Genomic DNA, 115,343 nt, shown 5'->3' with positions numbered 1-115,343 from the left:
AGGTGAACCGCCCCGCGAGGGGGTGCGGACGAGCCCCGGTTGAGGACCGTGACCCGGTCGCCCGCGGCCAGCAGTCGTGCGATCAGCCGCTTGCCGAAGTAACGGCTGCCACCGATGACCAGTACCTCGCGTGGGGTTTTCATGACCATAATTCTCCCGGCGCCTGTCCATGTATTGAAGGGGGAGCCATGGGAGTTCGGGCCGAAGTACCGAAAGAACCACGGCATCTGCGCACCGCCGCCGATGAAACCTCGGTGGCCTTCGACGCGCTGGACCGGCAGATCCTGGAGCTCCTCCAGACCGACGGCCGGATCAAGCTCAGTGAGCTGGGCCGCCGGGTGCGGCTGAGCCCGGCGGCGGTCACCGAGCGGGTGCGGCGGCTCGAGGCGGCGGGCGTGATCAGCGGCTACGGCGCCCATGTGGTCCCGGCCCGGCTCGGCTACGGCATCCAGGCGTTCATCCGGGTCAGCCCGCACGGCGGCTACAACCTGCGGCATCCCAGGACCCTGGAGCTGATGGAGCGCCCCGAGATCACCGAGGTGCACCACGTGGTCGGCGAGGACTGCTGGATCCTCAAGGTGGCCGTCCGGGACACCGTCCACCTGGAGGACGTCCTGGAAGAGGTCTCCACCCTGGGCCGCACGACGACGTCGATCGTGCTGACCTCGCCGGTGCAGCGCAAACCGCTCTTGCCTTGACGTCGGCGTCAAGGACTACGTTCGTAGGCATGCGAATCGGCGAGCTGGCCGCACGGGCCGGGACCACGACGCGGACGCTGCGCTACTACGAGGCGCGGGGCCTGCTGCCCGCGCGGCGCGGCCACAACGGATACCGGACCTACGACGAGGACGACCTGAAGCTGCTCCGGCAGATCCGGACGCTCCAGGACTTCGGGTTCGACCTGGAGGAGACGCGGCCGTTCGTGGAGTGTCTGCGGGCCGGTCATCCCGAGGGCGATGCGTGCCCCGCCTCGCTCGCGGTCTACCGGCGCAAGCTCGGTGAGCTGGACGCGCTGATCGGCGAGTTGCAGTCCGTGCGCGCCCAGGTGGGGCAGCAGCTGGAGCGGGCCGAGCGGGCGCGGGACGGGCTGGCCGCCGACGCGGAGGTTCCGGGGGGTCCGGAGCCGCAGTGCGAACTGGGAGGGATCCACAGGTGATCAGGGCAGCGGGTGTGGCAGAGGTGACGGACACGGACTTCGAGACGGAGGTGCTCGGTTCTGAACTGCCGGTGCTGGTGGAGTTCACCGCCGACTGGTGTCCGCCGTGCCGGCAGATGAAGCCGGTGCTCACGGCTCTCGCCGCGGAGGAGGGCGAGCGGCTCAAGGTGGTCCAACTGGACGTCGACACGAATCCGCTGACCACGAACGCCTACAAGGTGTTGTCGATGCCCACCTTCATGGTGTTCCGGGGCGGGGAGCCCGTGCGGTCGATGGTGGGGGCGAGGCCCAAGCGGCGGCTGCTGGAGGAGCTGACGGACGTTCTGTGACCTGTCTCGTGACCTGACGCAATACAGAGAAATCCCCCGAGCGATTGCGCTCGGGGGATTTCTCTGCGTATATTCAATGATTCGCGACTTCATATGCATTAGGTCGCAAAGAGGCTCAGTGAGCACAGTATATCCGGGCGGGAGTGGAATTGTCAAACACCGGTTTTCCGGACGATGAATTGCGGCAGGAACAGGAATTCATCGACGGGCTGTACGCACATGTGGACGCCCTGCGCGGCGACACCGAGGTCTCCGTCACGGACGCGCTCGCCCAGGGCAACACCCCCATGCAGGCGCGCCTCGAGCGGGACATCCTGGTCGCCGAGCGCTCGGGGTTGCTGGCGGCGCTGAACGCGGTCGACGGCTCGCTCTGCTTCGGCCGGATCGACCTCATCTCGGGCACCACCCATCACATCGGCCGGATCGGACTGCGCACCGAGGACGCCGAACGCACCCCGATCCTCATCGACTGGCGGGCCGGCGTCGCCCGCCCCTTCTACCTGGCCACCGGCCACACCCCGATGGGCCTGCGCCGCCGTCGGCACATCGGCACCGAGGGCCGCCGGGTGACCGACCTGCACGACGAGATCCTCGACCTGGGCGACCAGGAACGGACCGGCCACGAGGACCCGACCGGCGACGCCGTGCTGCTCGCCGCGCTCAACACCGCGCGCACCGGCCGCATGAGCGACATCGTGCAGACCATCCAGGCCGAGCAGGACGAGATCATCCGCGCACCCCACCGCGGGGTGCTGGTGGTCGAGGGCGGACCCGGCACCGGCAAGACGGCAGTCGCCCTGCACCGGGCCGCGTATCTCCTGTACGAACACCGGGAGTTGCTGGCCAAGCGTGCCGTGCTGATCGTCGGCCCCAACCCCGCCTTCCTCGGCTACATCGGCGAGGTGCTGCCCTCGCTGGGCGAGACCGGTGTGCTGCTCGCGACGGTCGGGGAGCTCTTCCCCGGTGTGAAGGCGACGGCGACCGACAGCCGCGCGGCGGCCGCGGTGAAGGGGCGCGCCGCCATGGCGGACGTCCTCGCCGACGTCGTACGCGACTGGCAGGCCCTGCCCGATCCGGTGATCGCGATCGAGCACGACCGCGAGATCCTCATGCTGGACGACGGTCTGGTGAAAGTCGCCCGTGAGCGCACCCGGGCCGCCCGGCTGCCGCACAACGCGGCCCGTGAGCACTTCGAGGGCCACATCCTCAACACGCTCACCGACATGGTCGCCGAACGCATCGGCACGGATCCGTTCGACGGCACGAATCTGCTCGACCCGAGCGACATCACGCAGATCCGCGACGAGCTCGCCGAGAACCCCGAAGTCTGGGCCGCCATCGACCAGTTGTGGCCACGTCTGACCCCGCAGCGGCTGGTCGCGGACTTCCTCGCCGATCCGGTCGGCTACCTCCCCGACGAGGACGCGGCGGCCATCCGCCGCCCGGTGACCCGGGGGTGGACGGTGGCGGACGTACCCCTGCTCGACGAGGCGGCCGAACTCCTCGGCGTCGACGAACGGCTGGCCCGGGCCCGGGCCGAGCGCGAGCGGGAGACACAGGTCGCGTACGCGCAGGGCGTGCTGGACGTGTCGTACGCCTCGCGGACCTACGAGTTCGACGACAAGGACGAGGAGGACTCCGAGGTCCTGTCCGCGCACGACATCATCGACGCCGAGCGGTTCGCCGAGCGGCAGGAGGAGGACGACCACCGCAGTGCCGCCGAGCGCGCGGCGGCCGACCGCACCTGGGCGTTCGGGCACATCATCGTCGACGAGGCGCAGGAGCTGTCGCCGATGGCCTGGCGGCTGCTCATGCGGCGCAGCCCGACCCGTTCGATGACCCTGGTCGGCGACCCGGCGCAGACCGCGGAGGCGGCGGGCGTGGGTTCGTGGCAGCAGATCCTGGAGCCGTACGTCGAGGACCGCTGGGAGCACGCCCGGCTGGGCGTCAACTACCGCACCCCGGCCGAGATCATGGAGCTCGCGGCGGCCGTGGTGCGCGCCTCGGACCCCGGGTTCGAGCCGCCGAGTTCGGTGCGGTCGACAGGGGTACGGCCGTGGGTGCGCGCCACCGACGACCTGCCCGGCGCGGTCGCGGAGGCGGTGAAGGAGCTGACCCCCGCCGAGGGGCGGCTCGCGGTCATCGCCCCGCGCCATCTGCACCGCAGGCTGGCGGCCCGGCTCGACGGGGTGACCGCGGGCGCGGAGCCGGACCTGACGCGGACCGTCGTACTCCTCGACCCCCGCCAGTCGAAGGGCCTCGAGTTCGACTCCGTGCTCGTGGTCGAGCCGGGGCTGTACGGCACGAGCGACCTCTATGTGGCGCTGACCCGGGCGACCCAGCGGCTGGGGGTGCTGCACACGGGCCGGTTGCCGAAGGCACTGGCCGACACATCCGTCTCAGGGATCACCGAGCCGTAACAGGTCCCGCCATGGTCACCGAGGCCCGGGCCCGGCCGGCGCTACGCCGGCCGCAGCCACACCGTCCCCAGTGGCGGCAGCGTCAGCTGGATGCTGGCCGGGCGGCCGTGCCAGGCCTGGGGGTCCGGCTTCACGATGTCGGGGTTGGTGACGTCGCCGCCGCCGTACTTGGCCAGGTCGGTGTTCAGGGACTCCAGCCAGGCCGGGACGTCGTCCGGGGCGCCCAGGCGGTAGTTGGGGCGGACCACCGGGGAGAGGTTGGAGACCGCGAGGAGCGGGGACCCCTCCGCGTCGTAGCGGAGGAAGGCGAAGACGTTGTCCTCGGACGCGTCGCCCACGATCCACTGGAAGCCCGAGGGGTCCGTGTCGCGCTGCCAGAGGGCCGGGGTGTGGCGGTAGACGACGTTCAGGTCGCGGACCAGGTCGCGGACGCCCCGGTGGTCGGCCTCCGCGCCGTACGCCGGGTCCAGGAGCCACCAGTCGGGACCGTGCGCCTCCGACCACTCCGCGCCCTGGGCGAACTCCTGGCCCATGAAGAGGAGCTGCTTACCGGGGTGGGCCCACATGAAGGCCAGGTAGCCGCGGAGATTGGCCCGCTGCTGCCACCAGTCGCCCGGCATCTTCGAGACCAGTGAGCGTTTGCCGTGGACGACCTCGTCGTGGGAGATGGGCAGGACGTAGTTCTCGCTGTACGCGTACACCATCGAGAACGTCATCTCGTGGTGGTGGTACTTGCGGTGCACGGGTTCATGGGACATGTAGTCCAGTGAGTCGTGCATCCAGCCCATGTTCCACTTCAGGCCGAAGCCGAGGCCGCCGAAGCCGCCCGGGCCCATGTGGTGCGTCGCGCGGGTGACCCCGTCCCAGGCCGTGGACTCCTCCGCGATCGTCACCACGCCCGGGACCCGCCGGTAGACCGTCGCGTTCATCTCCTGGAGGAAGTCCACCGCGTCCAGGTTCTCCCGGCCGCCGTGCACGTTCGGGACCCACTGGCCCGGCTCGCGCGAGTAGTCGAGGTAGAGCATCGAGGCGACCGCGTCGACCCGCAGGCCGTCGATGTGGAACTCCTCGCACCAGTAAACGGCGTTCGCCACCAGGAAGTTGCGGACCTCACGGCGGCCGTAGTCGAACTCCAGCGTCCCCCAGTCGGGGTGGGCCGCGCGCAGCGGGTCCTCGTGTTCGTACAGGGTGCGGCCGTCGAACTCGGCGAGCGCCCAGTCGTCGCGCGGGAAGTGCGCCGGCACCCAGTCCATCAGTACGCCGATGCCGGCCTGGTGGAGGGCGTCGACGAGGTACTTGAAGTCGTCGGGGGTGCCCAGACGGGCCGTGGGCGCGTAGAAGCCGGTGACCTGGTAGCCCCAGGAGCCGCCGAAGGGGTGCTCGGCGACCGGCATCAGCTCGACGTGGGTGAAGCCGAGGTCCTTGACGTACGCGGGGAGCTGCTCGGCGAGCTGACGGTAGGTCAGGCCGGGGCGCCAGGACGGCAGATGGATCTCGTACACCGAGAAGGGAGCCTCGTGCGCGGGGGCGCCCTCAGCACGGCGGGCCAGCCATTCCCCGTCCCCCCACTCGTGATGCGAGGCGTGGATGATCGAGGAGGTGTTGGGCGGGACCTCCGTGCGGCGGGCCAGCGGGTCCGCGCGCAGGGTCTTCGAACCGTCGGGGCGGGTGATCTCGAACTTGTACAGCTCGCCCTCGCCGACACCGGGCACGAACAGCTCCCAGATGCCGGTGGAGCCGAGCGAGCGCATCGCGAACGCCGACCCGTCCCAGAAGTTGAAGGTGCCCGCCACCCGCACACCGCGCGCGTTCGGCGCCCACACCGTGAAGCGTGTTCCCGTCACGCCCTGGTGGGTCATGGGCTGGGCGCCCAGCGCCGTCCACAGCTGCTCGTGCCGGCCCTCGCCGATCAGATGCAGGTCGAGGTCGCCCAGCGCGGGCAGGAAGCCGTACGCGTCCTCCGCGTCCTGGACCGTCTCCTCGTACGCCACGAGCAGCCGGTAGGGCGGGACCTCCCGCAGCGCCAGCAGGCCGGAGAAGAAGCCGTCGCCGTCGTCGTGCAGTTCGGCCCGCACGTCCCCGGCCACGACCGTGACGGCCCGGGCGTACGGGCGGAACACCCGGAAGGCCACCCCGCCGGGGACCGGATGCGCGCCGAGCACCCCGTGCGGGTCGTGGTGGGTGCCCGACAGCAGCCGGTCGCGGTCGACGGCGGGTACCTCCGGCGAGACCGGGACCACTGCGGCCACCTCCGGTGGCGACGCCGGGACCGGTGCGGCGACCTTCTTCGCCTTCGCGGGCCCCTTCTTCGCGGTCTTCGCGGCGGTCTTCTTGGTGACGGCCTTGCTGACGGCGTTCTTCTCGGCGGCCTTCTTCGCCACGGCCTTCTTCGCGGGCGCCTTCTCGGCCACCGGATCCGGCTTCTTCGTGGCGGCCTTCTTGGTCACCGCCTTCTCCGCGGCCTTCTTCACGCTCTTCGCCGCTTTCGCGGCCGAGTTCTTCGGGTCCGAACCGCTGGGGGTGGGGCGGGGGGTCACTGGGGAGCCTCCTCGGCGAAGGTCAGGTCGGGTCAGATCAGGTCGGACGACGCGTACCGCGCCACCGCGGCCATCGGCACCTGCAGCCAGTCCGGGCGGTGCCGGGCCTCGTAGACGACCTCGTAGATCGCCTTGTCGGTCTCGTACGCGCGCAGCAGTACCGGGTCGGTCCGCGGGTCCACGCCGCTGACCTCGGCGTATCCGGAACAGTACGCGGCCCGGCACGTCTCCGCCCAGCCCTGTACCGGCAGGTCGGTCGAGTGTGCCGCGTAGTCGAAGGAGCGCAGCATCCCGGCGATGTCCCGGGCCGTGGGCTGCGGCAGCCGGCGTTCGGAGAGCGACTTGGACGGCTCGCCCTCGAAGTCGATCAGCGACCAGTGCCCGGTCGCCGAGCGCAGACACTGGCCGAGGTGGAGGTCGCCGTGGATGCGCTGGGCGGTCCAGGTGCTGCCCTCGGCGGCGAGATCACCCAGCGCGGTGAACGCGGAGTGCAGGCCCGGCGCGTGCGGCCGGAGCGCGGGGACCGCCTGTACGGCCGCCTCCAGCCGCTCGATCATGCCGTCGACGAGCTGTTGCAGCTGCTGGTGCCCCAGCGTCACGGTCGGCAGCGCCCGGGCGAGCGCGGTGTGCACCTCGGCGGTGGCCCGCCCGAGGGCGTGCGCCTCGGCGCCGAAGTCCTCACCCTTCGCCAGCTCCCGCAGGGCCAGCTCCCAGCCGTCCGAAGCGCCCTGCACGAAGGGCTGGAGCACCGCGAGGGTGTACGGCTCTGCGGCCAGCTCCGCCTGCAGCCACCCCGTCGGCGCGGGCACCCGGGGGCAGCCCTCCCGGGCCAGGGCCAGCGGCAGCTCCAGGTCGGGGTTGACGCCGGGCACGATCCGGCGCAGGAGTTTCAGGATGAACGTATCTCCGTAGACGATCGACGAATTCGACTGCTCGGCGGTCATCACCCGGGCCACCAGCCCCTCCCGGATCTCCTGCTGCGGGTCCCGCCCGAAAGACAGCCCGCCGATCCGCGTCCCGGAGCGGATCGCTTCCAGGAGCAGTTCGGCGGGCAGTGGGTCGTAGAGGGCGTCGTACGCGGTACGGCCGGTGAGCGGGCCCTCCTCGACATGACCGATCAGCGCGGGCGCCAGCCGGGGCGGCAGCGCCTCGCGCAGGCCTATGAGCAGCTGGTAGCAGTCCCCGGGGTGCGTCGGGGCGCCCACGGTGAGCGGCTGGTGGGCGCGGACCAGCAGGTGGTACAGACCGAGCTTGGCCGTGGGAGGCAGCAGCTCGGTGGCCGCCACCAGCGAGAACCCGGTGACCGGGCGCCCCTTGCCCGCGAACCAGCGCTGCCGCGGCAACCACTCGCGCAGAAGTGGATCAAGGGAGGCGAGGAGGCCTGGACTTGTCGTGGCGGTACGGGTGACGGCTTCCGACATGGCGTGGCGTCCTTTCCCCGGGCTGGCTGATCGGGGTGTTACTGATGCGTGCCCCGGGCGGGGCGGTGGAAACCGCCTCGCCCGGGTCCTCGTCGGCTAGGCGGCGTCCTTGCGGAGCCGGAACCAGTAGAAGCCGTGCCCGGCGAGGGTCAGCAAGTACGGCAGCTCACCGATGGCCGGGAACCGCACCCCGCCGAACAGCTCGACGGGGTGCCGTCCGTTGAAGGCACTCAGGTCCAGCTCCGTCGGCTGCGCGAACCGGGAGAAGTTGTGCACGCACAGGACCAGGTCGTCCTCGTACTCCCTCAGGAACGCGATCACCGCCGGGTTCGACGACGGGAGCTCGGTGTAGGAGCCGAGGCCGAAGGCGGCGTTCTGCTTGCGGATCTCGATCATCCGACGGGTCCAGTGCAGCAACGACGAGGGCGACGCCATCGACGCCTCGACGTTGGTGACCTGGTATCCGTAGACCGGGTCCATGATGGTCGGCAGATAGAGCCGCCCGGGGTCGCAGGAGGAAAACCCTGCGTTACGGTCCGGTGTCCACTGCATGGGGGTGCGTACGGCGTCGCGGTCGCCGAGCCAGATGTTGTCGCCCATGCCGATCTCGTCGCCGTAGTAGAGGATCGGCGAGCCGGGCAGGGACAGCAGCAGGGCGGTGAAGAGCTCGATCTGATTGCGGTCGTTGTCGAGCAGGGGGGCGAGCCGCCGCCGGATGCCGATGTTGGCGCGCATACGCGGGTCCTTCGCGTATTCGGCCCACATGTAGTCGCGTTCCTCGTCGGTGACCATTTCGAGGGTGAGCTCGTCGTGGTTGCGCAGGAAGATGCCCCACTGGCAGTTCGACGGGATCGCCGGCGTCTTGGCGAGGATCTCCGAGACGGGGTAGCGCGACTCCCGCCGGACCGCCATGAAGATGCGGGGCATGACCGGGAAGTGGAACGCCATGTGGCATTCGTCGCCGCCGCTCTCGAAGTCGCCGAAGTAGTCGACGACGTCCTCCGGCCACTGGTTCGCCTCCGCCAGCACCACCGTGTCCGGGTAGGAGGCGTCGATCTCCTTGCGGACCCGCTTGAGGAACTCGTGGGTCGCCGGAAGGTTCTCGCAGTTGGTGCCCTCCTCCTGGTACAGGTAGGGCACGGCGTCGAGCCGGAAGCCGTCGATGCCGAGGTCCAGCCAGAACTTCAGCGCGGAGATCATCTCCTCCTGCACGGCCGGGTTCTCGTAGTTCAGATCCGGCTGGTGGGAGAAGAAGCGGTGCCAGAAGTACTGCTTGCGGACCGGGTCGAAGGTCCAGTTGGAGGCCTCGGTGTCGACGAAGATGATCCGGGCGTCCTGATACTGCTTGTCGTCGTCGGCCCACACGTAGTAGTCGCCGTAGGGGCCGTCGGGGTTGGCGCGGGACTCCTGGAACCACGGGTGCTGGTCGCTGGTGTGGTTCATGACGAAGTCGATGATCACGCGCATGCCGCGGTGGTGGGCGGCGTCGACGAACTCCACGAAGTCGGCGAGGTCACCGAACTCCGGCAGGACGGCGGTGTAGTCGGAGACGTCGTAGCCGCCGTCCCTGAGCGGTGACTTGAAGAACGGCGGCAGCCACAGGCAGTCGACGCCCAGCCACTGCAGGTAGTCGAGTTTGGCGGTCAGCCCCTTGAGGTCGCCGACGCCGTCGCCGTTGCTGTCCTGGAAGGAGCGGACGAGGACCTCGTAGAAGACGGCCCGCTTGAACCAGTCCGGGTCCCGGTCCTTGGCGGGGGTGTCCTCGAAGGTGTCGTGGACAGGCTCGTTGACGATCATGTTGTGGGTGACCCTCCGATCTGCGGGGTGGACGGTCGCAGGACGGTGAGGATGTGCGCGGGGCGAGTGCCCGGTTCCAGACGCACGTAGTTCGCCCTGCCCCAGTGATAGGTCTCGCCGGTGAGCTCGTCGCGCACCGGCACCGACTCGTGCCATTCCAGGCCGAGTTGCGGCATGTCCAACGAGACCGTGGCCTCCTGGGTGTGGTGCGGATCGAGGTTCACGACCACCAGAACCGTGTTCGAGCCGCTCCGCTTCGAGTACGCGATCACCGAATCCTTGTCCGAGTGATGGAAGTGGAGGTCGCGCAACTGCCGCAGGGCCGGGTTGTCCCGCCTGATCGTGTTGAGCTGGGTGATCAGGGGGGCGAGGCTGTCGGGGCTGTCCCAGTCGCGGGCCTTGAGCTGGTACTTCTCCGAGTTCAGGTACTCCTCGCTGCCCTCCCGCACCGGGGTGTTCTCGGCGAGTTCGTAGCCGGAGTAGATGCCCCAGGTCGGCGAGAGGGTCGCCGCCAGCACCGCGCGCAGGGCGAACGCGGGACGGCCGCCGTGCTGGAGGAACTCGTGCAGGATGTCGGGGGTGTTGGCGAAGAAGTTCGGCCGCATGTAGGAGGCCGCCTCACCGGAGAGCTCGCTCAGGTACTCGGTGAGTTCTTCCTTGGTGGTGCGCCAGGTGAAGTAGGTGTAGGACTGCTGGAAGCCGATCTGGGCCAGGGTGTGCATCATCGCCGGGCGGGTGAACGCCTCGGCCAGGAAGATCACGTCCGGGTCGCCGGCGTTGATGTCCGCGATCACCCGCTCCCAGAACACCACCGGCTTGGTGTGCGGGTTGTCCACCCGGAAGATCCGCACCCCGTGGTCCATCCAGTGCCGCAGCACCCGCAGCGTCTCCGCGATCAGGCCTTCCAGGTCGGCGTCGAAGGCGATCGGGTAGATGTCCTGGTACTTCTTGGGCGGGTTCTCCGCGTAGGCGATGGTGCCGTCCGGGCGGTGGTGGAACCACTCCGGGTGCTTGTGCACCCAGGGATGATCCGGCGAGCACTGCAGGGCGAAGTCCAGCGCGATCTCCAGACCCAGTTTCCCGGCCTCCTGCACGAACCAGTCGAAGTCCTCGAGCGTGCCCAGGTCCGGGTGCACCGCGTCATGGCCGCCCTCCGGCGAGCCGATCGCCCACGGCACGCCCACATCGTCGGGACCGGCGGACAGGGTGTTGTTGCGGCCCTTGCGGAAGGTGCTGCCGATCGGGTGGATCGGCGGCAGATAGACCACGTCGAAACCCATCGCCGCGATCGCCGGCAGCCGCCGCGCCGCGGTACGGAACGTGCCGTGCGGCCGCTGCGGCGTGCCCTCCGAGCGGGGGAAGAACTCGTACCACGACCCGAACAGCGCCCGCTCCCGCTCCACCAGCAGCGGCAGCGTCTCCGACGCCGTGATCAACTCCCGCAGGGGGTATCGCGCCAGTACCTCGTCCACCTCGGGCGTCAACGCGGCCGCGAGACGGGCGGCGGCGGGCCGGGTGTCGTCGCGGAGGGCGCGGATGGCCGCGAGGATCACGCCGTTGCGGCCGTCGTCGGGCACGCCGGCGGCGGCCCGCTCGTAGAGCCGGGCGCCCTCCTCCAGGACCAGCTCGGTGTCCATGCCCGCCGGGATCTTGATCTGGGCGTGGTGCCGCCAGGTGGTGACGGGGTCGCCCCAGGCCTCGACGGTGAAGGTCCACAGACCCGGGCTGCCGGCGGTGACGGTGGCACCCCAGCGATCGGTGCCGGGGGTCAGTTCGTGCAGGGGGGTCCACGGTCCGGCGCGGCCTTCCGGATCCTTCAGTACGACATTCGCGGCGACCGCGTCATGGCCCTCACGGAACACGGTGGCCGAGATCTCGAACGTCTCGCCGGTGACCGCCTTGGCGGGCCGGCGCCCGCGCTGGACCACCGGGCGGACGTCGAGGACGGGTATGCGCCCGATGGCCGGAGCCGGTCCCGCTGGTGTGGAGGGTCGCTCCTGGCGCGGTGGGCCGGGGTCGAGGGGACGCGTGGTGGATGCGTCGGTGCTGGACGTCGGGGGTGCTGACGAGTGGTGCGTGGCGGGCATGACCGCTCCTGTCCGCGTCAACTTTGGGTGGGCGGATGGATGTGGGGAGGGGGTCCTGCGTGGCGTACCGGTGAACCTACCTGAGGCGTGTACCGCAGGAGCCTTCCCACCCTATTCGGGTAGGCAATCCGGCACTTTGTTAACTACTCGCGCGTATGTCTTTACACAAAACCGGCCCCGTTCTTGCCGAACGGGGCCGGTGTTCGGACACATCCCCTAGGAACCAGGGATCTGCAGGACTTTGTTCGGTGAACCGAGCCCCCTACCGGACACCTTCCCGGTGGCCGCCAGCTTCACCAGCGCTTTGCCAACCTGTGCCGGAGTGGCCTTCGGGTGGCCGGCGAGGTACAGCGCGGCCGTGCCCGCCACGTGCGGGGTCGCCATCGACGTACCCGAGTAGGTCGCCCTGGCGGTGTCGCTCGTGATGCCCGCGGAAGTGATCGAGACCCCTGGTGCGAACAGGTCGAGGGCGGATCCGTAATTGGAGAAGCCCGCCCGGGTGTCCTTCGTGTCGGTCGCGCCGACCGTGATCGCCTGCGGCACGCCGGCGGGCGAGTAGAGCCCGGCCGGCAGACCGTCGTTGCCCGCGGCGACCGCGTAGGTCACCCCGGACGCGATGGAGGTGCGGACGGCGGCGTCCAGCTGGGCGTTGTGATAGCCGCCCAGGCTGAGGTTGGCGACCGCCGGCTTCCGCGCGTTCTTCGTCACCCAGTCGATACCGGCGATGACCTGGGCGGTCGTGCCCGAGCCGTTGTTGTCGAGGACACGTACGGCCACCACCTTCGCCTTCTTGGCGACGCCGTACCTGGTGCCGGCGACGGTGGCCGCCACGTGGGTGCCGTGGCCGTTGCCGTCACCCGCCGATCTGTCGCCCCCGACGAAGTCCCAGCCGTAGGCCGCCCGCCCCCCGAAGTCCTTGTGGGAGATCCGGATGCCCGTGTCGATCACGTAGACCGTCGTCCTGGCGCCCGCCGACTCCGGCCAGGTGTAGGACCTGTCCAGCGGCAGCTTCGGCTGGTCGAGGCGGTCCAGGCCCCAGGACGGCGGGTTCTTCTGGGTGTTCTCCAGGGTCACCCGGGTGTCCTGGACGACCGAGGCGACCCGTGAGTCCGCCGCGAGCCGCCTGGCCTGTCTCTCGTCGGCCCGGATCGCGTAACCGTTGAGTACCGTGCCGTAGGTATGGCTGATTCTCGCCCCGTACTTCTCGGCGAGGCCTTTTCCGGTCGCCGACGGAGCCTTCGTTCCCCCCTTGAGTGTCACCAGGTAACTCCCGCTGACGGAACCGGGCTCTCCGGCGCCGAGTATCCGCCCCTCCGGTGCGGCGTGCGCGGGCAGGGTGATGGCCGAAAGTGCGGCGGTACAGCTCACCGCGGTCAGGCCCCCCACCCAGCGCAGACGCCGTTCTCGCGTCCGTGCCATGACTTGAGTTCCCCTCCTCAGCTCGGCGTACGGCAGCCGTGGGCCGCCGGGTGCACCCGGCGCCGGCCTGCACGCCATGGGGAAGCCTCTCGTGCGGTGTGAAGTACGACAAGAACGCCTGTGGGGGTGGAATCGGCCATATCGGCTATGGGGGATGTGGGGAGGTTGCGGCGATTTTCGGACCGGTCCTGGGGTGCAGCCCCCACCACGGGCGACATCAACGCCGATACCGTTGTCGGAGACGACGACGCACACCGCCGTGCGTCCTCCAGCGAACGCGCTGAGGTGGCAAGTGAAGGCTATCCGTCGATTCACCGTCCGACCCGTACTGCCCGAGCCCCTCCGGCCGCTGAGCGACTTGGCGCGCAATCTGCGCTGGTCCTGGCACGCGGAGACGCGTGATCTCTTCCAGTCCGTCGATCCGGAGCACTGGGCCGCGTCGGGCGGTGATCCCGTACGGCTGCTCGGCAGCGTGCGGCCCGCCCGGCTCGCCGAGCTCGCCGAGGACCGCCGCTTCCTGCGCCGGCTCACCGCGGTCGCCGACGATCTCCACGACTACGTCACCGGGGAGCGCTGGTACCAGACCCACACCGGTGAACTCCCCGCCGCCGTCGCCTACTTCTCGCCCGAGTTCGGCGTCACGGCCGCCCTGCCGCAGTACTCAGGCGGCCTGGGAATCCTGGCGGGCGACCATCTGAAAGCGGCCAGTGACCTGGGCGTACCGCTGATCGGCGTCGGTCTGCTGTACCGCCACGGCTACTTCCGCCAGTCCCTGTCCCGGGACGGCTGGCAGCAGGAGCACTACCCGGTCCTGGACCCCAACGAGCTGCCGGTGGCGCTGCTGAGGGAGGCCGACGGCACCCCGGCACAGGTGTCGCTGGCCCTTCCCGGCGGCAAGCAGCTGCACGCCCGGATCTGGCTCGCCCAGGTCGGCCGGGTTCCCCTGCTGATGCTGGACTCCGACGTCGAGGAGAACGACCTCGGCGAACGCGGGGTGACCGACCGGCTCTACGGCGGCGGCAGCGAACACCGCCTGCTCCAGGAGATGCTGCTGGGGATAGGGGGTGTCCGCGCCGTACGGACGTACTGCCGGCTGACCGGCCACGCCGGCCCCGAGGTCTTCCACACCAACGAGGGGCACGCCGGCTTCCTCGGCCTGGAGCGGATCGCCGAACTCTGCGACCAGGGGCTGGACTTCGACGCCGGCCTGGAGGCGGTCCGGGCGGGGACCGTCTTCACCACGCACACCCCCGTCCCGGCCGGCATCGACCGCTTCGACCGGGAGCTGGTCGCCCGGCACTTCGGTCCCGACGCCGAGCTCCCGCGCATAGACGTGGGCCGGATCCTCGCCCTGGGCATGGAGACCTACCCCGGCGGCGAACCCAACCTCTTCAACATGGCCGTGATGGGCCTGCGCCTCGCCCAACGCGCCAACGGGGTCTCGCTGCTGCACGGGCAGGTCAGCCGGGAGATGTTCTCCGGACTCTGGCCGGGATTCGACCCCGAGGAGGTGCCGATCACCTCCGTGACCAACGGGGTGCACGCCCCGACCTGGGTCGCGCCCGAGGTGTTCCGGCTCGGTGCCCGGCAGATCGGCGCCCAGCGCACCGAGGACGCGCTGACCGTCGGCGGCTCGGACCGCTGGGACGCCGTGGGCGACATCCCCGACCAGGACGTCTGGGAACTGCGCCGCTCTCTGCGGGAGCAGCTGGTGGTGGAGGTACGGGACCGGCTGCGGGCCTCCTGGCGGCAACGCGGCGCCGGGACGGCGGAGCTGGGCTGGATCGACGGCGTGCTGGACCCCGACGTCCTCACGATCGGATTCGCGCGCCGCGTCCCGTCGTACAAGCGGCTGACCCTGATGCTGCGGGACCGCGACCGGCTGATGGACCTGTTGCTGCACCCCGAACGCCCGATCCAGATCGTGGTGGCGGGCAAGGCGCACCCGGCGGACGACGGCGGCAAGCGCCTGGTCCAGGAGCTGGTGCGGTTCGCGGACGACCCACGGGTCCGCCACCGGATCGTCTTCCTGCCCGACTACGGCATGGCGATGGCGCAGAAGCTGTACCCGGGCTGCGACATCTGGCTCAACAACCCGCTGCGGCCGCTGGAGGCGTGCGGCACGAGCGGGATGAAGGCGGCGCTGAACGGCTGCCTCAACCTCTCCGTCCTGGACGGCTGGTGGGACGAGTGGTTCCAGCCCGACTTCGGCTGGGCGATCCCGACGGCGGACGGCGTGGGGACCGACCCCGACCGCCGTGACGACATAGAGGCCGACGCCCTCTACGACCTCCTCGAACAGCGGGTGACCCCCCGCTTCTACGAGCACGGACAGGGAGGCCTCCCCGACCGCTGGATCGAGATGGTCCGCCAGACGCTCACCCTGCTGGGCCCGAAGGTCCTGGCCGGCCGCATGGTCCGCGAGTACGTCGAACGCCTGTATGCCCCGGCGGCCCAGGCCCACCGCACGATGGCCCCGGACGTGGCGCGAGAACTCGCGGAGTGGAAGTCCCGGGTGCGGGGGGAGTGGCACGGCGTGACGGTCGACCACGTGGAGACCACGGCCGCGACCACCACGGCCGAACTCGGCACCACGCTCGGCCTCAGGGTCCACGTGGGCCTCGGCGCCCTCGGCCCGGACGACGTGGAGATCCAGGCGGTCTCCGGCCGGGTGGACGAGGAGGACCGCATCGCGGACGCGGCGACGGTCCCGCTGAAGTCGGTCGGCGGCCCGGACGCGGAGGGCCGGTGGGTCTACGAGGGCCCGCTGTCCCTGGACCGCACCGGACCCTTCGGCTACACGGTCCGCATCCTGCCCTCGCACCGACTGCTGGTGTCGGGCGCGGAGCTGGGGCTGGTGGCGGTGCCTTCGGAGGAGGTGGTGGAGGGGGCGGGGGTGCTCCTGCGGTGAACCGCGGGGACGCGGGCCGGGCCTCTCCGCTCAGCCCGCGTCCTCCCCGCCGCACAGTTTCCGCAGCGCCGTCCCGCACTTCCGCGCGTACGCGTGCTGCAGCCCCCGGGTCGCCGGGCCCCCCGCCCGGGCGTACCACTTGGCGGCGCGGCTGAACGCCGACACCGTCAGCCACACCGTCCCGTCACCCGTGCGGTCGACGACGAAGGACTCCTCGCCGGATTCGGGGTGGCCGGTGAGGGTGCCGTAGGCCCAGCCCGCGCGGCGGTGTTCCTCGACCGTCCAGACGACTCGGCAGGGGGCCCTGATGACGCCCGCGAGGGTGACCGTGACGTCCACGTCGGGGGCCGCGCGGTCCGCGGTGGCGTCGATGCCCACGCCCAGGGCGCGGTGCATCTCCCAGGTCAGGACCGCCTCGGAGGCCTTCTGGAAGACGTCGTGACCCTCGCCTATGCGGGTGCGTACGTGCAGGGGGTGGAAGCCGGGCGGGCAGAAACCGCTCCGCCGGGTCGCGCCGACGTCGTCGTACGTGAAGGACATGGGACCCAAGAGTAGGGCGGTACCCGGAAATGCCTTCGTTCCGGGTACCGCCCGTCAAGCCGGCCTCTCGCGGACTAGCTCACGTTGACCGCGGACCAGGCCGCGGCCACCGCCTTGTACTCGGTGCTGGTGGAGCCGTACAGGGCGGACGCCGCGGAGAGCGTGCCCGTGCGTGCCGCCTTGTAGTTGGTCGTCGACGTGAAGTACGTCGTCAGCGCCTTGTACCAGATCTGCAGGGCCTTGGCGCGGCCGATGCCGGTGACCGTGGAGCCGTTGGACGTCGGCGAGTTGTACGACACGCCGTTGATCGTCTTGGCGCCGCTGCCCTCCGAGAGGAGGTAGAAGAAGTGGTTCGCCACGCCCGACGAGTAGTGGACGTCCAGGTTGCCGACCGACGAGGACCAGGAGTCCGCCGAGCCGCCGTCCTTGCTGGGCTTGTCCATGTAGCGCAGCGGGCTGCCGTCGCCGTTGATGTCGATCTCCTCGCCGATGAGGTAGTCACCGACGTCGTTGGAGTTGGCCGCGTAGAACTCCACACCCGTGCCGAAGATGTCGGAGGTCGCCTCGTTGAGACCGCCGGACTCGCCGGAGTAGTTCAGGCCCGCCGTGTTCGAGGTGACGCCGTGGCTCATCTCGTGGCCTGCCACGTCCAGCGAGGTCAGCGGGTGCGTGTTGGACTCGCCGTCGCCGTACGTCATGCAGAAGCAGCTGTCGTCCCAGAACGCGTTGACGTACGCGTTGCCGTAGTGCACCCGGGAGTAGGCCGCGACACCGTTGTTCTTGATGCCGCTGCGGCCGAAGGTGGACTTGTAGAAGTCCCAGGTGGTCGCCGCGCCGTAGGCGGCGTCGACGGCCGCCGTCTGGTCGGTGGTGGAGCTGGAGGCGGCTCCGGTGCCCCACGTGTTGTCGGCGTCCGTGAAGAGCGTGCCCGCGGAGGAGCTGGTGCCGTGGGACTTGTTGTACGTCTTGTGGCTGCCGCGCGTGCCGTCGGTCAGCTGGTACGTCGACCCCGACAGGGTGGTCTCCAGGCTGACCGTGCCCGAGTACAGGCTCTTGCCGGTGCCGGTGGCGTTCTCGATGCCCTGGTACTCGAAGAGCTTCTTGCCGGTGGCGGCGTCGGTGATGACGTGCAGCTGGTTCGGGGTGCCGTCGTCCTGGAAGCCGCCGACGATCGTCTCGTAGGCGAGGACGGGGGTGCCCGAGCCGGCCCAGATCACCTTGCGCGCGCCGTCCGCCGCGGTCTTGTCCGAACCCGCGGCCTTGGCGATGGTCAGCGCCTGCTTCTCGGCCTTGGCGACGGTGACCTTCGGGGTCAGGGAGGCGACTCTGATGGTGGCCTTCGTCGCCTTGGAGACACCCTCGGTCGCACCGGACTTCGACTCGTGGACGACCAGGTCGCCGCCGAGGACGGGCAGACCGTCGTAGGTGCGCTCGTAGCGGGTGTGGACCGTGCCGTCGACGTCCTTCACGACGTCCTTGACGACCAGCTTCTCCTTGGCGCCGAGGCCTATCTCCTGGGCCGTGGAGCCGGCCTCGGCCTGCTGCTCCTTGATGAGCGAGGTGCGCGCGGCCGCGGACAGCTGGATCGGGGTGCCCGCAGCGGCGGCCTTGCCTGCGCTCTCCGCCGGGGTCACGGCGGCGGCGCTGCCGGTGGTCAGACCGGTGGTGAGCAGGGCTCCGGCCGCGACAGCGGTGGCGATGGCCAGAGTGGTGCGCTTGTGACGCGCGTAGAGGGGGGTCACACAAGCTCCTTCGTGGGGGAGCCCGGAGGGCGTGGGGTTGCCTTCCGGGGTGGTTGTGAAGTTGTGCGGCGGTTGTGAGGAAGCGTGGCATCAAGGCGCGTACATGTCATGACCCTCAAGTGATGTTGGCCGAAAGTCGATCAGTGGGTGAACATTGCAGTGATGTAAAGCCGGTTGACCTGGCAAAGCCCCAACAAGACATCAGTCATGGGATGGCAAAAAGAGGGCGCCGCCCCGGGGAGTCGAACCACCGGGGCGGCGCCCTGTCCGTGTGCCTGTCGGTCGCGCCGGCCTACGGGAAGGTGAGCTTCCAGCTGTTGATGTAGCCGGTGTCCTGGGCCGCGTTGTCCTGGACCCGCAACTGCCAGGTGCCGTTGGCGACCTCGGAGGAGGCGTTGACCGTGTACGTGGTGTTGAGGTTGTCGGTGCTGCCGCCGGTGCCGTACGCCTTCAGCGTGTACGCCGTACCGTCCGGGGCGATCAGCTGCACCCGGAGGTCACCGATGTAGGTGTGCACGATGTCGACCGCGACCGCGAGGTTCGACGGCGCGTTGCCCGTGCGCCCGGACACGGTGATCGGCGAGTTGACCGCCGCCCCGTTGTCCGGAATCGATACGTCGGTGGTCGACTCGAACGAGGTGCCGCCACCGCCGCCACCGCCGGGGCCGCGAGCCGACCGCCACGCCCGCCCAGGCGTTCGCCACGGCCGTGTACTCGGCGCTCGTCGTGCCGTACAGCTCACCCGCCGCCGCGAGGGTGCCGGTGCGGGCGGCCGCGTAGTTGGTCGTGGTCGTGAACTTCGTGGTCAGTGCGCGGAACCAGATCTTCTCCGCCTTGTCCCGGCCGATGCCGGTGACCGGAAGGCCGTCCGACGTCGCGGAGTTGTAGGTGACACCGTTGATGGTCTTGGTGCCACTGCCCTCCGACAGGAGGTAGAAGAAGTGGTTCGCGGGGCCGGACGAGTAGTGGACGTCCACCGACCCGATCCCCGAGTACCAGCTGTCCTTGGACGCGCCGTCCTTGCTCGGCTTGTCCATGTAACGCAGCGGCGTCCCGTCGCCGTTGATGTCGATCTCCTCACCGATGAGGTAGTCACCGACGTCGGAGGAGTTGTTGGCGTAGAACTCGACGGCCGTGCCGAAGATGTCGGAGGTCGCCTCGTTCAACCCGCCGGACTCGCCCGAGTAGTTGAGTCCCGCGGTGTTCGACGTGACGCCGTGGGTCATCTCGTGACCGGCCACGTCGATCGACGTCAGCGGGTGGGTGTTGCCCGAGCCGTCGCCGTACGTCATGCAGAAGCAGCTGTCCGACCAGAACGCGTTGACGTAGTTGTTGCCGTAGTGGACCCGGGAGTACGCCCCGACACCGTCACCGCGGATACCCGAACGCCCCTGCACGTTCTTGTAGTAGTCCCAGGTGAGCGCGGCGCCGTAGTGCGCGTCGGCGCCCGCGGTCTCCGCATTGGACGCGCTGCCGTTGCCCCAGATGTCGTCGGGGCCCGAGAAGAGGGTGCCGGTGCCGGAGGTGCCGCGGTTGAGGTTGTACGTCTTGTGGCCGCCGCGCGCCCCGTCGGTCAGGTTGTACGTCGACCCGGACTGGGTGGTGCCGAGGGTGACCGAGCCGCTGTACATGGTGTTGCCGGTGCCGTTCTCGATGCCCTGGTACTCGAAGAGCTTCGCGCCGGTCGCCGCGTCCGTGACGACGTGCAGCTCGTTCGGTGTGCCGTCCTCCTGCAGACCGCCGACGACTGTCTCGTACGCCAGGGTTGGCGTGCCGTTGCCGGCCCAGATGACCTTGCGCGGGGCGCGGTTGACGTCGGGGGTCTTCGCGTCCGCCGCCTTCGCGGCCTTCAGGGCCTGCGTCTCGGCCTTGGCGGCGGGCAGCGCGGCCGTGGTCGTGGCGGGCCTGATGGCCTTCTGGGTGGCCTTGACGACCGCCTCGGTCGCCCCGGACTTCGCGGTCTCCACGACCAGGTCGCCGCCGAGGACGGGCAGGCCGTCGTAGGTGCGCTCGTAGCGGGTGTGGAGCGTGCCGTCGCCGTCCTTGACGACGTCACGGACGACCAGCTTCTCCTTGGCGCCCAGGCCGAGGTCCTTGGCGGTGTCCGCCTTGGTGGCGTTCGCCTCGCGGATCAGCTCGGCGCGCTGGGCGGGGGTGAGCTTGAGGGACTCGGCGCCCGGGATCACCTTGCTCGCGGCCGACGGTGCCTTCTCCGGGGCTGCGGTGGCGGCGCCCGACTGGACGGCCGCGGCGATCAGGGCCGAGACACCGACGAGGGCCACGGCAGCGGCCCTGCGGTGCAGGGCGCGGGGGGTGCGGGGGGTGCGTCTGTGGGAGGAACTGTCTCTCAACACTGACTCCTTCTGCGCGGCCGCGGATCGCGCGGCCAGGGGAGACCGGACGGTGGGTCGACCGTCCGGGCGGTACGCGGAACGAGGTGCAGACGGCCGCGGATCAGAACACAGCGAGAGATCTGTGAGGTTGCTGTGAAGCGGCCGTGGGAAGCCTGGCACCGGAAAGCCCGTACTGTCAGGAGCGCGTCAGGAACTTGGCCGGAAATCGTTCGTTGTCCGGGAGTTCATGTTCGCTATACGGACTTTCCACCCTGGTCGGACACCGAGGGCCGGTCCCCGTGCCACGACCCCCACAGCGCCGCGTAGGCCCCGTCCGCCGCCACCAGCTCCTCATGCGTACCGAGCTCGGTCAGCAGGCCGTTCTCCATCACCGCCACCCGGTCCGCGTCGTGCGCCGTGTGCAGCCGGTGCGCGATCGCGATGACCGTGCGTCCTTCGAGTACGGCGGCCAGGGCGCGCTCGGTGTGCCGCGCGGTCGTGGGATCGAGGAGCGCGGTCGCCTCGTCGAGGATCAGGGTGTGCGGGTCCGCCAACACCACCCGGGTCAGGGCGAGTTGCTGCGCCTGAGAGCCGTCCGTACGGCAACCGTCCTCGCCGAGCGCGGTGTCGAGCCCCTCGGGCAGCTCCCGCACCCACCCGTCGGCTCCCACGGCGGTCAGGGCGGCCCACAACTCCTCGTCCCCGGCGCCGGGTTCGGCGATGAGGAGGTTGTCGCGGACCGTGCCCAGGAAGACGTGGTGCTCCTGGGTGACCAGGACGACCTGGCGGCGCAGCTGCTCGGGGTCGAGGCCGACGACGGGGACCCCGCCGACGGTCACCGAGCCGGAAGTCGGCGCGTCGACCCCCGCGAGCAGCCTGCTCAGGGTGGTCTTCCCGGCGCCGGACGGGCCCACGACGGCAAGGCGTTCACCGGGGCGCACGGTCAAGTCGACGCCGTGCAGGACCTCCCCGCCGCGGCCGTAGGAGTAGCGCACGGCGGTGACGTCGATGCGGTCGTCGGCGGGGGTGGGGGAGTTCTCGACGGAGGCCCGCGGGGCCGCGGCGAGGCCCTCCACGCGGGCGAACGAGGCGCCGCTGGACTGGAGTTGCTCGACCCGCACCAGGATCTGGTCGAGCGGGTTGACCAGTTGCTGGAGATACAGGGCGGCCGCCACGACCGAGCCGAGGCTCATCACGCCCTGCGCGTGCAGCATGCCGCCGACCAGGAGCACACCGGCCACGGGCAGGATGTACGCCACCTCCACCACAGGGAAGAACACACTGCGCAGGTAGAGGGTGTAGAGGCGGGTGCGGCGGGCCGTGTCGAGGGCGTCCCGGCTCGCCCGGACGCGCCGCTCCTCGAGCCGGAGCGCCTCGACCGTGCGGGCGCCGGACGCCGTGGCCGCGAGGATCTCGGCGACGTCGGAGGTGGCCGCGCCCTCGGCCAGATAGCCGTCCCGCGCTCGCCGCAGATACCAGCGCAGGACGAACCAGATGGGCAGCAGACCGAACACACCGACGGCACCGAGCAGCGGGTCGAGGAAGAACACCGCGGCCAGCAGGAACAGGAACTGCACGGAGTTGATGAGGAGTTCGGGTCCCGCGTCGCGCAGGGTGGTGCCGACGGTCGCGACGTCCGCGGTGCCCCGGGCGGTGAGGTCCCCGGTGCCGGCGCGCTCCACGACGGAGGCGGGCAGGGCCAGGGTGCGCTCCACGAACTCCTCGCGGACGCGGGCGAGGGTGCGTTCGCCGAAGCGGTGACCGACATAGCGGGCCCAGCGGGCGAGGAGCAGCTGCGTGCTCGCGCACACCACGAGGACGAGCGAGAGCCGGTCCACCGCGGCCACGCCCTCACCGGCGCGCACCTCGTCGATGATCCGGCCGAGCAGCCACGGTCCGGCCAGACCGCTGAGGGCGGCGAGTGCGTTCAGGGCGAGTACGGCGGTGAAGGCGCGGGCGTCCTTGCGTATCAGCCGGACGGACGCGCGCCGTACGGCGGCCTGGTCGGCGACCGGGAGGTGGCCCCTGCTCATTTCATGACCTCCGCGTCCCGGGCGACCAGGGCGCGGTATCCCGGTTCCTCGGTGAGGAGTTGCTGGTGGGTGCCGGTCGCCGCGAGTTTGCCGTCGACCAGGTAGAGGACCGTGTCGGCGTGGTCGAGGACGAGGGGGGAGGTGGTGGTGACGGCTGTGGTGCGGCCTTCCCTGGTCTGGCGCAGCCGCTTGGCCACGAGGGCTTCTGTGTGGGCGTCCAGGGCGGAGGTGGGTTCTATGGCCAGGAGGATTTCCGGGTCGGCGAGGAGGGCCCTCACCAGTCGGATGCGTTGACGCTGGCCGCCGGAGAGGTTGCGGGCCTGGGCGTCCATCGGTGAGTCGAGGCCGTCGGGGAGAGCTTGGACGATGTCGTCCGCCACGGCTGCGTGCAGGGCGGCTGCGGGGTCGGAGTCCGCTCCCATGATCACCTCGCGCAGTGTGCCCGCGAACAGGTCGGCCTCGTGGTCCGCCAGCAGGATGTGCTCTCTGATCCGGGGCAGCCGGATCTCGTCCAGCGGCACTCCGCCCCAGGTCGACTGCGACGGGGTGTAGCGCGCCAGGCGGTCCAGGACCGTCGCCGTGTCCGTGGGCCTCGCGCAGGCCAGTGCCGTCAGGCGGCCCGGGAGGATGCTCACCCCCGACTCCGGGTCGTGCAGGACCGACGGTTCCGCCGGGGCGTCCCGTGCACCCCGGTCCTCCAGGGGCTCCAGGCGCAGGAACCGTACGACCCTCCTCGCCGCCACCACGCCCCGGCTGAGCTGGTAGCCGCACTCCACCCAGAACGCCACCGGACCCACCAGGACGGCGACATAGCCGTACACCGCCACCAACTCGCCCACGGTGATCTCCCCTTGGGCGGCCAGGCGGGCCGCGAGCCAGGTGACCACGGCGAGGAACAGGGTGGGCAGGCCCACGCCGAGGGCCTGGACCCAGCTGGTGACCGCGCCGACCCGGTAGCCCTGGGCCCGTAGGTGCTGGCTGTCGCGGTGGAAGGCGTCGGCGACCAGGCCCTTGCCGCCGAGGCCGTTGAGGACGCGCAGGCCGCCCGCGAGGTCGGCGATGCGGGAGGTGAGGACACCCTGGCGGTCGCGGTACTCCGTCTCGGCGCCCTGGAGGCGGGACAGGAAGGGGCCCACGAGGAGAACGATCGCCGGAATGCCGAGCAGGACCACGGCCGCGAGGAGCGGAGAGACCGACACCAGCAGGGCGGCCACCGTCAGATAGGCGACGCACGCGCCGACGCCCGGGCCGACGACGGTCAGGGCCTGGGCGATCGTCTGCACGTCGCCCACCCCGATCGTGACGACCTCCCCGGCCCCGGTCCGGCGCGAGAGGGCGGCGCCGAGGCGGACCGCCTGTCCGACGACCACCTTGACCGTGCGGAAGTTGGCATCCATCCGCACCCGGGTCATCGTGCGGTGCCGCATGATGCTCAGCCAGGCGTTGAAGGAACCGACCGCGAACAGGGCGAAGCACCAGCCGGCGAGCGCCGCCCAGTCGCCCGGCTCCAGGCCCTCGTCGATCGCCTTCGCCATCAGATACGGCGTCGCCGCCAGCAGCACCATCCAGGAGCTGCCCAGCAGCGCCCCGGCGGCGGACCGCCCGGGCTGGCAGCGGACCAGCCACCACAGATACCGCCAGCCGCCCCGGACGTCGGGCGTGCCGGGGTCCTCGTACGCGTCGATCACCTGTCCCCCTGTCGATTCACGCCAGGCTGTCCCGCCAGGCCCGGTGCAGGTCCGCGAACCGGCCCGTGCCCGCGACGAGTTCGGCCGGTGTGCCGTCCTCGACGATCCTGCCGTGCTCCATGACCAGCACCCGGTCGGCGATCTCCACGGTCGACAGCCGGTGCGCGATCACCACGGCCGTACGGCCCTTCAGGACCGTCGCCATCGCGCGCTGCACGGCCCGCTCGCCCGGGATGTCGAGCGAGCTGGTCGCCTCGTCCAGGATCAGCACCGCCGGATCGGCGAGCAGCGCCCGCGCGAACGCCACGAGTTGGCGCTGACCCGCCGAGATGCGGCCGCCGCGCTTGCGTACGTCCGTGTCGTAGCCGTCGGGCAGCAGGCTGATGAAGTCGTGTGCGCCGATCGCCTTCGCCGCCTGCTCGATCTCCTCGCGGGTGGCGTCCGGCCGGCCGATCGCGATGTTCTCGGCGACCGTGCCGGAGAACAGGAACGCCTCCTGCGTCACCATGACCACCCCGCGCCGCAGTTCGGGCACGGCGAGCTCGCGAAGGTCCACGCCGTCCAGGAGGACGCGGCCGTCCGAGGGGTCGTAGAAACGGGCGAGGAGCTTGGCGAGCGTCGACTTCCCGGCGCCGGTCGAGCCGACCACCGCGACCGTCTGCCCGGCGGGCAGGGTCAGATCGAAGCGGGGGAGCACCTCGCCGCCGGTGCGGTAGGCGAAGCGGACGCCGTCGAAGACGACCTCGCGGCCCGGGTGCTGCGACTCGAGGGCCGGGAGCTGCCTGGGTGTCACGGGCTCGGGCACGGTCGGGGTCTGGGCGAGCAGGCCCGCGATCTTCTCCAGGGAGGCCGCCGCCGACTGGTAGGAGTTCAGGAACATCCCGAGCCGGTCGATCGGGTCGTACAGCCGCCGCAGATACAGCACCGCCGCCGCCAGTACACCCAGCTCCAGCGAGTCCTGGGCGACCCGGTAGGCGCCCCACAGCACGATCCCCGCGACGGCCGTGTTGGCGACCAGCCGGGAACTGACGACATAGCGGGCCATCTCCAGCAGCGCGTCGCCGTTGACCCGCTCGTGCCGCTTGTTCAGTACGGCGAAGTCGGCGTCGTTGGCGGCCTCGCGGCGGAACGCGCGCACCGGCCGGATGCCGTTCATCGTCTCGACGAACTTGACGATCACGGCGGCGATCGCGGTCGACCGCTTGCGGTACACCCGGCCCGCGCGCCGCCGGTAGCCCCGCACGAGCAGGTACAGCGGCACGAAGGACGCCACCGCGACCGCGCCGAGGGCGAGATCCAGCCAGAGCAGCAGGGCGGAGATGTAGAGGAAGGACAGGATGACGGTGACGAGTTCCTGCAGGCCTTCATTGAGCAGTTCGCGCAGCGACTCCACGTCCGTCGTCGAACGGGAGATGAGCCGGCCCGAGGTGTAACGCTCGTGGAAGTCGATGCTCAGCGCCTGCGCGTGCCGGAAGATCCGGCCGCGCAGGTCGAGCAGCACGTCCTGGTTGACGCGGGCGGAGACCAGGATGAACGCGTACTGGAGCCCGCCGGAGGCCAGCGCGGACAGCAGATAGCCGGCGCCGACCGCGATCAACGGGCCGCTGTCGTGGTCCCGGAACGCGGGAACCGCGCGGTCGATGGCGTACGCGACCAGCAGCGGGCCCGCCTGCACGGCCGCCTGCTGGAGCAGCAGCAGGAACGTGGTGAGGGTGACCCGCGCTTTCATCGGGGCGAGCAGGGAGCGCAGCAGGAGGGAGGTGGCGCGTGGGGGAGTGGGCAGCCGGTCGCGGTCGAAGGCGTCCATCGCGTCCTGGTGACGGGGGAGTTCCGGTTCGTCGTCCGCCGCGGGGGCGTTGGTGGTGGGGGCCGTCATCGGTTGTCCTCCGCTTCCCCGGTGCCGGACATGAGGTGGGCGTACTCGGCGTTCGTGCGCAGGAGTTCGTGATGCGTGCCCACGGCCGTGATACGGCCGTCGGACAGCAGCGCGACGCGGTCGGCGAGCAGCACGGTCGAGGGGCGGTGCGCCACGATGAGCGCGGTGGTCTCCGCGAGGACGTCGCGCAGCGCGGCCTCCACGGCGGCCTCGGTGTGCACGTCCAGCGCGGACAGGGGGTCGTCGAGGACGAGGAACCTGGGCTTGCCGACCACGGCCCGGGCGAGGGCGAGGCGTTGGCGCTGGCCGCCGGAGAGGCTGAGGCCCTGTTCGCCGACCTGGGTGTCGGTGCCGTGGGGGAGGGCGTGTGCGAAGTCCGCCTGCGCGACGGACAGGGCGCGGTCCAGTTCCTGTTCCTCCATGCCCAGCAGGACGTTGTCCTTGACGCTGGCCGAGAAGAGGGTGGGTTCCTCGAAGGCGACCGCGACGAGGGCGCGCAGCGTTTCCCTCGGCATCGCGGTGATGTCCTCGCCGTCCAGGGTGATGTGGCCGGATGTCACCTCGTGGAGGCGGGGGACGAGCGCGGTGAGGGTCGTCTTGCCGCTGCCCGTCGTGCCGACCAGGGCCATGGATTCGCCTGGGCGGATGTGGAGGTCGATGCGGTCGAGGACGGGTGTGGAGTCCTCGGGGGCGTCGGGGTAGCGGAATCGGACGTTGTGGAACTGGAGGCCATCGTCGTCGGGTGCGGGTTTGTGGGGGCTGGTCGCGCCGTTCCCCGCGCCCCTACGGGGCGCGTCTTCCTGCTCCGGTGATTCACTCATCACCTCGAAATAGCGCTCCGTCGCCGTTGCCGCCTCCTGGGTCATCGCCAGCAGGAAGCCGATGGATTCCACCGGCCACCTGAGCGCAAGTGCCGTCGACAGGAAGGCGACCAACGTGCCCGCCGACAAGTCCCCGTCGGCCACCTGCACGCAGCCCAGAACCAGCGCGGCCCCGATGGCCACCTCGGGGAGGGTGGTGATGACGCCCCAGATCGTGGCCAGCAGGCCCGCCTTGCGCAGCTCGGTTCCCCGCAGCTTCCCGGACAGTTCACGGAACGCCCGCGCCTGGGAACGGTGGCGGCCGAAGCCCTTGATGATCCGGATGCCGAGCACGCTCTCCTCGACGACCGTCGTGAGGTCGCCGACCTGGTCCTGGGCGAGCCGCGCCACATGGTGGTACCGCTTCTCGAAGACCATGCACGTGATCACCACGGGGATGGCCGGACCAAGGATCACCAGCCCGAGCGTCCAGTCCTGGAGCAGCATGATGATCACACCGAGGGTGATCGTCACACTGTTGACCAGCAGGAACGTCAGCGGAAAGGCGAGGAACATCCGCAGGAGCATGAGGTCCGTGGTGGCCCGGGACAGCAGCTGGCCGGACGCCCAGCGGTCGTGGAAGGCCACCGGGAGGCGCTGGAGGTGCCGGTACAGGCCCGCCCGCATCTCCGCTTCGACGTGCGAGAGCGGTCTCGCCACCAGCCATCGCCGCAGTCCGAACAGCAGGGCCTCCGCGAACCCGAGCAGCAGCAGGTACAGCGCGCCGAGCCATACGCCCGCGGTGTCCCCGTCGGCGACCGGGCCGTCCACCATCCACTTCAGGACGAGGGGGATCACCAGCCCCGTACAGGAGGCGAGGATCGCCACGAGCGCGGCGGTGACCAGCCGCGCGCGGGCCGGCCGGACATACGGCCACAGGCGCAGCAGGGTCCTTGCGGCCGATCGGTCCTTGGTGGTTGCACGTGTCGTGGACATCAGCTGCGAGCCTACGGACCGGCACTGACAACGCCCACCGAGTTTTGGCCGGACCGGAATCGGCCGTTGGACCTACGACCTGCATGTTCGAGGGGTCGTACGGCCGCATCCACCGATCGGTTGATGCCGGGTCGAGCGCGACGGGCGATGTGGCGGCGGGGCCCGGCCCGGGACGCTGATGCCATGTCCGTCATCGAAGTCAGCGAACTGCGCAAGTCCTACGGCGGCCGGGCCGTCGTCGACGGTGTCTCCTTCGCCGTCGAGGAGGGCGAGATTTTTGGAATTCTTGGCCCGAACGGCGCCGGGAAGACCACCACGGTCGAGTGCGTCGAGGGTCTGCGGATTCCCGACGGGGGCCGCGTGCGGGTCACCGGTCTCGACCCCGTCGCCGACCACGCGCGCGTGGCCCGCGTCCTCGGCGCCCAGCTCCAGGAGAGCGAACTCCAGGCCAAGCTCACCGTCCGCGAGGCCCTGGAGCTGTACACCGCGTTCCACGACAAGCCCCTCGACTGGCGCCCGCTCGCCGAGCGCCTGGGGCTCACCCAGAAACTCACCACCCGGTTCGGCAAGCTCTCCGGCGGCCAGAAGCAGCGCCTGTTCATCGCGCTCGCGCTCGTCGGCAATCCCCGGGTCGTCGTCCTGGACGAGCTGACCACCGGCCTCGATCCGCGTGCCCGCCGCGACACCTGGGAGCTCATCGAGGACATCCGCGCGAACGGCGTCACCGTCCTGCTCGTCACGCATTTCATGGAGGAGGCGCAGCGGCTCTGCGACCGGATCGCCGTCATCGACAAGGGCCGGATCGCCGCCCTGGACACCCCGGCGGGCCTCATCCACCGTTCGGCGGGCGCCACCGTCATCAGCTTCACCCCGTCCGCCCCGCTCGACACACACGACCTGAACACGCTGCCCGCCCTCGCCTCGATCGAGGACCGGGACGGCCGCCTCACCCTGTCCGGCACCGACGAGACCGTGAACGCCGTGATCACCCTGCTCGCCCGCCGGCACGTCACCGCCCACCAGCTCCGGGTCGTCGACGCCACCCTCGACGACGCCTTCCTCGACCTGACCCAGGAGGCCACGGCATGAACACCGCCGTACTGCGGACCGAGGTCCGGCTCTTCCGCCGCGAACCCGGCGCCCTCTTCTGGATCCTGCTGTTCCCGCCCCTGCTCCTGGTGATCCTCGGCTCGATCCCGTCCTTCCGGAACCACGAAGCCGACCTCGGCGGCCTCAGGACCATCGACGTCTACGTCCCGGTGGCCGTGCTCCTCGGTCTGATCGTCGGCGGCCTGCAGTCCATGCCGCAGACCCTCACCGGCTACCGCGAGCGCGGCATCCTGCGCCGCATGTCCACCACCCCGGTCCGCCCGACCGCCCTGCTCACCGCGCAGATGACCGTCTACGGCGGCGCCGCCCTGGCATCCGCGCTGCTCGCCCTCCTCGTCGGGCGGTTCGCCTTCGCCGTACGACTGCCCCAGCAGCCGGCCGGATACCTGCTGGCCCTGGTGCTGGCCGTGTCGGCCGCCCTCGCGCTGGGCGCGGTGGTCTCCGCGCTGTCCCGGACGACGAAGATCGCCGGTGCCATCGGGTCCGCCGTGTTCTTCCCGGCGATGTTCTGCGCGGGTGTGTGGGCGCCGGTGCAGACCATGCCGGACGTCCTCGCCCGGATCGTCGGGTACACCCCGTTCGGCGCGGCCGCCGAGGCACTGAACCGGGCCGCGGCCGGCGACTGGCCGGGCTGGACCCACCTGGGCGTGCTCGTCGCCTGGACGGTGCTGCTCACGGTCGCCGCGTCGCGCTGGTTCCGCTGGGAGTGAGGGACGGGCCGTGCAGACTGTGGAGATGAACGCGTCGGACGCCAGGATCGACCGGTACTGGGAGCGGCTGCACGTCTGGGGGCCGTACGGGCTGCTCGGCACCAGTGTCGTCCTCGCGGTCGTCTCCGCGGGCATCGTGGACGGCCCCGACGACTGGTATCTCATGGGGGTCCTGGTCGTCGCCGCGATCGTCCTCCAGGCGTGGTGGCACGGCACCCGGCACCGCCGCGTCAGGCGCGGCCGCAGTCCCTCCCGGGCCGGCACCGCGTACTACGCCGTGCGCTGGGCCATCGCCTTCGTGCTGACCTGGATCAACCCGTTCTTCGCGTTCTACGCCGCCGCCGGCTACATGGACGCCGACGAGCTGATCCCGGGCCTGTGGCGGCGGCTCGGACTGTTCGCGAGCGCGGTCACCGTGGCGGGCGCGCAGGCCGGCGGGCTGATGCCGGACAGTACGGCCCAGTGGCTCGGCTTCGCCGCGCTCCTGGCCGCCAACTTCGGTCTCCAGTCGGTGGTCGCCCACATCACCGAGCAGGAGGAGCAGCGCTCCCGCGAGCGGACCTCGACCATCGAGGCCCTGCAGCAGGCGCTCGACGAGAACGCCGCCCTTCACGCCCAACTCCTCGTCCAGGCAAGGGAAGCGGGGGTCGCGGACGAGCGCCGGCGGCTCGCCGCCGAGATCCACGACACCCTCGCCCAGGGCCTGACCGGCATCATCGCCCAGCTCCAGGTGGTCGCGAACACGCCCGACGAGGGCCAGGCCCGCGAGCACGTCCACCGCGCCATGGACCTCGCCCGGCACAGCCTCGGCGAGGCCCGCCGCTCGGTGCACAACCTCGCCCCCGTCGCGCTGGAGCACGACGGCCTGCCCCAGGCCCTGAAGAACACGGTCGCCGACTGGGGCGAACGGACCGGAATCCGCGCCGAGTTCACCGTCGCCGGAACCACCGAGCAGCTTCACGACGAGGTCTCGGCCACCCTCCTGCGCATCGCCCAGGAAGCCCTCCTCAACGCCTCCCGGCACGCCCGGGCAGGCCGCCTCGGCGTCACCCTGACCTTCCTGGGCGACGAGGTCATCCTCGACATCCGCGACGACGGGGTCGGCTTCGACCCCCTCGCCGTTCCGCCCCGCTCCCGCACCGGCGGCTTCGGACTCGACGGCATGCGGGCCCGCGCCGAACGCATCGCGGGCTCCCTCACCGTGGAGTCCGAACCGGGCCACGGCACCGCGTTGTCGGCTCGCGTACCGTTGGTCCGCCATGACCAGTGACATCTCGGTGCTGATCGTCGACGACCATCCCGTCGTACGGGACGGTCTGCGCGGCATGTTCGAGTCAGCGCCCGGCTTCACCGTCCTCGGTGAGGCGGCCGACGGCGTCGAGGCCGTCGAGCGGGCGACCGCTCTCGATCCCGACGTGATCCTGATGGACCTGCGGATGCCGGGCGGCGGCGGGGTGGACGCCATCCGCGAGCTGACCCGCGCCCGGGCCCGCGCGAAGGTCCTCGTCCTGACGACGTACGACACGGACTCCGACACCCTGCCCGCCATCGAGGCGGGTGCGACCGGCTACCTCCTCAAGGACGCCCCGCGCGACGAGCTGTTCACGGCGGTGCGGGCCGCGGCGGCGGGCCGTACGGTTCTCTCCCCGGCCGTCGCCTCCCGTCTGGTCTCCGCGGTGCGCGCCCCCGGCAACGAGCCCCTCTCCGCCCGTGAGCGCGAGGTGCTGGCCCTGGTCGCCAAAGGCACGTCCAACCGTGAGATCGCCCGCGAGCTGTTCATCAGCGAGGCGACCGTGAAGACCCATCTCACCCACCTGTACGCCAAGTTGGGCGTCAAGGACCGCGCGGCGGCGGTCGCGACGGCGTACGAGCGGGGCATCCTCGGCTAGCCACGCAGGCCGGCGCGGACCTGTCGTCTCACCCGGCCACCCGCAGCAGCAGCACCGCCCGCGCCGGAACCGTGATCGACGCCCCCGCCCGGTGCACCACACCCGGCGCCTCCTCCTGCTCCTCCCTCGAGGTGTCGACGACCACCTCGTACCGCTCCGCCCACGGCGGCCCCGGCAGCAGGAAGCTCGCCGGCCGGTCCCCGGCGTGCAGGACGGCGAGGAAGCTGTCGTCCACGATCGGCGCGCCGCGTTCGTCCCGGCCGGGGATGTCCCGCCCCGACAGATACATGCCGAGCGTCCCGGCGGGGGCGTACCAGTCCCGCTCCGTCATCTCCGCGCCGCGAGCCGTGAACCAGGCCAGGTCGCGCAGCCCGTCCGCGGAGTTGGTCCGCCCCGAGAAGAACGCCCGGCGCCTGAGCACCGGGTGCCGGTGGCGCAGTTCGATCAACCGGGCGGTGAGGTCGAACAGGGCCTTCCAGCCGGGGTCCTCCAGCAGACCCCAGTCCACCCAGCTGATCTCGTTGTCCTGGCAGTACGCGTTGTTGTTGCCGCGCTGTGTGCGGCCCAGCTCGTCGCCCGCGACCAGCATCGGCACACCCGTGGACAGCAGCAGCGTGGTGAGCAGGTTCCGCAACTGCCGCCGCCTGAGCGCCCGTACGCGCTCGTCGTCCGTCTCCCCCTCCGTCCCGCAGTTCCAGGCCCGGTTGTCGTCCGTGCCGTCCCGGTTGCCCTCGCCGTTCGCCTCGTTGTGTTTGCGCTCGTAGGACACCAGGTCCCGCAGGGTGAACCCGTCGTGCGCGGTGATGAAGTTGACCGAGGCGTACGGCCGGCGCCCGCCCCAGGCGTACAGGTCGCTGGAACCGGAGAGGCGGTACCCGAGATCCCGTACGTCCGGCAGGGCGCCCCGCCAGAAGTCGCGTACGGCGTTGCGGTAGCGGTCGTTCCACTCCGTCCACAGGGGCGGGAAGGCGCCCACCTGATAGCCCCCGGAGCCCACGTCCCAGGGCTCGGCGATGAGCTTCACGCGCCGCAGCACCGGGTCCTGGGCGATGACCGCGAGGAACGGGGACAGCATGTCGACGTCGTGCATGGAACGGGCCAGCGCGGCGGCCAGATCGAAGCGGAAGCCGTCCACGCCCATCTCCGTCACCCAGTACCGCAGGGAGTCGGTGATCAGCCTCAGGACATGCGGCTGGACCACGTGCAGGGTGTTGCCGCAGCCCGTGTAGTCCGCGTAGCGCCGGGCGTCGGACTGCAACCGGTAGTACCCCCGGTTGTCGATGCCCTTCAGGGACAGCGTGGGCCCCAACTCACCCGCCTCCGCCGTGTGGTTGTAGACCACGTCGAGGATGACCTCGATCCCGGCGGCGTGCAGCGCGCGCACCATGCGCTTGAACTCGCCGACCTGCTGGCCCGTCGTACCGGAGGCCGCGTAGGACGCGTGGGGCGCGAAGTAGCCGATGGAGTTGTAGCCCCAGTAGTTCTTGAGGCCGCGCCGCAGCAGGTGGTCCTCGTGCGCGAACTGGTGGACGGGGAGCAGCTCGACGGCCGTGACGCCGAGTTTCACGAGGTGCTCGATCGCGGCCGGATGCGCCAGCCCGGCGTACGTCCCGCGCAGTTCCTCGGGGATGCCGGGGTGCAGCGCGGTGAACCCCCGCACATGCACCTCGTAGATCACCGAGTCGGCCCACGGGGTCTTCGGGCGGCGGTCCTCGGCCCAGTCGTCGTCATCGTGGACGACCACGCCCTTCGGGACGTACGGCGCCGAGTCCCGGTCGTCCCGTACGGTGTCCGCGACCTGCTGCTGGGGCCAGTCGCGGACATGGCCGTACACCTCGGGCGGCAGGCTGAAGTCGCCGTCCACCGCACGGGCGTACGGGTCGAGGAGCAGCTTCGAGGGGTTCCAGCGGCCGCCGGTCCACGGGTCCCAGCGGCCGTGCACCCTGAAGCCGTAGCGCTGGCCGGGCATGACACCGGGCACGAAGCCGTGCCAGATCTCGTGGGTGAGCTCGGTGAGCCGGGCCCGGGTCTCCTTGCCGTGCGCGTCGAACAGACACAGTTCGACCGCCTCGGCCCCGCCCGCCCACAGCGCGAAGTTGGTCCCCGCCACTCCGTCCGGGCCGACCCGGAACCGGGCGCCCAGCGGCGTCGGCGCCCCGGGCCACACCGGCACGGCGGGCGCCTTGCGCTGCGCACCGTTCACCAGCGCGGCGGGGCGCTCCTCGGCGGCTTCGGTCACCGCCTCCTGCTCGGCTGCGCTGGACACCGGTCGGCCTCCCACGGCTCATGGAGCAACGCGGAAAAGGGCGCACGGCGTCCCGGCCGCGACACCCCCTCGCGTCGTTCTCCCCACTGTTCTGCCCAGCGCTTGCCTCGCACTCACGTTTCCCCGGCAGGGCCGGTGGGCGGACTCTGAGTGGGGAGGGTGAAGAGCGGGGCTCGTGGCCCCCTGCCCGGGGGTGGCGAGGCGGGTGCACGAACGGGCTCGTACTTACGTTTCCCCCGGTGGGCCCGGTCGTTGGGCTGGGTGTGAGGCAGAGACAAGGGCGCGCTCGGCGCGCGGGGGCCGTTCTGGCCGCCGTCATGACATGGGCAGGACTGCTGGCCGGGGCCGCCGGCTGTACGGCGGACGGGGGTGGCGGGATCGGCGGTGTCGGTGGATTCGGGAAGCCTCCCGCGCCCGAGGACGTGATCAGGGTCGCGCCCGACGACGGCACCAAGGGCGTGCCGCCCGAGGAGAGGCTGCGGGTCCGGGTCCCCAGCGGACGCCTCGAGTCGGTCACCGTCGTCAAGTCCCAGGACGCGCAGGACTTCCCGGTGCCCGGCCGTATCTCCGAGGACGGCCTGCGCTGGGAACCCGACGAGGCACAGCTGGCGCTGGCCGCCAAGTACACCGTCGACGCGGTCGCCCTGGACGCCCACGGCCGCCGCTCGGCCCGGCACACGACGTTCACCACTTACGTCCCGGAGGAGCGTTTCATCGGATACGTCAGCCCCGAGAACCGCTCCACCGTCGGCACCGGGATGATCGTCTCCCTGGAGTTCAACCGGGAGATCGAGAACCGCGCCGCCGTCGAACGCGCCGTTCACGTCACCTCGAAGCCGCCCGTCGAGATCCGCCCGCACTGGTTCGGCAACGGCCGCCTCGACTTCCGCCCGGAGCGCTACTGGACGCCCGGCACCCGTGTGACGGTCGCGCTCAGACTCCGTGATGTGGAAGGGTCGTCCGGCGTCTACGGCCTCCAGCACCGGACCTTCTCCTTCACCGTCGGCCGCAGTCAGGTCTCCCTCGTCGACGCGGCCCGGCACACCATGGAGGTCAGGCGGGACGGTGAACTGCTCGCCACCGTGCCGATCACCGCGGGCGCCCCGAAGACGACCACGTACAACGGCAAGATGGTCGTCACCGAGATGCTCGAAGTGACCCGTATGAACAGCCGCACGGTCGGCTTCGGCGGCGAGTACGACATCCCGGACGTCCCGCACGCCCTGCGTCTGACCGACTCCGGCACCTTCCTGCACGGCAACTACTGGGCGCCCACCGCCCCCGGCAGGGTCAATGTCAGCCACGGCTGCGTGGGCCTCAGGGACGTGAAGGGCGGCAGCTCGGACACGCCCGCGGGCTGGTTCTTCGACCGCAGCCTGGTCGGGGACGTCGTCGAGGTCGTGCACAGCAATGACAAAAAGGTCGCTCCCGACAATGGCCTCGGAGGCTGGAATATGGGCTGGAAGGAGTGGAAGGCGGGCAGTGCGGTGAAGTAATCCGACAGGGGGGAGGGTCGGCCCAACTTTCCGTTGAAGTTGGGACGGAATGGTGACCTTGGGCTCACACGATGCTCAAAACTCTGCGGTTAATATTCGCCGACGCGTTCGTGGAACGCGCCGGGGAGCGGGCCTGACCAGGCCCTTCGAGGGGAGAAAGACTTGAACGTGCGACCGATATCGGGGGCGTCGGTTGACGCGCGGGGGCGCGGGGCCAAGGGGCTGCGGGCGCTGATACTCGGCGTTCTGCTGCTGGCCGTCACCGCCTGCGGCGGGGGAGATTCCGGATCCGGTGACGCCAAGGCCGAGAAGGGCGACTCGGCCGCCACCGAGACCAAGCAGTCCGAGGCGGTCGTCTCCATCACCCCGAAGGACGGGGCGAAGTCCGTCGACACCAGCGGCGCCCTCAAGGTCGGTGCCAGCAAGGGCAAGCTGACCGAGGTCCAGGTCAAGGACGCCAAGGGCACCGCGATAGCAGGGAAGATAACCGGCGACGGCGCCTCCTGGACGCCGTCCACCCACCTCGCCTCCGGCACCGCCTACACCGTGCACGCGGTCGCGAAGGACGCCAAGGGCCGTACGGCGGCCGAGGACTCCAGCTTCACCACCCTGACTCCGAAGAACACCTTCACCGGCACGTTCACGCCCGAGGACGGTTCGACGGTCGGCGTCGGAATGCCGTTCTCCATCCGCTTCACCCGGGGCATCACCAGCCCCGCGGACGTCGAGAAGGCCATCACGATCAAGACCTCGCCCGCGGTCGACGTCGAGGGCCACTGGTTCGGCAACGACCGCCTGGACTTCCGTCCCGAGCAGTACTGGAAGGAAGGCACCAAGGTCACCGTCGACCTCAACCTGAACGGCGTCGAGGGCCGCGACGGCGTCTACGGCAAGCAGGACAAGACCGTCTCCTTCACCATCGGCCGCAACCAGGTCTCCGTCGTGGACGCCAAGAAGCACACGATGAAGATCACCCAGGACGGCAGGACCGTCAAGACCATCAAGGTGACCACCGGCAAGCCCGGTTACGACACCTGGAACGGCCAGATGGTCATCAGCGAGAAGCTCGCGGTGACCCGGATGAACGGCGACACCGTCGGCTACGGCGGCGAGTACGACATCAAGGACGTCCCGCACGCCGCCCGGCTGACCGACTCCGGCACCTTCATCCACGGCAACTACTGGGGCGGCGACGCCTTCGGCAACTACAACGCAAGCCACGGCTGCGTGGGCCTGCGTGACGTCAAGGGCGGTTACGACAGCGGTGTCCCGGCCGCATGGTTCTTCAACCACTCGCTGATCGGCGACGTGGTCGTGGTCAAGAACTCCGACGACGCGACGGTCGCGCCGGAGAACGGCCTCAACGGCTGGAACATGTCGTGGGAGAAGTGGAAGGCGTAGTCCGTACGACGATCAGCGGCCCCGGTGTGAGGTACGGCACCGGGGCCGTTGCCGTTAGCCCCCCTTAACCTGCCTGCATGACCGTGAATCTCGAAGTCGCCGAAGGTGTCGGCACCATCCGTCTCGACCGCCCGCCCATGAACGCGCTGGACGTGGCCACCCAGGACCGGTTGAAGGAGCTCGCCGAGGAGGCGACCCGGCGCGAGGACGTGCGCGCCGTGATCCTGTACGGCGGGGAGAAGGTGTTCGCGGCCGGCGCGGACATCAAGGAGATGCAGAACATGGACCACACCGCGATGGTCCTGCGCTCCCGCGCCCTGCAGGACTCGTTCACGGCCGTGGCCCGCATCCCCAAGCCGGTCGTCGCGGCCGTCACCGGCTACGCCCTGGGCGGCGGCTGCGAACTCGCCCTGTGCGCGGACTTCCGGATCGCCGCGGAGAACGCCAAGCTGGGGCAGCCGGAGATCCTGCTCGGCCTGATCCCCGGCGCGGGCGGCACCCAGCGGCTCGCCCGGCTGGTCGGCCCGTCCAAGGCGAAGGACCTGATCTTCACGGGTCGTATGGTCAAGGCCGACGAGGCGCTGACGCTGGGCCTGGTGGACCGGGTCGTGCCCGCCGGTGAGGTGTACACCGAGGCGCACGCCTGGGCGGCCAAGCTCGCGCAGGGACCGGCGATCGCCCTGCGCGCGGCGAAGGAGTCGATCGACACGGGGCTGGAGACCGACATCGAGACGGGCCTCGCGGTGGAACGGAACTGGTTCGCCGGTCTGTTCGCCACGGAGGACCGCGAACGCGGCATGAAGAGCTTCGTCGAGGAGGGCCCCGGCAAGGCGAAATTCCTCTGAACCGCTTGCAATTGACACGGTGTCTGATCCGGGTCCCTCGATGGAGCGGTTTATGGGAGCCTTAACGCAACCTTAAGTCTGCCTTGTCGAGGGGGTCCGTCGATTGCCTCCCAGTAAGCCTCCGCCGCAGGTCAGCAGGGCTGTCGAAGGCACCGAAGTGCCGTTGGCATATGCCGATCGACCCCGTCGGAACGACGCATTCCGGGGGGCGTATTCGTCAGGAACGGCCCCGGAGGGCGCTTTGTGCGGCCATGATGGGGGCATGGCGGGGCTGGAGGGTTTCGAACAGCCGCGGGGAGACGGCCGTACGACGGCGGCGCGCTGGTCTCCGGCGGTCGAGGACGAGCACGCACTTAAGGCGCTCGAACTGTTCGGAAACCCTACCGAGGCCGAGGTCCCGTTGCCCTCCCGGCCGGAGTCCGCGGCGGCCGCGCGGCGCCTGACCCAGGTGATCGTTCTTCGGCACTGGGGGCTCACTCCGAAGATGACCGAGGACGCGGTCTTACTCGTGTCCGAGCTGGTGGGGAACGCGGTGCGCCATACGGGGGCGCGGGTGTTCGGGCTTCGGATGCGGCGCCGTCGGGGGTGGATCCGGATAGAGGTGCGGGATCCGTCCCGGGGGCTGCCCTGTCTGATGCCGGTGCAGGAGATGGATGTCAGCGGACGAGGGCTGTTCCTCGTGGACAAGCTCTCGGACCGGTGGGGCGTGGACTTGCTGCCTCGTGGAAAGACAACCTGGTTCGAGATGCGGGTGGCTGACAGGTAGTCGGTGGGTCGATCAGCGGCATTCTCTGACATAACCACTTAAATGGGACGGGTGACCGCTACCGATCGTCGGGCACTGCTGCTCGCCTCCGCCGGGCTGGCGCTGGCCGCGGGATGTGCGAGCAGCAGTGGTGCCGTCGCCCGTCCAGTCCGTTCCCCCGGCCGAGCCCCCGCTCTCCCCGCCCAGCTCACCCACGGCCCCCGCGACCGCCCCCGTGTCGCCCTCACCTTTCACGGTGACGGTGATCCCGCGACCGCCCGTGCCCTGCTCACCGAAGCCGAGAAGTACGGTGCCCGGATCACTGTCCTCGCCGTGGGCACCTGGCTCGACGCACACCCCGACCTGGCCCGCCGGATTCTCGACGGCGGCCACGACCTCGGCAATCACACCCTCCGCCACCTCGACATCAACGCGATGACCGAGACCGAGGCCAGAGAGGAGATCACCGGGTGCGCGGAGCGGCTGAAGCGGCTCACCGGGTCGATCGGGACCTGGTTCCGGCCCTCCCGCGCACCCGTCGCCGCACCCCTCGTCACGCGGCTGGCCCGGGAGGCCGGCTACCCCCACATCCTCTCCTACGACGTCGACTCCCTCGACTTCACCTCGCCCGGCGCCCCCGTCGTGGCCCGCAAGGTCCTCGCCGAGATCCGCGAAGGGTCCGTGGTGAGCCTGCACTTCGGGTACGCCGACACGGTCGCCGCCCTCCCCGTCGTACTGGAAGAACTCGACCGGCGCGGCCTGGCCGCGGTGACCACCACGGAGCTGTTCAGCTGATGCCTCCCACCTGCATGAAGCGCCACGTCGTGAAGAGCGCCCTGATCGCGGGCGCCGCATTCGTCGTTCTCGCCGCCTGCGGCACCGAGTCCAAGGACGGGCGGGACGAGGCCCTGGGCACCGGGGCCGCCGTCCCCGCCCCGGTGAAACCGGTGCAGAAGCCGGTGCAGAAGCCGGTGCACAAACCGGTGCAGAAGCCCGCTCATGGGCTGCCCGGGATGCCGCCCGTCCTCGATCCGAAGGACGTGTACGCGGCCGACCGCCCCAACAGGCTGTCGCCGGTGGTCAAGGACTTCCCGTCGCGGGTCTATGTGCCCAACACCGAGTCCGACACGGTCTCCGTCATCGACCCGAAGACGTACGAGATCATCGAGACGATCCACGTGGGGCGGCAGCCTCAGCACGTCGTGCCCTCCTGGGATCTGAAGACCCTCTGGGTCAACAACAACCGCGGGCACACCCTCACGCCGATCGACCCGAGGACCGGGAAGGCGGGCAAGCCGGTCGAGGTGCACGACCCGTACAACCTCTACTTCACACCGAACGGCAAGTACGCGGTCGTGATGGCCTCCCTCGACCGCGAGCTCGTCTTCCGCGACCCGCACACCATGGAGCGGGTAAAGACCGTGCCGGTCAGCTGCTACGGCGTCAACCACGCCGACTTCTCCGCGGACGGGAGGTACTTCATCGTGTCCTGCGAGTTCAGCGGTGAGCTGCTGAAGGTCGACACCGAGAACATGAAGGTGATCGGACAGCAGAAGCTCCCCTTCGACGGAGCCATGCCGCAGGACGTCAAGGTCTCGCCGGACGGGAAGCGGTTCTACGTCGCGGACATGATGGCCGACGGGATGTGGGTCCTGGACGGCGACACGTTCGGCAAGCCGACGCTGCTGCCCACCGGCAAAGGCACCCACGGTCTCTACGTCGGCCGCGACTCGCGCGAGATGTATGTCTCCAACCGGGGCGAAGGGACCGTCTCCGTCTTCGACTTCACCCAGAACAAGCTCACCAAGAAGTGGCATCTCCCCCATGGCGGCAGCCCCGACATGGGCGGCGTCTCGGCCGACGGTAAGGTCCTGTGGCTGTCCGGCCGCTACAACTCCGAGGTCTACGCCATCGACACCCGCACCGGCGCGCAGCTGGCCCGCGTCAAGGTCGGCAGCGGCCCGCACGGACTCGCCGTGTATCCGCAGCCCGGGCGGTACTCACTCGGTCACACCGGCATCTTCCGCTGAGCCGCCGAGGACCCGCGGAGCCGTGGCGAGCAGCACCGCCTCCGCGCCCACCGGACGGTAACCGGCCGCCTGGAACGCCCGCATGCTGCGGGCGTTGCCCGGTGAGACCTGAGCCCACAGCGGTTCCGTGACGAGATGCCTGGCCGCCGTCACCAACGCACGCCCCAGCCCCCGGTGCCGTACGTCCTCGTCCACCTCCACCGAGACCTCCAGACGGCCGCCGACCCCGCGCCCCGTCACCAGCACCCCGCCCTCCGCCGTCCAGGCACGGATGTCGTCGCGCCGCCTGCGGGCGTAGGCGACCCGGGGATGGTTCGCGTCCTCGATCTCCTTCAGCGCGAGCGGCGGTCCGCCCGGCAGCGGGTCGGCGACCAGCATCGCGTCGATGGTCTCCGACCTGCGCCCGGTCCGGTCCAGGAAGGCGGTCAGGAACCGCGGGTTCAGCGTCGCGGCCAGCGCGTCGCAGTCCAAGCCGCGCAAAGTGGCGTGGACCCACTCGGGGTCCTCGTCGGTGAAGACGACCGAGTGTGCCGTGAAGGACAGCACGCCCGCGTCCCGGTGGCACTCCTGCGCTACGACCGTGGTGCCGCCGTCCGGCGGGGGGAAGTCGCCGCGGGCCGCCGCGTCGAGAATCTCCCGCAAGGTCTCCATCACACCGCTCCTCGAGTCGCCACCCACTGCAAGGCCCACACTCGCAGACGGGACGGAGGACGGCACCGCGGTTTTCCCCGGGTGGGCGCCGCACCGGAGGTCGGGGCGGGCGGCTAATCTGACCTGCGGCAGCAAGCCGGCAGGACACGACAGAGGCAAGAAAAGGGGCGGACCGGTGGCGCACATCGACATCGAGGAAGCACGCAAGCAGTTCGAGCGGATCGATGCGGACGGTGACGGCACCATCACCGCCGCCGAGTTCAAGTCCGCCCTGGCCCAGGGCGGCGACTGGAACGTGACCGAGTCGGTCGCCGAGGCGATCATCAAGAGCCGCGACCTGAACGGCGACAAGCTCCTGTCGTTCGACGAGTTCTGGGCCTTCCTGAACAAGTAGGCACGACGGGTCAAGGGGGCGCTCCAGCGAGCTTCGGCGAGCTTCGGTGAGCGCCCCCTTCGTCATGCCCCGCCCCGGATCCGTACTGGCCCACGCGTCTGCGCCGGGCCGCGGTCACGGACGTCTACGAGGTCCGCATGGCGGTGGAGGTCCACGCGGCCCGCCTCGCCGCGCGCCGCCGTACCCCCGAGGACGTGACGGCGATGGAACGCGCGCTGGAGGGCAGGCGGGCCGCCTCCGCATCCTGCGACGCGGCCTTCGTCGACGCGGACATCACCTTCCACGCGGCGGTGGTCGCCGCCGCGCACAACTCCGTACTCGCCGACCTGTTCAGGGAGTTCACCCCCGTCCTGCGCGAGGGCCTGATCGAGTTGCCGGCCCTGACCGCCCTGCGCGACGACGATCCCAACACCGCGGACGAGGCTCACGCGGCACTGGTCCGGGCGGTGGCGGGGAGAGGAAGCGCCGCCGTACCGGCCCCCGGGCGATCACACGATGTCGAGCGCTCGGTGCGGCCCGTCCGGCGGCTCGATCCCGACGGTGTCCCCGGGGCGCACCATCCCTCCCACCGTGACGACACCCATGATCCCGGACCTGAAGCGGACGCCCCCGTCCGGACCCCGTCCGACGACCTCCTTCAGCAGGCCCTTGCGGAAGCCGTCGATCTGCGCACACGGATTCCGCAGGCCGGTCACCTCGACGACGGCCTCGTCGCCCAGATGCAGCAGGGTCCCCACCGAGAGCCCCAGCAGGTCGACGCCCCGCGTCGTCACGTTCTCCCCGAGCTGCCCGGCCCCGACCTCGAACCCGGCCACGCGGAGCTCCTCGAACAACTCCTCGTGCATCAGATGCACCTGCCGGAGATTCGGCTGCGAGGGATCCTTCGCCATCCGGAACCGATGCTTCACCGTCGCCCCGCCGTGCACATCCCCCTCCACCCCGAACCCGGCGAGCAGCGTGATGCTCTCGCGGTTCGGCTTGGTGAAGGAGTACGTCCCGTTGCTGCTGACCGCAGCTATCTTCCCGCCCATGGGGACAGCCTACGATCAGGGCGCCGGTCAGGCGTCGGTCGCCCACTCGCGCAGGGCCGCCTTGCTCGCGAAGTCGGCGACGTTCTTGTCCACGGGGTCGTCGGTGTACTGGTGGAAGCGCCACTTGGCCTTGATGCGGGGCTTGCCGGCCGTGACGTAGTCGGCGATCCAGAGGCCGTCGCCGGCGTACGACGTGTTGTCCACGTCCAGCCAGTAGTGCCGGTTGCAGTAGAGGACGACCCGGTTGTTCGGGCGCAGCTGCTTCACCTTGCGGATGAAGCTGTCCTTCTCCGCGTTGCTCGCGTGGGTGCCGTCGCCCGTCGTCTCCCAGTCGACCGCGAGGATGTCGCCCCCCTTCTCGGGGGCGTGTTTGACGAAGTACTCGGCCTGGGCGGTGAGATTGCCGGGCCACAGGAAGTGGTAGAAGCCGACGACCAGTCCCGCCTCGCGGGCGTGCTTGGTCTGGGCGGAGAGTTTCGGGTTGGTGTAGGAACGGCCCTCCGTCGCCTTGATGAAGACGAAGGAGAGGCCCTCCGTGCTGTAGGTGGACGACTGGTAGGCGCTGACATCGATGCCACGGAGCATGTGGGGGCTCCCTGAAGGGTGGGTGGGGGACGGGAGTTGATGATGCCCCACATGGTGGCGGAGGAACCTCGGCTGCGCGCGGGCGCCGGTCCGGACGGCACGGCAACCTGCGCCGACCGCGGGACACGCCGTACTGGTCTGTCATGACCGGAATGGAGTGAATTGTCGACAAGGGGAACGTGTCGCTACTGCTCGCTCGCGCCGGCAAACATCGTCCGCCTCAGCACTCGATGATGTTCACCGCCAGCCCGCCCCGGGCCGTCTCCTTGTACTTCACGCTCATGTCGGCCCCGGTCTCCTTCATCGTCTTGATGACCTTGTCGAGGGACACCTTGTGCGAGCCGTCCCCCCGCAGGGCCATCTTCGCCGCCGTGACCGCCTTCACCGCGGCCATGCCGTTGCGCTCGATGCAGGGGATCTGGACCAGCCCGCCGACCGGGTCGCACGTCAGACCCAGGTTGTGCTCCATGCCGATCTCGGCGGCGTTCTCGACCTGTTCGGGGGAGCCGCCGAGGACCTCGGCGAGGGCGCCCGCGGCCATCGAGCAGGCCGAGCCGACCTCGCCCTGGCAGCCGACCTCCGCGCCGGAGATGGACGCGTTCTCCTTGAAGAGCATGCCGATGGCACCGGCGGCCAGCATGAAGCGGACGACACCCTCCTCGTCGGCGCCGGGCACGAAGTTCATGTAGTAGTGGAGCACCGCGGGGATGATGCCGGCGGCCCCGTTGGTCGGGGCGGTCACCACCCGGCCGCCCGCCGCGTTCTCCTCGTTCACCGCCATCGCGTACAGCGTGATCCACTCCATGGAGTGCGCCAACGGATCGCCCTCGGCGCGGAGCTGGCGCGCGGTCACCGCGGCACGGCGACGCACCCGAAGGCCGCCCGGCAGGATGCCCTCGCGGGTCATGCCACGCCGCACGCAGGCCCGCATGACCTCCCAGATCTCCAGCAGCCCGGTGCGGATCTCGTCCTCGGTGCGCCAGGCGCGTTCGTTCTCCAGCATCAGGGCGGAGATCGACAGTCCGGTCTCCTTCGTCAGCCGCAGCAGCTCGTCGCCGGTGCGGAAGGGGTACTTCAGCACCGTGTCGTCGAGCTTGATCCGGTCCGCGCCCACCGCGTCCTCGTCGACGACGAACCCGCCGCCCACCGAGTAGTACGTCTTCGACATGAGCTCGGCGCCCGAGGCGTCGTACGCCCACACCGTCATGCCGTTCGCGTGGTAGGGGAGGGTCTTGCGGCGGTGCAGGACCAGGTCGTCGTCGAAGGAGAAGGGGATCTCGCGCTCGCCGAGCAGCTTCAGGACGCCCGCGGCCTTGATCTCCGCCACCCGCTCGTCCGCGTTCTCCACGTCCACCGTGCGCGGGGAGGCCCCCTCCAGGCCGAGCAGCACCGCCTTCGGGGTGCCGTGGCCGTGACCGGTCGCGCCCAGGGAGCCGTAGAGCTCGCAGCGCACCGAGGCGACGGAGGGCAGCAGTTCCTCGTTGCGCAGGCGGCGGGCGAACATACGGGCCGCGCGCATCGGGCCGACCGTGTGGGAGCTGGACGGGCCGATGCCGATCGAGAACAGGTCGAAGACCGAGATGGCCACGGGCACTCCTTCGAAAAGGGCGGGGGCACACGTCGTCGGGTGCCCCCACCGTGGAACTACTTGTTCAGGCCGGCGTACAGCGGGTGCTTGTCGGCGAGGGCCTTCACCCGGGCCTTGAGCGACTCCACGTCGTACGACGGCTTCAGCGCCGAAGCGATGACGTCCGCGACCTCGGCGAAGTCCTCGGCCGTGAAGCCGCGGGTGGCCAGGGCGGGCGTGCCGATCCGCAGCCCCGACGTCACCATCGGCGGGCGCGGGTCGTTCGGGACGGCGTTGCGGTTGACCGTGATGCCGACCTCGTGGAGACGGTCCTCGGCCTGCCGGCCGTCCAGTTCGGACTCGCGCAGGTCGACGAGGATGAGGTGGACGTCGGTGCCGCCGGAGAGCACGTCGACCCCGGCCTCCCGGGCGTCGTCGGCCGTCAGACGCTCGGCGAGGATGCGCGCACCGTCCACCGTACGCCGCTGGCGCTCCTTGAACTCCTCCGAGGCGGCGACCTTGAAGGACACCGCCTTCGCCGCGATCACGTGCTCCAGGGGACCGCCCTGGAAGCCCGGGAAGACGGAGGAGTTCAGCTTCTTGGCGAACTCCTTCTTCGCGAGGATGATCCCGCCGCGCGGTCCGCCCAGCGTCTTGTGGGTGGTGGAGGTGACCACGTCCGCGTACTCGACGGGGTTCGGGTGCAGCCCCGCGGCCACCAGGCCCGCGAAGTGGGCCATGTCGACCCACAGATACGCCTCGACCTCGTCGGCGATCCGGCGGAACTCCGCGAAGTCCAGCTGCCGCGGGTACGCCGACCATCCGGCGATGATCACCTTGGGCCGGTGCTCCTTGGCGAGCTTCTCCAGCTCGGCCATGTCGACGAGACCCGCCTCGTCCACGTGGTACGCGACCACGTCGAACTGCTTGCCGGAGAAGTTCAGCCGCATCCCGTGGGTCAGGTGACCGCCGTGCGCCAGGTCCAGACCCAGGATCGTGTCGCCGGGCTGCGCCAGCGCGAACAGGGCGGCCTGGTTCGCGGAGGCACCTGAGTGGGGCTGCACGTTGGCGTACTCGGCGCCGAACAGCTCCTTCACACGGTCGATCGCGATCTGCTCGGCCACGTCGACGTGCTCACAGCCGCCGTAGTAGCGACGGCCGGGATAGCCCTCGGCGTACTTGTTGGTGAGGACCGAGCCCTGCGCCTCCATGACCGCGAGCGGAGCGAAGTTCTCCGACGCGATCATCTCGAGGGTGGACTGCTGACGGTCCAGCTCGGCGTCGACCGCGGCGGCGATCTCCGGGTCGAGCTCGTGCAGGGGAGTGTTCAGTGCGGACATCGGGTGCGGACTCCTCAGCCGGCGGAAAAGGCGGTGTACTCGTCGGCGGAGAGCAGGTCGGCCGGCTCCTCGGCGACGCGTACCTTGAACAGCCAGCCGCCCTCGAAGGGGGCGGAGTTCACCAGCGCCGGGTCGCTCACGACGTCCTCGTTGACCTCGGTGACCTCACCGGAGACGGGGGAGTACAGGTCGCTGACCGACTTGGTCGACTCCAGCTCGCCGCAGGTCTCGCCCGCGGTCACCGTGTCACCGACCTCCGGGAGCTGGACGAAGACGACATCGCCGAGCGCGTTGGCCGCGTGCTCGGTGATGCCGACCGTCGAGACGCCGTCCTCGGCGCCCGACAGCCACTCGTGCTCCTTGCTGTAGCGCAGCTGCTGCGGGTTGCTCATGGTCTGAATTCTCCTGTACGCGGGGGAGTGCTGATGAATGGGGGACTGCGGAAGGCGTGCGTGAGCAGCGACTCTGTGCTCAGCATCACCTACGACGGCTACTTCTGACGCTTGTAGAACGGCAGCGCCACGACCTCGTACGGCTCGTGACTGCCCCGGATGTCCACACCGACACCGGCCGTGCCCGGAGTCGCGTGCGCGGGGTCGACGTACGCCATCGCGATCGGCCTGCCCAGCGTGGGGGAGGGGGCACCGGAGGTGACCTCGCCGATCACCTCGCCGCCCGCGACGACCGCGTACCCGGCACGGGGGACACGGCGGCCCTCGGCGATCAGGCCGACGAGGACACGCGGCGGCTCGTGGTTGGCGTTCTCGGCGGCCTCGCGCAGGGCCGCGCGGCCCACGAAGTCGCCCTCCTTCTCGAACTTCACCACGCGCCCGAGACCCGCGTCGAAGGGCGTGAGGGAGGTCGACAGCTCATGCCCGTACAGCGGCATGCCCGCCTCCAGACGCAGCGTGTCCCGGCAGGACAGCCCGCAGGGGACGAGCCCGACGCCCTCGCCCGCCTTGGTCAGCGCCTGCCACAGCTCGACCGCGTGCTCCGGCTTCACGAACAGCTCGAAGCCGTCCTCACCGGTGTACCCGGTGCGGGCGATCAGCGCGGGCACCCCGGCGACCGTGCCCGGCAGACCGGCGTAGTACTTCAGGCCGTCGAGGTCGGCGTCGGTCAGGGAGGCGAGGATCCCGGGCGCCTGCGGTCCCTGTACGGCGATCAGCGCGTAGGCGTCCCGGTCGTCACGCACCTCGGCGTCGAAGCCGGCCGCGCGCTCGGTCAGCGCGTCCAGCACGACCTGGGCGTTGGAGGCGTTGGCGACCACCATGTACTCGGTCTCCGCGAGCCGGTAGACGATCAGGTCGTCCAGGATGCCGCCGTCGGCCTGGCAGATCATGGTGTAGCGGGCGCGGCCGACACCCACGGACGCGATGTTGCCGACGAGGGCGAAGTTCAGCAGCTCGGCCGCCTGCGGCCCGGCCACGGTGATCTCGCCCATGTGGGAGAGGTCGAAGAGGCCGGCCTTCGTCCGCACGGCGTTGTGCTCGTCGCGCTCGGAGCCGTAGCGCAGGGGCATGTCCCAGCCGGCGAAGTCGGTCATGGTCGCGCCCAGCGAGCGGTGCAGGGCATCGAGCGCGGTACGACGGGATTCGGTACTGCTCATCGGACGGTCGTCTCCCAAGGATCCAAGGCATGACGGGCGAGGGCGTTCCTCCCCATCTGTCATCGGAACCTGAGAGGTTCGCCCTGATCACGAAATGATCCGGGCTTGCACCGTGGGTGGGGCCGCCTTCGAGTCGGCGGCCCGCTTTTCAGATGTGCCTCGCCCGCGCGGTAACGGGGCCTGAGAGATTCAAGGGAGGGACTTGCTCCTTCGGCGCCCGGGTACACGTACCCAGGACTCTCCCGCGCGGATTCAAGCGGCCGGTATGCAGTTGGCGCGGACATCATTGCACGCCGCGCACGCGTCCGGCAGGGCCGCGTCTGTAACCAGCTTGTGGCGGTACGACTACAGAAAAGCGAGAGATCGTCCATTACCTTCTCTTTACGCTCGGTGGGGAGGGGAACCCCGACCCCGGAGGAGGACGATGACGGTGGACAGGACCACGGCGTACGCGACGACCTCGGGCATCGCGCTGCCGGATCAGCCCACGGCCCCGGCCGTCGAGCTCCGCGGCGCATGCCGCATCCCGGTCGTCCGCGACCTGCGCGACCGTGCGGGCCGCAGCCCGCACGCCCTGCTCTTCGGCCCCAAGGACCTCGTCGTCATCACCGGCCTGCCCGGCAGCGGCAAGTCCACGCTGATGAAGCGTGCGGTGGGCGGGATCCGGATCGACTCCCAGGACACCCGTGACCGCTGGGACGGCCGGCTGTCCGGCTTACTGCCGTACGCCGTCTACCGCCCCCTGGTCCGGCTCGCGCACTACGCCGGACTGCACAGCGCCCTGCGCTCCGGCGAGGGAGTCGTGGTGCACGACTGCGGCACCCAGGCCTGGGTGCGCGGCTGGCTGGCCCGCGAGGCCCGGCGGCGGGGCGGCACCCTGCATCTGCTGCTGCTCGACGTCACGGCGGACATCGCGCTGGAGGGCCAGCGCGAGCGCGGCCGGGGTGTCTCGCGGTACGCCTTTCTGCGGCACCGGGGCGCGGCCTCCCGGCTGATCAGCTCCGTGGAGCGCGGTGACCTGCCCCCGGGGTGCGGTTCGGCGGTGCTGATCGACCGGGACGCCGCGGACGTGCTGCGGCGGATCGGCTTCACGGGCTGACGCGGACGGGTTTGCCGGGCTGAGCCACCTTTCCGTCGCACCCGCTAGCCTTTCAGCCACATCAGTAGGTTCACAGCAGGCGGTCAGACAGATGGACTTCCCGGCGGATCTTCCCGCGGACTTTCCAGCACCGGCACACCCGCACCCTCATCCGCACGGCGGATGGCCCGGCAACGAACTGGAGGAGGTGCTCTCGGCCTCCCTCGGCATGCCCTCGGCGGGCGGCCGGATCATCGAGGTGCTCGGCCGCAGCTTCGTCTGGATACCCCTGCCGAACGGCGGCGGTCCGCACAGCGGCCCCCTCGACCTGCCCACCCTGGAGATCGCGGGGCAGGCCTTCGTCCCGGTCTTCAGCTCCGAGGAGCAGCTCCGCCAGGTCGTCGGCAGCCATCTGTCGTACACCATCGCCCCGGCGGTCGAGTTCGCCCGTGGCCTGCCCCCGCACGTGGGCATCGCGGTGAACCCCGACGGTGTGGTGGGCGTCCCCCTTCCGCCCGCCGCGGTCGCCGACCTCTGCCGCGTGGGCCGCACCCCGCTGGACGGCCCCAACACCGGCGGCCGGGTCAAGCTCTACGAGCCGGACTGGCAGGACGACCCGGTCGACTTCCTGGCGGCCGCGTCGGCCGAGTTCGCGGCCACGGGAGTGGTCCTCACGGCCCGCCGCTGTCTGGCCGCCATCGAAACGGCCGACCCGGTGATGTTCGTGGGCGTCGAACTCTCCCAGTGGGAGGGCGATCTGCGCACCCTCCCGATGGACGCCCTCGGCCGGGCTCTGGGGACGACTCCGGTTGCCTGGCCGGTCAACCTGGTTCTCCTGGACGTGGCGGACGACCCGGTGGGCCACTGGATGCGCGAACAGGTACGCCCCTTCTATACACGGGGCTGACGGCGCACAGGTCCCGAGCTCGTGGGCGCTTAAGCTGGTTTCATACTCGGGGCAACTTTCAAGAAGGGGCGATACAGGGTGAGCGCCACCACGACCGACCAGGTCGAGCACATGCTGCGCCAGGTGACCCCCGGGCGCTACGACGCCTACGAGGCACTGCTGCGCGCCCTGGCGACCCCGAACTCCGGCCAGATCTGGATGCTCCTGTGGCACGGCCAGGCCGGCTCCCCGGACGCCCAGTACGGAAACATGGAGGTCGACGGCTACGGCTACGCCCCCTGTGTGACCTCGGCCCAGGAGCTGAGCGCCAGCGGCTGGAACCGTTCGTACGAAGTGGTCGACGGCATCGACGTGGCCCGCACCCTCTATCCCGACCAGTACGGCCTGTGGCTCAACCCGCACGCCCCCGGCGGCGGCCTCGGCATCCCCTGGCTCGATCTGCGCCGCATCGCCACCGGCCTGGAGCGCCAGCCCGCGGGGCCGCTCAGGCTGTCGGAACCCGGCATCGAGATCCCCCAGTTCTACGCGCTGCTCGTGCAGAACGCCCACCGCACCCCGGCGGTCCGCTCACTGCGCCGCGCCTGGGTGCAGCCGGCGCTCGGGGCGCCGTATCTCGCGATCGGCCTGGACGTGTACGACACCAGCCCCTCGGCCGTGGACTCGGTGCGCGCGATGATGCAGCAGTCCATCGGCGCCGTCCCGGACGGGCTCCCGGTGTCGACCGTGGCGATGTCCGACGAGTACGACCCGGTGGCGCTGTGGATGCGCGCCGGTGCCCGTCCCTTCTACGACCGTGAGGCCCACGGATCCCCCGCGCAGGCCCCGGCGGCCGGGTACGGCTATCCGCCCGCCCGTGGTGGTTACTGAGAGCTACGGCAACCCGTTCGACTCGTTTACGTAACAGCCACATTTCTTCGCGCGTAGATAGCGGCAGATCATCACGAAGGTCGCCTATTGTGCCGTTCTGTCCCAACTAGCATGCGTCCGGGAGTCGTTACCCGTTGTTCGGATAACGGAATCCCTCGTACTGCATCACGGTTACGCATACTTTCTTCGCCAGGCCTGGCGGGTGATCGCAGCGAAGCTGAAGACTCCCCAGGCAGACGCAGGATCAGACGTTTCCTGTGAGCTGAGCAAGTCGACAAAGCCGTAATCCACGGCAGGTGTAGGCCGGTCACCACCGGCGAGAGGGGTCGGGTCACTGTGACCGCACCGATCGAGACCACCGGGGCGCAGGCCGAGGCGCAGCCGGAGGCTGTCCTCGTCGGCGCCGACAAGGGGCAGATCGAGGGCCGTTCCCTGGGGCAGATCGCCTGGTCCCGCTTCAAGAGGGACAAGGTGGCGGTCGCCGGCGGCGTGATCGTCATCCTGCTGGTCCTGCTCGCGGTGCTCTCCCGCCCCATCCAGGCCATGTTCGGCCTGGACCCGAACGCCCTGCACCAGGATCTGATCGACCCCAACACCTCGCTGCCCAAGGGCGACTTCGGCGGCATGAGCTGGGACCACCCGCTCGGCGTGGAGCCGAAGTTCGGCCGCGACATCGCCACCCGCATCCTCGAGGGCTCCTGGGTCTCGCTGGTCGTCGCCTTCGGCGCCACGATCCTGTCCAACACGATCGGCGCCGTGCTCGGCGTGGTCGCCGGCTACTACGGCGGACGCGTCGACGCGATCATCAGCCGGCTGATGGACACCTTCCTGGCGTTCCCGCTCCTGCTGTTCGCCATCGCCATCTCGGCCACGCTCCAGGGTGGTGCCTTCGGGCTCGAGGGTCTGCCGCTGCACATCAGCGTGCTGATCTTCGTGATCGGCTTCTTCAACTGGCCCTACCTGGGCCGCATCGTGCGAGGTCAGACGCTGGCCCTGCGCGAGCGGGAGTTCGTCGACGCCTCGCGCGGGATGGGGGCCAGGGGCCCCTACATCCTCTTCCGCGAGCTGCTGCCGAACCTCGTCGGCCCGATCATCGTCTACTCGACGCTGCTCATCCCGACCAACATCCTCTTCGAGGCGTCGCTGAGCTTCCTCGGCGTCGGCATCCAGCCTCCCCAGGCCTCCTGGGGAGGCATGCTCAACCAGGCCGTCGACTTCTACCAGGTCGACCCGCAGTTCATGATCGTGCCTGGTCTGGCCATCTTCGTGACCGTCCTGGCGTTCAACCTGCTCGGCGACGGTCTCCGAGACGCTCTCGACCCGCGCAGCCGCTGACCCGCGACCGCGGTGAGAGTTCACAAGATTTCCGACAATTGAAGGGGAAGCAGACCATCATGCGAAGGTCAGCGCTGGCCGCAGTGGCGGCCATCGGCAGTGCGAGCCTGTTGCTCTCGGCTTGCAGCAAGGCCGATGACAACGGTGGAGACGAGAGCAAGTCGGCCGGTGCCAACGCAGCGACCAAGGACGTCGTCAACGCCTCCACCCAGAAGGGTGGGACGGTCACGTACGAGCTCTCGGACGTGCCGGACTCCTTCGACCCCGGCAACACGTACTACGCCTACATGTACAACCTCAGCCGGCTGTACGCCCGCCCGCTGATGACCTTCAAGCCCGCCCCGGGCGAGGAGGGCAACACGCTGGTCCCGGACCTCGCCGCGAGCCCGGGCGAGCCGAGCGACGGCGGCAAGACCTGGACGTACAAGCTCCGCTCCGGCCTGAAGTACCAGGACGGCACCGCGATCACCTCGAAGGACGTCAAGTACGCCGTCGAGCGCTCCAACTTCGCGCGTGACGTGCTCTCGCTCGGCCCGAACTACTTCCAGCAGTTCATGGAGGGCGGCAAGGAGTACAAGGGCCCCTACAAGGACAAGAGCGCCGAGGGCCTGAAGTCCATCGAGACGCCGGACGACACCACGATCGTCTTCAAGCTCAACCGCGCCTTCCAGGAGTTCGACTACCTGGTCGCGACGCCGCAGACGGCGCCGGTCCCGCAGGCCAAGGACACCGGCATCGACTACATCAAGTCCATCGTGTCCTCGGGCTCCTACAAGTTCCAGAGCTACGACGAGGGCAAGCAGGCCGTCCTCGTCAAGAACGAGAACTGGGACCCGAAGACCGACCCGCTGCGCAAGCAGTACCCGGACAAGATCGTCGTCAAGCTGAAGGTCAACGCCGAGACGATCGACCAGGACGTCCAGGCCGGTGAAGCGATCGACCTCGGCGGTACCGGTGTCCAGGCCGCGACCCAGGCGAAGGTCGTCAACGACGCGAACCTGAAGGCCAATACGGACAACACCTACGGTGGCCGTCTGGTCTACATGGCGATCAACAACCAGGTCGCGCCGTTCGACAAGGTCGAGTGCCGCAAGGCCGTCGAGTACGCCGTCGACAAGGTCTCCGTGCAGACCGCCGAGGGCGGCCCGATCCGCGGTGACATCGCCACCACCGTCCTGCCGCCGGACATCCCGGGCTACCAGAAGGCGGACGTCTACGCGAGCACCGGCAACAAGGGTGACGTCGCCAAGGCCAAGGAGCAGCTGAAGGCCTGCGGCAAGTCGAGCATCAACACCAACATCTCGGCGCGCAGCGACCGTCCGCAGGAGATCGACGCGGCCACCGCGATCATCGCCTCGCTGAAGAAGGTCGGCATCAACGCCAGCCTGAAGCAGTACCCGTCGGGCAAGTACTTCACCGACTACGCGGGTGTACCGACGTTCGACAAGAAGCAGAACATCGGCCTGCACATGATGCAGTGGGGTGCCGACTGGCCGTCCGGCTACGGCTTCCTCCAGCAGATCCTGCACGGTGACGCGATCGGCGCGTCCGGCAACACCAACCTCTCGTATCTGAACGACAAGCAGATCAACGAGATGCTGGAGCAGGCCATCGCCACCGACGACGACGCCGCGCGCAACGCCCTGTACGCCCAGATCGACAAGCGTGCGATGGACCTGGCGGCGCTCGTCCCGCTGACCTACTTCAAGGTCCTGCTGTACCGCCCGACGGGCTTCACCAACCTGGTGTCCACGGCGGCCTTCAGCGGTCAGTACGACTACCTCAACATCGGCACGACCAAGAAGTAGCCCCGGAAGGCAGGTGAAGGCATTGGTGCCCGTGGGCCTCGCGGCCCGCGGGCACCAGCGCCGGTCCCCGTGATCTCGTACATCCTCCGTCGGACGTTCGCGGCAGTGATCCTGCTGCTGGTCGTCACCGCGGTCACCTTCGCGATCTTCTTCCTGCTGCCGCGGATGGCCGGCCAGACCGCCGACCAGCTCGCGCAGCAGTACATCGGAAAGAGCCCGACGAAGGCCGACATCCTCGCCGTCAAGCAGAACCTCGGTCTGGACGACCCCCTGTATCTCCAGTACTGGCACTTCATCAAGGGGATCGTGTCCGGCGCCACCTACAACCTGGGCCCCACCACCGCTCACTGCGACGCGCCCTGCTTCGGCTACTCCTTCAAGAACCACGTCGAGGTCTGGCCGCAGCTCACCTCGCGCCTTCCGGTGACCGTCTCGCTGGCCGCCGGTGCCGCCGTGATGTGGCTGGTGTCCGGCGTGGTGATCGGCGTGATCTCCGCGCTCAAGCCCCGTAGCTTCTTCGACCGCGCCTTCATGGGCGTCGCGCTCGCCGGTGTCTCGCTGCCCATGTTCTTCACGGGCAACCTGGCGCTGCTGCTCTTCACCTACCAGTGGCCGATCTTCGGGCGAACCTACGTACCGTTCACCGAGAATCCGGCCCAGTGGGCCAACACACTCTTCCCGGCCTGGTGCTCGCTGGCGCTGCTGTACTCCGCCATCTACGCGCGGCTGACCCGTTCGGGCATGCTGGAGACGATGAACGAGGACTTCATCCGCACGGCCCGCGCCAAGGGCCTGCGGGAGCGCAATGTGGTGGCCCGGCACGGGCTGCGGGCCGCGCTGACCCCGATCATCACCGTCTTCGGCATGGACCTGGGCCTGCTGCTCGGCGGCGCCGTGATCACCGAGACGGTGTTCTCGCTGCCCGGCATCGGCCAGTACGCGGTGCAGGGCATCACCGACAACGACCTGCCCCCGATCCTCGGCGTCACCCTGCTCGCCGCCTTCTTCGTCGTGATCGCAAATCTCCTGGTGGACCTGTTGTACGCCGCCGCCGACCCGCGGGTGAGGCTCTCGTGACCGAACTCTCCAAGACCGGTGCCGCCCTGGGCGAGCCGGCTCCCGGGAACGCTCCCGACGCCTTCCTCGCGGTCCGCGACCTCAAGGTGCACTTCCCGACCGACGACGGCCTGGTCAAGTCCGTCGACGGGCTCAGCTTCCAGGTGGAGAAGGGCAAGACCCTCTGCATAGTCGGCGAGTCGGGCTCCGGCAAGTCCGTCACCTCGCTGGCGATCATGGGCCTGCACCGGCTCGGGGCGCGCGGCAAGAACGTCCAGATGTCCGGCGAGATCTGGCTGGACGGCAAGGAACTGGTCTCCGCCGACCCCGACGAGGTGCGTCGGCTGCGCGGCCGCGAGATGGCGATGATCTTCCAGGACCCGCTGTCCGCGATGCACCCGTACTACACGATCGGCAGCCAGATCGTGGAGGCGTACCGCGTCCACAACGACGTCAGCAAGAAGATCGCTCGCAAGCGGGCGATCGAGATGCTCGACCGGGTCGGCATCCCCGAGCCGGACAAGCGCGTCGACGGTTACCCGCACGAGTTCTCCGGCGGTATGCGCCAGCGCGCGATGATCGCCATGGCGCTTGTCAACAACCCCGAACTGCTCATCGCGGACGAGCCGACGACCGCCCTCGACGTCACCGTCCAGGCGCAGATCCTCGACCTCATCCGGGATCTGCAGAAGGAGTTCGGCTCCGCGGTCGTCCTCATCACCCACGACCTGGGTGTGGTCGCCGAGATCGCCGACGACGTACTGGTGATGTACGGCGGCCGGTGCGTGGAGCGGGGCAGTGTCGACGACGTCTTCGAGCGGCCGCAGCACCCGTACACCTGGGGTCTGCTCGGCTCGATGCCGCGTATCGACCGGGAGACCTCCGAGCGGCTCATCCCCGTCAAGGGTCAGCCGCCGAGCCTCATCAACGTCCCCTCGGGCTGCGCCTTCCACCCCCGCTGCCCGTACGCGGACATCCCCAAGGGCGATGTCACCCGTACCGTGCGCCCGGAGCTCCAGCAGGTCGGCGGCGGGCACTTCTCCGCGTGCCACCTCTCGCCGGAGGACCGCACGCGGATCTGGACCGAAGAGATTGCGCCGAAGCTGTGAGTGAGACGAAGAAGACGGACGCGGACGTGACGGCCGCCCCCGACGAGCGCGAGATACTGCTCAAGGTCGAGGGCCTCCAGAAGCACTTCCCGATCCGCAAGGGCGTCCTCCAGCGCCAGGTCGGTGCGGTCAAGGCGGTAGACGGCATCGACTTCGAGGTGCGCAAGGGCGAGACCCTCGGCGTGGTCGGCGAGTCGGGCTGCGGCAAGTCGACCATGGGCCGGGTCATCACCCGCCTCCAGGAGCCGACCGGCGGTTCGATCCACTTCGAGGGCCAGGACATCACGCGGCTGAACGCGGCCGGGATGCGTCCGCTGCGGCGGGACATCCAGATGATCTTCCAGGACCCGTACGGCTCCCTGAACCCCCGGCACACCATCGGCGGAATCGTCTCGGCGCCGTTCCGGCTCCAGGGCGTGGAGCCCGAGGGCGGGGTGAAGCAGGAGGTCCAGCGCCTGCTGGAGCTGGTCGGACTGAGCCCCGAGCACTACAACCGCTACCCGCACGAGTTCTCGGGAGGCCAGCGCCAGCGCATCGGCATCGCGCGCGCACTGGCCCTGAAGCCCAAGCTGGTGGTGGCGGACGAGCCGGTCTCGGCCCTCGACGTGTCGATCCAGGCGCAGGTCGTGAACCTGATGGACGACCTCCAGGAGGAGCTCGGCCTCACCTACGTGATCATCGCGCACGACCTGTCCGTCGTACGGCATGTCTCGGACCGCATCGCGGTGATGTACCTCGGCAAGATCGTCGAACTCGCCGACCGCACCTCGCTGTACGAGGCGCCGATGCACCCGTACACCAAGGCCCTGATGTCGGCGGTCCCGGTGCCGGATCCGAAGCGCCGCGGCACCAAGTCGGAGCGCATCCTGCTGCGCGGCGACGTCCCGTCCCCGATCTCCCCGCCCTCGGGCTGCCGCTTCCACACCAGGTGCTGGAAGGCCACGGAGATCTGCAGGACGACGGAGCCCCAGCTGATCGAGCTGCGCCCGGGCCAGCGCGTGGCCTGCCACCACCCGGAGAACTTCGCGGACCAGGCCCCGCAGGACACCGTGCTCCTGTCGGTGGCCAAGGAGGCGGCCGCGCTGGTCGCCGAGGAGGTCCTGGCGGAGTCGGCGGAGACGTCGGCCGCGGTGGCGGCGGTGGTGGAGGGCTCCCCGGAGACGGAGCCCTCCGATGAGGCGGCCGAGAAGCCCGTGGCCGAGGCCACGGCGGACGCCGAAGCCACGTCCGCGAAGACCGGCCCGGGAGCGAGGACCGCGCCCGCGACCGGCGTCCAGGAGGCGAAGGACGACGGTCAGGAGTCAACTGACGCGTAACGCATGACGAGTTGGCAAAGTCATGCACATGCCCGAACGGGAGAGTGAAGAGTCGTCCGTGTCCGACTTATCGGCGCACGCTCGAAAGGGACGACACCATGGGACTCTCCCGTTCGGCACGCTTAGGAGCCGTCGCGACCGCGGCGGCTTCCTTCTTTGTCATCGCGGCCTCCCCAGGCCCCGCCCCCGGCGCCCCCGGCGTGGGCGACCCCTACTTCCCGCTCCTCGGCAACGGCGGCTTCGACGCCCGCCACTACACCCTCGACGTGGCGTACAACCCGGACACCGACCGTCTGGACGGCCGTACGACACTCACGGCCCGCGCCACCCGGAACCTCTCGTCCTTCGACCTGGACCTCCAGAAACTCGAGGTCACGAGAGTCGAAGTGAACGGCAGACGCGCCCAGTTCACCCGTGACGGCGACGAGATCCGCATCACCCCGCGCCAATCCCTGCGCAAGGGCCACGACTTCACGGTCGCCGTCACCTACGGCGGCGTCCCCGAACCGCTCAGCGGCCCCATCGTCTTCGGCTCCGACTACGGCTGGATGAAGACCCCCGACGGCGTCTTCGTCGCCTGTGAACCCAACGCCGCCTCCACCTGGTTCCCGTCCAGCGACCACCCCTCCGACAAGGCCACCTACGACATCCGCATCAGAACCCCCAAGGGCCTGACCGCGGTCTCCAACGGCCGGCTCGTGTCGACGTACGACAAGGGCGGCTCGACGTACACCCACTGGCGCGAGAAGAAGCCGATGGCGACCTACCTCGCGACCGCCACCATCGGGAAGTTCGACGTCCGCACCGGGACGACCCCCGGCGGCATCCCCATCTACACCGCCATCGACCCGGTGCTGGAGAACAGCAACAACGTCGACGTGTACGGCGTGACCGCCGAGGCCACCGACTACTGGTCGCAGGTCTTCGGGCCGTACCCCTTCGAGGAGACCGGCGCGATCGTCGACGACATGCCGCAGGCGGGGTTCTCGCTGGAGGTGCAGTCGAAGCCGGTGTACTCGGCGGTGCGCAACGAGACCACGATCGTGCACGAGCTCGCCCACCAGTGGTTCGGCGACTCGGTCTCCGTCGCGCACTGGAAGGACATCTGGCTCAACGAGGGCTTCGCCACCTACGCCCAGTGGCTGTGGGCCGAGCACAAGGGCACCCGCAGCGCCCACGACTCCTTCCTCGCCGGCTACGCCGCCCGCCCCGCCGACAACCCGTTCTGGCAGATCACCGTCGGCGACCCGCAGCGCGACACGATGTTCGCGTCCGCGGTCTACCAGCGCGGCGCGATGACGCTCCAGGTGCTGCGCGAACGGATCGGCGACAAGGCGTTCTTCAGGCTGCTGCCGGCCTGGACCGAGCTCCACCGCTACGGCAACGCCGACACCGCCGACTTCATCCGGCTCGCGGAGAAGGTGAGCGGACAACAGCTGGACGACCTGTTCCGCACCTGGCTCTTCACGACGGGCAAACCGGCCCTGTAAAAGCCCCTGCGCGACAATGCGGTGTGCTCCAGCAACTGTTCAGCCCCTCCGTCCAGCACACGCTCGACCTCGTCGGCATCTTCGTGTTCGCCATCTCCGGCGCGCTGCTGGCCGTCCGCAAGAACTTCGACGTCTTCGGCATCGCCGTACTCGCCGAGGTCACCGCGCTGGGCGGAGGGCTGTTCAGGGACCTGATCATCGGTGCCGTACCGCCCGCCGCCTTCACGGACCTGGGTTACTTCATCACCCCGCTGCTCGCCGCCCTGCTGGTCTTCTTCCTGCACCCGCACGTGGAGCGCATCCAGGCCGGTGTCAACGTCTTCGACGCGGCCGGCCTCGGACTGTTCTGCGTCGCCGGGACGACGAAGGCGTACGAGTACGGGCTCGGCCTCACCCAGTCCGTCACCCTCGGTCTCGCCACCGCCGTCGGCGGCGGTGTCCTGCGGGACGTGCTGGCCAACGAGGTGCCCTCGCTGCTGCGGTGGGACCGCGACCTGTACGCGGTCCCGGCGATCGTCGGCGCCACCATGGTCGCCCTGTGCATCCGTCACGACGCCCTCTCTCCGTTCACCAGCGGGCTCGCGGCCCTCACCGCTTTCGTACTGCGCCTGCTTGCGATGCGGTTTCACTGGCGAGCACCGCGGGCGTGGAACCGGCGCTCGACCGTGCGTGAGGAGTAGTGCCCGCCCGGCCGTGCAGCAGCCCCATCTCCTCGGTCAGCCACTGGAACGCCGGGACCACCTGCGGCCGCCACAACGCCATGTTGTGGCCGCCCGCGCTCTTCGGGATGTAGACGACGTGCACGGTGGTCGGCGCCTTCGCGATCTGTTCGAGACCGGTGGCGGCCTCGTAGCCGTCGCCCGGCTGGCCGGACTGGTAGAGCGCGATCGCGGGTGGCGTGCGGGCCTCGCGCAGCAGCAGGTAGGGGTTGTTGGCGCGGCGCAGGGCGGGAGTCTCGGCGGCCAGCGAGTTGCGTTCGCCGATCGGGTCGTTGTAGCCCGACATGCTGACCGCGGCCCGGTAGCGGTCGGGGTGGGCGACGGCGAGCTTCGTCGCGCAGTGCCCGCCCGCCGAGTACCCGGCCACCGCCCAGCCCGCGGGACCGGCCTGGGCGCGGAGGTTGTCGGTGACCATCTTCGGCACGTCGACGCTGAGCCAGGTGTCGGCGTTGACCGTGCCCGTGATGTTGGCGCAGCCGGTGTCCACCCCGGCCAGCAGATTCATGCGCGGGGCGACCAGGATGAAGGGCGCCACCCGGCCCTCCCGCATCAGCGGCCGCAGCTGGTTCACCGCGTGCAGTGACCCGAACCAGGCCCTCGCCGAGCCCGGATAGCCCGACAGCAGCTCCACCACGGGGAATTTGTGGTGCCGGTAGGCGGGTGAGCCGTACTGCGGCGGCAGCCAGACGTAGACCTCGGCGTTCACGCCCGAGACCCGGCCCTTGAGCTGGGTCACCCGTACGCCGTTCATGCCGGGTCCGGTGGCCTTCGTGAAGTGCTGCTTCACTCTGGGCAGCCGTTTCAGCGAGATGCCGCCGGTGCCGTCGGCGCCGAGATTCGCGGCCTGCTGGACGTGGTTGCCGGTGCCGAGCAGGTCGGCCCAGTTGTCGTACAGGTTGTTCTGGTTGTTGACCACCGCGAAGACGAGGCCGACGGCCGTGCCCTGGGCGAACAGCACCATCAGTACGCGGGCGGCGGCGCGTGCCATCCGGGGGCCCCGCAGCCGCGACCACAGGGCGAGCGGCAGCACGAGGGCGACGACGGACAGCACGATCAGCGTGTAGAGGAACGCGGTCCCGGTGAGGCTCATGTCCCTGTAGAGGGGGATGCCGGGACGTGGGTTTACGGACGAGTACGGACACTTACCGAAGAATTGCCCGGGTCTCACCTGGACCGGCCTGTCGGTCGCACGAGAAAAGCTACCGCTTAGTAGTTTGTTGTTGTACCGTTCAGGCATGCCAGAAGCAGCCTCCGTCACGCGTGCCACCATCGGCGACAGCGAGTTCGACCGGGACACCGCGGTCACCCGCCGCGCACCCGGCGTCTACGACATCGACCTCTCCGCCGGCTGGACGATCATCAGCGCCGTCAACGGCGGCTACCTGCTGGCGGTCCTGGGCCGCGCCCTCGCGGACGCCCTGCCGCACGCCGACCCGTTCACGATCTCCGCGCACTACCTGACCGCGTCCCAGCCCGGACCCGCGGTGATCCGCACGGACGTGGTCCGCACCGGCCGCACCCTCTCCACCGGCCAGGCCTCGCTCTTCCAGTACGACGAGGAGGGCAAGGAGGTCGAGCGCATCCGCGTCCTCGCCTCCTACGGCGACCTCGGCTCCCTTCCCGACGACGTCCGTACGACGGCGAAGCCGCCCGCGTTTCCGCCCATGGACCAGTGCTTCGGCCCCGAGGACGGACCGGCCCCTGTCGACGGCAGTTCGGCCATCGCCGACCGGCTGATGCTCAAGCTGGACCCGTCGACCCTGGGCTGGGCCCTCGGCGCCCCGTCCGGCAAGGGCGAGATGCGGTCCTGGTTCGGGCTCGCCGACGGCCGCGACGCCGACCCCTTCTCGCTGCTCCTCGCGGTGGACGCGCTCCCGCCCACCGCCTTCGAGATCGGCATCAAGGGCTGGGTGCCCACGGTGGAGCTCACCGTCCACATCCGCTGCCGCCCGGCACCGGGCCCGCTGCGCGTCTCCATCACCACCCGCAACCTCGCCGGCGGCTTCCTGGAGGAGGACGCGGAGGTCTGGGACAGCGCGGACCGGTTGGTCGCGCAGTCGCGTCAACTTGCCCGGGTCAGGTTGCCCTGACCCACCCAGGGGGCGCGGGACTGCTTCGGTATGCGGCTCCGCCGCGGGGCGCGACCGGTCTCGCGAGATCCTGTCCCGGTGAAGTCCGACCGTCTCCTGTCGATCCTGCTCCTGCTCCAGACCCGCGGCCGCGTGACGGCCTCCGAACTCGCCGCCCGGCTGGAGGTCTCCGTCCGCACCATCTACCGGGACATCGAAGCCCTCTCCACCTCAGGTGTCCCGGTCTACGCCGAGCGCGGACGACACGGCGGCATCGAACTCCTCGCCGGCTTCCGTACGGACGTCACCGGCCTGACGGCCGACGAGTCCCGCGCCCTGTTCATCCTGGCCGCCCAGGGCGCCCACGCGGCCCTCGGTCTGGACTCCGCCCTCGGTTCGGCGCTGCGCAAGGTGATGGCCGCGCTGCCCGCCCCGCACCGCCCGGCCGCCGAGGCCACCTCGCGCCGCATCCTGGTCGACGCCACCCGCTGGAAGGGCGGACCACAGCGGTCCGTGGACCTGGCGGCCCTGCAGGACGCGGTCTTCGCCGATCGGCGGCTGCGGCTGCGCTACCGGCACAGCGGCGAGCGGGAGACCCGCACGTACACAGTCGACCCGTACGGCCTCGTCGCCAAAGCGGGTATCTGGTACCTGGTCGCCGACCGGCGGGGCCTGCCGCGGCTGTTCCGGGCGGACCGGGTGCACTCCGCGGCTCTTCTGGACGACCCCGTGAAGCGCCGGCCAGGTGTCGAACTCGCCGACGTCTGGGAGGTGTTGCGCCGCCAGGTCGAGGAGCGAACCAGCGGCATCGACGTCACCGTCCGGGTCCGCCGCGACCGACTCGACCTGTTTCTGCGGCTGATGGCCCCCTACCTCGCCGAACTCCCCGAGGACGGCGGCGACAGCGCGTGGGTGACGGCCCGGCTGTCCCTCGGTGAGGTCGGCGAGGCCCGTCAACTCCTGCAGTTCTCCGACCGGGTGGAGGTGCTCTCGCCGCCCGAGGTGCGTGAGGAGGTGGCCCGCGCGGCCGCCTCTGTCACGGGCTTGTACCAGCGAGTAGGGCGAAGACCGGGGGAGAAGTCCAGGTCGGGCGGGGTGCTTTAGCCGCGCTTTGCCCTGCGCACAGGCAGGGGACAGCGCGGCCTCAAGAAAGGCCTAAGGGCCGTTGGTTGAGTTCCGGGCCTCAGGACTTCCTCATCCTCCCTGGAGCTGTCTCTCATGAAGCGTGTGCGTCTTCTCCCCGCCGTGGCCCTGTTGGCGCTCTCGCCCCTCGCCCTGGTGGCCTGTGGCTCGGGCGACTCTTCGTCGACCTCGAACAGCGGTAACTCGGGCGGGCAGCAGAACTGTCAGGCGCCCACCGGCAACGCGTCCGGCATGCCGAGCGGTGCCCCCTCGGGCGCGCCCACCGGCAACGCCACCGCACAGCCGTCGGGCGCGCCCAGCGGCAACCCCTCCGGCATGCCGAGCGGCGGGCCAGGCGGCGGCCAGGGTGGTCAGGGCGGCCCCGGCGGCGGCATGGGCGGCTGCGGTGGTCCCGGCGGCGGCGCGGCCCCGAGCGGTGCGCCCAGCGGCGCGCCGAGCGCGGCGGCGACGAAGAGCTGACCCTGACGGCGTACGGCAGGGGCGGTGCTCCCGGTGAACGGGGGGTGCCGCCCCTGTGCGTTGCCGGACCGGCCCTAGTCCAGCCAGTGTTCGCGGCCGATGCTGATCAGACGCATCTGATGCTCCGCCACCTGGCAGACGCGCTCCCGCTCCTCCGGTGACGCCTCCAGGGCCTCCAGGAACAGTGAGGCCGTGATCAGCATCTGGTCGACGTACAGGTTGGCAAGCATCAGCAGGTCGTCCTCGCTCCAGCCCTCGGACACCGGGTCCTTGGCCAGTTCGTCCTTCACCTCCTGCCCGAACCGGGCGAGTTGGTCCCGGATGGCCTCCCGGACCGGCTGGACACCGCCATGTCGCTCCCGGGCGATAAAACGGACATGAGCGGGGTACGCGTCCACATGGCCGGCGATCAACTCGATCGCCCGCTTGATGCGTTGACCGTGGTCGTCGGCCGCGGACACCGTCGTCCGGATCATCGGGTGCAGGCTGCCCAGCGCCTCCTCGACGAGAGCCGCGCCGAGATCCGCGATGGAGCGGAAGTGCCGGTAGAAGGCGGTCGGAGCGACGCCGACGGCGCGCGTGACCTCGCGCAGGCCCAGGCTGCTCAGGCTCTGCTCCTCCAGCAGGGCCAACGCCGCGTCCAGGAGCGCCTGTCGGGTCTTCTGCTTCTGTGCCTGCCGGATGCCGAGGGTGTGACTCATGTCATCCAGTTAACAACTGTTCTCCGTAATTGGAAAGGCGTGTGACGCGCTAGACTCTGGAGTCAGTGAACAACTGTAACTACAACTGTTCACCCAAACGTAACGACAGCCAACTCGGAGGGGGATCCGTCCCATGCTGTTCCTCGTCGCCGCACTCATGCTGCTCGGCGTCGTCCTGGGCACCGTCGCCCACGCGCCGCTCACCTTCACCGCCGTCGCCGCCGTCGTGATCGCCGCCTGGCTGGGCATCTTCGCGCTCCGCGAGCGCCACTCCCGCCGCCGCACCTCGGCCCACTGACCCCCGCCCCACCGTCCCCAGGAGCACTGATCACCATGCAGCTCACCGCGCAGGCCACCTCCCGCACCGGCACCCGCGATGCCGACGGCATGGCCGTGGCGTCCTTCGTCCTCGGCCTCCTCGGCCTTCTCGTCCTGAATGTCTTCCTCGGCCCCATCGCCATCGTCCTGGCCTCGGTGGCCCTGTGGCGCGGCACCGCCCGCCGCGGCCGTGCCTACCTGGGTCTCGGCCTCGGAGTGGCCGACCTGCTGGTCCTGGTGGCCTTCATGCAGCTGGACAGCACGCCGTCCTGGAGCTTCTGAACCGGCCGGCACCGGCCGGTCCTGGCCTGAGGGTGCTCACATGCGACCCGTAGAATCGGCGTCACCATGGCATACCTCGACCACGCCGCGACCACCCCGATGCTCCCCGAGGCGGTCGAGGCACTCACCGCGCACCTCGGCGCCACCGGCAACGCCTCTTCCCTCCACGCATCCGGCCGCAGGGCCCGCCGCACGGTCGAGGAATCCCGCGAGACCCTCGCGGAGGCGCTCGGCGCCCGGCCCAGCGAGATCGTCTTCACATCCGGCGGCACGGAGGCCGACAACCTCGCCGTGAAGGGCCTGTACTGGTCCCGGCGCGACGCGGACCCCGCAAGGACGCGGGTTCTCGCGAGCCCCGTCGAACACCACGCCGTCCTCGACGCCGTCCACTGGCTCGGCGAACACGAGGGCGCCACCGTCGAGTACCTCCCCGTCGACAAGTACGGCCGGGTCCACCCCGACGCCCTGCGCGCGGCGATCGCCCGCGACCCCGACGACGTCGCCCTGGCCACGGTCATGTGGGCCAACAACGAGATCGGCACGGTCCTGCCGGTCCGCGAACTCGCCGACGTCACCGCGGAGTTCGGTGTCCCGCTGCACGCCGACGCCGTCCAGGCCTTCGGCCAGGTCCCCGTCGACTTCGCCTCCTCCGGCCTCGCCGCGATGACGGTCTCCGGTCACAAGATCGGCGGCCCGTACGGCATCGGCGCCCTGGTCCTCGGCCGCGAGTGGACCCCCGTCCCCGTCCTGCACGGCGGCGGCCAGGAGCGCCACGTCCGCTCCGGCACCCTCGACGTCCCCGCCGTCGCCTCCTTCGCGGTGGCCGGCCGTCTCGCCGCCGAGCAGCGCGAGTGGTTCGAGCTCGAGATCGGCGCCCTGCGCGACGCCCTGGTCGAGGCGGTCCGTACGGCGGTCCCGGACGCGATCCTCGGCGGCGACCCGGCGCCCGGGGGCCGTCTCCCGGCCAACGCCCACTTCACCTTCCCCGGCTGCGAGGGCGACTCCCTGCTGCTGCTCCTGGACGCCCAGGGCATCGAGTGCTCCACCGGCTCCGCCTGCACCGCGGGCGTCGCCCAGCCCAGCCACGTCCTGCTGGCCACCGGCACCGAGCCCGACCTGGCCCGCGGCACCCTCCGCTTCTCCCTCGGCCACACCTCCACCGAGGCGGACGTCGAGGCGGTCGCGAAGGCCATCGGCCCGGTCGTGGAACGCGCCCGCGCGGCGGGGCTGACGTAACGCCGCCGCAGCGGGACACTCCGGGCGTGAACCTCGTATCCCAGGTCTTCGCCCTGCTCGCGGCCCTGACCCACCTCGTCGTCGGCGCGCTCGAGCGCTTCTCGTGACCGAGCCGCCACGGATCCAGGAGGATGCCTACGGCTACGCGACGAGCGTTCTCGAAGGGCCCCTGTCCGTCAACCATTGTCAGGGCGCACGGCGCTGTTCGCCGAGTGCCCGGCCCCAGGGGCTCAGCCGGTGAATTCGTCGACGCCGAGGGCGAAGTCCCAGTGGCCGACCCCGTTGCGGGCGAGACCCACCGTGACCAAGCCCATTCCTTCCAGCCAGTGCGCCATCTTCAGGCCGCCGACGTCCAGCGGGCGCAGCCCGAGGCTCTCGATGAACGCCGCCACGCCCGCCTTGGCCTGCGCACTGTCGCCGGCGATGAAGACGTTGGGCCGGCCCTTCTCCAGGACATTACGGAAGATGGTGTTGAACGCCTTCACCACGTCGGCGCCGGCCGGGGCCACCTTGGCCACCTCCTGCGCGATCGAGGTCTCCTCGCTGTGGGCCAATCCGTCGAACGTGGCGTTGAAGGGGTTGCTGATGTCGACGATGACCTTGCCGGCGAGGGCGTCTCCGTACTCGGCGACGACCGGAACGACACCGTCGTACAACAGGGCCGTGATGACGATGTCCCCGGCCGGGACGGCGCCCCACGTGCCCGTCGTCGCGCCGCCGCCCAGAGCCTTGGCCAGGTCATCGGCCTTGGACTGATCGCGTCCCATGACCTCGACGGTGTTGCCGCCCGCCACCGCGAGCGTGCCGATGGCACGGGCCATGTTCCCCGTACCGATGAGGGTGATGCTGCTCATGAGGTGTGCTCTCCTCTGTTGTGGGGTGTGCCCACGGAATTCCTGGTGTGTGGTTCAGATGGCGGTGGTGCCGCCGTCGGCGACCAGTTCCAGGCCGTTGACGTAGCTGGAGTCGTCGGAGGCGAGAAACAGGGCGACGGTGGCGATTTCTTCGGGGCGGCCCATCTGTCCGCGGGGGATGAGGGACTCGAATGCGGCCCTGGTCGCCTCGTCGAACAGTTCTTCCTGCTTGGCGGTGGCGACCTGGCCGGGGTCAGGACGTTGACCCGGATCTTGCGATCGCGCAGTTCGTTGAGCCAGACGCGGGCCCAGGCCTGCTGGACGGCTTTGCTTCCCGCGTAGAGGCTCCAGCCGGGCTCAACGCACGCGGCACCCTGTTCACCGTGCTTCCTCGGTGATCTCGCCCAGGACGGCGGACTCGCCCATCCCGGCGCTGGCCCACAGCACGTCGATCGAGCCCTTTTCCCGCTTGACGGTGTCGTACAAGCGGTCCAGGTCGTCAAGTTCGGCCGCGTCACCCTGGACGGCGGTGACGTTGCGGCCGATCACCTTGACGGCGTCGTCCAGTGCTTCCTGCCGCCGGGCCTGGATGAAGACGTGCGCTCCTTCCTCGACGAACAGTCTGGCGCCGGCCAGTGCCATGCCGGTGGATCCGCCGGTGATCACCGCTACCTTGCCATCGAGCTTTCCCACGATCACTCCGTTGAATTGATGGATATCTGAAATCGGGTGCTCGAATTCTTGTGCAGAATTCGCTTCGGCCCCAACAGGTGCCTATTCAGATTGCCATTGGCCTGAGTGTGGTGTCCAAGACCTCTTTTAGCCGTGGTGATACCCTGAAGGCATCACCAGGCTGGGAGGCGCCATGGATCTGGACCTGCGCAAATTGCGTTACTTCGCCGCCGTGGCCGACCAGTTGCACTTCGGCCGCGCCGCCGATGAACTGCATATCGCGCAGCCGGTGCTCAGCCGGCAGATCCGCGCGCTCGAGCAGGACCTCGGCGCCTCGCTGTTCACCAGGGATCGCCACGGCGTGGCGCTGACCGACGCGGGCCGGCAACTGCTGGCCGACGCCGGTCCGCTGCTCGCCTCCGCGCACGCGGTCCGCCGCCGCGTGTCCGTGGCAGCCCGTGGCAGCCGGCGGCTGATGGTCGGTTTCCGGGCCGGCATCCCGGTCATCCCGGCGGCGCGGGCGTTCGAGGCCCGGCACCCGGACGTGGTCGTGGACGTGCAGCGGATCGAAGCGGACGAGCAGGCCCCGATGCTGCTCGACGGCCGCATCGACGTCGGCTATGTGCGGCTGCCCATCGACGAGGCCGGCCTGCGCGTCACCCCGCTGTACACCGAGCCGCGGGTGGCGGTGCTGCCCGTCGGTCACCGGCTGGCCGGCAAGGAGGAGGTCACCGAGGCCGACCTGGCCGGCGAACCGCTGGTCTGGCATGCCGACCCGAGCACGCAGCCCACCAGGCGCCCGCACCCCAACGCCGGCTACCTGGTGCGCGGGGTGGACGAGACGCTCGAGCATGTCGCGGCCGGCCGGGGCATCTCGTTCCTGGCCCGTTCGGCGTCCGTGTTCTCCTCACACCCGGACGTCGTCTATGTGCCCATCCCGGAGCTGGCACCCGACCAGGTGTGCCTCGCGGCGGCGGCATCGCGCACCTCGCCACTGGTCGATGACTTCTTCACCGCGGCTCAGGAGACGGCCGAGATCACGGCAGAATGTGGAAACCATGAAATGTGGCAGCTTGGAAGCGATGCCGTTTCAAAGCGCGGTTGAGCAGGGAATTGTCGGGCAATTCCGCGAGACGCTTCCACGCCTCGATCTCAATCTGAATTCTCGATCTCACCGAGCACGCGAAGAATCCGCGCTGCACTAGGCGGAGGCACTCGGTACCTTCCGCACCAGCCGCATGTACCGGTCCCAGTCCCAGTGCTCGCCCGGGTCGGTGTGATCCGTGCCCGGCACCTCCACATGGCCGATGATGTGCTCGCGGTCGACGGGTATGGCGTACCGCGCGCATATCCCGGCCGTGAGCCGCGCCGAAGCCGCGTACATCTCGTCCGTGAAGTCCTCGGGCCGGTCGACGAATCCCTCGTGCTCGATGCCCACACTGCGTTCGTTGTAGGCGCGGTTGCCCGCGTGGTACGCCACGTCCAGCTCGCGGATCATCTGCGTGATGTGCCCGTCCTTGCGGACGATGTAGTGCGCGGCCGCGCCGTGCCCCGGGTCCTGGAACACCTCCACCGCGCTGGCGAAGCTGCCCTGGGTGACATGGATGACCACCATGTCTATGCCGTAGTCGTCGGGCCGGTCCGCCCGCCGCCAGTTCGCGTCGGAGGCCGCCACCCACTGCGCGCCGCGGAAGTCGACCGCGCCCTGGACGCGCGGTTTCTCCACACCCGGCGCCCGCCACCACAACCGCGCCAACTCGTCGCGGGCCAGCACCGCCGAGCCCACGGCCGCCGCCGTCCCGCCGATGAGCAGTGCCCTGCGCCCGATGCGACGGTCGCCGTCCGCGGATGCCTGTTTCTCCCCCATGTGATCGTCAACGGATACTCGTGGGCTTCGGTTCCCGCGCCCCCGTACCCTTGAGGGGTTATGACTGACACCACGCCGCGCCCTCTTCGTGTACTCGCCGCCATGTCCGGGGGAGTCGACTCCGCCGTCGCCGCCGCCCGCGCCGCCGAAGCCGGCCATGATGTGACCGGCGTCCATCTGGCGCTCTCCGCGAACCCTCAATCGTTCCGCACGGGCGCGCGTGGCTGCTGCACCATCGAGGACTCGCGCGACGCCCGCCGCGCCGCCGACGTCATCGGCATCCCGTTCTACGTCTGGGACCTCGCCGACCGCTTCCGCGAGGACGTCGTCGAGGACTTCGTCGCCGAGTACGAGGCCGGCCGCACCCCCAACCCCTGCCTGCGCTGCAACGAGAAGATCAAGTTCGCCGCCCTGCTCGACAAGGCGCTCGCGCTCGGCTTCGACGCGGTGTGCACGGGCCACTACGCGAAGGTCGTCACGCTCGCGGACGGCTCCCGGGAGCTGCACCGCGCCTCCGACATGGCGAAGGACCAGTCGTACGTCCTCGGTGTCCTGGACGAGAAGCAGCTGGCGCACGCCCTGTTCCCGCTCGGCGACACGGTCACCACCAAGGACGAGATCCGCGCCGAGGCCGAGCGCCGGGGTCTCGCGGTCGCCAAGAAGCCCGACTCGCACGACATCTGCTTCATCGCCGACGGCGACACCCAGGGCTTCCTCGCCTCGCGCCTCGGCAGGGCGGAGGGCGACATCGTCGACGAGTCGGGCGCGAAGATCGGCTCCCACGAGGGTGCGTACGGCTTCACCATCGGCCAGCGCAAGGGCCTCAGGATCGGCACCCCGGCCGCCGACGGCAAGCCGCGCTATGTCCTCGACATCTCACCGGTGAACAACACGGTGACGGTCGGGCCGGCCGCCGCGCTGGACGTGAACGCCCTGACCGCGATCAAGCCCCGTTGGTGCGGCGCCGCCCCGACGGGCCCCAACACCTACACGGCCCAGCTCCGCGCCCACGGCGGCGAGACCGAGGTGACCGCGGAGTTGGTGGACGGCGAGCTGCGGGTGTCGTTCGTGGAGCCCGTCCGCGGGGTGGCCCCCGGCCAGGCCATCGTCCTGTACGACGACACACGCGTGGTGGGTTCGGCGACGATCGCGTCCACGGTGCGGGTGACGGCGGGAGTGGCCTGAGACCCCGGCGGCATACGGGCACGGCCCCGGCACCGCAGGTGCCGGGACGTGTACGGGATCGGTCCGGATCCGGCGCGTCTGAGCGCCGCCACGGGTGGCTGATGGTCAGCCCGCGAAGAACTCCGCCAGGACCGGTCCGAGGGCCGTCGGGTCCACCATGTGGGTCTGGCCCTCCAGGACGCGGTACGAGCCGTTCGGCGCCGCCTCCGCGACCGCCCTGGTGCCCTCGCGCATCCACTCGGGGCTCGCGCCGCCCGCGACCGCCAGCAACGGGACCGTGATCGAGGCCAGCCGGTCCCGGGGGACCAGACCGCCGGCCATGACCGAGTTGTCGTAGGCCAGCGTCGGGGCGACCGTCTCCATGCCGGGCCACATGGGCGACTGGCGGGCGCCCTGGATCATCCCCTCGCCCATGCCGGTGAGCCGCAGGAAGAGCTCCACCGCGTCCCCGCGCCGCCCCTCGGCGAGCGCTGCCGTCAGCTGCTCGGTGTACTCGGCGTTCCGCTCCGCGCCGCCGTCCATGAAGTCGGCGTACGGCGTCTCGTACACGGCGGCCCGGCGCACCGGCAGTCCGCTCGCCGCGGCCTCCAGGACCAGCGCACCGCCGGACGAGATGCCGCACAGGCACGCCTCGCCGCCCGCCGCCTCGATGAGCGCGGCGAGGTCCTCGACCTCACGGGCCACCGCGTAGGGGGCCGTGTCGCCGCTCGCGCCGCGGCCCCGGCGGTCGTACACGAGGACGTCGAACCGCTCGGACAGCGGCACGGCCAGGGGCGCGACCGTGCCGCCGGTGGACATCGCGCCGCTGACGAGGATGACCGCCGGGCCGTGTCCGGTGCGTTCGTACGCGATCGGCGTGCCGTCGCGCGAGAGGATCTTCTTGTCCATGCCTGTGGAGACTGCCGCACAGCACGCACATCATCGGTCAGGACACGTCGACCTCGTAGAAACAGAGGTGGTCCTTGATCTCCGCGACGGCGGGCTTCGGCTCGGGATAGGACCACACCAGGTCGGGCGCGTCCGGCAGGGACCAGTAGGACGCGGTGCCCTTGAAGGGACAGTAGGTGTGGGTGTCGGAGGGGGTCAGCAGGTCGAGTCGTACGTCCTCGGCGGGGAGGTAGTACCGCACGGGAGAGCCCGTCTCTCGCAGCACGAGGGGGCGTTCGCTCTCCGCGAGGACCTGGTCGCCGTGCACCACGCGCACGTGCTGGTCGGCTTGCTCGATGGTGATCGTGTGTCCTTCAGCCATACCGGGAAAGCGCTCGCGGGCCCCCGGTTCTTCCCGCGTACGGTGACCTCATGCGAATCTGCGTCTTCCTCTCCGCCGCCGACCTCGACGACCGCTACACGCGCCCCGCGCGGGAGTTCGCGAAGCTGCTGGGCAAGGGCGGCCACATGCTCGTGTGGGGCGGCTCGGACGTGGGCCTCATGAAGGTGGTCGCCGACGGGGTGCAGGAGGCGGGCGGACGGCTCGTCGGAGTCTCCGTGCAGTTCCTGGCCGCCAAGGTCCGCCCGGGCGTCGACGAGATGGTGATCGCGAAGGACCTCGCCGAAAGGAAGAAACTGCTCCTGGAGAAGGCCGACGCCGTGGTGATCATGGTGGGCGGCACGGGCACGCTCGACGAGGCGACCGAGATCCTGGAGCTGAAGAAGCACGGGCACACCGAGAAGCCGGTGGTGCTGCTGAACACGGCGGGCTTCTACGACGGGTTGAAGGACCAGTTCCGCCGCATGGAGGACGAGGGCTTCCTGCCCCGCCCGCTCACCGACCTGGTGTTCTTCGCGGAGGAGCCGGTGGGGGCGCTGGCGTACCTGGAGGAGTCGCTCGGTACGCGCTGACGCCGTGATGCGAGCATGGCGGCATGGCGACACATGTGATCACCGGAGCGGGCTCCGGCATCGGTGCGGCGGTGACCCGCCGTCTGCACGCGCGCGGGGACGAACTCGTGCTGCACGCGCGTGACGCGGGCCGGGCGAAGGAGCTGGCGGCGGAGTTCCCCGGGGCGCGGACCCTGGTCGGAGACCTGGCCGACCCCGACAAGCTGAGCTGGGCCTTCTCGCACCAGTCGCTGCCGGACCGGGTGGACTCCCTGCTGCACATCGCGGGTGTGGTCGACCTCGGCCCGGTCGGTGAGCTGACCCCGAAGACCTGGCGCCACCAGCTGAACGTCAACCTGATCGCTCCGGCCGAGCTGACCCGCCACTTCCTGCCCCAGCTCCGGACGGCCCGGGGCCATGTGGTGTTCGTGAACTCGGGCGCGGGCCTGAATGCGCACGCCGATTGGTCCGCCTACGCCGCCTCCAAGCACGGTCTCAAGGCCCTGGCGGACTCCCTGCGCCACGAGGAGCACGCGAACGGCGTCCGCGTCACCTCGGTCTACCCAGGCCGCACGGCGAGTCCCATGCAGGCCAAGGTCCACCAGCAGGAGGGCAAGGACTACGACCCCGCGCGATGGATCGACCCCGAGTCGGTCGCCACGACGATCCTGACGGCGATCGACCTGCCGCGGGATGCGGAGATCAATGACCTGACGGTGCGCCCCGGTCGCTGACGGTTCCGTGGGGGCGAGAACCATGCGAGAACCACGCCGCTCACCTACGTAGGCTTCACACGTGACCGCAGACCTTCGTTTCGCCCCCGCCACCGGCATCGGCTCCCTCCCCGGCGGCGACGCCCGTGAGGCCGCCAGGACCGCCACCGGCTCCTTCGAGGACTTCCCGTTCCTGCCCGAACTGCCCGCCCGCGGCCCCGGCGCCGACATGATCGGCCGTACCGCCGGAATGCTCGTCGAGCTGTACGCGCGCGTGGAGCCCAGTGGGTGGCGGATCGGGGACCGGCCGGGGCGGGACACCAAGCGGGCGCGGTCCTGGCTGGGGGAGGACCTCGACGCGCTGGAGGAGTTCACCCAGGGGTACGAGGGGCAGCTGAAGGTGCAGGCCGTCGGTCCCTGGACGCTGGCCGCCACGCTGGAGCTGCGGAACGGCGAGGTAGCCCTCTCCGACCCCGGCGCGTGCCGGGACCTCGCCGGCTCGCTGGCCGAGGGGCTGCGCCTGCATCTGGAGGAGGTCCGCAGGCGTGTCCCCGGGGCGCAGATCGTGCTCCAGCTCGACGAGCCGTCCCTCGTCGGCGTCCTGCGCGGGCAGGTGAGGAGCGCCAGCGGGTACCGCACCCACCGGGCCGTCGACCGGCAGGTCGTCGAGGCCGGCCTGCGCGACCTCGTCGGGGTTCACGCGGGCGGCCCCGTCGTGGTCCACTCGTGCGCACCGGACGTCCCCTTCGCCCTGCTGCGGAGGGCGGGTGCGGCGGCGGTCTCCTTCGACTTCTCGCTCCTCACCGAGCGTGACGACGACGCGATCGGCGAGGCGGTGGAAGGGGGGACGAGGCTCTTCGCCGGTGTCGTGCCCGGCACGGACACGGCATTGTCAGACCCTGCCGGTAGCGTCATGGGTGTCAGGACGCTGTGGCGCAGGCTGGGGCTGCATCCGGGACTTCTCGCGGAGGCGGTCACGGTCACTCCGTCGTGCGGGCTCGCGGGGGCCTCCCCCGAGTACGCGCGCAAGGCTCTCGCCCACTGCGCCCAGGCGGCGAGGTCCCTCGCGGACAACCCAGAGTAACGGGAGGACAACACGGTGGCCGGCGACAAGCAAGCGGAGACGACGGTGCCCGCCGAGGCACGGGAGAAGCACGCGCAGCTCGCTGAGCAGATCGAGGAGCACCGCTTCCGGTACTACGTGAACGACGCGCCGGTCATCAGCGACGCCGACTTCGACAAGCTCCTGCGCTCCCTCGAGTCCCTCGAGGACGAGTACCCCGAGCTGCGCACCCCCGACTCGCCGACCCAGAAGGTCGCGGGGGCGTACGAGACCGACTTCACGTCCGTCCAGCACCGCTCCCGCATGCTCTCCCTGGACAACGCCTTCAGTGACGAGGAGTTGGCGGCCTGGGCCGAGCGGGTCGCCAAGGACGTCGGCACCACCGACTACCACCTGCTGTGCGAGCTCAAGGTCGACGGCCTCGCCGTCAACCTCACCTACGAGCACGGCCGCCTCACCCGCGCGGCGACCCGCGGCGACGGCCGCACCGGCGAGGACATCACGCCCAACGTCCGCACGATCGCCGAGATCCCGGACCGCCTCACCGGCGACAAGGTCCCCGACCTCGTGGAGATCCGCGGCGAGGTCTACTTCCCGATGGAGAAGTTCGAGGAGCTCAACGCCCGCCTGGTCGAGGCCGGCGACAAGCCCTTCGCCAACCCGCGCAACGCGGCGGCCGGTTCGCTGCGCCAGAAGGACCCGCGTGTCACCGCCACCCGCCCCCTCCACATGGTCGTGCACGGCATCGGCGCCCTGGAGGGCTTCGACGGCATGACCCGCCTCTCCCAGGCCTACGACCTGCTCAAGTCCTGGGGCCTGCCCACCGCCAAGCACAACAAGGTGGTCGACGGTCTCGACGGCGTACGGGAGTTCATCGCGTACTTCGGCGAGAACCGCCACTCCGTGGAGCACGAGATCGACGGTGCCGTCGTCAAGCTCGACGAGATCCCCCTCCAGGGCCGCCTCGGCTCCACCTCCCGAGCCCCCCGCTGGGCGATCGCGTACAAGTACGCCCCCGAAGAGGTCAACACCAAGCTCATCAACATCCGCGTGGGCGTGGGCCGTACGGGCCGGGTCACGCCGTACGCCCAGGTCGAGCCGGTGACGGTGGCCGGCTCGGAGGTCGAGTTCGCCACCCTGCACAACCAGGACGTCGTCAAGCTCAAGGGCGTCCTCATCGGCGACACCGTGGTGCTGCGCAAGGCCGGTGACGTCATCCCGGAGATCCTCGGCCCGGTGGTCGACCTGCGCGACGGCAGCGAGCGTGAGTTCGTGATGCCGAGCGAGTGCCCGGAGTGCGGTACGGGCCTGCGCCCCATGAAGGAGGGGGACGTCGACCTGCGCTGCCCCAACGCCCGGACCTGCCCCGCCCAGCTGCGCGAACGTCTGTTCTACCTCGCGGGCCGCAAGTCGCTGGACATCGAGCACTTCGGGTACGTCGCGGCCGCGGCCCTGACCAAGCCGCTGGAACCCTCGGACCCGCCGCTGACCGACGAGGGCGACCTGTTCGACCTGACCATCGAGCAGCTGCTGCCCATCAAGGCGTACGTCCTCGATCAGGACAGCGGTCTGCCCAAGCGTGACCCGAAGACCGGCGAGGAGAAGATCGCCACCGTCTTCGCCAACCAGCAGGGCGAGCCCAAGAAGAACGCCGTCGCCATGCTGGAGAACATCGCGGCCGCCAAGGAGCGCCCGCTCGCCCGCGTCCTCACCGGTCTGTCGATCCGCCATGTCGGCCCGGTCGCCGCCGAGGCACTGGCGCGCAACTTCCGCTCGATCGACCGCATCGAGCAGGCGAGCGAGGAGGAACTGGCGAACACCGACGGCGTCGGGTCGATCATCGCCAAGTCCCTCAAGGAGTGGTTCGCGGAGGACTGGCACCAGGAGATCCTGCGCAAGTGGAAGGCCGCGGGTGTGCGCACGGAGGAGGAGGGCTCGGGGGAGGACGAGGGTCCGCGTCCCCTCGAAGGGCTCACCGTCGTCGTCACCGGCACCCTGGAGCGCTTCACCCGCGACGGAGCCAAAGAGGCGCTGCAGACCAGAGGGGCGAAAGTCACCGGTTCGGTTTCGAAGAAGACGTCTTTCGTCGTCGTAGGTGACAATCCGGGTTCTAAGTACGACAAAGCGATGCAACTCAAGGTGCCTGTTCTGAACGAGGACGGCTTCGACGTACTGCTGGAACAGGGCCCCGAAGCGGCCACCGATGTGGCACTTCCCACGCAGGAGTAGCGAGCAGCGGCGGTTGAAGGCCACCCGATCGGCGCATACCAGAGGCATACGGGTGGGCGGGGCGCATTCGGGCAACCGTCGACGACCGCTGCCCGTGGAAGCCTTCTGCGGCCTACTGTTGAGATGTGCGCCTGCCGTGCCCAGCTGCGGTCGGGGCATCCCCTTGCTCCTGAAGAGCAAGGGGAAGGTTTTTCCAACGCGGCGCCGTCGAGGGTTTTGTCGGGCGAACGAGCCGCGTGGCGTGGGCACCGCCGGCTGTGAGAGGGACGGGAATGGAACCGACCGAGAGCGCCGCCCCAGACTCACGGCTGCGCCTGCGCCGGCTCACCGGCGCATGGCGGGCGAGCCGCTGGGCCGGGCGGCCTTCGGAGCGTCCGGGCGCGGAGAGGCGCGCCGCAGGACAGTACAGCGCGGCCGGCGGCCCCGGTACGGCACAGCTCACCGCCGAGCGCGCCCCCGGTATGCCGGACTCCGACCCTGACCGACAGCTGTCCTGGCCCGCCCTGCCCACAGCGGTCGTCTCGGCGGCCGGATTCGTGCTGGGCGCGGGCTTCTACCGGGCGTTCACCGGCGGCCACGCCCTCTTCCCGTCCGGCACCGTCGGCTGGTCGCTGGCCGTGCTGACCGGCGTCATCGTCGGCCATCTGGTCGCCCTCGGCCGGGCCCGCTGGTGGGGTGGCACCGGCTCGGGCGCCGCCCTCACCCTCGCCGTCCTGCTGCTGTACGGCTGGGTGCCCGCCGGGATGGTCAGCCTCACCGTCGTCCTGCTGGTCGGCATAGCCCGGCGCCACCGCTGGCGGCAGGGCATCCTGCACGGCGCGGTGGACATGCTCGGCATAGCCACCGGCGCCCTGGTCATCGCGCTGTTCGGTCAGTCGCCGTCCGTCGAGACCCCCTGGAACCCCGACACCTGGACCTTCTACACCGGCCCCGAGGTGGTCCTGGTCGCCATCGCCTACCTCGCCGTCACCCGGGCCCTGGGCTGGTATCTGCACTCCTCCCGGCACGCCGGTCTGCCCACCGTGGCCCGCACCGCCCTGGTCAGACAGGGCCTGGTCGCGGTCGCGCTGCTCGGCATCGCCCCCCTGGTCTGCGTGGTCGCCGCCGCCAAACCCGTGCTGCTCCCGCTGTTCGCGATCCCCCTCATCGCCCTCGACTCCACGCTGTGGATGGCCCGGGCCCGCGCCGAGGAACAACTGCGCGACCCGCTGACCGGACTGCCCAACCGGCAGTGGCTCCTGGAGCGCATCTGGTCCGCCCTGGACGACGCCGAGCGCATCGGCGCCCGGTCCGCCCTGATGCTCATCGACCTCGACCGCTTCCGCTCGGTCAACGACACCCTGGGTCACCTCGCAGGTGACCGGCTGCTCCTGCAGATCGCCGACCGGCTGCGGGTCGCGCTGCCGCGCGGGGCGGAGGCGGCGCGGCTCGGCGGCGACGAGTTCGCCGTCTTACTGCCGGTCGCCGACTCCACGACCTCCGCGACCCGGGTCGCCCGCAACCTGGTCGCGGCCCTCAGCTCCCCGCTCGATCTCGACGGGCTGACCCTCGTCCTGGAGGCCAGCGCCGGGGTCGCCGTCTTCCCCGACCACGCCGTGGACGCCGAGGGACTGCTGCGGCGGGCGGACGTGGCGATGTACCAGGCCAAGCGGGACCGTACGGGCGTGGAGGTGTACGAGTCCAAGCGGGACTCCAACACCCCGGACCGGCTCGGGCTGCTCGGCGATCTGCGCCGGGCGCTGGACGCGCACGAGGTGCAGCTGCACTACCAGCCCAAGGTCCGCTTCGACGGACAGGTCGCCGGTCTGGAGGCCCTGGTGCGCTGGGTGCATCCGGAGCGCGGGAAGGTACCGCCGGACGAGTTCATCGCGATTGCCGAGTCGTCCGGACTGATGCCCTACCTCACCGAGTACGTCCTCGACACGGCTCTCGCCCAGGTCGCCGAGTGGCGGGCGCACGGCCTGTTCGTCCCGGTGGCGGTCAACGTCTCGCCGCGTGACGTCCACACCCCGGGCTTCGCCGGCTCGGTGGCCGCGCGCCTCGCCCGGCACGGCGTGCCCGCGGGAGCCCTCCAACTGGAGATCACCGAACACGTCCTCCTCGAGGACCCCTCGCGGGCCGCGGACACTCTCGCCGCACTGACCGGCCACGGCGTCAAGATGTCCCTGGACGACTTCGGCACGGGCTACTCCTCCCTGGTCCACCTGCGCCGCCTCCCCGTCAGCGAACTGAAGATCGACCGTTCGTTCGTGGCCAAGCTGGCCGTCGACACCGAGGACGCGGAGATCGTCCGCTGCACGGTCGACCTCGCGCACTCCCTGGGCCTCCTGGTCGTGGCGGAGGGTGTGGAGGACGACGAGACCTGGGAGCGGTTGCGCGACATGGGCTGCGACGCGGTACAGGGCTGGCTGGTCGCAGCCGCGATGCCCCCGGAGGAGACGACGGCGTGGCTCCTGGCCAGGGGATCGAGGGGCTGGCAGCGGCCGAGGGCCGCGCTGCCGGCAGCGGAGTGACGTAGCGGCCCAGGTGTGTGAGAGCCCCCTTCAGGGGCGCGGGGAACCAGCTGCGGGGGAAACCGTTTAACGGCCTGAGGCCCCCGCCCCATAGGATTGGCCCCAAACCACACGCACTCACCCCAGAGGATCGCTGCATGCCTGGCATCACGCGCGAGGAGGTCGCCCACCTCGCACGGCTGGCGCGTCTGGAGCTGAAGCCCGAAGAGCTCGAGCACTTCGCGGGACAGCTGGACGACATCATCGGCGCGGTCGCACGCGTCAGTGAGGTCGCCGACCAAGACGTACCGCCGACCTCGCACCCGCTCCCGCTGACGAACGTCATGCGCGCGGACGAGGTCCGTCCGTCGCTCACCCCCGAGCAGGCGCTCTCCGGCGCCCCGGCCCAGGAGCAGCAGCGTTTCAAGGTGCCGCAGATCCTGGGGGAGGACTAACCGCCATGACGGACATCATCAAGCTCACCGCCGCCGAGACCGCCGCGAGGATCGCTTCCGGTGAGCTCACGGCCGTGCAGGTCACCGAGGCCCACCTCGCCCGTATCGAGGCCGTCGACGAGAAGGTGCACGCCTTCCTGCACGTCGACCGCGAGGGCGCCCTCGCCCAGGCCCGTGCCGTCGACGAGAAGCGGGCCAAGGGCGAGAAGCTCGGCCCGCTCGCCGGCGTCCCGCTCGCGCTGAAGGACATCTTCACCACCTATGGCATCCCGACGACCGTCGGTTCGAAGATCCTCGAGGGCTGGATCCCGCCGTACGACGCCACCCTCACCAAGCGGCTGAAGGCCGCCGACGTCGTCATCCTCGGCAAGACCAACATGGACGAGTTCGCCATGGGGTCGTCGACGGAGAACAGCGCCTACGGACCCACCGGCAACCCCTGGGACCTCACCAGGATCCCCGGCGGCTCCGGCGGCGGTTCCTCCGCCGCGCTGGCCGCGCACATGGCGCCCCTCGCCATCGGCACCGACACCGGCGGTTCCATCCGCCAGCCGGCCTCCGTCACCGGCACGGTCGGTGTGAAGCCGACGTACGGCGCGGTCTCCCGCTACGGCATGGTCGCCTTCTCCTCCTCCCTCGACCAGGGCGGCCCCTGCGCCCGTACGGTCCTGGACGCGGCTCTGCTGCACGAGGTCATCGCCGGGCACGACCCGCTCGACTCCACCTCGATCGACGCCCCGGTCCCGGCGGTCGTCGAGGCCGCCCGCAACGGCAGCGTCGAGGGCATGCGCGTCGGTGTCGTGAAGCAGTTCCGCGGCGAGGGCTACCAGGCCGGCGTCATCCAGCGCTTCGACGAGTCCGTCGCCCTCCTCAAGGAGCTGGGCGCCGAGATCGTCGAACTGGACTGCCCGTCCTTCGACCTGGCCCTGTCGGCGTACTACCTGATCGCGCCCTCCGAGTGCTCCTCCAACCTCGCCCGCTTCGACGGCCTGCGCTACGGCCTGCGGACCGGCGACGACGGCACGCACTCCGCCGAGGAGGTCACCTCCCTCACCCGTGAGGCGGGCTTCGGCCCCGAGGTCAAGCGCCGGATCATGCTCGGCACGTACGCCCTGTCGAGCGGTTACTACGACGCCTACTACGGCTCGGCGCAGAAGGTGCGCACGCTCATCACGCGCGACTTCGAGAAGGCCTTCGAGCAGGTCGACGTGATCGTCTCCCCGACGACCCCGACCACCGCTTTCCCGATCGGCGAGCGCGCCGACGACCCGATGGCGATGTACCTGGCCGACCTCTGCACCATCCCGACCAACCTGGCGGGCAACGCGGCCATGTCGCTGCCGTGCGGTCTGGCGCCCGAGGACAACCTGCCCGTCGGTCTCCAGATCATCGCCCCGGCCCTGAAGGACGACCGCCTTTACAAGGTCGGCGCAGCCGTCGAGGCCGCCTTCGTGGAAAGGTGGGGGCACCCGCTCCTCGAGGAGGCACCGTCGCTGTGAGCAAGCTGACCAAGGCGAAGGACTTCAAGAAGTCCAAGTCCGGTACGTACCTGTCCATCGCCACCACGGCGTTCGGCGCCTTCGGTGTCGCCAAGCGGCTCAAGAAGGCGCGCTCGGAGAAGGACACCCTGGTCCTCGTCGACGCCACCGTCTCCGCGGTCGCCATCGTCACCGGCCTCGCCATCCTGTACCGCGAGCTGAAGCGGCTGGGCGACGACGACGTCCTGCTGGGCTGAGAGGGAAGTTTCACCGTGACCACCACGACCGACCTGGTGTCGTACGAGGACGCTCTCGCGTCGTACGACCCCGTCATGGGCCTTGAGGTCCATGTCGAACTCGGCACCAAGACCAAGATGTTCTGCGGCTGTTCGACCGAGCTCGGTCAGGACGCCAACACGCAGACCTGTCCCACCTGCCTCGGCCTGCCCGGCGCGCTCCCGGTCGTCAACGCGATCGGCATCGAGTCGGCCATCAAGATCGGTCTCGCGCTGAACTGCGAGATCGCCGAGTGGTGCCGCTTCGCCCGGAAGAACTACTTCTATCCGGACATGCCGAAGAACTTCCAGACCTCCCAGTACGACGAGCCGATCGCCTTCAACGGCTACCTCGACGTCCAGCTGGAGGACGGCGAGACCTTCCGTGTGGAGATCGAGCGCGCCCACATGGAGGAGGACACCGGCAAGTCGACCCACGTGGGCGGCGCGACGGGCCGTATCCACGGCGCCTCGCACTCGCTCCTCGACTACAACCGCGCCGGCATCCCGCTCATCGAGATCGTCACCAAGCCGATCGAGGGTGCGGGTGAGCGCGCTCCCGAGGTGGCGAAGGCGTACGTCCGTGAGCTGCGCGAGGTCATCAAGGCGCTCGGTGTGTCGGAAGCCCGCATGGAGATGGGGCAGATGCGCTGCGACGTGAACCTGTCGCTGCGCCCGAACGGCACCGAGAAGTTCGGCACGCGTTCCGAGACGAAGAACGTCAACTCGCTGCGGTCCGTGGAGCGCGCGGCCCGTTTCGAGATCCAGCGGCACGCGGCCGTCCTGAGCAGTGGCGGGACGATCATCCAGGAGACCCGGCACTTCCACGAGGACACGGGGTCCACGACCTCGGGCCGCGTGAAGGAGGAGGCCGAGGACTACCGGTACTTCCCCGAGCCGGACCTCGTTCCGGTGGCCCCCTCGCGCGAGTGGGTCGAGGAGATCCGGGCGGCGCTGCCCGAGCTGCCGCTGGTCCGCCGCAACCGGCTCGTCGCCGAGTGGGGCATCACGGCCCTCGACATGCAGGCGATCCTCAACGCCGGCGCCCTGGACCTGATCGTCGCCACGATCGACGCCGGTGCCGACGCGGCCTCCGCCCGCAAGTGGTGGATGGGTGAACTCGCCCGCAGCGCCAACGAGTCCGGCAAGGCGCTGGACGAGCTGGCCATCACGCCGGAGCAGGTCGCCCGGGTCACCGAGCTCGTCTCCAAGGGTGACCTGAACGACAAGCTGGCCCGCCAGGTCATCGAAGGCGTCCTCGCGGGCGAAGGCACCCCGGACGAGGTCGTCGACAAGCGCGGTCTGAAGGTCGTCTCCGACGAGGGCGCCCTGGGTGCCGCCGTCGACGAGGCCATCGCCGGCAACCCGGGCATCGCCGACAAGATCCGCTCCGGCAAGGTCGCCGCGGCCGGCGCCCTGGTCGGCGCGGTCATGAAGGCGACCCGCGGTCAGGCCGACGCGGCTCGCGTCAAGGAGCTGATCCTGGAGAAGCTGGGCGTCAGCGAGGGCTGAGCTCTCCCTCGCGTACGGCCCCGGAGGACATGTCCTCCGGGGCCGTAGCCTTACTTACGGCGTCCTACGAGCCGTACGAAACCCAACGACCGCCCCTGGTCGGCCCGCACCATCTCGCCGACGTCACGGGCCATCGTGCGGTGGAACTCCTCGGGGCTCTCCTCGGCGATCACATCGCACCACAGCAGCCAGTCCTTCCAGCCGTCCGGCTGCCAGTCGGCCGTCTCGACCTCGACGGCCCCGCTGCGGGTCCAGTGCCGCCTCCACCAGTCGGCCGAGTGGAAGCACCAGAAGTCGGGCTGCCACCACTGCTCGAGATGCGCGGGTGGCTCCACGCCCTCGATCTCCTCCCGTACCGCGGGAACGACGACCCCGATCCGACCACCCGGCTTCAACAACCGGGTCAGCGTGGGCAGATAGAGGTCGTTGGTGCCGAAGTACTGGTACGCGTCGATGCTCACGATCGCATCGAAGCTGCCCTCGGCGAAGGGCAGGTCGTGTGCCTCGGTGTGCACGGGCAGCACCCGGTCGGCGAAGCCGGCCTCGGCGATGCGCTTCGCGTTCTCGTCGGGCCTGACCCACAGGTCGGCCGCGGTGACCTGGACGTCGTACTCCCTGGCGAGGAAGACCGAGGTCATCGCCCGGCCGCAGCCCAGGTCGAGCACGCGGGCGCAGGGCCGCAGGGTGTCCAGGCCCAGGGCGGGCGCGAGCCACTCCAGCAGCCACAGCGCGTTCGGGCCCATCTGGTTCTCGATGACCCAGCGGACGTCGTAGCTGTTGCTGCGCGGGTAGCGGGCCTGGGTCAGCCGCCGGGTGAGGTCCTCATTCGAGGGCCCCGTGACGGACGGGGTGATGTCGTCTGGCATCGGTGAACGGGCTCCTTGAGTCCGGGGAAACGGAAAGGGATACGGAGGAGCTCGGTCGGACGCTCAAACAACGCACCTGCTTCGGTCGGGGGCCGGACGGGCCCGGAGTCTCTCAGCGGAACACGCTACGCTCGCCCGCCATGAACGGTCCTGCGAATTCCGAGCCATCCGACATACAGGAGGAGTACGACGGCCAGGTGCTGGACGCCCGGCGGGCCCGCTGGACGGCCTCCGGCACCGGCACGCTGCTGGCCCTCGCCGGTCTGGCCGCGGCGGCGCTCCGGTTGAGCGGCTCCGCTCCCGCGCTGGTCCCGGCGGCCTACGGATTCGGCGCCGGGGTGTGCGCGCTCGCCGCGGTCCTGGGTTCCCGCGGGCGCACCCGCAGGGCCTTGTGGCTGCTGATCGCCGGCGTGATGGTGATGGCGTTGGGCGACCAGTTCGACTGACGTGACAGAGTGACCGTTACTGTCCTGTGATCTGTCTCCCACTCCTGTGAATAAACGCACGATCGCGATAAACGATCACTTTCCCCTGCAAGAGTGGTCCACGCATTGCTCATGCGTTCTTTGCGGGCCGTTCACACATGAAGGACTGTTCCCGGTCAAAGATCCACAATTCACCCCCCGGGAGCACGTTCGTGGCAGCCCTTGCGCGCTGGTGTGTACGACGACGTCTGGTCGTCGTTCTCCTGTGGCTCCTCGCCCTCGGCGGGGTGAGCACGGCCGCCGCCGTCACCGGCTCCGCCTACTCGAACGACTACGAGGTCCCCGGCACCGAGTCCGGCCGCGCCACCCAGCTGCTCCAGGACGGCTTCCCGCACCTCGGAGGCGACAGCGACACGGTCGTCTGGCACCTCACGTCCGGCTCGGTCCGGGACGCCGACGTCGAACAGACGATGACCGCGACCCTGGACAAGATCGCGGACCTGCCCGGCGTGGCCGCCGTCGTCAGCCCGTACGACGACGCGGGCGCCGGCCGGGTCAGCGCCGACGGACACACCGCGTACGCCACCGTCACCTTCGCCGACTCCGCCGAGGACATCGACGCCTCCGAGGCGAAGGCCGTGGTGGACACCGCCAAGGACGCCGAGGCCGACGGGCTCCAGGTGGAGCTGGGCGGCAGCGCCGTCGCCCTCACCGAGTCCTCCGGCGGGCATGTCGCCGAGATCGTCGGGGTGCTCGTCGCCGCTGTCGTGCTGTTCCTGGCCTTCGGCTCGCTCGCCGCCTCGCTGCTGCCCATCGCCAGCGCCCTGGTCGGTGTGGGAACCGCGTACGCCGGGATCGGGCTGCTCGGGCATGCCATGACCGTCGCCGACTTCGCGCCCATGCTCGGCATGCTGATCGGGCTCGGCGTCGGCATCGACTACGCGCTCTTCATCGTCACCAGACACCGGCGCGGCCTCAAACGCGGGCTGGGCGTCGCCGAGTCCATCGAGAACGCCGTCACCACCACCGGGCGCGCGGTCGTCTTCGCGGGTGCCACGGTTTGCATCGCCCTGCTGGGGATGCTGATCCTCCGGCTCGGCTTCCTCAACGGCGTCGCGATAGCCGCCTCCCTGACCGTCGTCCTGACGGTCGCCGCCTCCGTGACCCTGCTGCCGGCCCTGCTCTCCCTCATCGGCATGCGCGCCCTGAGCCGGCGAGAGCGGCGCCGCCTCGCCGAGCACGGGCCCGAGCCGGAACTGCCGACCGGGTTCGCCCACCGCTGGTCCGCGTTCGTGGAACGGCACCCCAAGCTGCTCGGCGCCGTCGCCCTGCTGGTCATCACCGTCCTCGCCCTGCCCACCCTGGGCCTGCGCCTCGGCACCTCCGACCAGGGCAACGACCCACGGTCCGCGACCACCCGGCAGGCCTACGACCTCCTCGCGGACGGCTTCGGCCCGGGCGTCAACGGCCCGCTCACGCTGGTGACTCGTGTAGACGGAGCCGAGGACAAGCTCCTCCTCGACAACCTCGACGCCACCATCCGCACCACCGAGGGCATCGCCTCCACCACCCCGGTGACCTACGACACCGGCGGCGACCTCGCCTACTTCACGATCGTCCCCGAGTCCGCCCCGCAGTCCCAGCAGACCAGCGAGCTCGTGGACCGGCTGCGCACCGAGGTGCTGCCGCGCGCGGAGACCGGCACGTCACTCGACATCCACGTCGGCGGGATGACGGCGTCCTACGACGACTTCGCGGACGTCATCGTCGGCAAGCTGCCCCTGTTCGTCGGTGTGGTCATCGGCCTGGGCTGTCTGCTGCTCCTGCTCGCGTTCCGTTCCGTCGGCATCCCGCTCAAGGCGGCCGCGATGAACGTGGCCGCCGTCGCCGCCTCCTTCGGAGTGGTCGTGGCGATCTTCCAGTGGGGCTGGGGGAGCGAGCTGCTCGGCCTCGGCCGGGCGGGCCCGATCGAGCCCTTCCTGCCCGTGATCATGGTGTCCGTGCTCTTCGGGCTCTCCATGGACTACCAGGTCTTCCTGGTCAGCCGGATGTACGAGGAGTGGCTGGAGACCGGCGACAACCGGCGGGCCGTCCGCGTCGGCCTCGCCGAGACCAGCCGGGTGATCAACTCCGCCGCGGTCATCATGATCTCCGTCTTCCTCGCCTTCGTCCTTAGCGGCGACCGCGTGATCGCCATGTTCGGCATCGCCCTCGCCGTCGCCGTCGCCCTCGACGCCTTCGTCCTTCGCACCCTCCTCGTCCCCGCCCTCATGCACCTGCTCGGCGGCGCCAACTGGTGGCTGCCGGGCTGGCTGGACCGCCGGATGCCCCGCATCAGCATCGAACCTCCCGAGTGCCGCGCCGCGCATGAGAGGCTCACCGATGTCGTGGAGCAGGACGTCGTGGAGCAGATGAAGAGGGAGCGGGACGAGGATGTACGCGATATCCCTGGGTGACGACGGGGCCGAACTGCGGCCCCTGGAGCCGTGGCACGCGGAGGAGTTCCTGGCCAACCTGGAGCGGGGCCGGGAGTTCATCGGGCAGTTCATCCCCTTCGGCTCCCAGGCCGTCGACGTGGCCTCCGCGCGCGAGACACTCCAGCGGTACGCCCGGATGCGCGCCGACGACACCGGCGGCTACCACGGCATCTGGCTCGACGGAAAACTCGTCGGCGGAGTGCTCACCCTCAACTTCGATGCCGAACAGGGAAACTGCGAGGTCGGCTGCTGGCTGGAGCCCGCCGCGACCGGCCGCGGACTGATCACCCGGGCCATGCGGATACTGATCGACTGGGTGGTCGAGGAGCGCGGTGTCCACCGGGTCGAGTGGGTGGCCGCGTCGGGAAACACGGCCAGCATCAACGTCGCCCGGCGCCTGGGAATGACCCGCGACGGAGTCCGCCGTCAGGCCCACCCCTATCGTGGCGTACGGCACGACCTCGAGGTGTGGTCGATTCTCGCCCCCGAGTGGCGTGAAGCACGCGCGAGTGCAGCCCGGAACGATCATTAAGAACCCTCTCAGACAGGATCCGTACGGTGCCCGACATGGGAACGAAGACAGCTGACGAGACCGGCGCCGAGACGGGCGCCGAGGCCACGACCGACGAGGAGAAGGTGAGCGTCGCCAAGACCGGTGAGGTGACGGAGGCCGAGGACACCTCGGCCGAGGACACCTCGGCCGAGGACACCGCCGCCGACGAGATCGACGACGAGGACGACCTGATCGAGGCCGCCCGGGAGGAGGGCCCCACCGGGGTCGGCCAGGGTGCGGGTGCCGTCGTCTCCGCGGCGCTGGGCCTCGTCTCGCTCACCGGCAGCTGGGTCGGCACCGTGGCGTCCGCGCGGCAGTCGCTGGTCGGCCAGCTGCACGCGCAGACCGCGACGTCCTCCGACGTGGCGAAGCTCCTCGACGAGGGCTACGGCGACGCCTGGAAGGCCACCGCGTTCTGGGGCGGCGTCTTCGCACTGATCGCGCTGCTCGTCGGTGTCGGCGTGCTGGCCCGGCCGGCCTTCGGTGCTCCCGGCAAGCCGCAGGCCACCTGGATCAAGTCCGTCGCCTGGGGCGGTGTCGCGCTCGGTGTCGTCGGCCTGCTCCTGGCCGTCCTCAAGTACACCGACCTGCTGCTGGACCTGCCTTCCGCGAGCTGAACAAGCGCAGCTCACGAGGGGTCTTAGGGAAGCCGTAGGTACCTTACGGAGGCCCTGAGGCCCCTCTCGCGCGTCTAAGGCCCCCGCGGTCCCCGAAGATGCGGAACTCTCCCGATGTGGCGGACCCCCCTCGGAGACGAAGGTAGAGGCATCGCAGAAAGCGAAGCCCGAAACCGACTCCGACAAGGACGACACCATGTACTCCGCATACGAGATCTCCCAGTACCGTTCCGCCGAACTGCGCCGCCAGGCCGAGCACGAGCGGCTCGTCCGCGAGACCCTTCGCAGCCGCCGCGCCGCCCGCCGCGAAGCCGCCGAGCGCACATCGGAGAGCGATTCGCATACCGGCCGCCCTCGGAGGCACCGGTTCCTGCGCACGGCGTGAGCGCCGGCAGGGAGGACGGCCGTACGGCTCTGTCCGTCCCCGCGGTCACCACCGCGGCCGTCCTCCCGGCAACCAGGGGCACTTGGGGAACCGGGCCCGCCCCGAAAACGGGTGCCGCGCTGTCGGACCCGCGTGTAATGCTCGGGCCTGTGGAGACCAGGTCCGTCAGTCCCGTGTTCGTCGGCCGCACCGAAGAACTGAACAGCCTGAACGAAGCGCTCGCCCGCGCCGCCGCGGGCGAGCCTCAGGCGTTGCTGCTCGGCGGCGAGGCCGGCGTCGGCAAGACCCGGCTCGTCGAGGAGTTCGCCACCGCCGCCTGCCGTCAGGGCGCGGTCGTCGCCCTCGGCGGCTGCGTCGAGATCGGCGCCGACGGCCTGCCCTTCGCCCCCTTCTCCACCGCCCTGCGCGCTCTGCGCCGCGCCCTGCCCGACGAACTGGCCGCCGCGGCCGCGGGCCAGGAGGAAGAACTGGCCAGGCTGCTGCCCGAGGTCGGCGAGGCCCTCCCCGCCCGGGGCGCCGGCCGGCACGACGAGGAGAGCCTGGCCCGCCTCTTCGAACTGACCGCCCGACTCCTGGAACGTGTCGCCGCCGAGCGCACCGTCGTCGTCGCCCTGGAGGACCTCCACTGGGCCGACGCCTCCACCCGCCACCTCCTGGCCTACCTCTTCCGCACCCTGCGCACCGGCCGCCTGGTCGTCCTCGCCACCTACCGCGCCGACGACATCCACCGCCGCCACCCGCTGCGCCCCCTGCTCGCCGAACTCGACCGGCTGCGCACGGTCCGCCGGATCGAACTCGGCCGCTTCAACCGGGACGAGGTCAGCCGTCAGATAGCCGGCATCCTCGCCACCGAACCGAATCCCGGCCAGGTCGACGACATCTTCGATCGCTCCGACGGCAACGCCTTCTTCGTCGAGGAACTCGCCGTCTGCGCCACCGAGGGCTGCGGCACCGGCCTCACCGACTCCCTGCGCGATCTGCTCCTGGTCCGCGTCGAGGGGCTGCCCGAGAGCGGCCAGCGGGTCGCCCGGGTCGTCGCCGAGGGCGGCTCCACCGTGGAGTACCGGCTGCTCGCCGCCGTGACCCGGCTCGCGGAGGACGACCTCATCGAGGCGCTGCGGGTCGCGGTGAACGCCAACATCCTCCTTCCGGCACCCGACGGCGACGGCTACCGCTTCCGGCACTCCCTGGTCCGCGAGGCCGTCGCCGACGACCTGCTGCCCGGCGAACGCTCCCGCCTCAACCGCCGCTACGCCGAAGCCCTGGAGGCCGATCCCGCGCTCGTCCCCGCCGACTCGCGGGTCATGCGTCTGGCCAGTTACTGGTACCACGCCCACGACCCGGCCAAGGCCCTGCCCGCCGTCCTGGACGCCTCCGTCACCGCCCGCCGCCGGCACGCCTACTCCGAACAACTCCGGCTCCTGGAACGCGCGATGGAGCTGTGGGACACCGCCCCCGAGGACGTCACGGCCGCCCTGCGCCCCGTCGACTACACCGAGGTCTACCCTCCCTGCGGCTGTGACCCGGCCACCACCGCGCTGCGCTACCTCGACCTGATGGCCGAGGCCGCCGTCGCCGGCCGCCTGGGCGGCGAACGCGAACGCGCCCTGAAGATCACCAAGCGGGCGCTGCACCTCCTGGAGGACGACGGGGACCCCCTGCGCGCGGCCTGGTTCTGGGTCCAGCGCTCTCATCTCGTCCAGGGACTGGCCCGCGGCGACGGCTGGGCGGAACTGGCGACCGCCAAGGATCTCGTCTGCGGTCTGCCGCCCTCCGAGGTGCATGCCGATGTCCTGGCGAACGTCGCCCACTGGTCCATGGTTCACGTTCCCGGCCCCGAGGCCCTCACGGCCGCCGAAAGTGCCGTGGAGTACGCGCGCATGGTCGGCGCCCGCGAGATCGAGATGAACGCCCGGCTCACCCACGCGGGTCTTATCGTCGAGTCCGGTGGCGTCGAGACCGGGCTCGCCGAGATGTTCGAGATCCTGCGGCAGACCGTCGAGGACGGCATCTCCGCCGTCGCCAGCCGTGTCTACGTGAATCTGCCGAACGCCCTCGAAGCCATCGGGCGCTCCCGGGAAGCCGTGCCGATCCTGGAGGAGGGGCTCGGCTACGCCCGGAAGTTCGGCCTGTCCGACAAGGAGGCCTGGATCTGGGGCAACCTCGCCGAGTCCCTCTACTCGCTGGGCCGCTGGGACCGGGCCGCGGAATCCGCCACCAGGGCCGAACTCGTCGGCCGGAGCGCCCAGCCCCGCGGCTTCCACGCCGGCAACCGCGCGGCACTCGCCCTCGCCCGCGGCGACCTGCCCGAGGCGGCACGCCAACTCACTGCCGCGCGCGGTTACTTCGGTACCCATGACAGAGCCCCTCAGCACGAACTCCCCCTCACCGAACTGTCCATCGGCATCGCCGCCGCCGAGGGCCGCCTCCTGGACGCCCGCGCCGAACTCGAACGCGTCCTGGACGCCGGCTTCCCGCCCGGCACCCAGCGCTATGCCTGGCCCCTGCTGCTCACCGCCGCCACCATGGAGGCCGACGCCCTCGGCCTGCCCGTCGCCGAGCAGGGCCGCGCGAAGATCCTCCACCGCATCAGGGAGGCCGCCAGGCCCCTTGCCACCAACGCACCCGTCTGGCTGGCCCACGAACGCTGGGTCCGCGCCGAACTGCTGCGCACCGAGAGCGCCGACACCCCGGATCACTGGTACGAGGCCGTCACCGCCCTCGAACCCTTGGAACGCCCCTACGACCTCGCCCGCGTCCGCCACCGGCTCGCCCAGGCCCTGCTGTCGGCACCCGACGGCGCCGAGCAGCCCGACCGCGACCGGCCCACCGAACTCCTGCGCCTCGCCCACGCCGCCGCCGAGCACCTCGGCGCCCGGCCCCTCGCCGACGCCGTCACGCTCCTCGCCCAGCGCGCCCGCCTCAACCTGACCCCTGCCCCGGCCCCCGGCCGGGAGGACCCGGTCCGCTCCCTCGGCCTCACCGGCCGTGAACGTGACGTCCTGCGCCTGGTCGCCCTCGGCCGCACCAACCGCCTGATCGCCGAGGAACTCTTCATCTCCCCGAAGACGGCCAGCGTCCATGTCTCCAACATCCTGGCCAAGCTCGGCGTCTCCGGACGGGGAGAGGCGGCGGCGGTGGCGCACCGGCTGGGGCTGTTCCCGGCGGAGGCTCTCCACGTGCCGATCACAGAGTGAGGCGTACGGTGTAGGAGACCGGCAGGGGAGACTGCATGTTCAACATGTTCGAGGAACTGTTCGCACCCGGCCGCAAGCAAACCCGAGACGAGCAGAACCGGCTGGAGCTGACCCGCGAGGACGTCGGCGACGGCGACCCCGGACGCGGACCGATAGATCTCACGTCCGGGAAGGTCGTCGTCCGCCGGTCCAAGCCGGACGACGACACCGAGAAGCCCTCGCAGAGCGCGCCGGAATGACGGCTCCGACTAGCTGACCTGTATCTCCAGGATCTTGTCGTCCCCCTCCTTGGGGCTGCCGCGGCCGTCGGTGTTGCTGGTGACGAGCCACAGCTTGTCGCCGCCCGCGGAGACCACCGTGCGCAGCCGGCCGTACTCCCCCTTCAGGAAGGACTGCGGGTCGGCGGAGGCCGCCGTGCCCTTCAGCGGGATGCGCCACAGTCGCTGGCCCTTCAGCCCGGCCATCCAGACGGAGCCGTCGGCTACGGCGATACCGCTGGGGGAGGCGTCGTCGGTCTGCCACTGCGCTATCGGGTTGTGGAAGGTCTTGTCGTCGGACTTGCCCTCGGCGGTCGGCCAGCCGTAGTTGTCGCCCGGCTTGATCGCGTTCAGTTCGTCCCAGGTGTCCTGGCCGAACTCCGAGGCGAACAAGCGCTGTTTGGAGTCCCAGGCGAGGCCCTGCACATTGCGGTGGCCGTAGGAGTACACGGGGGAGTCCGGGAACGGATTGCCCGGGGCGGGGTCGCCCTCAGGGGTCAGGCGCAGGATCTTGCCGCCCAGGGACTTGCGGTCCTGGGAAAGGCCGGTGTTGCCGCTCTCACCCGTGCCCGCGTACAGCATGCCGTCCGGGCCGAACGCGATCCGGCCGCCGTTGTGGATGAAGCCCTTGGGGATGCCCTTGAAGACGGTGTCGGGTGCGCCCAGTTGCTCACCGGACGCCTTCTGCTCGTCGTAGACCATCCGCACGACGCGGTTGTCCGAGTCGGAGGTGAAGTAGGCGTAGACCATGTGGTCCGAGGCGTAGTCCGGGGACAGCGCGATGCCCAGGAGGCCGCCTTCGCCGGCCGCGGAGACCCCGGAGACCTGCCCCAGCTCCGTCTTCTTGCCGGACTGTCCGTCGACCCGGGTGATCGTGCCCTCGTCCCGTGAGGAGACGAGCAGGTCGCCGTCGGGGAGCGGGGCGAGGCCCCAGGGGGTCTTGAGGTCCTCGGCGACCGTGCGCACCACCTTCACCGAGCCCTTCGCCGGCGGGGTCGCCTCCGCGGCCTGCTGGGTGGGGGAGGACCCCGAGGCCGGACCGCTCGACGATGCGCTGTCACCGCCGCCGTCCGGCGAGCCGCCCCCTCCTCCACCGTCGGAGGAGCAGCCGGCCGTCAGCAGGAGCGTGGTCGCGGCCAGCACGGCCGTCACAGCTCGACGATGCACGATCATGGTCCCTTCGAAGCGGCGGGTTCTACCTGTCATACACCGCTCGCGCCTCCCAGGTTCCCGATCTCCCGGACCCGATGCGCACACCCGCTCCCGCCGGTCCGGCGGCTCGGGTGCCGGCGGCGGGTCGGCCGGCCTTGCGGCGGCCGGGCGGCCGGTGGGTCTGCTGAGTCGTGCGGCCGCAGGCTTGTCGGTCCGCGGCGCGGGTGTCGCTGAGGGTCTGCTGGTTCCGCGGGTCCCTGCGCAGTCGGTGGGCTTACCGGGTCCATGTGTCGTGCGCCGCTGGGGGTCTGGTCGGTGGGCCGCCGGGCGCTATCGGGGGTGCCGGGCCACGGGTGGAGCGCCGTCGGTCGGCGCGCTGGGCCACGGGCCTGGCGCCGCTGGAGAGTCTGCCGGCCCGAGGCTCGGGCGCCGCCGGCAGGCCCCTAGTCCCACGACCCCTGTGCCGGAGGCAGTTCCGCCACCTCGGTGAGGTCCTGGCCGGTCAGGCGGAGGTCGGCCGCCGCCGCGTTCTCCGTCACCCAGCGCTCCTGCTTGGTCCCGGGTACCGGGACCACGTGAGTGCCCTGGGCCAGTACCCACGCCAGCGCCACCTGTGCCGGGGTGACACCCTCCCCGTGCCGGGCCGCGATGCGGCGCAGGCCGGAGACGATCGGCTGGTTCGCGGCCGTCATCTCGGCGGTGAAGCGGGGGTGGCGGGCACGGACGTCGTCCGGTTCGAAGCCCTCGCCTGGGATCAGGGTGCCGGTCAGGAAGCCGTTGCCGAGGGGCATCGCCGCCAGGAAGCCGATGCCGCGCGTCGCGCACCACGGCAGCAGCGTCCCCAGTGCCTCCGGCGACCACACCGACAGCTCCGCCTCCACCGCGCTCACCGGGAAGACCTGCTGGACCCGCTGCAACTGCCGGATCGTCGCGTCGTACAACCGCCTGCCGGAGCGGCGACCGCCTCGCGCTCCCATCGCGCAGAGCCCCAACGACCGTACCTTTCCGGCCTGTACGAGCTCCGCCATCGCGCCCCAGGTCTCCTCGACCGGGACCTCGGGATCCTCGCGGTGCAGCTGGTAGAGGTCGATCACATCGGTCTGGAGCCGCCGCAGGGAGGCGTCACAGGCCCGTTTCACATAGCCGGGGCGGCCGTTGGCCACGATGTGCTGCTCGCCCACCAGCAGACCGACCTTGGTCGACACGAAGGCGTCCTCGCGACGCTCCTTCAACACCCGGCCGAGCAGTAGCTCGTTGGTGAACGGGCCGTACATGTCGGCCGTGTCCAGCAGCGTCGAGCCCAGATCGAGCGCCCGGTGTACGGCCCTGACCGACTCGTCGCCCCGCTGCCGCGACCCGCTGTAGGCCCAGCTCATCGGCATGCACCCGAGTCCGACGGCTCCCACCGCGAGCGCCGCCGCGCCGATCTTCCTGCGCTCCACCTGCTCGTGACCCTCCCTCTTCCGGCCCCCAACCTAACCTCTGGGCCCCCAGCCGCCTGACATAGCCTCCTGAGCATGAGTGCTGACGTGTGGCTTCCCATCCCGCCCGACGACATCGAGGGGCTTCCCGAGGGCCCCGACTACCACTTCTGGAACGGCGAGGTGGACTTCCCGGCGGACCCGGCCGACTGCGTGTACTACGTCGTCCCGTACATGAAGCCGCTGGATGTCGTTCTGCGGCCGATGCCCCACCTGAGCTCCGTCGAGGTCGTACAGACGCTGTCGGCCGGCGTCGACAACGTGACACCGGGCCTGAGGCATCTGCGTCCCGGCGTGCGGTTGTGCAACGCGCGCGGTGTGCACGAGGCGAGCACCGCCGAGCTCACGCTCACCCTGGTCCTCGCCTCACTGCGTGGGATCCCCGACTTCGTGCGGGCCCAGGACAAGGGGGAGTGGCGCGGCGGGTTCCGGCCCTCGCTCGCCGACAAGAACGTCCTCATCGTCGGCTACGGCTCGATCGGGTCCGCCATCGAGGACCGGCTCGTACCGTTCGAGGTCGCGCGGGTGGCGCGCGTCGCGCGCTCCGCGCGCACCACGGAGCGCGGCCCGGTGCACCCGCTCGCCGAACTGCCCGCCCTGCTCCCCGAGGCGGACGTCGTCATCCTGTCCACGCCCCTCGACGAGACCACGCGGCACCTGGCCGACGCCGACTTCCTGGCCCGTATGAAGGACGGCGCGCTCCTCGTGAACGTCGCCCGCGGCCCGGTCGTCGACACCAAGGCGCTGCTCGCCGAACTGGAGACCGGCCGCATCACCGCCGCCCTCGACGTCACCGACCCCGAGCCGCTGCCCCGGGGACACCCCCTGTGGCAGGCGCCGGGCGTACTGGTCAGTCCGCATGTCGGAGGACCCACCTCCGCGTTCCTGCCGCGCGCCAAGCGCCTGTTGGTGGACCAGCTGAACCGCTATGTGAACCAGGAGCCCTTGCGCAACGTGATCCTTACGACGGGTTCCGAGAACGCTCGGACCACGGAGTAACAGGCGGGCAATCCGTTTCCGGTACCCTCCGCAATCTTCCGGACGCGGGCGGTGCCCGCATCGCCGCTGGTCGTCACGGAGCGTAGAGGAACTATGTCCCTGAGTGACGAGACTGGTGTATCGTCCCGACAGGGGCAGCGCCGCGCACCGCTCGGCGCCGGGGATGGACATTGCAGACTGTGAGGGGGGCGACGGGCGATGCACGGCCTATGGACCAACGATCCGACGCGGCGGGGCCGCCGGCTCCGACCCTGGCACACAGCCGCGCGCAGACGCGGCCACCACGCCGGTCACGGCGGTCACCACAGCCCTCATCACCGCAGGCACAGCAGTCGCAGGAGGCATGCGCAGCCGGCGCACCCGGACCCCCGGGACCCCGGAGCGGCGCGGACCGGGAGGACCCGGTGAGCGCGCCCCCCTCTCCCACGACCACCCTCGACGGAGCGCTGCGGGCCCGGCCCGCGAGGGGGGTGCTGCTGCCCTCCCGGCCGCCTGTCCTCCGTGGCGGGTCGAGCCTGGTGCACCAACTCCTCCTCGCCCTGGTGTGCGCGGGATACGCCGTCGGTTCCGCGCTCGGCTGGGGCTCGCGCGAAGTCGCCCTGATCATGGGCGACTTCGGGCTGAGCGCCGCGGCGGGCGCCGCCGCCGTGTCGTGCTTCCTCCACGCCCGCGACCGTCGGGTGCGCTTCCGGCAGGCCTGGCTGCTCTTCGCGCTCTCCTCAACCATGGCGTCGCTCGGCAACCTGATCTGGGGGTGGTACGAGGTCGTCCTGGGCCGGGAGGTACCCAACCCCAGCTACGCCGACCTGTTCTTCCTGTGCTTCGCGCCGCCCGCCATCGTGGGTCTGCTGGTCCTGGCCAAGCGTCCGGTGACGAAGGCGGGCTGGGTCTGTCTCGGCCTGGACTCCTGGCTGATCGGCGGCTCGCTCCTCACGCTCTCATGGAGCCTCGCTCTCGCCCAGGCCGCCAAGTCGGAGGGGCCCAGCGTCGCGCACACCGCGCTGTCCCTGGCGTATCCGCTGCTGGACATCGCCCTCGTCAGCATGGTCCTCGCGTTGCACTTCCGGCGCTCGGCGGTCAACCGCACCGCGGTGAACACCGCGATCGGCGCGCTCGCGCTGACCGTGATGTGCGACGCCCTGTTCACCTCGCCACTGCTCCACAACAACTACCGCTCCGGCCAGTTGCTGGACGCCGGCTGGTTCGCCGGCTCCCTGCTCCTCGCCTACGCCCCCTGGGCCGCGCCCCGGCACCCGGACGGCGACCGGCGACCGGCCGTGCGCACGCGCGTGGTGCACGAACACCTTCCCAGGCCGCGGTTCGGGATCCAGCGCCGCCCGTCCGCGCAGGGAGCGCCGGGAGCGCCGGGCGCTCAGGGCGGTGACCACAGCCGGTATCCGGCCACCCGGCCCATCACCGGGTCGCTGGCCGCCCTCACCCCGTACCTCGCCGCCGCCGTCTGCACGCTGGGGATCCTCTACAACGTCCTCAACGGCCGCAGCGTGGACCGCGTGGTGCTCCTCACCGGCGGCACCGTCGTGCTCGCCCTCGTGGTGCGCCAGGGCATCATGCTGCTCGACAACATCACGCTCACCCAGGAACTCGCGCAGAAGGAGAACCACTTCCGCTCCCTGGTGCAGGGCTCGAGCGACGTCATCATGATCGCCGCACCGAACGGCATCCTCCGGTACGTCTCCCCGGCCGCCGCGGGGGTCTACGGCCGCTCCGCCGAGGAGCTCGTCGGCACGGAACTGGCCGGTCTCATCCACCCGGAGGATCTGGGCTGCGTGGTGCACGAGGTGCGCCGTTTCCTCGCCGCCAGCCCACTCGAAGAGCCCACCACCCGCATCGAGTGCCGCTTCCGGTCCGGCGACGGCGGCTGGCTCAATGTCGAGTCCACCGTCAACCGTCACCACGGTGGCCTCATCTTCAACAGCCGGGACGTGACCGAAAGAGTGCGCCTGCAGGCGCAGCTCCAGCACAACGCAGAGCACGACCCGCTGACCGACCTGCCCAACCGCGCCCTGTTCACCCGGCGCGTCCAGCAGGCCCTGTCCGGCCGCCGTTCCTCCGACCGCGGCACGGCCGTCCTCTTCATCGACCTGGACGGCTTCAAGGCCGTCAACGACACGATCGGGCACCAGGCCGGGGACGAGCTGCTCGTCCAGGCCGCCCGCAGACTCCAGGACTCCGTCCGTTACGGGGACACCGCCTCCCGGCTCGGCGGGGACGAGTTCGCCGCGCTGATCGTCGGGGACGGCACCCGCGACCGCACCGCCCGCGAGGGTCACATCCTGGAGCTCGCCGACCGCCTCAGGGTCACGCTCTCGCAGCCGTACCTCATCGACGGCAACGATGTCCGGGTCGCCGCCTCCATCGGCGTCGCCTTCGCCGAACCCGGCCTCGGGGCCGGCGAGCTCCTGCGCAACGCGGACCTCGCGATGTACCGCGCCAAGGCGGGCGGCAAGGGCCGCGTCGAGCTCTACGCGCCCCAGATGCAGCAGGACGTCGTACGGAAGGCGGAGCTGGCCACGCGCCTGCGTGCCGCGCTGCACGACGGCGAGTTCGCCCTGCTGCACCAGCCCGTCGTCTGTCTGGAGGACGGCCGGATCACCTCGGTCTCCGCCCAGGCTCGCTGGCGCTCCTCCCAGGGAGTGCTGTTCACGCCCGCCGAGTTCCTGCGGGTGGCCGAGGACAGCGACAAGACGCAGGAGCTGGGCCGCTGGATCCTGGAGGAGGCCGTCGAACAGGCCGCCGAGCGGGCCGCGACCGGGCTCACCGTGCCCGTGGCGGTCCGGATGAGCGCCCAGCGGCTGCTGGACCGCTCGCTGCCCCTGGGCTCGGTGGAGGGGCTGCTGACCCGGCACGGGCTGCCGTCGGGCTCCCTGGTCATCGAGCTCTCCGACGCCGATCCCCGGGTCTCCCTGGACGAGCTGGAGCGCCGGCTCACCGCGATCCGTCGCGTCGGTGTCCGGATCGCCCTGGACGGCTTCGGCAGCGGCTACGCGGCGATCACCGCGCTGCGCAGACTCCCCGTGGACGTGCTGAAGCTCGACCGCAGCCTGGTCGAGGGCGTCGTGGAGTCCGCCAGACTGCACAAGATCACCAGCGGGTTGCTGAGGATCGCCGGAGACCTCGGACTCCAGTCCGTGGCCGACGGCGTGGACCTCCCGGAACAGGTCGTCGCCCTGCGGGCGATGGGCTGCACCCACGGGCAGGGCATGGCCTTCTCCGGACCGCTGGACGAGTACCGGCTGCGCAGGGCGCTGGCCTCGGGCCACTATCCGGTGCCGCACGGCCCCGCCGAACCCGCGTTCGCGGGGGGCGGCGCGGAGGTGTACACCAGTGGGGTGACCGCGGTTCTCGGAGGCGGCACGGCCCTCCGCTCACATAATGAGACTCCCGTCCCACCCACTTGACACCACATGCGTGCCGGGGGGAGGGTCAGTGCCATGCGCACCCGAATTCTCGTACTTGGAAAGCGCGTCGGCTGACGCTGAGCCCTCGATCGCTCAGCGACCCCACCCGGCGCGCTCCCCTCGCTTGCCTTATGGCACGAGGGGTTTTTTGTTGCACCAGCACCAGTCGAACACCGCACAAACTTCGCAAAAACCCTCAGCATCGAGAAGAGAATGACGATGACCGAGCAGGCCACCGGGGCCCATCCGCAGCCGCGGCCCCGATCCGGAGGACAGCAGTCCGCCCCCGAGCACGTCACGGGCGCGCAGTCCCTCATCCGCTCTCTCGAGGAGGTCGGCGCCGAGACGGTATTCGGCATTCCCGGCGGTGCCATCCTTCCGGCGTACGACCCGCTGATGGACTCCACCCGGGTGCGGCACGTCCTGGTCCGTCACGAGCAGGGCGCGGGCCACGCGGCCACCGGTTACGCGCAGGCCACCGGCAAGGTCGGTGTCTGCATGGCGACCTCGGGTCCCGGTGCCACCAACCTCGTCACCCCGATCGCGGACGCCCACATGGACTCGGTGCCGCTCGTGGCGATCACCGGGCAGGTGGCCTCCAAGGCGATCGGCACGGACGCCTTCCAGGAGGCGGACATCGTCGGCATCACGATGCCGATCACCAAGCACAACTTCCTCGTCACCAAGGCCGAGGACATCCCGCGGGTCATCGCGCAGGCCTTCCACATCGCCTCCACCGGCCGCCCCGGCCCGGTCCTGGTCGACATCGCCAAGGACGCCCTCCAGGCGAAGACGACGTTCTCCTGGCCGCCCGTCATGGACCTGCCCGGCTACCGCCCGGTGACCAAGCCGCACGCCAAGCAGATCCGCGAAGGCGCCAAGCTGATCACCCAGGCCAAGCGGCCCGTCCTCTACGTCGGCGGCGGTGTCATCAAGGCCGGCGCCACCGCCGAGCTGAAGGTCCTCGCAGAACTCACCGGAGCCCCCGTCACCACCACCCTGATGGGGCTCGGCGCATTCCCCGACAGCCACCCGCTGCACGTGGGGATGCCGGGCATGCACGGTTCGGTCACCGCCGTCACCGCGCTGCAGAAGGCCGACCTGATCGTCGCCCTCGGTACCCGTTTCGACGACCGCGTCACCGGCAAGCTGGACAGCTTCGCCCCGCACGCCAAGATCGTCCACGCCGACATCGACCCGGCCGAGATCGGCAAGAACCGCGCCGCCGACGTGCCGATCGTCGGGGACGCCCGCGAGGTCATCGCCGACCTGGTCCAGGCCGTCCAGAAGGAACACAGCGAGGGCCACAAGGGCGACTACAGCGCCTGGTGGAAGGACCTGTCCCGCTGGCGCGAGACCTACCCGCTCGGCTACGACCTGCCCGCCGACGGCTCGCTCTCCCCGCAGCAGGTCATCGAGAGGGTCGGGCAGCTCGCCCCCGAGGGCACGATCTTCGCTGCGGGCGTCGGCCAGCACCAGATGTGGTCCGCGCACTTCATCCAGTACGAGAAGCCCGCCACCTGGCTGAACTCCGGCGGCGCCGGAACCATGGGCTACGCGGTCCCGGCCGCGATGGGCGCCAAGGCCGGAATGCCGGGCAACACGGTCTGGGCGATCGACGGCGACGGCTGCTTCCAGATGACCAACCAGGAACTGACCACCTGCGCCCTGAACAACATCCCCATCAAGGTCGCCATCATCAACAACGGCGCCCTCGGGATGGTCCGCCAGTGGCAGACCCTCTTCTACAACCAGCGCTACTCCAACACCGTGCTGCACAGCGGTCCGGAGGACGTCAACCCGAACGCCAAGGGCACGCGCGTGCCGGACTTCGTGAAGCTGTCCGAGGCCATGGGCTGCGTGGGCCTGCGCTGTGAGCGCCCGGAGGACCTGGACAAGGTCATCGAAGAGGCGAACTCCATCAACGACCGCCCCGTCGTCGTCGACTTCATCGTCCATGAGGACGCGATGGTCTGGCCGATGGTCGCCGCCGGCACCTCGAACGACACCATCCTGGCCGCCCGGGACGTCCGCCCCGACTTCGGCGACAACGAAGACGACTGAGCGAGAGAGACGTAAAAGATCATGTCCAAGCACACGCTCTCCGTCCTGGTGGAGAACACCCCGGGCATCCTCGCCCGGATCGCCGCCCTGTTCTCCCGGCGCGGCTTCAACATCGACTCGCTCGCGGTCGGTGTCACCGAGCACCCCGAGATCTCCCGGATCACCATCGTGGTCAACGTGATCGAGGAACTGCCGCTGGAGCAGGTGACCAAGCAGCTCAACAAGCTCGTCAACGTGCTGAAGATCGTCGAGCTGGAACCCGGCTCGGCCGTTCAGCGCGAACTCGTTCTGGTGAAGGTGCGCGCCGACAACGAGACGCGCTCCCAGATCGTCGAGATCGTCCAGCTGTTCCGCGCCAAGACCGTCGACGTCTCCCCGGAGGCCGTCACCATCGAGGCCACCGGCAGCGGCGAGAAGCTGTCCGCGATGCTGAAGATGCTGGAGCCCTTCGGCATCAAGGAGCTGGTCCAGTCGGGCACCATCGCGATCGGCCGCGGCGCCCGTTCGATCACGGACCGCTCGCTGCGCGCGCTCGACCGCAGCGCGTAGGGCCGGGTACGGGCGGTTGCGGCCGCCCGTATGCCGAGACCCGGAAACTTCATCTCAGCCCGCCGTCATACGGTGGGAAGCAACACCTGCAGACCAAGGAGAGAACCCAAAGTGGCCGAGCTGTTCTACGACGCCGACGCCGACCTGTCCATCATCCAGGGCCGCAAGGTCGCGGTCATCGGTTACGGCAGCCAGGGCCACGCCCACGCGCTGTCGCTCCGTGACTCGGGTGTCGACGTGCGTGTCGGTCTGCACGAGGGCTCCAAGTCCAAGGCCAAGGCCGAGGAGCAGGGCCTGCGCGTGGTGACGCCGTCCGAGGCCGCCGCCGAGGCCGACGTCATCATGATCCTGGTCCCGGACCCGATCCAGGCCCAGGTCTACGAGGAGTCCATCAAGGACAGCCTGAACGACGGCGACGCGCTGTTCTTCGGCCACGGCCTGAACATCCGCTTCGACTTCATCAAGCCCCCGGCGGGCGTCGACGTCTGCATGGTCGCCCCCAAGGGCCCGGGCCACCTGGTCCGCCGCCAGTACGAGGAGGGCCGCGGCGTTCCGTGTATCGCGGCCGTCGAGCAGGACGCGACCGGCAACGCCTTCGCGCTCGCGCTGTCGTACGCCAAGGGCATCGGCGGCACCCGCGCCGGCGTCATCAAGACGACCTTCACCGAGGAGACCGAGACCGACCTGTTCGGTGAGCAGGCCGTTCTCTGCGGTGGTACGGCCGCGCTGGTCAAGGCCGGTTTCGAGACGCTGACCGAGGCCGGCTACCAGCCGGAGATCGCGTACTTCGAGTGCCTGCACGAGCTGAAGCTCATCGTCGACCTCATGTACGAGGGCGGCCTGGAGAAGATGCGCTGGTCGATCTCCGAGACCGCCGAGTGGGGCGACTACGTCACCGGCCCGCGGATCATCACCGACGCCACCAAGGCCGAGATGAAGAAGGTCCTCGCCGAGATCCAGGACGGCACCTTCGCCCGTGAGTGGATGGCCGAGTACCACGGCGGTCTGAAGAAGTACAACGAGTACAAGACCGCGGACTCCGAGCACCTGCTGGAGACCACCGGCAAGCAGCTGCGCAAGCTGATGAGCTGGGTCGACGAGGAGGCGTAAGTCTCAGGCCAGGGGGCCGGAGCAGACAGCTCCGGCCCCGTTGTCCAACCCGTCGCATCACGGACGGGTGATCCTTCCGCAGAGGCGCGGGGCGACCGTCTCGACGCCACTACACTGCCGTACTACATACGCGTCAGGCCCACAGCGTCGTGCGTCTCCAACGCGGCAAGCACCCCTCCACCGCCTGCGGCCGTCGGGACGGCCGTCCGCATTGGACTTGTGAGGACTCACGTGAGCTCGAAACCCGTCGTACTCATCGCTGAAGAGCTGTCGCCCGCGACTGTGGACGCGCTTGGCCCCGACTTCGAGATCCGGCACTGCAACGGAGCGGACCGCGCCGAACTGCTCCCGGCCATCGCCGAAGTCGACGCGATCCTGATCCGCTCCGCCACCAAGGTGGACGCCGAGGCGATCGCCGCCGCGAACAAGCTGAAGGTCGTCGCACGAGCCGGCGTCGGCCTGGACAACGTCGACGTCTCCGCCGCCACCAAGGCCGGCGTGATGGTCGTCAACGCCCCCACCTCGAACATCGTGACCGCCGCCGAACTGGCCTGCGGTCTCCTCGTCGCCACCGCCCGCCACATTCCGCAGGCCAACGCCGCGCTGAAGAACGGCGAGTGGAAGCGCAGCAAGTACACGGGCGTGGAGCTCGCCGAGAAGACCCTCGGTGTCGTGGGTCTGGGCCGGATCGGTGCGCTGGTCGCCCAGCGCATGTCCGGCTTCGGCATGAAGGTCGTCGCCTACGACCCCTACATCCAGCCCGCCCGCGCCGCCCAGATGGGCGTCAAGGTGCTCTCCCTGGACGAGCTGCTCGAGGTCTCCGACTTCATCACCGTCCACCTGCCCAAGACGCCCGAGACCGTCGGTCTCATCGGCGACGAGGCGCTGCGCAAGGTCAAGCCGAGCGTGCGGATCGTCAACGCCGCGCGCGGCGGGATCGTCGACGAGGAGGCGCTGTACTCCGCCCTCAAGGAGGGCCGGGTCGCCGGTGCCGGTCTCGACGTGTACGCGAAGGAACCCTGCACGGACTCCCCGCTGTTCGAGTTCGACCAGGTCGTCGCCACCCCGCACCTCGGTGCCTCCACCGACGAGGCCCAGGAGAAGGCCGGTATCGCCGTCGCCCGCTCGGTGCGCCTCGCCCTCGCCGGTGAGCTCGTGCCCGACGCGGTGAACGTCCAGGGCGGCGTCATCGCCGAGGACGTCAAGCCGGGCCTGCCCCTCGCCGAGCGCCTCGGCCGGATCTTCACCGCGCTCGCCGGTGAGGTCGCGGTCCGCCTCGACGTCGAGGTGTACGGCGAGATCACCCAGCACGACGTGAAGGTGCTGGAGCTGTCCGCCCTCAAGGGTGTCTTCGAGGACGTCGTCGCCGAGACGGTGTCGTACGTCAACGCGCCGCTGTTCGCCCAGGAGCGCGGCGTCGAGGTGCGGCTGACGACCAGCTCGGAGTCGGCCGACCACCGCAACGTCGTCACCGTGCGCGGCACGCTCGGCAGCGGCGAGGAGGTGTCGGTCTCCGGCACGCTGGCCGGCCCCAAGCACCTCCAGAAGATCGTCGCGGTCGGTGAGTACGACGTCGACCTGGCCCTCGCCGACCACATGGTCGTCCTCAAGTACGAGGACCGTCCCGGCGTCGTCGGCACGGTCGGCCGTATCTTCGGCGAGGCCGGTATCAACATCGCCGGTATGCAGGTGTCGCGGGCGATCGCCGGTGGCGAGGCGCTCGCGGTCCTCACCGTCGACGACACGGTGCCCGCGGGTGTGCTGACCGAGGTGGCCGAGGAGATCGGGGCGACGTCGGCCCGTGCGGTGAACCTGGTCTGACGCTTCACGGCAGAGGGCTGGGCGGATCGGGAAGTCCCGGTCCGCCCAGCCTCTTTCTCCTGCGAGCTCACGCGAGTGACTTCTCCGGTTCCGGCTCCGGCGCCTCCTTGCGCACGTCGACTCCTCGCAGCGTCAGCGCCGCCAGGCCCGCCGCCCCGACCAGCACCACCGCCCCCGCGATCGCCGCGCCCTGCATTCCGCTGGTGAACGCCTCCCGGGCCGCCGTCGCGAGGCCCGGGAACCGGTCGGCCACCGCGAGCGCCCCGCCCAGCGTCTCCCGCGCCGCATCCGGCGCCGCATCCGGCATCTCGTGGCGGTAGACCGCCGTACCGATGGAGCCGAGGACCGCCATGCCGAGGGCGCCGCCGAACTCCGCGCCGGTCTCCATCAGGGAGGACGCCGAGCCGGCCCGCTCCAGCGGGGCGCTGCTCATCGCGAGGTCCGTGATCTGCGAGATCACGGTGACGACGCCGACGGCGAGGACACCGCACGCGGTCAGGGCCGGCCACATCGAGTCCGTGCCGGTGAACGCGAGCAGCGCGTAGCCGACCGCGCCGATCGCGAAGCCGGCGGTGACGACGTGGGCGCGGTCGACGCCCTTCTGGACCAGGGAGGTCGCGATCGGGGCCGCGGCGCCGATAGGCACCGAGGGCAGCAGCGCCCACAGGGCCGCCTCCAGCGCGCTCTTGCCGAGCACCGACTGCAGGTACTGCGTGGTGAAGTAGGCCGAGCCCATCATCGCGAACGAGGAGATGAGGTTGAGCGCGACGGAGGGCCCGAAACCGCGGCCGCGGAACAGCGCCGGGGAGATCATCGGGGAGGCCGTGGTGCGCTGGCGGTGCACGAAGAGGACCGCGAAGAGCAGACCGACGGTGATCGAGACGACGTAACGGACGTTCCAGCCCTCGGACGGGATCTCCTTCAGGCCGTAGACGACGGGCAGCACCGCGGCCATCGACAGGGGGACGCTCAGCCAGTCGAACCGGCCGGGCGAGGCGGCCTTCGACTCGGGCAGCAGGATCGGGCCGAGGACCAGGAGCAGCACCATCGCGGGCAGGTTGACCAGGAAGACCGAGCCCCACCAGAAGTACTCGACCAGCACACCGCTCATCACCGAACCGAGCGCGATCCCGGCCGTCATCACGCCGGACCACATGCCGATCGCCTTCGCGCGCTGTCCGGGGTCGGCGAACATCGTGCGGATCAGCGCCATCGTCGACGGCATCAGGGTCGCGCCGCCGATGCCGAGGACCGCCCGGGCCGCGATGAGGGTCTCCGCGCTGTTCGCGTAAGCGGCGATCAGCGAGGCGGTGCCGAAGGCCACCGCGCCGATCAGCAGGAGCCTGCGGCGGCCGATGCGGTCGCCCACGGAGCCCATCGTCATCAGCAGTCCGGCCAGGACGAAGGCGTAGATGTCGAAGATCCACAGCTGCTGGGTGCCGCTCGGCTCCAGGTCCGCGCTGATCGCCGGGATCGCGAAGTAGAGGACGGAGACGTCCATCGAGACCAGGAGCAGCGGAAGCATCAGGACGGCGAGGGCGGTCCATTCACGGCGGCCGGCGCGGCCGGACGGGGTGGTGGTGCTCGTCGGGTTCGTCATGACGGCGACTATACGGTCGTCTTAAACGCTTGTCTATGACGCTTGTATAAATCGCTTGTCTAGATAGGCTGAGCGCATGGGACATCGCGAGGATCTGCTCGAAGGCGCCAAGCGCTGCCTGCTGGAGAAGGGGTTCCTGCGGACGACCGCGCGGGACATCGTCAAGGAGTCCGGGACGAACCTGGCGTCCATCGGCTATCACTACGGCTCGAAGGACGCGCTGCTGGGGCAGGCGTACATCGCGCTGGTGGAGGACGTGTCCTTCGAGGGGGGCGACGGTTTCACCGGTGCGCCCGGCTCGCTGGAGCGCTTCCGGGAGGTGTGGGCCAGCATCGTCGACACCATGCGGGAGCCCGGCTCGCTGTGGCGGCTCAGCCTGGAGGTCATGGGTATGGGTGACCAACTGCCTGAGGTGCGCGACCAGTTGGTGCGCGCACAGCGCGAGGGTGGCCGGGGCCTGGTCGCCATGCTCATGGGCGTGCCGGAGGAGGAGGTGACGGACGAGACCGCCGACACCCTCGGCCGGTTCTATCTGGCGCTGATGACCGGACTCATCGGCCAGTGGGCCTTCGACCCCAGGAGCGCGCCCGACGCGGACACCCTCACCGAGGGCCTGCGGCAGGTCATCGAGGCCGCCACGCGCGCGTGATGCGCCCCTCCCGCATCTCCAGGACACGGTCCGCGAAATGCCGTACGACCGCCCGGTCGTGGCAGATGAACAGGTAGCCGAGCCCCAGCTCGTCCTGGAGATCGGCGAGGAGATTGAGGATCCCGGCCCGGACGGAGGGGTCCAGTGCCGACACCGGCTCGTCCAGCACCAGCAGCCTCGGTTCGCACGCCAACGCCCGTGCTATGCCCACGCGTTGACACTGACCGCCGGACAGCTCGTGCGGGCGGCGGTCGCCGTACGACGGGTCCAGGCCGACCCGGTCGAGGAGTCCGGCGATCCGGGCGCGCGTGGGCCTCAGCCCCTTGAGCCTCAGCGGTTCCGCCACCGCGTCCCGGATGCGGTGGCGGGGGCTCAGGGAGCCGTACGGGTCCTGGAAGACGGGCTGCATCCGGGGGCGCAGCGGGCGCAGCTCGCGGTCGGACAGTGCGGTCAACTCCCGGCCCTCGAAGCGGACTTCACCGCCGGACGGGCGGCGCAACTGGAGTACGGCATGGGCGGTGGACGACTTGCCGCAGCCGCTCGGGCCGTCGAGCGCGAGGGTCTCGCCTTCCGACAGCGAGAAGGACACGTGATCCACCGCCGTGACCGTGCCGTGGCGCACGACCAGGTCGCGGACGTCGAGAAGGGGTGTGCTCACACTTTCTCCCAGTGGTGACAGGCGACCGTCCGGTCGTCCGGCTGCCGCGGTTCCGGTTCCCTGTGGTGGCACACGTCCGTCGCCAGGGCGCAGCGCGGGGCGAAGGCGCAGCCCGGGGGGAGGGTGCCCGGGGCCGGCGGCGAGCCGGGAAGGGCGACGAGACGGCGTCCCCGCGCGTTCTCCGGGAGGGACGCGAGAAGGCCCGCGGTGTACGGGGCCCGGGGATGCGCCAGGACCTCGCGTGCCGGGCCCGTCTCCACCGCGCGGCCGGCGTACATCACCAGCACCCGGTGCGCGTGCCGCCGTACCGCGTCCATGTCGTGGGTGACCAGTACCAGCGCCGTGCCCTTCGACTCCCTCTGCTCCGCCAGGAGTTGGAGCACCAGCTCGCGATGGTCGGTGTCCAGGGCGGTGGTGGGTTCGTCGGCGACCAGGATGTCCGGCTCGTTGATCGTGGCCATCGCGACGACCGCCCGCTGGCGCATACCGCCGGAGTACTCGTGCGGGTGGGCACGGGCCCGGCGGGCGGCGTCGGGGATGCCCACCCGGTCCAGCGCGGCCACCGCGAGGGCGCGCGCCTCCCGTCGGCCCACCCGCCGTACCGACCGTACGGCGGCGGCGAGTTGGTCGCCGACCGGGTGGACGGGGGACAGTGCCGAGAGGGCGTCCTGCGGGACCAGGGCGATCCGGCGGCCCCGTGCCCGGGACAGGTCGGGGCGGACCGTGCCCGTCGTCGTGGCCTCCCTCGGCAGCATGCCGAGCAGCGCCCGCGCGGTCAGGCTCTTGCCCGCGCCCGACTCGCCGACCAGGGCGAACACCTCGCGCGCCCGGATGTCGAAGGACACCCCGCGCACCGCCTCCACTCCGGCGAAGGCGATCCGCAGATCGCCTACCGACAGCAGTACTTCAGACTCCAACTCCGGCCTCCTGTCGTGTACTTCTCGGACCGCGCCCCTGCGTGTACGACGCCCCCGAGACCGCGAGGCCGGCCAGCAGGGCGAGGGCCACGGCCGGGGCGAGGGCGGCCCACGGGGCGCGTTCCACGTAGGCGCGGGACTCGTCGAGGAGCAGTCCCCATTCCGGCGCGGGCGGCTGGGCGCCCAGACCGAGGAAGCCCAGGGAGGCCAGGGCGAGGGCGATGCCGGGCAGCCGCAGGAGGGCATGGCGGGCGACGGGGGCGGCCACCGAGGGCAGGACGTGCCGGGTCAGGATCCACAAGGGCGGTGCGCCGATGGCCCGTTGGGCGGTGAGGAAGGCGGACGCCCGGACCTCCTGCACGAGTGCCGCCGCGTGCGCGGCCGGCGGGGGCCAGGAGATGAGGGCGACCGCGAGGGCCGCGCCGCCGGTGCCGGGTCCGGCCGCGGCGGCGACCAGGATGCCGACGATCACCGGCGGCAGGGCGTTGGCGATGTCCGCCGCGCCCGCCGCGACGCCCGGCAGGAAGCCCAGCGCCAGTCCGGCCAGCAGGCTCAGCAGGCATACGGCCGCCGCCGTGCCGACGGTGGGGGCGGCGCCGTGGCCGAGCCGGGCCAGTACGTCCCGGCCGAGGCCGTCGGTGCCGAGCGGGTGCGTCCAGGAGGGAGCGGCGAGGCGGTCCGTCGTGTTCACGGCGTACGGGTCACGAAGGAGGCCCCAGCCGATGGCCACGGCGAGGACGGCGAAGAGGGCGGCCGGGACCGCCGGGTGGGTGCGGACCGGGCGGGCCGGCGGGAGCACGAGCGAGGCGTCGCGCAGGGCCGGACCCAGCAGCCGACGCCGCACCAGAGCGGCCAGGGCGCCGGTCGCCGGCCCGAGCAGCAGCAGGGCGAGCACCGCGCCCTGGAGCAGCGGGAGATCCTGGGACTTGGCCGCACCCAGTGCGGTACGTCCGATGCCCGGCACGGCCAGAACGGTCTCCACCGCGACCGCACCGCCGGTCAACCCGACGGCCGCCATGCCGAACTGCGGTACCAAGGGCGGGAGTACACGCTTGAGGGCCGCCGTGGCGATGAGCGACCTGCTCACCCCGGCACCCCGCCACAGCTCCACCCATCGTTCGTCCAGCACGGCGGGCAGCGGGTCCGCGACCAGCCGCCCGAGCAGCCCACCCGCCGGAACGCCGAGGGCGAGTGCGGGCAGCACCATGTACTCGGGGCCCTGCCAGCCGGACGTCGGCAGCCACCCCAGCCACACCCCGCACACCAGCAACACCACGGTGGCCAGCAGGAATTCGGGCACGGCGGCCAGCATCGCGGCCCACGCACCGGCCGACCGGCGCCCCCGCACCAGTACGGGCGCGACCAGCGCGCAGGCCAGCAGCACCGCCACCGCCAAGGCCGCGCCCATCAGCGCGAGCGAGACCTGGAGCCCGGAGAGAACCGACGGCAGGACGTCCGTCCCCGACACCCATGAGGTGCCGAGGTCCCCGCGCAGCAGGCCGTCGGCCCAACTACACAGCAGGGAAAGGGGACCGGCGTCCAGCCCGAGGTCCTGTCGTACGGCGTCCAGGGCCTCCTTCGTCGGCTCCTGCTCGGCGGAACGGGCGCGCAGGACGGTCAGCGCGGGGTCCCTGCCGGACAACCACGGCAGCAGGCCTACGGCGGTGACGACCGCGACCAGACTCAGGGCCCGGGTCGCCCCGGCCGGGGTGGGCCTCACTTGACGTGGGTGGCGGCCGTGACCAGCTCCCGCTCACGCGGGTCGTGGGCCGCGCCGACCACCGCGGCGGCGTCGCCCTGGATGACCCGCTCGTGGAGCATGGGCACGGCGGCATCGGTGGCGAGTACGGCGGCCTCGGCGGCGATGATCGCCGCGCGGCGCGGCTCACCGGCACCGGTCGCCCCGGCCTTGCTGAGCTTCGCGTCCACGTCGGAGTCCGTGAGCTGGGCGATGTTGAAGGAGCCGTCGGAGGCGAAGTCGCTGTAGAGATAGGCGGCCGGATCGCCCGAGTCGAGGACGGTGGCCCGGGACAGGATGAAGGCGTCGAACTCGCCCGCCAGCGCGTCGGATTCGATGTTGGCGTACTCGCGGACGTCCAGCTTCACCTTGAACCCGGCCTTCTGCAGCTGCTGTTGGAGCGCGGCCGCGACCTCGGGAAGCTCGGCGCGGTCGGTGAAGGTGCCGATGGTGACGGTCTGCCCGTTCGGCTTGCCGGCCTTGGCGTGCCCGACCTGCCGGCGCAGCTCGGCTGCCCACGGCAGCGCGGGCCCGAGCAGCCCCTCGGCCACGTCGGCCCGTCCCTCGTACACGCCGTTCACGATCGACTCGGCGTCGATCGCCTCGCGGGCGGCGGCGCGCAGCGAGGCGTCCTTGAAGACACCCTTCTCGGTGTTGAGGTACAGCGTGTTGGTGCGCGGCATCGGGACCTCGGTGATCAGGTCCTTGTCGAGCAGTGCGGCCTGGGAGACGGGGACGGCCTCCACGATGTCGGCCTCACCGCTGCGCAGGGCGGCCGCGCGGGCGGTGCCGTCGGGCACGAACCTCACGTCGATTCCGGGGGACTTGGCCTTGGCGCCCCAGTAGCCGTCGTAGCGGTCGAGGGTGGCGGAGGAGGTGCCGTTCACCTTCGTCAGCTCGAAGGGGCCGGTGCCTGCGCCGACCGGGTTCACGGTCTTCCCGGCGTAGGCCTTCGCGGCCAGGATCGACAGCTGGGGCGAGCTGAGCCGCTGCGGTACCAGCGGGTCCTCGTCGGTGGTGGTGACCGTGACGGTGCCGGCGTCCACGGCCTTCGCCGTCAGCTCGACGCCGTCCAGGATGCGGGGCTTGGGGGCGGCGGAGGCGGCTCTGGAGAGCGACCGTACGACGGTGTCGGCGTCGAGCTCGGTGCCGTCGTGGAAGGTGACGCCGTCGCGTATCTCGAAGGTCCAAGTACGGCCCGACTGCTGCCACTTGGTCGCGAGCGCGGGCTCGGCGTCACCGTCCGCGTTCAGCTTGACCAGGGTCTCCGCGGTCGACCAGCGGGACAGCTTGAACGCGTCGTCGGAGAGCGGGGACAGGCCGGAGCGCGGGGGCTGCATCATCGCGACCCGAAGGCGCTTGCCGTCGCCGTCACCCCCGGTGGACGCACTCGAGAAACAACCGGTGAGCAGGACGGACGCCAGGGCGGCCGGGATCAGGTGGCGGGCGGGCAGGCGCACGGGACCCTCCGGGTAAAGGGGTGGTCAAGAGTCGGTGCGCTGACCGTAGCATGATGATAATCATTTTCAGTAATTGTTCCCGACCGCTGGTCGCGCACCGGATGGCGGACGCGGTGTCCGGGGTGGTGAGGGTGGGCCGGGGGGTGGTCCCGTCCATGGATGTCCGCGGGGGCTGAGCCGCCGATCATTTACGAGCCGTCGAGCGGGGCTCCGGCGACGGCGGCCGCCGCGTGGAAGATCTCCGGCTCGGGCTTCCGGTGCCCGGCCGCCTCGGAGATCACCCAGCCGTGGACGAGCCCGTCGAGACCGGTGTTACGGATCTTCGTCTCCTGCTGGACGGTCCGCCCGTTGCTCACGATCACGCAGGACCAGCCGCCGGCGCGGGCCTCGACGAGCGCCTCACGGACCGGGTCGGACAGGGTGATCCGGTCGGCCGCGCCCCGGTCGAGGAAGCCCTGGGCGTCGATGCCGCCGTACCGCTCGGACAGCGTCCGCGCGACCTCCCGCCGTGGTGTGCGGCCGCTCGCGTCGAGGGTCATCAGCCAGTCCAAGTCCCCTTCGGGCAGGCCGTGTTCGGCGAGAAAGGCGGCCGCCGCCACGCGGAAGGCGGCGTCCCGGTCGACGAGGGTGTTGTCGAGGTCGATCATCAGCAGGGGCATGGCGGTCATTCTCGTGTCCACCAGCGCGCCCAACACCCCTCAAAGGCGCGCACCCTTGAGCGCCATGTGCAGCAACAGCCGGTCCTCGCCGTCGTCCAGGTCGAGGCCGGTGAGCTGTTCGACGCGGGAGAGGCGGTAGTAGAGGGTCTGGCGGTGGATGCCCAGTTCCGCGGCGGTGCGGCCGGCCTGGCCCGCGCAGTCGAGGTAGACCTCGGCGGTGCGGGCGAGTTCGCGGTGGGCGGGGGAGAGGAGGGGGCGTACGACGGGGTCGTGGACCGTCTCCGGGGGCAGCGCGGTCAGCAGCCGGTACGGGCCGATGTGCGACCAGTCCGCGACCGGCCCGAACCGGGGTTCCGCGAGCGCGGCCCGGGCCGCGGCCGACGCCTCCTGCCAAGCGACGGCCAGCTCGGCAAGGCCCACACGAGCGCCGGCGACCCCGGCGGCCACGGCGCCTGGGGCGAGGGCGTCCCGTGTCGGGCCTGGGGCTGCCGTACTGCGTGTCGCGCCTGGGGCTGGAGTGTCCCGCGTCGCGCTGGAGGCTGCCGTACTGCTCGCCGCGCTCGGGGCCGCGGTGTCGCCCGTCACGCCGGGGGCTGCGGCGTCCCGCGTCGCACCTGAGGCTGCCGCGTCACCCGTCGAACCGCGGGCCGCCGCAGTGGGGGCTGCCGCCCGCTCCAGCAGCCGCCCCGCCGCCGAGCTCGCCGGTGTCAGCGTGTCCGTCGCCCGTAGGCGTACCAGCACCGCAAGGGCCTGGCCCGTCGCGCCCCACGGCACCGTGCACAACGCCGTCGCGTGGGGGACCGTGCGGGCCGACGGGGCGTCGTCCGGGTCGGCGGACGGCCATGGGGCGACGCACACCATGGTGTACGGGCCGTCGGCGCGGGAGCCCAGCGCCGTGCGCAGGGCCGCCACCGCCATGTCGCCCTGCCAGCCGCGCTCGGCGGTCAGCACCGCCCGCAGCTCCCGGCTCAGGTCGGCCCCGTGCTGCGCCTCGTCCGCGAGCAGTGCGCCGATGCGGGCCGTCACCCGCATCGCCGCGTCCAGCTGCCGGTCGGTCGGGCCGGGGTCGGAGTCCAGGAGCCAGACGTAACCGAGGACGACCCCCCGATGACGTACGGGCAGACAGATCCGCCCGCGATAGACCCCCGCCTCCGGAGTGGGCGGAATCCGCACCGGCCCGCTCGCCCGGGTGATGCCGAAGCCCTCGAACCACGTCCGGACCGTGGCCGTGGAGCGCCGGGTCAGGATCGAGCGGGTGCGGACGGGGTCCAGCGCCGACGGATCGAGGTCGCCCTCACTGTCGTACGCACCGAAGGCGATCAGCTCGAAGTCGCGGTTCTCCAGGGTCGCCGGCACGCCCAGAAGCTCCGAGATCTCGTCGACCAGCTCCTGGTAGTCACCTGCGCGGCTGAACGATGCGGCATCGGACGTCACAGGGGCATTCTCCCGCAATTCCGCGGTCCTTCATACATCTGTCTGAGATCTGCGGCACGGATGCGTGACAGCTGTCGATGGTCGACGATCGGGGGGATCCTTAGATTTCACGGTGGTTCTATCTGCTGGTCTGTGGAGGTGCCCCGTGCTGGGTCCCGTGATTCTTGCCGCGTCGCGCAGCGACCGGATGCGACGCCTGATCTCGGCGGCCCCGGTGACCAAGCAGGTCGTCGACCGCTTCATCCCGGGCGAGACGGTCGACGAGATCGTGCCGATCGTCCGCGAGCTGACCGACCGCGGTCTGGAGCTGACGATGGACGTCGTCGGCGAGGACATCACCAACCCGGAGCAGGCGGAAGCCGCCCGGGACGCCTATCTGGCGCTCATCGAACGGCTCAGGACACTCGAACTGGGTACCAGGGCCGAGATGTCGGTGAAGCTGTCGATGTTCGGCCAGGCGCTGCCCGGCGGGCACGAACTGGCCCTCGCGAACGTCCGGCCCGTCGTCGAGGCGGCCGCCGCCATCGGTACGACCGTCACGCTCGACGCCGAGGACCACACCACCCTCGACTCGATGTTCGCCATCCACGAGGAGCTGCGGAAGGACTTCCCGCAGACCGGCTGTGTGATCCAGGCCTACCTCTTCCGCACCGAGGCCGACGCCCGCCGGCTCGCCGACGCGGGCAGCCGGGTGCGGCTCGTGAAGGGCGCGTACAAGGAGCCCGCCGAGGTCGCCTACCAGCAGAAACACGAGATCGACAAGGCGTACGTCCGGGTCCTGCGCATCCTGATGGAGGGCGAGGGATACCCGATGGTCGGCTCCCACGACCCGCGCCTGATCTCCATCGCCCAGGAACTCGCCCGGCACGCCGGCCGCAAGCCCGACGAGTACGAGTTCCAGATGCTCTACGGCATCCGCGGCGACGAACACCTGCGGCTCGCCGCCGAGGGCCACCGCATGCGCGTCTACACGGCCTACGGCACCGACTGGTACGGCTACTTCATGAGGCGGCTCGCGGAGAAGCCGGCCAATCTGCGCTTTTTCGCCCGCAGCATGATCACCCGGGGGTGATGGATGAGGCACGCACAGATCTCTTCCCGCCGGGGGTCCGGGGGTTGTCCCCCGGGAAGGCGCAGCATGAGGCGGCTCGCGGCGAAGCCGGCGAACCTGCGCTTCTTCCTGCGAAGCATGATCAGCAAGGGCTGAGCCCGAACACCCGCTCAAGTGCAAGGAGTTACGGAACCCATGGACGCTGTGACCCAGGTCCCCACCCCCGTCAACGAGCCGGTGCACGGCTACGCCCCCGGCTCGCCCGAGCGGGCCCGGCTGGAGGCCAGGCTCAAGGAGCTGGCCGAGAACCCGGTCGACCTGCCGATGACCATCGGCGGCGAGAAGCGGCTGGGCGGCGGCGAGGCCTTCCAGGTCGTGCAGCCGCACAACCACAAGGCCGTGCTGGGCACTTACCGCAACGCCACCCAGCAGGACGCCCAGGACGCCATCGACGCGGCGCTCGCCGCCGCCCCCGCCTGGCGCGCGATGTCCTTCGACGACCGCGCCGCGATCATCCTGTGCGCCGCCGAACTGCTCTCCGGCCCCTGGCGCGAGACGCTGGCCGCCTCGACCATGCTCGGCCAGTCCAAGACCGCCCAGCAGGCCGAGATCGACACGCCCTGCGAGCTGATCGACTTCTGGCGCTTCAACGTCAAGTACGCACGTGACCTGCTCGCCGAGCAGCCCCCGGCCAACGCCCCCGGCGTGTGGAACCGCCTCGACCACCGCCCGCTCGAGGGCTTCGTCTACGCGATCACGCCGTTCAACTTCACGGCGATCGCGGGCAACCTGCCGACCGCGCCCGCGCTGATGGGCAATGTCGTGGTCTGGAAGCCGTCCCCGACGCAGACCCACGCCGCCGTGCTGCTCATGCGGCTCCTCGAGGAGGCCGGTCTGCCCAAGGGCGTCATCAACCTCGTCACCGGCGACGGCATCGAGGTCTCCAAGGTGGCCCTGGAGCACCGGGACCTCGCGGGCATCCACTTCACCGGTTCGACGAAGACCTTCCAGCACCTGTGGAAGACGGTCGGGGCCAACATCGAGAAGTACCGCACCTACCCGCGCCTGGTCGGCGAGACCGGCGGCAAGGACTTCGTCGTCGCCCACCCGAGCGCCGACCCCGCGATCCTCAAGACCGCGCTGACCCGCGGTGCGTTCGAGTACCAGGGCCAGAAGTGTTCGGCGACCTCCCGCGCCTACATCCCGGCGTCGATCTGGAACAGCGGTTTCCGTGAGGAGTTCGCCGCCGAGGTGGACGGCATCGCCATGGGTGACGTCACCGACCTGTCCAACTTCATCGGCGCGGTCATCGACGAGCGCGCCTTCGCCAAGAACAAGGCGGCGATCGACCGCGCGCAGTCGGACCCCACCTGCACGATCGTCGCGGGCGGCTCCTACGACGACTCGGTCGGCTACTTCGTCCGCCCGACCGTCGTCGAGTGCACGGACCCGGCGAACGAGGTCTTCACCACCGAGTACTTCGGCCCCTTCCTCGCGGTGTACGTCTACGAGGACGACACGTACGAGGAGATGCTGACCCAGATG

Annotated in this window: 95 protein-coding genes, 3 pseudogenes and 1 riboswitch (2 of these 99 cut by a window edge); of the genes and pseudogenes, 60 read left to right on the top strand and 38 right to left on the bottom strand. The window is 70.4% G+C overall.

Annotation, left to right across the window (positions count from 1 at the left end; all coding sequences use genetic code 11):
- Nucleotides 1-143: the 5' portion of an NAD-dependent epimerase/dehydratase family protein gene (locus M2157_RS15980; RefSeq protein WP_280865555.1), read on the bottom strand. Its footprint begins 769 nt before the window's first position; only the first 143 of its 912 coding nucleotides appear in the window; it begins with the start codon at nt 141-143; its stop codon lies beyond the left edge, outside the window.
- Nucleotides 144-188: 45 nt separating this feature from the next.
- Between M2157_RS15980 and M2157_RS15975 the strand changes: the two genes are divergently transcribed.
- From M2157_RS15975 to M2157_RS15960, 4 genes are all read left to right on the top strand, one after another.
- Nucleotides 189-698 carry an Lrp/AsnC family transcriptional regulator gene (locus M2157_RS15975; RefSeq protein ID WP_280865554.1) on the top strand — a complete coding sequence of 170 codons (510 nt, stop codon included), beginning with the start codon at nt 189-191 and terminating at the stop codon, nt 696-698.
- Between the two features lie 29 nt (nt 699-727).
- On the top strand, nt 728-1,156 hold the full coding sequence (locus M2157_RS15970; protein WP_059211407.1) for a MerR family transcriptional regulator: 429 nt from the start codon (nt 728-730) through the stop codon (nt 1,154-1,156).
- Nucleotides 1,153-1,485 carry a thioredoxin family protein gene (locus M2157_RS15965; protein WP_280862492.1) on the top strand — a complete coding sequence of 111 codons (333 nt, stop codon included), beginning with the start codon at nt 1,153-1,155 and terminating at the stop codon, nt 1,483-1,485. Before M2157_RS15970 ends, M2157_RS15965 begins: the two co-directional genes overlap by 4 nt.
- Nucleotides 1,486-1,616: 131 nt before the next feature.
- A complete protein-coding gene (locus tag M2157_RS15960) occupies nt 1,617-3,905 on the top strand; it encodes a UvrD-helicase domain-containing protein (protein WP_280868210.1) in 2,289 nt (762 codons plus the stop codon).
- A 41-nt stretch (nt 3,906-3,946) separates the two neighbouring features.
- Here M2157_RS15960 and glgB read toward each other — a convergent pair whose 3' ends face one another.
- The 5 genes from glgB to M2157_RS15935 all read right to left on the bottom strand — a co-directional run bounded on the left by glgB (nt 3,947) and on the right by M2157_RS15935 (nt 13,166).
- Nucleotides 3,947-6,442, bottom strand: a complete 2,496-nt coding sequence (glgB, locus tag M2157_RS15955) for a 1,4-alpha-glucan branching enzyme (protein ID WP_280862491.1) — start codon at nt 6,440-6,442, stop codon at nt 3,947-3,949.
- Nucleotides 6,443-6,474: 32 nt separating this feature from the next.
- Nucleotides 6,475-7,863 (bottom strand): maltokinase, encoded by a 1,389-nt coding sequence (locus tag M2157_RS15950; RefSeq protein WP_280865553.1) that lies wholly within the window; start codon nt 7,861-7,863, stop codon nt 6,475-6,477.
- Between the two features lie 96 nt (nt 7,864-7,959).
- Nucleotides 7,960-9,660 (bottom strand): maltose alpha-D-glucosyltransferase, encoded by a 1,701-nt coding sequence (gene treS, locus M2157_RS15945; RefSeq protein WP_280862489.1) that lies wholly within the window; start codon nt 9,658-9,660, stop codon nt 7,960-7,962.
- Nucleotides 9,657-11,747: an alpha-1,4-glucan--maltose-1-phosphate maltosyltransferase gene (locus M2157_RS15940; protein WP_280862488.1), complete on the bottom strand. Its 2,091-nt coding sequence runs from the start codon at nt 11,745-11,747 to the stop codon at nt 9,657-9,659. Before M2157_RS15940 ends, treS begins: the two co-directional genes overlap by 4 nt.
- 216 nt (nt 11,748-11,963) lie before the next feature.
- Nucleotides 11,964-13,166, bottom strand: a complete 1,203-nt coding sequence (locus M2157_RS15935) for a S8 family peptidase (RefSeq protein WP_280862487.1) — start codon at nt 13,164-13,166, stop codon at nt 11,964-11,966.
- Nucleotides 13,167-13,458: 292 nt separating this feature from the next.
- Between M2157_RS15935 and M2157_RS15930 the strand changes: the two genes are divergently transcribed.
- Complete coding sequence (locus M2157_RS15930; RefSeq protein ID WP_280865552.1) at nt 13,459-16,077, top strand: glycosyltransferase family 1 protein; 2,619 nt, start codon at nt 13,459-13,461, stop codon at nt 16,075-16,077.
- A gap of 30 nt (nt 16,078-16,107) precedes the next feature.
- Here M2157_RS15930 and M2157_RS15925 read toward each other — a convergent pair whose 3' ends face one another.
- The 7 genes and pseudogenes from M2157_RS15925 to M2157_RS15895 form a co-directional block, all read right to left on the bottom strand.
- Nucleotides 16,108-16,617 carry a DUF1990 domain-containing protein gene (locus M2157_RS15925; RefSeq protein ID WP_280862485.1) on the bottom strand — a complete coding sequence of 170 codons (510 nt, stop codon included), beginning with the start codon at nt 16,615-16,617 and terminating at the stop codon, nt 16,108-16,110.
- 74 nt (nt 16,618-16,691) lie between these two features.
- Nucleotides 16,692-18,359: a M4 family metallopeptidase gene (locus M2157_RS15920; protein WP_280865551.1), complete on the bottom strand. Its 1,668-nt coding sequence runs from the start codon at nt 18,357-18,359 to the stop codon at nt 16,692-16,694.
- Between the two features lie 292 nt (nt 18,360-18,651).
- Nucleotides 18,652-20,710 (bottom strand): annotated as a pseudogene (locus M2157_RS15915) (M4 family metallopeptidase).
- Between the two features lie 236 nt (nt 20,711-20,946).
- The gene (locus M2157_RS15910; protein WP_280862482.1) at nt 20,947-22,725 is read right to left on the bottom strand and encodes an ABC transporter ATP-binding protein; all 1,779 of its coding nucleotides are present in this window, start codon (nt 22,723-22,725) and stop codon (nt 20,947-20,949) included.
- A complete protein-coding gene (locus M2157_RS15905) occupies nt 22,722-24,413 on the bottom strand; it encodes an ABC transporter ATP-binding protein (RefSeq protein WP_280862481.1) in 1,692 nt (563 codons plus the stop codon). The genes M2157_RS15910 and M2157_RS15905 overlap by 4 nt, the downstream gene beginning before the upstream one ends.
- A 16-nt stretch (nt 24,414-24,429) precedes the next feature.
- The gene (locus tag M2157_RS15900) at nt 24,430-26,289 is read right to left on the bottom strand and encodes an ABC transporter ATP-binding protein (RefSeq protein ID WP_280862480.1); all 1,860 of its coding nucleotides are present in this window, start codon (nt 26,287-26,289) and stop codon (nt 24,430-24,432) included.
- Nucleotides 26,286-28,085: an ABC transporter ATP-binding protein gene (locus tag M2157_RS15895; protein ID WP_280865550.1), complete on the bottom strand. Its 1,800-nt coding sequence runs from the start codon at nt 28,083-28,085 to the stop codon at nt 26,286-26,288. The genes M2157_RS15900 and M2157_RS15895 overlap by 4 nt, the downstream gene beginning before the upstream one ends.
- Nucleotides 28,086-28,268: 183 nt before the next feature.
- On the opposite strand from M2157_RS15895, the gene M2157_RS15890 reads away from it, so the two are divergent.
- From M2157_RS15890 to M2157_RS15875, 4 genes are read left to right on the top strand one after another with little or no spacing between them, the layout of a single operon-like run.
- Nucleotides 28,269-29,174, top strand: coding sequence for an ABC transporter ATP-binding protein (locus M2157_RS15890; protein WP_280865549.1), 906 nt, complete (start codon nt 28,269-28,271; stop codon nt 29,172-29,174).
- Nucleotides 29,171-29,905 (top strand): ABC transporter permease, encoded by a 735-nt coding sequence (locus M2157_RS15885; RefSeq protein ID WP_280865548.1) that lies wholly within the window; start codon nt 29,171-29,173, stop codon nt 29,903-29,905. Before M2157_RS15890 ends, M2157_RS15885 begins: the two co-directional genes overlap by 4 nt.
- Nucleotides 29,906-29,930: 25 nt before the next feature.
- Nucleotides 29,931-31,175: a sensor histidine kinase gene (locus M2157_RS15880; protein WP_280865547.1), complete on the top strand. Its 1,245-nt coding sequence runs from the start codon at nt 29,931-29,933 to the stop codon at nt 31,173-31,175.
- Nucleotides 31,165-31,794 (top strand): response regulator transcription factor, encoded by a 630-nt coding sequence (locus tag M2157_RS15875; RefSeq protein WP_280862475.1) that lies wholly within the window; start codon nt 31,165-31,167, stop codon nt 31,792-31,794. The genes M2157_RS15880 and M2157_RS15875 overlap by 11 nt, the downstream gene beginning before the upstream one ends.
- Before the next feature lie 28 nt (nt 31,795-31,822).
- Here M2157_RS15875 and glgX read toward each other — a convergent pair whose 3' ends face one another.
- The gene (gene glgX, locus M2157_RS15870) at nt 31,823-34,060 is read right to left on the bottom strand and encodes a glycogen debranching protein GlgX (RefSeq protein WP_280865546.1); all 2,238 of its coding nucleotides are present in this window, start codon (nt 34,058-34,060) and stop codon (nt 31,823-31,825) included.
- Between the two features lie 263 nt (nt 34,061-34,323).
- On the opposite strand from glgX, the gene M2157_RS15865 reads away from it, so the two are divergent.
- The 6 genes from M2157_RS15865 (at nt 34,324) to M2157_RS15840 (ending at nt 40,577) form a co-directional block, all read left to right on the top strand.
- Nucleotides 34,324-35,556 (top strand): Ig-like domain-containing protein, encoded by a 1,233-nt coding sequence (locus tag M2157_RS15865; RefSeq protein ID WP_280862473.1) that lies wholly within the window; start codon nt 34,324-34,326, stop codon nt 35,554-35,556.
- A 162-nt stretch (nt 35,557-35,718) separates the two neighbouring features.
- The gene (locus tag M2157_RS15860; RefSeq protein ID WP_280862472.1) at nt 35,719-36,957 is read left to right on the top strand and encodes an Ig-like domain-containing protein; all 1,239 of its coding nucleotides are present in this window, start codon (nt 35,719-35,721) and stop codon (nt 36,955-36,957) included.
- Between the two features lie 77 nt (nt 36,958-37,034).
- Complete coding sequence (locus M2157_RS15855; protein ID WP_280865545.1) at nt 37,035-37,802, top strand: enoyl-CoA hydratase-related protein; 768 nt, start codon at nt 37,035-37,037, stop codon at nt 37,800-37,802.
- A 262-nt stretch (nt 37,803-38,064) separates the two neighbouring features.
- Nucleotides 38,065-38,568, top strand: a complete 504-nt coding sequence (locus M2157_RS15850) for an ATP-binding protein (RefSeq protein WP_280862470.1) — start codon at nt 38,065-38,067, stop codon at nt 38,566-38,568.
- Nucleotides 38,569-38,610: 42 nt separating this feature from the next.
- Nucleotides 38,611-39,342, top strand: a complete 732-nt coding sequence (locus tag M2157_RS15845; RefSeq protein ID WP_280865544.1) for a polysaccharide deacetylase family protein — start codon at nt 38,611-38,613, stop codon at nt 39,340-39,342.
- A 14-nt stretch (nt 39,343-39,356) separates the two neighbouring features.
- Nucleotides 39,357-40,577 carry a hypothetical protein gene (locus M2157_RS15840; protein ID WP_280868209.1) on the top strand — a complete coding sequence of 407 codons (1,221 nt, stop codon included), beginning with the start codon at nt 39,357-39,359 and terminating at the stop codon, nt 40,575-40,577.
- Here the strand turns inward: M2157_RS15840 and M2157_RS15835 are convergent.
- Nucleotides 40,548-41,228 (bottom strand): GNAT family N-acetyltransferase, encoded by a 681-nt coding sequence (locus M2157_RS15835; RefSeq protein WP_280862468.1) that lies wholly within the window; start codon nt 41,226-41,228, stop codon nt 40,548-40,550. The two genes, M2157_RS15840 and M2157_RS15835, sit on opposite strands and share 30 nt — an antisense overlap.
- A 175-nt stretch (nt 41,229-41,403) precedes the next feature.
- Here M2157_RS15835 and M2157_RS15830 point away from each other — a divergent pair, with 175 nt between their 5' ends.
- A complete protein-coding gene (locus M2157_RS15830; protein WP_020121116.1) occupies nt 41,404-41,622 on the top strand; it encodes an EF-hand domain-containing protein in 219 nt (72 codons plus the stop codon).
- Between the two features lie 86 nt (nt 41,623-41,708).
- Nucleotides 41,709-42,074 (top strand): annotated as a pseudogene (locus tag M2157_RS15825) (FCD domain-containing protein); the annotation flags it as partial.
- Between the two features lie 36 nt (nt 42,075-42,110).
- Here the strand turns inward: M2157_RS15825 and M2157_RS15820 are convergent.
- From M2157_RS15820 to gcvT, 6 genes are all read right to left on the bottom strand, one after another.
- Nucleotides 42,111-42,653, bottom strand: a complete 543-nt coding sequence (locus tag M2157_RS15820; RefSeq protein WP_280865543.1) for an MOSC domain-containing protein — start codon at nt 42,651-42,653, stop codon at nt 42,111-42,113.
- Nucleotides 42,654-42,680: 27 nt separating this feature from the next.
- The gene (locus M2157_RS15815) at nt 42,681-43,238 is read right to left on the bottom strand and encodes a glycoside hydrolase family 25 protein (RefSeq protein WP_280862466.1); all 558 of its coding nucleotides are present in this window, start codon (nt 43,236-43,238) and stop codon (nt 42,681-42,683) included.
- A 220-nt stretch (nt 43,239-43,458) separates the two neighbouring features.
- Nucleotides 43,459-44,826, bottom strand: coding sequence for an L-serine ammonia-lyase (locus tag M2157_RS15810; RefSeq protein WP_280862465.1), 1,368 nt, complete (start codon nt 44,824-44,826; stop codon nt 43,459-43,461).
- 56 nt (nt 44,827-44,882) lie between these two features.
- Nucleotides 44,883-46,145 (bottom strand): serine hydroxymethyltransferase, encoded by a 1,263-nt coding sequence (gene glyA, locus M2157_RS15805; protein WP_280865542.1) that lies wholly within the window; start codon nt 46,143-46,145, stop codon nt 44,883-44,885.
- A gap of 14 nt (nt 46,146-46,159) precedes the next feature.
- Nucleotides 46,160-46,537: a glycine cleavage system protein GcvH gene (gene gcvH / locus M2157_RS15800; RefSeq protein WP_007384830.1), complete on the bottom strand. Its 378-nt coding sequence runs from the start codon at nt 46,535-46,537 to the stop codon at nt 46,160-46,162.
- A gap of 98 nt (nt 46,538-46,635) precedes the next feature.
- Nucleotides 46,636-47,754 (bottom strand): glycine cleavage system aminomethyltransferase GcvT, encoded by a 1,119-nt coding sequence (gene gcvT, locus M2157_RS15795; protein WP_280865541.1) that lies wholly within the window; start codon nt 47,752-47,754, stop codon nt 46,636-46,638.
- A gap of 158 nt (nt 47,755-47,912) precedes the next feature.
- Nucleotides 47,913-48,009: riboswitch (glycine riboswitch) on the bottom strand.
- A gap of 169 nt (nt 48,010-48,178) precedes the next feature.
- Here gcvT and M2157_RS15790 point away from each other — a divergent pair.
- The 10 genes from M2157_RS15790 (at nt 48,179) to M2157_RS15745 (ending at nt 59,400) form a co-directional block, all read left to right on the top strand.
- Nucleotides 48,179-48,853 (top strand): AAA family ATPase, encoded by a 675-nt coding sequence (locus M2157_RS15790; RefSeq protein ID WP_280862462.1) that lies wholly within the window; start codon nt 48,179-48,181, stop codon nt 48,851-48,853.
- Nucleotides 48,854-48,944: 91 nt separating this feature from the next.
- Complete coding sequence (locus M2157_RS15785) at nt 48,945-49,739, top strand: enhanced serine sensitivity protein SseB (protein WP_280862461.1); 795 nt, start codon at nt 48,945-48,947, stop codon at nt 49,737-49,739.
- A 111-nt stretch (nt 49,740-49,850) separates the two neighbouring features.
- A complete protein-coding gene (locus M2157_RS15780; RefSeq protein ID WP_176742613.1) occupies nt 49,851-50,606 on the top strand; it encodes an enhanced serine sensitivity protein SseB C-terminal domain-containing protein in 756 nt (251 codons plus the stop codon).
- Nucleotides 50,607-50,942: 336 nt separating this feature from the next.
- Nucleotides 50,943-51,941, top strand: coding sequence for an ABC transporter permease (locus tag M2157_RS15775; protein WP_280862460.1), 999 nt, complete (start codon nt 50,943-50,945; stop codon nt 51,939-51,941).
- A gap of 59 nt (nt 51,942-52,000) precedes the next feature.
- Entirely contained in the window at nt 52,001-53,749 is a 1,749-nt protein-coding gene (locus M2157_RS15770) for an ABC transporter substrate-binding protein (protein ID WP_280862459.1), read from the top strand.
- Nucleotides 53,750-53,818: 69 nt separating this feature from the next.
- Nucleotides 53,819-54,826: an ABC transporter permease gene (locus tag M2157_RS15765; RefSeq protein ID WP_280862458.1), complete on the top strand. Its 1,008-nt coding sequence runs from the start codon at nt 53,819-53,821 to the stop codon at nt 54,824-54,826.
- A complete protein-coding gene (locus M2157_RS15760; protein ID WP_280862457.1) occupies nt 54,823-55,914 on the top strand; it encodes an ABC transporter ATP-binding protein in 1,092 nt (363 codons plus the stop codon). Before M2157_RS15765 ends, M2157_RS15760 begins: the two co-directional genes overlap by 4 nt.
- Nucleotides 55,911-57,230 (top strand): dipeptide ABC transporter ATP-binding protein, encoded by a 1,320-nt coding sequence (locus M2157_RS15755; RefSeq protein WP_280865540.1) that lies wholly within the window; start codon nt 55,911-55,913, stop codon nt 57,228-57,230. The genes M2157_RS15760 and M2157_RS15755 overlap by 4 nt, the downstream gene beginning before the upstream one ends.
- 98 nt (nt 57,231-57,328) lie before the next feature.
- Nucleotides 57,329-58,720: a M1 family metallopeptidase gene (locus M2157_RS15750; protein ID WP_280862455.1), complete on the top strand. Its 1,392-nt coding sequence runs from the start codon at nt 57,329-57,331 to the stop codon at nt 58,718-58,720.
- A 23-nt stretch (nt 58,721-58,743) separates the two neighbouring features.
- Nucleotides 58,744-59,400 carry a trimeric intracellular cation channel family protein gene (locus M2157_RS15745; RefSeq protein WP_280865539.1) on the top strand — a complete coding sequence of 219 codons (657 nt, stop codon included), beginning with the start codon at nt 58,744-58,746 and terminating at the stop codon, nt 59,398-59,400.
- On the opposite strand, the gene M2157_RS15740 is transcribed toward M2157_RS15745, so the two are convergent.
- On the bottom strand, nt 59,309-60,529 hold the full coding sequence (locus M2157_RS15740) for an alpha/beta hydrolase-fold protein (protein ID WP_280862454.1): 1,221 nt from the start codon (nt 60,527-60,529) through the stop codon (nt 59,309-59,311). The two genes, M2157_RS15745 and M2157_RS15740, sit on opposite strands and share 92 nt — an antisense overlap.
- Before the next feature lie 145 nt (nt 60,530-60,674).
- Between M2157_RS15740 and M2157_RS15735 the strand changes: the two genes are divergently transcribed.
- The 3 genes from M2157_RS15735 to M2157_RS15725 all read left to right on the top strand — a co-directional run bounded on the left by M2157_RS15735 (nt 60,675) and on the right by M2157_RS15725 (nt 63,110).
- Nucleotides 60,675-61,529, top strand: coding sequence for a thioesterase family protein (locus M2157_RS15735; protein WP_266527257.1), 855 nt, complete (start codon nt 60,675-60,677; stop codon nt 61,527-61,529).
- A 78-nt stretch (nt 61,530-61,607) separates the two neighbouring features.
- A complete protein-coding gene (locus M2157_RS15730; RefSeq protein WP_280862453.1) occupies nt 61,608-62,612 on the top strand; it encodes a YafY family protein in 1,005 nt (334 codons plus the stop codon).
- Nucleotides 62,613-62,726: 114 nt separating this feature from the next.
- A complete protein-coding gene (locus M2157_RS15725) occupies nt 62,727-63,110 on the top strand; it encodes a hypothetical protein (RefSeq protein WP_266527263.1) in 384 nt (127 codons plus the stop codon).
- A gap of 74 nt (nt 63,111-63,184) precedes the next feature.
- On the opposite strand, the gene M2157_RS15720 is transcribed toward M2157_RS15725, so the two are convergent.
- Nucleotides 63,185-63,811: a TetR family transcriptional regulator gene (locus tag M2157_RS15720; protein WP_266527266.1), complete on the bottom strand. Its 627-nt coding sequence runs from the start codon at nt 63,809-63,811 to the stop codon at nt 63,185-63,187.
- A gap of 133 nt (nt 63,812-63,944) precedes the next feature.
- On the opposite strand from M2157_RS15720, the gene M2157_RS15715 reads away from it, so the two are divergent.
- From M2157_RS15715 to M2157_RS15705, 3 genes are all read left to right on the top strand, one after another.
- A complete protein-coding gene (locus tag M2157_RS15715) occupies nt 63,945-64,109 on the top strand; it encodes a hypothetical protein (protein ID WP_280862452.1) in 165 nt (54 codons plus the stop codon).
- A gap of 35 nt (nt 64,110-64,144) precedes the next feature.
- Entirely contained in the window at nt 64,145-64,411 is a 267-nt protein-coding gene (locus M2157_RS15710; protein WP_280862451.1) for a DUF4190 domain-containing protein, read from the top strand.
- A gap of 66 nt (nt 64,412-64,477) precedes the next feature.
- The gene (locus tag M2157_RS15705; protein WP_280862450.1) at nt 64,478-65,647 is read left to right on the top strand and encodes a cysteine desulfurase family protein; all 1,170 of its coding nucleotides are present in this window, start codon (nt 64,478-64,480) and stop codon (nt 65,645-65,647) included.
- Between the two features lie 230 nt (nt 65,648-65,877).
- Here M2157_RS15705 and M2157_RS15700 read toward each other — a convergent pair whose 3' ends face one another.
- Both M2157_RS15700 and M2157_RS15695 read right to left on the bottom strand, forming a co-directional pair.
- Complete coding sequence (locus M2157_RS15700) at nt 65,878-66,501, bottom strand: NAD(P)-binding domain-containing protein (RefSeq protein WP_280865538.1); 624 nt, start codon at nt 66,499-66,501, stop codon at nt 65,878-65,880.
- A 54-nt stretch (nt 66,502-66,555) separates the two neighbouring features.
- Nucleotides 66,556-67,194 (bottom strand): annotated as a pseudogene (locus tag M2157_RS15695) (SDR family oxidoreductase).
- A gap of 172 nt (nt 67,195-67,366) precedes the next feature.
- Between M2157_RS15695 and M2157_RS15690 the strand changes: the two are divergent.
- A complete protein-coding gene (locus tag M2157_RS15690; protein WP_280865537.1) occupies nt 67,367-68,278 on the top strand; it encodes a LysR substrate-binding domain-containing protein in 912 nt (303 codons plus the stop codon).
- A 96-nt stretch (nt 68,279-68,374) separates the two neighbouring features.
- Here the strand turns inward: M2157_RS15690 and M2157_RS15685 are convergent, their stop codons facing one another.
- Nucleotides 68,375-69,040: an N-acetylmuramoyl-L-alanine amidase gene (locus M2157_RS15685; RefSeq protein ID WP_280862446.1), complete on the bottom strand. Its 666-nt coding sequence runs from the start codon at nt 69,038-69,040 to the stop codon at nt 68,375-68,377.
- A gap of 60 nt (nt 69,041-69,100) precedes the next feature.
- Here M2157_RS15685 and mnmA point away from each other — a divergent pair, with 60 nt between their 5' ends.
- Nucleotides 69,101-70,225: a tRNA 2-thiouridine(34) synthase MnmA gene (mnmA, locus tag M2157_RS15680; RefSeq protein ID WP_280862444.1), complete on the top strand. Its 1,125-nt coding sequence runs from the start codon at nt 69,101-69,103 to the stop codon at nt 70,223-70,225.
- A gap of 105 nt (nt 70,226-70,330) precedes the next feature.
- On the opposite strand, the gene M2157_RS15675 is transcribed toward mnmA, so the two are convergent.
- Both M2157_RS15675 and M2157_RS15670 read right to left on the bottom strand, forming a co-directional pair.
- Nucleotides 70,331-71,113, bottom strand: a complete 783-nt coding sequence (locus M2157_RS15675; protein ID WP_280865536.1) for an alpha/beta hydrolase — start codon at nt 71,111-71,113, stop codon at nt 70,331-70,333.
- Between the two features lie 37 nt (nt 71,114-71,150).
- On the bottom strand, nt 71,151-71,474 hold the full coding sequence (locus tag M2157_RS15670) for a DUF427 domain-containing protein (RefSeq protein WP_057616345.1): 324 nt from the start codon (nt 71,472-71,474) through the stop codon (nt 71,151-71,153).
- A gap of 50 nt (nt 71,475-71,524) precedes the next feature.
- Here M2157_RS15670 and M2157_RS15665 point away from each other — a divergent pair, with 50 nt between their 5' ends.
- The 9 genes from M2157_RS15665 to gatB all read left to right on the top strand — a co-directional run bounded on the left by M2157_RS15665 (nt 71,525) and on the right by gatB (nt 82,260).
- Nucleotides 71,525-72,064 carry a TIGR00730 family Rossman fold protein gene (locus M2157_RS15665; protein WP_280862442.1) on the top strand — a complete coding sequence of 180 codons (540 nt, stop codon included), beginning with the start codon at nt 71,525-71,527 and terminating at the stop codon, nt 72,062-72,064.
- Nucleotides 72,065-72,087: 23 nt separating this feature from the next.
- Nucleotides 72,088-72,777, top strand: a complete 690-nt coding sequence (locus M2157_RS15660; protein WP_057616349.1) for an SDR family oxidoreductase — start codon at nt 72,088-72,090, stop codon at nt 72,775-72,777.
- A 61-nt stretch (nt 72,778-72,838) separates the two neighbouring features.
- On the top strand, nt 72,839-73,840 hold the full coding sequence (locus tag M2157_RS15655; RefSeq protein ID WP_280865535.1) for a methionine synthase: 1,002 nt from the start codon (nt 72,839-72,841) through the stop codon (nt 73,838-73,840).
- A gap of 15 nt (nt 73,841-73,855) precedes the next feature.
- On the top strand, nt 73,856-76,048 hold the full coding sequence (ligA, locus tag M2157_RS15650) for an NAD-dependent DNA ligase LigA (protein WP_280862441.1): 2,193 nt from the start codon (nt 73,856-73,858) through the stop codon (nt 76,046-76,048).
- Between the two features lie 272 nt (nt 76,049-76,320).
- The gene (locus M2157_RS15645; protein WP_280862440.1) at nt 76,321-78,561 is read left to right on the top strand and encodes a bifunctional diguanylate cyclase/phosphodiesterase; all 2,241 of its coding nucleotides are present in this window, start codon (nt 76,321-76,323) and stop codon (nt 78,559-78,561) included.
- A 137-nt stretch (nt 78,562-78,698) separates the two neighbouring features.
- Nucleotides 78,699-78,995: an Asp-tRNA(Asn)/Glu-tRNA(Gln) amidotransferase subunit GatC gene (gatC, locus tag M2157_RS15640; protein ID WP_007384860.1), complete on the top strand. Its 297-nt coding sequence runs from the start codon at nt 78,699-78,701 to the stop codon at nt 78,993-78,995.
- 5 nt (nt 78,996-79,000) lie between these two features.
- Nucleotides 79,001-80,494, top strand: coding sequence for an Asp-tRNA(Asn)/Glu-tRNA(Gln) amidotransferase subunit GatA (gene gatA, locus M2157_RS15635; RefSeq protein WP_280865534.1), 1,494 nt, complete (start codon nt 79,001-79,003; stop codon nt 80,492-80,494).
- Nucleotides 80,491-80,730, top strand: coding sequence for a hypothetical protein (locus M2157_RS15630; protein WP_280862438.1), 240 nt, complete (start codon nt 80,491-80,493; stop codon nt 80,728-80,730). The genes gatA and M2157_RS15630 overlap by 4 nt, the downstream gene beginning before the upstream one ends.
- 15 nt (nt 80,731-80,745) lie before the next feature.
- Entirely contained in the window at nt 80,746-82,260 is a 1,515-nt protein-coding gene (gene gatB / locus M2157_RS15625) for an Asp-tRNA(Asn)/Glu-tRNA(Gln) amidotransferase subunit GatB (protein ID WP_280865533.1), read from the top strand.
- A 50-nt stretch (nt 82,261-82,310) separates the two neighbouring features.
- Here the strand turns inward: gatB and M2157_RS15620 are convergent, their stop codons facing one another.
- Nucleotides 82,311-83,126 (bottom strand): methyltransferase domain-containing protein, encoded by an 816-nt coding sequence (locus M2157_RS15620; protein WP_280865532.1) that lies wholly within the window; start codon nt 83,124-83,126, stop codon nt 82,311-82,313.
- Between the two features lie 140 nt (nt 83,127-83,266).
- On the opposite strand from M2157_RS15620, the gene M2157_RS15615 reads away from it, so the two are divergent.
- The 7 genes from M2157_RS15615 to M2157_RS15585 all read left to right on the top strand — a co-directional run bounded on the left by M2157_RS15615 (nt 83,267) and on the right by M2157_RS15585 (nt 91,019).
- Complete coding sequence (locus tag M2157_RS15615; RefSeq protein ID WP_280862435.1) at nt 83,267-83,572, top strand: hypothetical protein; 306 nt, start codon at nt 83,267-83,269, stop codon at nt 83,570-83,572.
- A 191-nt stretch (nt 83,573-83,763) separates the two neighbouring features.
- The gene (locus M2157_RS15610; RefSeq protein WP_280865531.1) at nt 83,764-86,007 is read left to right on the top strand and encodes an MMPL family transporter; all 2,244 of its coding nucleotides are present in this window, start codon (nt 83,764-83,766) and stop codon (nt 86,005-86,007) included.
- Nucleotides 85,985-86,560: a GNAT family protein gene (locus M2157_RS15605; protein ID WP_280865530.1), complete on the top strand. Its 576-nt coding sequence runs from the start codon at nt 85,985-85,987 to the stop codon at nt 86,558-86,560. Before M2157_RS15610 ends, M2157_RS15605 begins: the two co-directional genes overlap by 23 nt.
- 35 nt (nt 86,561-86,595) lie before the next feature.
- The gene (locus M2157_RS15600) at nt 86,596-87,198 is read left to right on the top strand and encodes a hypothetical protein (RefSeq protein ID WP_280865529.1); all 603 of its coding nucleotides are present in this window, start codon (nt 86,596-86,598) and stop codon (nt 87,196-87,198) included.
- Between the two features lie 196 nt (nt 87,199-87,394).
- A complete protein-coding gene (locus M2157_RS15595) occupies nt 87,395-87,583 on the top strand; it encodes a hypothetical protein (protein WP_280865528.1) in 189 nt (62 codons plus the stop codon).
- Between the two features lie 137 nt (nt 87,584-87,720).
- On the top strand, nt 87,721-90,780 hold the full coding sequence (locus M2157_RS15590) for a helix-turn-helix transcriptional regulator (protein ID WP_280868208.1): 3,060 nt from the start codon (nt 87,721-87,723) through the stop codon (nt 90,778-90,780).
- A 35-nt stretch (nt 90,781-90,815) separates the two neighbouring features.
- A complete protein-coding gene (locus M2157_RS15585; RefSeq protein WP_280865527.1) occupies nt 90,816-91,019 on the top strand; it encodes a DUF6191 domain-containing protein in 204 nt (67 codons plus the stop codon).
- 9 nt (nt 91,020-91,028) lie between these two features.
- Here the strand turns inward: M2157_RS15585 and M2157_RS15580 are convergent, their stop codons facing one another.
- Nucleotides 91,029-92,243: a PQQ-dependent sugar dehydrogenase gene (locus tag M2157_RS15580; protein ID WP_280862430.1), complete on the bottom strand. Its 1,215-nt coding sequence runs from the start codon at nt 92,241-92,243 to the stop codon at nt 91,029-91,031.
- A 389-nt stretch (nt 92,244-92,632) separates the two neighbouring features.
- The gene (locus tag M2157_RS15575) at nt 92,633-93,631 is read right to left on the bottom strand and encodes an aldo/keto reductase (RefSeq protein WP_280862429.1); all 999 of its coding nucleotides are present in this window, start codon (nt 93,629-93,631) and stop codon (nt 92,633-92,635) included.
- Between the two features lie 75 nt (nt 93,632-93,706).
- On the opposite strand from M2157_RS15575, the gene M2157_RS15570 reads away from it, so the two are divergent.
- The 6 genes from M2157_RS15570 (at nt 93,707) to serA (ending at nt 103,632) form a co-directional block, all read left to right on the top strand.
- Nucleotides 93,707-94,669 carry a 2-hydroxyacid dehydrogenase gene (locus M2157_RS15570; RefSeq protein WP_280862428.1) on the top strand — a complete coding sequence of 321 codons (963 nt, stop codon included), beginning with the start codon at nt 93,707-93,709 and terminating at the stop codon, nt 94,667-94,669.
- A gap of 404 nt (nt 94,670-95,073) precedes the next feature.
- Nucleotides 95,074-98,088 carry an EAL domain-containing protein gene (locus tag M2157_RS15565; RefSeq protein ID WP_280862427.1) on the top strand — a complete coding sequence of 1,005 codons (3,015 nt, stop codon included), beginning with the start codon at nt 95,074-95,076 and terminating at the stop codon, nt 98,086-98,088.
- Nucleotides 98,089-98,307: 219 nt separating this feature from the next.
- Nucleotides 98,308-100,152, top strand: coding sequence for an acetolactate synthase large subunit (locus M2157_RS15560; RefSeq protein ID WP_280862426.1), 1,845 nt, complete (start codon nt 98,308-98,310; stop codon nt 100,150-100,152).
- Nucleotides 100,153-100,173: 21 nt separating this feature from the next.
- Nucleotides 100,174-100,701: an acetolactate synthase small subunit gene (ilvN, locus tag M2157_RS15555; RefSeq protein WP_057616386.1), complete on the top strand. Its 528-nt coding sequence runs from the start codon at nt 100,174-100,176 to the stop codon at nt 100,699-100,701.
- 111 nt (nt 100,702-100,812) lie between these two features.
- Entirely contained in the window at nt 100,813-101,811 is a 999-nt protein-coding gene (ilvC, locus tag M2157_RS15550; RefSeq protein WP_280865526.1) for a ketol-acid reductoisomerase, read from the top strand.
- 231 nt (nt 101,812-102,042) lie between these two features.
- Nucleotides 102,043-103,632 carry a phosphoglycerate dehydrogenase gene (gene serA / locus M2157_RS15545; protein WP_266527359.1) on the top strand — a complete coding sequence of 530 codons (1,590 nt, stop codon included), beginning with the start codon at nt 102,043-102,045 and terminating at the stop codon, nt 103,630-103,632.
- 67 nt (nt 103,633-103,699) lie between these two features.
- On the opposite strand, the gene M2157_RS15540 is transcribed toward serA, so the two are convergent.
- A complete protein-coding gene (locus M2157_RS15540) occupies nt 103,700-105,232 on the bottom strand; it encodes an MFS transporter (protein WP_280865525.1) in 1,533 nt (510 codons plus the stop codon).
- A 76-nt stretch (nt 105,233-105,308) separates the two neighbouring features.
- On the opposite strand from M2157_RS15540, the gene M2157_RS15535 reads away from it, so the two are divergent.
- Nucleotides 105,309-105,881 (top strand): TetR/AcrR family transcriptional regulator, encoded by a 573-nt coding sequence (locus M2157_RS15535; RefSeq protein ID WP_280865524.1) that lies wholly within the window; start codon nt 105,309-105,311, stop codon nt 105,879-105,881.
- On the opposite strand, the gene M2157_RS15530 is transcribed toward M2157_RS15535, so the two are convergent.
- The 6 genes from M2157_RS15530 to M2157_RS15505 all read right to left on the bottom strand — a co-directional run bounded on the left by M2157_RS15530 (nt 105,856) and on the right by M2157_RS15505 (nt 112,765).
- On the bottom strand, nt 105,856-106,539 hold the full coding sequence (locus M2157_RS15530) for a dipeptide/oligopeptide/nickel ABC transporter ATP-binding protein (protein ID WP_280865523.1): 684 nt from the start codon (nt 106,537-106,539) through the stop codon (nt 105,856-105,858). The genes M2157_RS15535 and M2157_RS15530 overlap by 26 nt on opposite strands.
- Complete coding sequence (locus M2157_RS15525; RefSeq protein WP_280865522.1) at nt 106,536-107,456, bottom strand: ABC transporter ATP-binding protein; 921 nt, start codon at nt 107,454-107,456, stop codon at nt 106,536-106,538. Before M2157_RS15525 ends, M2157_RS15530 begins: the two co-directional genes overlap by 4 nt.
- The gene (locus tag M2157_RS15520) at nt 107,446-109,176 is read right to left on the bottom strand and encodes an ABC transporter permease subunit (protein WP_280865521.1); all 1,731 of its coding nucleotides are present in this window, start codon (nt 109,174-109,176) and stop codon (nt 107,446-107,448) included. Before M2157_RS15520 ends, M2157_RS15525 begins: the two co-directional genes overlap by 11 nt.
- Complete coding sequence (locus tag M2157_RS15515) at nt 109,173-110,654, bottom strand: ABC transporter substrate-binding protein (protein WP_280862420.1); 1,482 nt, start codon at nt 110,652-110,654, stop codon at nt 109,173-109,175. Before M2157_RS15515 ends, M2157_RS15520 begins: the two co-directional genes overlap by 4 nt.
- Nucleotides 110,655-110,842: 188 nt before the next feature.
- A complete protein-coding gene (locus M2157_RS15510; protein ID WP_280865520.1) occupies nt 110,843-111,322 on the bottom strand; it encodes an HAD family hydrolase in 480 nt (159 codons plus the stop codon).
- Nucleotides 111,323-111,352: 30 nt separating this feature from the next.
- Complete coding sequence (locus M2157_RS15505) at nt 111,353-112,765, bottom strand: helix-turn-helix domain-containing protein (RefSeq protein WP_280865519.1); 1,413 nt, start codon at nt 112,763-112,765, stop codon at nt 111,353-111,355.
- A 127-nt stretch (nt 112,766-112,892) separates the two neighbouring features.
- Between M2157_RS15505 and M2157_RS15500 the strand changes: the two genes are divergently transcribed.
- Nucleotides 112,893-113,819 (top strand): proline dehydrogenase family protein, encoded by a 927-nt coding sequence (locus M2157_RS15500; protein ID WP_280862417.1) that lies wholly within the window; start codon nt 112,893-112,895, stop codon nt 113,817-113,819.
- Nucleotides 113,820-113,993: 174 nt separating this feature from the next.
- Nucleotides 113,994-115,343, top strand: partial view of an L-glutamate gamma-semialdehyde dehydrogenase gene (pruA, locus tag M2157_RS15495; RefSeq protein WP_280865518.1) — the 5' portion only. Its footprint extends 282 nt past the window's final position; only the first 1,350 of its 1,632 coding nucleotides appear in the window; the start codon lies at nt 113,994-113,996; its stop codon lies off the right edge, out of view.

The sequence above is a fragment of the Streptomyces sp. SAI-127 genome (assembly GCF_029894425.1).
Taxonomy (GTDB): domain Bacteria; phylum Actinomycetota; class Actinomycetes; order Streptomycetales; family Streptomycetaceae; genus Streptomyces.
Note: the sequence above shows the minus strand (reverse complement) of the source record. Positions and strands in the feature narration are given on the sequence as shown.

Bases quoted from the DNA above. Each gene is read 5' to 3' on its own strand.
- M2157_RS15570 (WP_280862428.1), top strand. From the start codon at position 93,707: ATGAGTGCTGACGTGTGGCTTCCCATCCCGCCCGACGACATCGAGGGG.
- ilvN (WP_057616386.1), top strand. From the start codon at position 100,174: ATGTCCAAGCACACGCTCTCCGTCCTGGTGGAGAACACCCCGGGCATC.
- M2157_RS15540 (WP_280865525.1), bottom strand. From the start codon at position 105,232: ATGACGAACCCGACGAGCACCACCACCCCGTCCGGCCGCGCCGGCCGC.
- M2157_RS15675 (WP_280865536.1), bottom strand. From the start codon at position 71,113: ATGGACAAGAAGATCCTCTCGCGCGACGGCACGCCGATCGCGTACGAA.
- mnmA (WP_280862444.1), top strand. From the start codon at position 69,101: ATGACTGACACCACGCCGCGCCCTCTTCGTGTACTCGCCGCCATGTCC.
- M2157_RS15720 (WP_266527266.1), bottom strand. From the start codon at position 63,811: ATGAGTCACACCCTCGGCATCCGGCAGGCACAGAAGCAGAAGACCCGA.
- M2157_RS15750 (WP_280862455.1), top strand. From the start codon at position 57,329: ATGGGACTCTCCCGTTCGGCACGCTTAGGAGCCGTCGCGACCGCGGCG.
- M2157_RS15975 (WP_280865554.1), top strand. From the start codon at position 189: ATGGGAGTTCGGGCCGAAGTACCGAAAGAACCACGGCATCTGCGCACC.
- M2157_RS15950 (WP_280865553.1), bottom strand. From the start codon at position 7,863: ATGTCGGAAGCCGTCACCCGTACCGCCACGACAAGTCCAGGCCTCCTC.
- M2157_RS15970 (WP_059211407.1), top strand. From the start codon at position 728: ATGCGAATCGGCGAGCTGGCCGCACGGGCCGGGACCACGACGCGGACG.
- M2157_RS15660 (WP_057616349.1), top strand. From the start codon at position 72,088: ATGGCGACACATGTGATCACCGGAGCGGGCTCCGGCATCGGTGCGGCG.
- M2157_RS15910 (WP_280862482.1), bottom strand. From the start codon at position 22,725: ATGAGCAGGGGCCACCTCCCGGTCGCCGACCAGGCCGCCGTACGGCGC.
- M2157_RS15900 (WP_280862480.1), bottom strand. From the start codon at position 26,289: ATGACGGCCCCCACCACCAACGCCCCCGCGGCGGACGACGAACCGGAA.
- M2157_RS15605 (WP_280865530.1), top strand. From the start codon at position 85,985: ATGTACGCGATATCCCTGGGTGACGACGGGGCCGAACTGCGGCCCCTG.
- treS (WP_280862489.1), bottom strand. From the start codon at position 9,660: ATGATCGTCAACGAGCCTGTCCACGACACCTTCGAGGACACCCCCGCC.
- M2157_RS15510 (WP_280865520.1), bottom strand. From the start codon at position 111,322: ATGACCGCCATGCCCCTGCTGATGATCGACCTCGACAACACCCTCGTC.
- M2157_RS15770 (WP_280862459.1), top strand. From the start codon at position 52,001: ATGCGAAGGTCAGCGCTGGCCGCAGTGGCGGCCATCGGCAGTGCGAGC.
- M2157_RS15740 (WP_280862454.1), bottom strand. From the start codon at position 60,529: ATGAGCCTCACCGGGACCGCGTTCCTCTACACGCTGATCGTGCTGTCC.
- M2157_RS15790 (WP_280862462.1), top strand. From the start codon at position 48,179: ATGACGGTGGACAGGACCACGGCGTACGCGACGACCTCGGGCATCGCG.
- M2157_RS15690 (WP_280865537.1), top strand. From the start codon at position 67,367: ATGGATCTGGACCTGCGCAAATTGCGTTACTTCGCCGCCGTGGCCGAC.
- M2157_RS15700 (WP_280865538.1), bottom strand. From the start codon at position 66,501: ATGAGCAGCATCACCCTCATCGGTACGGGGAACATGGCCCGTGCCATC.
- M2157_RS15620 (WP_280865532.1), bottom strand. From the start codon at position 83,126: ATGCCAGACGACATCACCCCGTCCGTCACGGGGCCCTCGAATGAGGAC.
- M2157_RS15735 (WP_266527257.1), top strand. From the start codon at position 60,675: ATGCCAGAAGCAGCCTCCGTCACGCGTGCCACCATCGGCGACAGCGAG.
- M2157_RS15880 (WP_280865547.1), top strand. From the start codon at position 29,931: ATGAACGCGTCGGACGCCAGGATCGACCGGTACTGGGAGCGGCTGCAC.
- gcvH (WP_007384830.1), bottom strand. From the start codon at position 46,537: ATGAGCAACCCGCAGCAGCTGCGCTACAGCAAGGAGCACGAGTGGCTG.
- M2157_RS15850 (WP_280862470.1), top strand. From the start codon at position 38,065: ATGGCGGGGCTGGAGGGTTTCGAACAGCCGCGGGGAGACGGCCGTACG.
- M2157_RS15590 (WP_280868208.1), top strand. From the start codon at position 87,721: ATGCTCGGGCCTGTGGAGACCAGGTCCGTCAGTCCCGTGTTCGTCGGC.
- M2157_RS15665 (WP_280862442.1), top strand. From the start codon at position 71,525: ATGCGAATCTGCGTCTTCCTCTCCGCCGCCGACCTCGACGACCGCTAC.
- M2157_RS15855 (WP_280865545.1), top strand. From the start codon at position 37,035: ATGACCGTGAATCTCGAAGTCGCCGAAGGTGTCGGCACCATCCGTCTC.
- M2157_RS15780 (WP_176742613.1), top strand. From the start codon at position 49,851: ATGCTGCGCCAGGTGACCCCCGGGCGCTACGACGCCTACGAGGCACTG.
- M2157_RS15670 (WP_057616345.1), bottom strand. From the start codon at position 71,474: ATGGCTGAAGGACACACGATCACCATCGAGCAAGCCGACCAGCACGTG.
- M2157_RS15715 (WP_280862452.1), top strand. From the start codon at position 63,945: ATGCTGTTCCTCGTCGCCGCACTCATGCTGCTCGGCGTCGTCCTGGGC.
- M2157_RS15845 (WP_280865544.1), top strand. From the start codon at position 38,611: ATGGGACGGGTGACCGCTACCGATCGTCGGGCACTGCTGCTCGCCTCC.
- M2157_RS15585 (WP_280865527.1), top strand. From the start codon at position 90,816: ATGTTCAACATGTTCGAGGAACTGTTCGCACCCGGCCGCAAGCAAACC.
- M2157_RS15600 (WP_280865529.1), top strand. From the start codon at position 86,596: ATGGGAACGAAGACAGCTGACGAGACCGGCGCCGAGACGGGCGCCGAG.
- M2157_RS15935 (WP_280862487.1), bottom strand. From the start codon at position 13,166: ATGGCACGGACGCGAGAACGGCGTCTGCGCTGGGTGGGGGGCCTGACC.
- gatC (WP_007384860.1), top strand. From the start codon at position 78,699: ATGCCTGGCATCACGCGCGAGGAGGTCGCCCACCTCGCACGGCTGGCG.
- M2157_RS15890 (WP_280865549.1), top strand. From the start codon at position 28,269: ATGTCCGTCATCGAAGTCAGCGAACTGCGCAAGTCCTACGGCGGCCGG.
- gcvT (WP_280865541.1), bottom strand. From the start codon at position 47,754: ATGAGCAGTACCGAATCCCGTCGTACCGCGCTCGATGCCCTGCACCGC.
- M2157_RS15645 (WP_280862440.1), top strand. From the start codon at position 76,321: ATGGAACCGACCGAGAGCGCCGCCCCAGACTCACGGCTGCGCCTGCGC.
- M2157_RS15820 (WP_280865543.1), bottom strand. From the start codon at position 42,653: ATGGGCGGGAAGATAGCTGCGGTCAGCAGCAACGGGACGTACTCCTTC.
- M2157_RS15835 (WP_280862468.1), bottom strand. From the start codon at position 41,228: ATGGAGACCTTGCGGGAGATTCTCGACGCGGCGGCCCGCGGCGACTTC.
- M2157_RS15785 (WP_280862461.1), top strand. From the start codon at position 48,945: ATGGACTTCCCGGCGGATCTTCCCGCGGACTTTCCAGCACCGGCACAC.
- M2157_RS15840 (WP_280868209.1), top strand. From the start codon at position 39,357: ATGAAGCGCCACGTCGTGAAGAGCGCCCTGATCGCGGGCGCCGCATTC.
- gatA (WP_280865534.1), top strand. From the start codon at position 79,001: ATGACGGACATCATCAAGCTCACCGCCGCCGAGACCGCCGCGAGGATC.
- M2157_RS15940 (WP_280862488.1), bottom strand. From the start codon at position 11,747: ATGCCCGCCACGCACCACTCGTCAGCACCCCCGACGTCCAGCACCGAC.
- M2157_RS15925 (WP_280862485.1), bottom strand. From the start codon at position 16,617: ATGTCCTTCACGTACGACGACGTCGGCGCGACCCGGCGGAGCGGTTTC.
- M2157_RS15875 (WP_280862475.1), top strand. From the start codon at position 31,165: ATGACCAGTGACATCTCGGTGCTGATCGTCGACGACCATCCCGTCGTA.
- M2157_RS15615 (WP_280862435.1), top strand. From the start codon at position 83,267: ATGAACGGTCCTGCGAATTCCGAGCCATCCGACATACAGGAGGAGTAC.
- M2157_RS15815 (WP_280862466.1), bottom strand. From the start codon at position 43,238: ATGCTCCGTGGCATCGATGTCAGCGCCTACCAGTCGTCCACCTACAGC.
- M2157_RS15685 (WP_280862446.1), bottom strand. From the start codon at position 69,040: ATGGGGGAGAAACAGGCATCCGCGGACGGCGACCGTCGCATCGGGCGC.
- M2157_RS15885 (WP_280865548.1), top strand. From the start codon at position 29,171: ATGAACACCGCCGTACTGCGGACCGAGGTCCGGCTCTTCCGCCGCGAA.
- M2157_RS15580 (WP_280862430.1), bottom strand. From the start codon at position 92,243: ATGACAGGTAGAACCCGCCGCTTCGAAGGGACCATGATCGTGCATCGT.
- M2157_RS15710 (WP_280862451.1), top strand. From the start codon at position 64,145: ATGCAGCTCACCGCGCAGGCCACCTCCCGCACCGGCACCCGCGATGCC.
- M2157_RS15595 (WP_280865528.1), top strand. From the start codon at position 87,395: ATGTACTCCGCATACGAGATCTCCCAGTACCGTTCCGCCGAACTGCGC.
- M2157_RS15705 (WP_280862450.1), top strand. From the start codon at position 64,478: ATGGCATACCTCGACCACGCCGCGACCACCCCGATGCTCCCCGAGGCG.
- M2157_RS15535 (WP_280865524.1), top strand. From the start codon at position 105,309: ATGGGACATCGCGAGGATCTGCTCGAAGGCGCCAAGCGCTGCCTGCTG.
- glyA (WP_280865542.1), bottom strand. From the start codon at position 46,145: ATGTCCGCACTGAACACTCCCCTGCACGAGCTCGACCCGGAGATCGCC.
- M2157_RS15895 (WP_280865550.1), bottom strand. From the start codon at position 28,085: ATGTCCACGACACGTGCAACCACCAAGGACCGATCGGCCGCAAGGACC.
- M2157_RS15560 (WP_280862426.1), top strand. From the start codon at position 98,308: ATGACCGAGCAGGCCACCGGGGCCCATCCGCAGCCGCGGCCCCGATCC.
- M2157_RS15725 (WP_266527263.1), top strand. From the start codon at position 62,727: ATGAAGCGTGTGCGTCTTCTCCCCGCCGTGGCCCTGTTGGCGCTCTCG.